Consider the following 113,791-nt stretch of genomic DNA (forward strand, 5'->3'; position numbering starts at 1 on the left):
CCGGCTCGAGCCTGCCCGGAACCAGAATCTCGGGACCGGCGTGGGGCTTGGCCTGTCGATCGCAATGGATATCGCGCGGGCGCATGGCGGCACGGTCAGGCTTGGAGAAAGCCAGCGCTTGGGCGGGCTGCGCGCGGATATCGTGATCGGCCGCTGAGGGGTGGCTTTGCGTTGAGCGTCAGGACATCCGGCGCTGGCGCCATGCGGCCCAGTCCTCGGGTGTGTCGAGATCGGTCGTGGCGCGATATCCGGGCAAGGGCAGGGTGCTCACCTCCTCGTGGCGCAGAATGTCGCGCGCGCCGGTATCGCCTTGAATTTCGGTCAAGGCGGAGAACAACCGGGCTGGAAAGATCACCGGATGGCCCGCACGCCCCGTGACATCGGTTGCGCGAAGAACCTTGTCGGAAGCATCCTTGAAGGTGCGGATCATGAGGGTCAGATCATGGCTCTGAAGATCGGGCATATCGGCCAGGACGACCATAAGCCCTTCGGCATGCTGCGTTTTTGCCCATTCGGCGCCTGCGCGGATCGAAGCCGCGAGGCCTTCGCTCGGATCGTCCAGAAGGGCTATGTCGAGGCCGGGTAGAGGCTTGAGTGTGGCCTGTCTTCGGGAGCCGTCGGTGGGGACGGTCACCAGAACCGCGCAATCGGTCTGCAGGGCCATGGCGGCTTGCCGTGCCAACAGCGGCAGACCGTCGACCGGTTCCAGGAGCTTGTCCAGCCCGCGCATCCGCGACGAGGCGCCGGCGGCTGGGATCAGGATCACGACCTTGCACATGCGGCCTCCGTTGCGGGTCAGGGGCTCTGCCCCTCTTGGCCTGTGGCCAATTCACCCCGGGATACTTGATGCCAGAAGAAACGCAAGGCGTCGTCCTGTTTTCGCGGGTTGCCTGTCGTGACCGGGCCTGCCTTGGTCAGGCCGGCAGGTGGATGGCAAACCGTTTGCGGATCTCGGCATCGCGTATCGGATCGAAGCGGGCGGCGGCCCTGTCTGCGAGGATCGCATTCTTGCGCGCCGTGGCCTTTTCCAGAAGGTCCGGCTGGCCCATCTCGACCCATTCCTTGGGAGAGCTGCGATCGGCGAGGTCCGGGTAGACATAGTCGCGCTGCATCCGCATCAGCGTTTGATCGCTGCCGAGGTAATGGCCCGGGCCGCCGATGCAGGTGGCGCGGATCACCTCGAGGCTGAGGCTGTCCTCGTCCACCTCGATGCCGCGCACGCAGCGCAAGGCCTGTCCGATCATGTCATTGCCGAGGATCAGCGACTCGTGGCAGAAGCCCAGAAGCGATGCATGCATGCCTGCCGCCTCGTAGACCATGTTGAGGCCGGACAACCCGGCCATCACGTTTGAGCACATCTGCTCCCACCCGGCCTGCATGTCGGGCAGTTTGGCATCGGCGATGCCTGCTGCAGCCCCCCCCGGTAGCCCGTAATAGCCATGCATCTGCGCGCAGCCGGCGCTGAGCAGCGCCTGTTCGCCCGATCCGCCGGACATCGCACCGGTGCGCAGGTCAGACACGAAAGGCCATGTGCCAAAGATCGCGGGATGCCCCGGTTTCACGGCGTTCACATAGACCAGACCGGCCAGGCATTCCGCCACGGCCTGCACGATGGCGCCGGCGATGGAGGCGGGCGCCGTGGCGCCGGCTTGCCCCGCCGAGAGCAGCAGGATCGGCATGCCGCCCGCGATGCAGGCTTCCATCACCTGACAGGATTCGGTGGCGAATTTCATGGGCGGGACAACGAAGCAATTGGAATTGCTCACGAATGGTCGCTCGCGCCACGCCTTTTCGCCGCCTGCGATGAGATGCAGCATCTCGAAGGCATCGGCCACGAAGGCCGGGTCTGTGAAGGAGGTTCCCACGTGTTTCGTGGTGCCCGCGCAGCAGGCATAGATCGTGTTGAGGTCCATTTCGCGATTGTCGATAACATCGCGGGCCACCATCGGGCGCTGGACGAAGTGGATATTGTCCATCTGGTCGGCGATCCGGGCGGCGTCGTGCAGATCCTGCACGGTGCTGTCGCGGTAATGGCGCGCTTCGGGGTCGACGAGATGCACGGCGGCGCCTGCGGTGCCGTAATGCACCCGGTTGCCAGAAAGCTGCATGTCATGGCGGGGCTCACGGGCGTAAAGGGTGATGTCGCGATTGGCGCGGGCCAGCGTATCCTCGACCAAGGCACGGGGAAAGCGCAGCCTGCCATCCTCGCCGAGCACGGCGCCGGCGCCGGTCATCCAGGCGATGCCACTGGGGGGCGCGTCGGCAAGCCCGATCTGTTCGAGCGCATCAAGTGCTGCGTGATGGATGCGGTCCATCGCCTCGGGGCTGAGGGGCTTGTAGAGCCCACCTTCGAGACCGGGGCGGATCGGGCGGAGATGGTCGCCAAGTGGGGCGGAGCGGCTGGCGCGGCGGGCGGCGCGGCCACTGGAGCGGCGGGAGGTCATATCGTTCATGGCTGGATGGTCCTGTTAGGGGCGGAATAGGGCGGTGTCAGGCGGCGGGATCTTTCAGATCGCGCCTGGCCTGCCACGTGCAGCCCGACCACGGGCCGCGCCGATCGTGCGGATCACCAGTTCTATCTTGCAGCTCGGCGACATGGCCGGGCCCTCCTCCCTGAACGAGGAAAGAGAAGCCGATTCTATCGCAAGAATCTGTCCCGTTCGCGACCCGTGTCGCAAACGGGACAAGGTCCGGATCAGCCCTTGGGCGAGCGGGCCGGATCACGTGCCAGATCGCTGGCCAGATCAAGCAGATGTGCCAGTGCCCTCGCCAGTCTTTCATCCGCCACGGTCAGCGCCACGCGGACATGTCCGCCAGCCGCCGTGCCAAAGCTTTCGCCGGGCATCACCGCGACATGGTGGGTGTCGAGCAGACGGTCGGCGAAGGCCTCGCCCGAAAGGCCGGTGGCGCGGATATCCAGCATGACGAACATCGCTCCATCGGCAGGGATGGCGCGCACCACGTCCTGGGCCGCGATCATGCCGAGCACCAGATCGCGGCGCCTGCGGAAAGGTGCAGCGATGGCGGCCTCGAAAGCAGCACCCTGGTCGAGCGCGAAACAGGCGGCTTCCTGCACAAATCCCGCCACGCCATAGGTGGTATGGGTGGCAAGGTTGCCCATATGGGCAATCGCCTCGGGCGGGCCGATGACCCAGCCGATGCGGCTGCCGGTCATGGCGTGGGATTTCGACAGCGATCCGATCACCAGCGTGCGTTCGGCCATGCCGGGCAGGGTGCGGGGGCTGAGATGCGTCCCTTTCCAGACCAGTGTGTCATAGACCTCGTCTGAAATGAGCCACATGTCGTGATCCCGGCAGACCTGTGTGATCGTGCCCAAGGTCTCGGGCGTGTAGATCACCCCGGTGGGGTTGTTGGGGCTGTTGATCAGAAGGCTGGAGGCACCGTCGGCCTGGGCCGCGATATCGGCGGGATCGGGTTGGAACATGCGGTCGGGTCGGGCGGGGATGGCCACGGGAACCGCACCCACGCCACGGATCGTGCCGGGATAGGTAGCGTAGTAAGGATCGATGAACAGGGCGCGGTCGCCTTCGTCGCAGGCGGCGTGATGCGCGGCGAAAAGCCCCGCCTGACCGCCTGGCACGATCAGAACGTTGTCAGGCGTCGTCGCAAGGCCGGTGCGCGCGGTGACGCGGGCCGCCACACGCTCGCGCAGATTGAGATTGCCGTTGAACATCGAATAGCCGGTATGGCCTGCCAGCGTGGCGTCGTGCATCGCATCGAGGATCGCGCGGTCGGTGCCGATATCATGCTCACCGATGGTCAGTTGGGTGATGTCATGACCTGCCGCCAGCATGTCCTGGGCGCGGTAATAGACATCCCATCCGTCCGATCCGCCGCCGGTCAAACCGGTGATCCTGCGCGCGAGTTTCATGCGGCGCCCTCCCGAGATTTTGAAGCTGAGGTGATTGCCTGCGCAGTTGGCCCATGGGCGACCGGGCTGTCAAGCAGATCACCCCCGCCGACGCCCTCTTGCCAATCCGCGCGAGGGCGCGTAGCGTTCCGTCTCATGACGATCCGTTGCACCACCATCTGCTGCATTACCACCTGAGATATCTCGGGCGGGCCGTCATCTATTCCCTACAGGACGTTAAGTTGATAAGCCCGCCGCGGGAGCGCGCGCGAGGAATTCACGATGACGATCAGACTCTACAATACCAAGGCCCGCGCCAAGCAGGTGCTGGAGCCGTTGAACCCGGATAATGTGCGGATGTATGTCTGCGGTCCCACCGTCTATGACCGCGCCCATCTGGGCAATGCGCGGCCCGTGATCGTGTTTGACGTGCTCTACCGGTTGCTGCGCCATGTGTATGGCCCGGATCACGTGACCTATGTGCGCAATTTCACCGATGTGGATGACAAGATCAACGCGCGCGCCATCGAGAACGTGGGCAAGGGCGGCGATGTGAATGCCGAAATCGCCCGGATCACCGCGCAGACCACACATTGGTTTCTGGACGACATGGGCGCGCTTGGCGCGCTCGAGCCCGATGCGATGCCGCGCGCCACGCAATATATCCCGCAGATGATCGCGATGATCGAGGATCTGATCGGCAGGGGCCATGCCTATGAGGCCGAAGGGCATGTGCTTTTCGCCGTCGACAGCTATGCAGACTATGGCCGCTTGTCGGGCCGGTCTGTGGACGACATGATCGCAGGATCCCGCGTGGAGGTGGCGCCCTACAAGCGCAACCCGATGGATTTCGTGTTGTGGAAGCCGTCAAGCGCGGATCTGCCCGGCTGGGACAGTCCATGGGGGCGAGGGCGTCCGGGCTGGCATATCGAATGCTCGGCGATGAGCCACGAGTTGCTTGGCGAAAGCTTTGACATCCATGGCGGCGGCAACGATCTGATGTTTCCGCATCACGAGAATGAAATCGCGCAAAGCTGCTGCGCCCATCCCGGCAGCGGCTTTGCACGGATCTGGATGCATAACGAGATGCTGCAGGTCGAGGGCAAGAAGATGTCCAAGAGCTTGGGCAATTTCTTTACCGTGCATGATCTGCTGGAGGAGGGCGTGCCGGGCGAGGTGATCCGCTTCGTCTTTCTGAGCACGCATTACCGCAAGCCGATGGACTGGACCGCCGAAAAGGCCCGCGAGGCGCAAGCCACGTTGCGCAAATGGTACCGGCAGGCCGAGCAGGGGGAGGGCAATGCCGAGCCATATGTGGCGGTTGTCGAGGCGGTCAGCGATGATCTGAACACGCCCAAGGCCATCACCGAACTGCATCGGTTGTCACAGGCTGATGATCGGTCCACCTTGCGCGCAACGCTGCGGTTTCTGGGCTTGATGGCTGACGGTGTCCCGGACTGGGCGGCGCGGCCGGTAGCGGATCTGTCGGCGCTGGAAACCCGACTGGCGCAAGCCCGGGCGGCGGCCATGCAGAGCAAGGATTTTTCAGAGGTGGACCGGCTCAAGGCGGCGCTTGTCGCGGTGGGGGTCGAGGTGCGGATGAGCAAGGACGGTGTGGAGCTGGTGCCCGGTGCCGGGTTCGATGTGGCCCGGCTTGAGGGGTTGGACTGATGTGGGCCAGCGGGCGCACCCGGGGCGAAAGGCGGAGTGAGGGGCCAGCCCCTCACACTCCCCGGGATATTTTCGGCCAGAAGAAAACGGGAGCCGTGGCATGAGGCGGGAGCGTCTTTATATTTACGACACCACGTTGCGCGACGGGCAGCAGACGCAGGGCGTGTCCTTCTCGATGCATGAAAAGGTGCAGATCGCACGGCGGCTGGATGCGCTTGGCGTGGATTACATCGAGGGCGGCTGGCCGGGGGCCAATCCCACCGACAGCGCCTTTTTCGACGAGGCGCCGCAGACCCGCGCCATGATGACGGCGTTCGGGATGACAAAGCGGGCGGGGCGCTCGGCTCAGAATGACGAGGTGCTGGCGGCGGTGCTCAATGCGGGGACCGGTGCAGTCTGTCTTGTGGGCAAGACACATGATTTTCACGTGACGACCGCGCTTGGCATTTCGCTGAACGAAAATACCGAGAATATCCGGGCCTCGATCGCGCATGTGGTGGCCGAGGGGCGCAAGGCGCTGTTCGATGCGGAGCATTTCTTCGACGGCTGGACAGCCAACCGGGATTATGCGCTTGAGGCGCTTAAGGCGGCGCATGAGGCGGGGGCGCGATGGATCGTGCTGTGCGACACGAATGGTGGCACGCTCCCTGCCGAGATCGGCCGCATCACCGCCGAGGTGATCGCGGCGGGTATTCCCGGCGACCGGCTTGGTATTCATACCCATAACGATACGGAAAACGCCGTGGCGGGCAGCCTTGCAGCGATCGAGGCGGGCGCGCGGCAGGTGCAGGGGACGTTGAATGGTTTGGGCGAGCGCTGCGGCAATGCCAATCTGACGGCGCTGATCCCGACGCTTTTGCTGAAGGAGCCCTATGCCAGCCGCTATGAGACAGGGATCAGCCGCGAGGCGTTGACCGGCATCACGCAGGCCAGCCGGATGCTGGACGAGATCCTCAACCGGGTGCCGATGAAGCAGGCGGCCTATGTGGGCGCCTCGGCCTTTGCGCACAAGGCTGGATTGCATGCGAGCGCCATTCTCAAGGATCCGACCACCTATGAGCATGTCGATCCCGGTGATGTGGGCAATGCCCGCGTCATTCCGATGTCGAACCAGGCGGGGCAATCGAACCTGCGGCGGCGGCTGTCGGAGGCGGGGCTTGTCGTCGACAAGGGCGATCCGGCGCTGGTGCGTATCCTCGAGCAGATCAAGCTGCAGGAGGAGCGCGGCTATACCTATGACAGTGCGCAGGCCAGTTTCGAATTGCTGGCGCGACGCCAACTGGACCAGTTGCCGCGTTTTTTCGAGGTCAAGCGCTACAAGGTGACGGTGGAGCGGCGCAAGAACAAGTATGACCAGATGGTGTCGCTGTCCGAGGCCGTGGTCGTGGTCAAGGTGGATGGCGAAAAGAAGCTGTCGGTCAGCGAGTCGATGGATGAGCAGGGCAATGATCGCGGTCCGGTCAATGCTCTGGCCAAGGCGCTTGCCAAGGACCTTGGGCGCTATCAGGAGGCCATCGACGACATGCGGCTGGTGGATTTCAAGGTGCGCATCACCCAAGGCGGGACCGAGGCCGTGACCCGTGTCATCATCGACAGTCAGGACGGGCAGGGGCGTCGCTGGTCCACGGTGGGGGTCAGTGCGAATATCGTGGATGCCAGTTTCGAGGCGCTGCTGGATGCGATCACCTGGAAGCTGCTGCGCGATGGGTTCGCACAGTGAGCATGAGCCGCGCGCGACCAATCCCGGCCACCAACTGCGCCTGTCCGATCGGGATGCCATGACGTTCGACGATGATCTTATTGCCTGTGCACAGGCCGTGGAACGGGGCGATCCCGAGCGATTTGCCGCGACGATGGCGGCCCCGGTGCTGGCGCGGCCGACGCTCTTTGCGATCTACGCCTTCAATATCGAAGTCAGCCGCGCATCATGGGTGACACAGGAAAGCATAATCGCGGAAATGCGTCTGCAATGGTGGCGCGACGCGCTGGCCGAGATCCGGGATCGCGGCGTGGTGCGCCGGCATGAGGTCGTCACCCCGCTGGCGCATGTGCTGGACGCCGAGGGGGCGACCCTGCTTGATCGGTTGGTCGAGATGCGGCGGTGGGATATCTACCGCGAACCGTTCGAGGACATGAGCCATTTCCGGGATTATATCGATGCGACGTCGGGCCATCTGATGCTGGCGGCGGCGCGCGCGCTTGGGCCGGTTCCCCGGGAACCTGTCCTGCAGGCCGGGCGCGCGCTTGGGATCGCGAACTGGTTGCGGGCGGTCCCGGCACTCGAGAAGGCGGGGCGTATTCCGCTGGTCGAGGGCACCCCCGAGGCCGTGCGCGCGCTGGCTAATGAGGGCTTGCAGGCGCTGGCGAAGGCCCGCGCGCAGCGCCACGACGTGCCGCGGGCGGCGCGTCCGGCGCTGCTGCCGCTCTGGCTTGCGGGACCGGTTCTGTCAAGGGCGGCGCGGGATCCGGGGCGTGTGGCCGAAGGGCGGCTTGACGTGGCGCCGATGCAGGCGCGGCTTGCGCTGATGGGGCGGGCGCTCAGCGGGCTGTGGTAGGGGTCAGGCGTCCTTGGGGCGCAGGGCAAGCCAGATCAGCGCGCCCCCGGCCAGGGCAAGGAACGGCACCATCGCAAGGTTGACCGACATCCAGCCGGTCTGCGCATCGCCGCCAGAGCAGTTCATCAGCCCGCCCGAGGCCAGAGAGGCCATGGTAACCCCGCCAAAGACCAACAGATCGTTCAGGCCCTGCATACGGCCGCGCTCATGTGCTTCATGGGCACCGGCCAGCATGGTGGTCGCGCCGATGAAGCCGAAATTCCAGCCAAGCCCCAGCAGGATCAGCGCGATGAAGAAATTCTCGATCTCGACGCCCTGCAGGGCCACCGCGCCGGCGGCGGCGAGGATCACCAGCCCGGTCGCCACGATCTTTTCCACGCCGAAGCGCACGATCAGATGGCCGGTGAAGAAGGACGGTGCGAACATCGCCAGCACATGACCTGTGACGATGTCGGCCGCATTGCCTTCGGTGAAGCCGCACCCCACCACTGCCAGCGGCGTGGACGTCATCACGAGATTCATCAGCGCATAGGACACCATCGCGCAGATCACCGCCACGGCGATGCGCGGCGTGGTGATCAACTGCCACCGGGTGCGTCCATGCGGTGCATCCTCGGAGGGCACGGGCGGCTTCGGAATGTCGAGCATCAGGAACAAAAGCGCGCCCACAAGGTTCAGCACGACCACCGCGAAATAGGTTCCCATGAAGGGAATGACCATGGCCTGACTGGTGACCTTGACCAGTTGCGGGCCGATGATCGCACTCGCCAGACCACCGGCCATGACATAGGAAATGGCCTTGGGGCGAAATGTCTCGCTTGCGGTGTCGGCGGCGGCGAAGCGGTAGAAGCCCTGTGCTGACATGTAGACGCCGGTGATGAGGCTTCCCAAAAGGAAAATTGGGAAAGACGCCAGATACAGACCGTAAGCCCCGATCGCCGCGCCAAGCGCGCCTGCGCCGGCCCCGACCAGAAACCCCGCCTTTCGGCCTGCGCGCTGCATGAACCACGACAACGGATTTGCCGCCAGCATCGAGCCGAGCACGATCAGCGATATGGGCAGCGTGGCAAAACAGACATTGCTGGCTAGAGATTGCCCGGCCAATCCGCCGACCACGAAGATCATGGCCATCTGCGCGCCCAGAAAGGCCTGAGCGGCGGTCAGAACGGCGACATTGCGCTTGGCGCGGCTGTCGTCATGAGGAAGAGCTGCGTCGGTCATAATCGCTCTGCTAGACCTATTCGTTCAGCCGCGCAAGCATCGCGGTGCGGCTCTCAGCCCCGGTCGATCACATGGGCGAATGATCCGGTCACCCGGCCCTCGACAAGCCCGGTCTCTCCAAGCACCTGACCTTCCGCATCCGTGCTGGTGAACAGCGGTGCGCCCTTGGCACTGAGCGTGGTGGCATAGTGAAACTCATGCGCCATGAGCGGGCCCTCGAAGGGGCCTGCATGCGGTATCAGGCGGCGATATCCCAGATGCAGGCGGCGCTGTTGGAAACTGGTCTCCAGCCGCAAGAGCCCGGCCATGGCATGCCGTGTACCTTCGGCATCGATCAGCCCGTCCCCCAGAACCATGTAGCCACCACATTCTCCATATATATCAGATGTTTGGGATGCGTTTTTCAGGCTTTGAATGAATCTTTGCGCGCCTGCGATCCGGCCTGCATGCAGCTCGGGATAGCCGCCGGGCAGAAAGACGAAACCGGCCTCTGGCACCGCGTCGTCGGCCAGCGGCGAAAAGACCTTCACCTCGGCGCCCCGGCTGTGCCAATCCTGCAGCATGTGCGGATAGCAAAAGGCAAAGGCCTCGTCCCGGGCCACCGCGATGACCTGCGCGGGCGGAGCGATCCGCCCAGCCTCCGGCGCAGGCGCGATCGGCGTTGCGAGAGCGACGAGCGCGTCGGTGTCGATCTGGTCCGCCACGATATCTGCCGCGCGCTCCAGAAACGCCTCGAGATCGGCGCGCTCCTCGGCCTGCACCAGTCCCAGATGCCGCGACGGCAGGGCGAGATCCGGATCGCGCCGCACGGCGCCCAGAACCGGCCTGCTTCCGAGGGCCGCGCGCAGAATCCGCTCATGCCGCTCCGAGCCTACATTGTTCAGGATCACGCCCGCGACATGCACATCCGGATCATGCCCCGCAAACCCCGCCACCAGGGCTGTGACAGACTGCGCCATGCGGCCTGCATCGACCACCAGCACCACCGGCAGGGCCAAGTGCCGGGCAAGATCGGCCACGGCACCGCGCCCATCCGGGGGGGCGCCGTCGAAAAGGCCCATGGCGCCTTCGATGATCAGCAGCCCGTCGCCCGCGGCCAGCGCACGGATCCGCTCGGGCGTCATTGCCCAGGCATCGAGATTGACGCAAGGCGCAGCACAGGCCGCCTCGTGAAATCGCGGATCGATGTAATCCGGGCCTGATTTGGCCCCGCGCACTGCCATATGCCGCCGCGCCAGCAGCCGCAGCAGCGCCAGTGTCACCGTCGTCTTGCCGCTGCCCGAAGCGGGCGCCGCCAAGATCACTCCCCTTGCCATCGCGGGCCTGTTTTCTTCTGGCTGAAAATATCCCGGGGGACTCGCCGCTTGCGGCGATGGGGGCAGGGCCCCCGGTCTTGCGTCGCCTGTCTCAAGCGCTTTCGGCGGGGCGTCCCCGGCCGAGCGGATCAAGATCGCGTGGCGCGTGCCCTTCGGCCATGGCCTGCCAGTCCAGCACCTGGCGCATCAGCACAGATCGGCCCACACACAAGATCGCTGGCGGCTCGAGCTGGCTTGCCGCGATATCGGTGGCCATGCGCTCCAGCGTCGTCTCCAGCACATCCTGATCGCCGGTGGTGGCGGCACAGACGACCGCGCAGGGCTCATTGCCCGGGCGGCCTGCATCCATCAGTGCGCCGGCGATGCGCTCTACGTGTTTCATGCCCATGTAGATCACGATCACCTGGCTGCCGCGGGCGATCGCCTCCCAGTCCAGTGATGAGGGCGTTTGCCCGGATTGGTCGTGACCGGTGACGAAGGTGACCGACTGGTTCACATCGCGATGCGTGACCGGAATGCCGGCATAGGCCAGCCCGCCGATCCCGGCGCTGATGCCGGGAATGATGCGGATCGGTACGCCGTGTTGGACCAGCGTCTGCGCCTCTTCTCCGCCGCGCCCGAAGACAAAGGGATCGCCGCCCTTTAGGCGCAGCACCCGCTTGCCAGCGCGCGCCATATCCACCAGCCGCAGCGAGATGTCGCGCTGCTTGGCCGAGGGTTTGCCGCCGCGTTTACCGGCATAGATCCGCTCGGCCTGCGGTGCCCAATCCAAGATCGCCTCTTGCACCAGCGCATCATAGATCACGACGTCGGCCTGACGCAGCGCGTTGACGGCATGCAGGGTCAGCAAGCCGGGATCGCCGGGGCCGGCGCCGCACAGCCAGACCCAGCCGGGCTGCAGGACGGGCCAGTCGGCCTGGGGAAGGGAAAGTGAATCGCTCATGGATTTCTGTATGCCCTGACTTGGGCGCGCGCGAAAGGTTGCAAACGACATGGAGCCCTGTGCGCTGCGACATCCGGCATGTGCCGGGGCGGGAAATTTGCCAATTGGCCTTGCCCGGAGGCGGGCCTATAGTCCGCCTGACATGAGCCGCAAACCCGCCAAGGAGCTGCGCCGTGGCTGGACCACGGGCGCCTGTGCCACCGCCGCCCTGCGCGCGGCGCTCATGATGCTATGGGGCGAGGGGCGGCCCGCCAGGGTCCGCATCACCCTACCCAAGGGCGAGACGCCCGAGTTCGAGATCGTCGAGGCCCGGCAGGGCGATGGCTGGGCCGAAGCGGGGGTGATCAAGGATGCGGGCGACGACCCGGATGTGACCCATGGCGCGCTCATCAAGGCCCGAGTGACGGCATCGAACGGCGGTGTGGTATTCCGTGCGGGCGATGGTGTGGGCACCGTGACCATGCCCGGCCTGCCCATCGCGCCGGGCGAGCCTGCGATCAATCCGGTGCCTCGACAGATGATGACCCAAACGGTCGAGGACATGGCCGAACGGCTGTCTGAATCCCCCGATATCGAGATCACGATTTCGGTGCCCGGCGGGCAGGCGCTGGCGCAGAAGACATGGAACCCGCGGCTTGGCATCAAGGGGGGTATTTCGATCCTCGGGACCACGGGCATCGTGCGGCCGTTTTCTTGTGCCGCGTGGATTGCCTCGATTCATCGCGGCATCGACGTGGCCTGTGCTGCGGGCCACAGCCATGTGGCGGGATGCACCGGGGCGACCAGCGAAAAGACCGTGCAGGCGCTCTATGGTCTGCCCGAGACCGCGATGCTGGATATGGGGGATTTTGTGGGTGGGTTGCTCAAATATCTGGCCAAACATCCCGTTCCGCGTATCACGATCGGGGGTGGCATCGGCAAGATGACGAAGCTTGCGCAAGGCGCGCGCGATCTGCATTCGGGCCGCAGTCAGGTGGATTTCGATCAATTGGCCAAGGTGCTTGGGATGCCCGATCTGGCCTTCATGAACACCGCCTTGCAAGCCTATGACAGCATCGGCGCGCCGATGGCTGATTGGGTTGCACGCGCGGCCTTGGACAATGTGCGCGCAATGCTTCCCGCAGAGGTGATCGCGGATACCGTTGTGATCGACCGCGAGGGCCGGATCATCGCGAGGGCTGGCGCATGACGCTGCTCTTGCTGGCCGGCACCGGCGAGGCGCAGATGATCGCGCGCGAACTGGCCGCCGAGGGCAGGGCCGCCATCGCATCTCTGGCCGGGGCGACACGGGCACCCAAACCCACCGGATTGCCCACGCGGATCGGCGGATTTGGTGGCGCCGAGGGTTTTCGGGCCTATCTGACCGAGGCGGGCATCAGCGCGGTGCTGGACGCCACGCATCCTTTCGCGCATCGGATCAGCGCGCGCAGTGCCCGGATATGTCATGAGCTGGGTCTGCCTTATTGTCAGGTGCTGCGCGCCCCATGGGAGCCTGAGACAGGCGATGACTGGACAATGCTGGATCACGAGGAACAGGCAGCCGATCATGTCGCGCCGGGCTCTACGGTGTTTCTTGCCACCGGACGGCAAACGCTTGCCCGCTTCGCCAATCTTTCGTCCTGTCGTTTGATCTGCCGCCAGATCGACCCGCCCGAGGCGCCGTTTCCCTTTCCCAATGGCGCATTCCTGATCGGGCGACCGCCCTTTTCGGTTGCGGATGAAATCAACACCTTTTCCCGGCTCGCGGTCGACTGGCTCATTGTCAAGAATGCCGGTGGCGAGGTGCCGCGCACGAAATTGCATGCCGCGCGACAGCTTGGTATTCCTGTGATCATGCTCAACCGACCGCGACAACCCGATGCGTTCAGAGTAGAAACCGCCCGTCAGGCGCTGGACTGGGTGGCACGGCTGTGATCGGGCGCATCATCGAAACGCTCGACGATGTCGAAGAAGGTGCGACCCATCTGCGCGCGGCCTGTCCGCGCATGGCCCATGCCCATGATCTGACTGCCCCGCTGCCGTTGCGACGGCGACAGGACGGCTTTGAACAGCTGCTCAATGCGATCGTCAGTCAGCAGGTCAGTGTCGCGGCAGCCGATGCGATCTGGTCGCGGATGAAGGGTGCAAAGCTGACCGGGCCGCGCAAGATCCTGTGGGCCAGCGATGATGACCTGCGCGCCGCCGGTCTGAGCCGGCAGAAAATCCGTTATGCCCGCGCACTGGCCGGGGCGCGCATCGATTACCGCGCCTTGCGCGATGCGCCGACAGAGCAGGTCATCGAGACCCTGACCGAAGTGCCGGGCATCGGGGTCTGGACCGCTGAAATCTATGCGATGTTCAGTCTCGGGCGGGCAGACGTGTTCGCGCCGGGTGATCTGGCTTTGCAGGAGGGCGCGAGGCTTCTTTACGACTTGCCGGAACGGCCCAATGAACGCGCGCTGCGCGCCATGTCCGAAGCGTGGCGCCCCTGGAGGTCGGTCGCGGCGCGGATCTTGTGGGCCTATTACGCGCAGCGCATCCGGCGCGAGGGGGTCCGCTAGATGCTCGGGCGCATGCCGAAATGAACCGCGCGATATTGCGCGATGACCTGCGCTGTGCGATGCGCTTGTGAAACAGAGGGGATATTGACCAGATGACACGCATATTGCAGGCGGGCCGCAAGGAGCCACATTCGGGAACAACCCGCTCGGTCGTGGTGTTCCTGCATGGGTATGGCGCGAACGGGGCGGATCTTTTGGGGATTGCCGATGTGCTGACCGAGCATCTGCCGGACACGCTCTTCGTGGCGCCGGACGCGCCCGAGACGATCCCGATGATGTCGACGGGATACCAGTGGTTTCCGATCCCCTGGATCGACGGCTCGTCCGAAGAGGAATCCGAGCGCGGGTTGCTTGCGGCGGCGGATGATCTGAACGCGTTTCTCGATGCGCTGATGGTGGATGAGGATGTGATGCCCGAGCAGGTTGTTCTGTTCGGGTTCAGTCAGGGCACGATGATGGCGCTGCATGTCGCGCCGCGCCGGGAGGATCCGGTGGCGGGCATCGTTGCCTTCTCGGGGCGGCTTTTGCGGCCTGAATTGTTGGAAGATGAGGCGGTATCGCGACCGCCGGTGATTCTGATTCATGGCGATGCAGATGATGTGGTGCCGCCGCAATCCTTGCCGCAGGCCGCCGAGGCGCTGCAGGCGGGGGGGTGGAAGGATGTCTATGCGCATGTCATGAAGGGCACCGCGCATGGCATTGCGCCCGACGGGCTGCAGGTGGCGCTGGCCTTCATACGCGACAAGCTGAATTTCTGAAGGCTTATTCTCGCTGACAAGAGTCTGAGCATTCCATAGAATTTTCAGTGGGATAGAGAGCGTAGTTCCAGTAGGAATCTGCGCTGCGGAAGATATTTCCCGTAATCGGATGACCATCGGTGATGGGCCGCGCGCGGCTTTGGGGGCTGATCTGGCGAGGCGGCCAGCCCCCGAAAGACCAGAGCCACAAACCGCTCCGACACCTGTGGATAAGTGTCATATTGGCGTTACGAGGGCGGATTACGCATCCCCTATATCTGCCGAATATGTGGGGCTTGTCAGGTGACGAACACGATATATAGTTATCCACAGAAAGGGGCGGCGAGTCCCGTCCCGAGGTCGGCTTAGGGCATGGATCGAGCGGGGGCTGTATGAAAGATGGACGGTGAATTCAGAACCGAGTTCGTCCGGGAACCGGCGGCACTGAGACAGAATCCCGCGCTGGTTCTGAATGCTGATTTTCGGCCCTTGTCCTATTACCCTTTGTCGCTCTGGTCCTGGCAGGATGCCGTCAAGGCGGTTTACCTTGATCGTGTTGATATCGTTGCAGAATATGAGCACACGGTGCGCAGTCCAAGCACCGAGATTCGCATCCCGAGCGTGATCGTTCTGAAGGATTTTGTGAAGCCGCAGAAACGAGTTGCGTTTACGAGGTTCAATCTTTTTCTACGCGATGAGTTCTGTTGTCAGTATTGCGGGGCGAAGGGGGATTTGACCTTTGATCATGTGGTGCCGCGCGCCAGCGGGGGAATCACCAGTTGGGAGAACGTGGTCGCAGCCTGTAGCAAATGCAATTTGCGCAAGGGATCCAAGAGCTTACGGCACGCGGGCATGAGCCTGCAAAAGCCGCCGCGCCAGCCGGGCGCGGAGCAGTTGCGCAATATGGGCCGCAAGTTTCCGCCCAATCACCTGCATGAAAGCTGGCTCGATTTCCTGTATTGGGATGCCGAGCTGGAGGCGTGACGCCCGGTTTCAATGTGTAGGGTTCGTACGAAACCTACACGGGTTTGGGACCAAACACGCCCGCTTGGGCGGGATTTGTGTCCCTTCCGTACACAAATGCCCGCCGCAGTGTCACCGAAGGGTGAGGTTTACAGATGGCACTGACCCGATCCGAAACCGCCGTCGCCGTCTTCACGGCAAGCTATGTCGTGGCGTTCACCCTGTGGTTCCTGTCGATCGGCAATAGCGAATTCATCGTCTATGTCGTCACGATGATCTGTCTTGTGGCGATGATAGGACTGTCGCTGCGCAAGGCGGCCTATCCGGCGGCGATGCTTTGGGCGCTGTCGGTCTGGGGGCTGGCGCATATGGCGGGGGGTGGGGTGCCGGTCGATGGGTCGGTGCTTTACAATCTGGTGCTGATCCGGCTGGTCGAGACGCAGAGCTATGTCATCCTGAAATACGATCAGCTGGTGCATGCCTATGGGTTCGCGGTGACGGCGTGGCTGTTGCGGCATCTGCTGTTGCGGCATTTCCCGAGGACGGCGGGCAGTGCCACGGCGCTTGTCTATCCGGTGATCGGTGCGATGGGGCTGGGATCGCTCAACGAGATGATCGAGTTCACGGCGGTGCTGATGGTGCCCGAGACGAATGTGGGCGGGTATTACAACACGGCGCTCGATCTGGTGTTCAACGCGGTGGGGGCAGTGGGCGCGATGGGGATCGCGGCGCTGGTCGAGCGGCGCGCGGTGTGAGCCGACGATTCGCGGCGCTGTGACCGTGCCGCAGACAAGAAAAAGGCGCCGCTGCGAAGCAGGGCGCCTTTTGCGTGTGTGTGTCCCGGTTGCGCGTGGCGCGTCAGGAGCCGGCCTTGGCGGCGGGTTGCTGTGCGCTTGCGGATGCAGATGCGGAAGAAGCAGGTGCCGAGGCGCCGGGCGTTTTGGGCGCGTTCGACTTGGCGTTCAGAGGATCGTCCTGCCGCTGCACCGAGCCTTCGAAATGGGCGCCGGATTCGATCGCGATGGTCTTGTGGATGATGTCGCCTTCGACACGGGCGGTCGAGGTCAGACGCACCTTGAGGCCACGCACGCGACCGACGATGCGACCGTTGATGACAACGTCATCAGCGACGATCTCACCCTTGATGGTGGCGCCTTCGCCGACCGTCAGAAGATGCGCACGGATGTCGCCTTCGACGGTGCCTTCGACCTGAATATCGCCGGTTGTCTTGAGGTTGCCGGTGATGTGCAGATCCGCCGAAAGGACCGACGCGGGCGGCTTGGCCTTGGGCGCCGATGCCTTGAACTCGGAGCCGGAGTAGGAAGTGTCGGCCGACCGGTCAGGCGTGGAGGTCTGTCTGGGATCTTCTGCCTTGGGGGCGGGATCGTTGATTTTGCTTTTAGAAAACATCGTTAGCAGCCTTGATATAGATCATGGGGTTGACGGCCTTGCCGCCGACACGGACTTCGTAGTGTAGATGTGTGCCCGTGGAACGTCCAGTATTGCCCATATCACCGATCCGCTCTCCGCGCGAGACCCTTTGGCCTTCGGTCACGCGGATTTTGGATAGATGGGCGTAGCGGGTCTCGATTCCGAACTCGTGCTTGATCTTGACCAGACGGCCATAGCCCGAAAGCCAGCCTGCGTGAATGACGACGCCATCGGCGGTGGAATAGATCGGCGTGCCATGCGGCGCGGCGAAATCCGTGCCCTCATGCATCCGGCCCCACCGCATCCCGAAACCGGAGGTGTAGCGGAAGGCGTTGCGCAGCGGCGTTGCGAAGGGGGCTTTCTGGGCGGCGATCCGGTAGATGTTGAGCCGATCCATCTGATTGAGGATCTCATTGGCGCGCGCCTCGTCGCCCGAAGGGGCTTCGCCGCGGGTCGACAGGCTGAGCGGAGTCAGGGGGCCGCCCTGACCGGAATAGCCGCGGCGCACGGTGTCGAGCAGCTTTTCGGTGTCCATGCCGGCGGCGCGGAACATCTTGTCGAGCGGTTCGACCGAGATGGTCATGGCGTCTTCAAGCTGGCTGAAGATCTGATCGTTCTGGTCGCGCATCAGGGCGATCTGCAGGGCCATTTCATCGGCCTGCAGCAGCGCGTCATGCGCGTCACGCTCGATCTGGTCACGCTGTTCGGCGGTTTCCTGAAGGGCGGCGGCGAGGAAATCGACCGTGCCGTTGCCATCTTCCACCGAAGCGCCGGGGGCTGTGCCGGAGTCCTGCATGGCCTCGGCGAGGGCGGTCAGTTCATCGCGGGCGTTTTCCCGCTCGCTCATCACGCGGCGCAGCGTGGTCTGAATGACCTCGATGCCGGTTTCCATTTCGCGGCGCCGGGTTTCGGAGGCCAGCAATTCGGATTGCATGAGGGAAATCTGTTCGAGCGCCGAGTTGAAGCGTTCCTGAGCGGCCAGAGCCTCTTCGGCGCGCATGTCGCGTTCCTCGGCGAGGTCGTTGAGGCGGTATTCGTAGGTGCGTTGATCGCGCTTGGCCTGTTCGCGGAAATTACCGGATCCGATGCTGTCCATCAGCAGGATGGCCGTGGCGATGATGGCCCAGGCGACGATGGAGGAGGCGCCGAGAAAGGCCAGAAGTTGAGAATGAGGTCGGAGCCGGATGAAGCGGGTATCGGTATCAGATTTGAGGAAGACCCGACGCTCGGGGAAATGCTGCTCGAGCAGGGTATGAAGCCTGATTGCAATTCTTGTCCGCAAGACGACCGTCCCTTGTAACCCTTCTCAATCGCGGCGTTTGTTGCAACTGGTCATCTTTTGTGACCGGACGCCTGCAAAAAGTGGCTTATCGAGTGGAATCGCTCAGGGCAAGGTTTTTGGGCAATGATGTCCGGAAAATGGGCGTATTGTTGCCGGAGCGGCGAAAAATCGCCGATCCCCAAGGGCTTGCCTATGCTTTCGAAGAGGGCTGATCGGCCAGAGGCCAGTAGAAATCAGGGGGAATTCCGGCCTCGGCGCGCTTTTCCTCGTTGAAGGGCGGCTTGAGGGCGCCGTGGAAATAGGTGCGGACAAGCTCGTGAAATGCCTGTGTGGGATCCGTGTTCTCGCGACCGCAGAGGAAGTGGAACCATTTCGAGCCGTAGGCGACATGGTGCACCTCTTCGGCATAGATCACCTGCATCGCCTCGATTGTGGCGGTGTCGCCGGCCTTGCGGAAGATCTCGATCATGCCGGGGGTGACATCGAGGCCACGGGCTTCGAGCACCATGGGTACGACCGCAAGGCGGCCCATCAGGTCCTGGGCGGTGTCTTCGGCGGCGCGCCACATGCCAGCATGGGCGGGAAGGGCGCCGTAATGGCTGCCATGTGCTTCAAGACAGTCGCATATCAGGTTGAAATGCTTGGATTCTTCGTCGGCGGATTTAACCCAGTCATCATAAAAGCCGATGGGCATGGGGACATGGCCGAAGCGCGCGATGATGTCCCAGTGCAGGTCCACGGCATTGAGCTCGATATGGGCGACGGCATGCAGGATCGCGAGCCGGCCCTGCGCGCTGCCGGGGCGGCGGCGCGGCACGTCGCGCGGATCCAGAAGCTCGGGGCGGTCGGGGCGCGCGGGGCGCAGGGGAGGCAGTGCTGTGCCGATGGGAAGGGGCGCGCCCGCGTCGCGAGCGGCGAACCACGCGGCGGCATGGCGACGCGAGAGGGCGGTCTTTTCGCGGCCATCGGCGGTGGAGAGCACCTCCACCGCCATCTGGGTCAGTGTCTGGCCGCTCAAAGCGCGCGCACCGCGTCGAGCACCTCTTCGGCATGGCCGGGCACCTTGACCTTGCGCCAGACGCGGGCGATCTGCCCGTCGCCGTCGATCAGGAAGGTGGAGCGTTCGATGCCGAGGAACTTCTTGCCATACATGCTTTTTTCCTTCCAGACGCCGTAGGTTTCGCAGACGTCGGAGTCGGCATCGGAGAGGAGCGGCACCTCGAGCGCGTGTTTGTCGCGGAACTTGTCATGGGCGGCGATGTCGTCCTTGGAGATGCCGAAGACCTGCGCGCCCGCCGCTTCGAAATCGGCCTTGAGCGTGGTGAAGGCGATGGCCTCCTTGGTGCAGCCCGACGTGTCGTCGCGCGGGTAGAAGAACAGCACGACCGGCGCGGGGCGCAGGGCGGAAAGGGTTATCTCGCCGCCGCCATCGCGGGGCAGAGTGAAATCGGGAGCGGATGCGCCGGTATCTGGCATGGTGTCTTCCTTGTTATGGCTGCGACTCGGGGTCATATTAGGGCAGGACACGCCGGATTAAAGGCATCAGGCATCTGGTCCGGGCGACCGGACCGATCGAGCGAGACGAATGAGCGAACCCCAGCAAGAGACGTCAGGCGGCAGCCGAGTCAGGACAGCGGCGTTATGGTCGATCCTGACGCTTGCGGTGCTGGCCGTGGCCTTAGCCGTGGCGCTGTCGATGGCGACGGGGCGCGATTATGCGGCCCCCGCATGGCTGCAGGACCGGATCACCACCGCGATCAATGCCGATATCGACGGGGTTTCGATCGGATTCGGGGGCATCGGGCTGCGCATCGAGGAGGACTGGACGCCGCAATTGCACCTGAGCGATGTGACGCTGCGCGGCGCGGATGGGGCGCTGTTGGCCAGTCTGTTGGATGTGCGCGGGACGGTGGCGCTGAGGCCGCTCATGCGCGGCGATCTGCAACCGGCGCAAATCGGCGTGTCGGGTGCGCGGGTGATCCTGCGGCGCTCTGCCGATGGGCGCATCGGGCTGAGTGTCGGGGAGGCCGCGCCGCAGCCCGACGAGACGATGAGTGTGGCCGAGCTTGCCTCGCGGCTTGATGCGTTGCTGGAGCGGCCGCAATTCGCGGCGCTGCGCCAGTTGAGCGCCGACAACCTCACGCTGCGCTACGAGGATGCGCGGGCCGAGCGCGCCTGGTCGGCCGATGGCGGGCGGCTGGAGATGACGCGCAGCGGTGACGATCTGACGATCCGGGGCGATGTGGCCCTTTTGGGCGCACGGGATTACGCCACGACGCTGGCGATGAATTACACCCGCCGGATCGGCCAGACGGCGGCGGATTTCGGCGTGACGTTCGAGGATATGCCGGCGCGCGACATTGCCGGGCAGTCGCCCGCGCTGACCTGGCTCGAGGCGCTGGATGCGCCGATCTCGGGGGCGCTGAGGGCTTCGGTCGACAACGAGGGGCGGTTGGGGCCGCTCAATGCCACGCTGCATATCACCGAAGGCGAGTTGCGGCCCAACGAGGCGACCAAGCCGATCCCGTTCTCGGAGGCGCGGGTCTATTTCACCTATGATCCCGCCGATCAGGCGATGCGCTTCAGCGATGTGACGCTGACCAGCAATTGGGTCACGGCGCGCGCCGAGGGGCAGGCGTATCTTGTGGGGATGGAGCAGGGCTGGCCAAGCGAGTTGCTGGGTCAGTTCCGCCTGACCGATATCCGCGCCAATCCCGAGGGGCTTTATCCCGAACCGGTCGAGATCGAGCAGGCGGTGATGGACATGCGGCTGCGGCTTGATCCGTTCCGGCTGACGCTTGGGCAATTGAGCCTGAGCGATCAGGGGGCGCGGATGGTTCTGAAGGGCGATCTGATCGCCGGGGCGCAGGGCTGGCGGCTGGCGCTCGATGGGCGGATGGATGCGCTTGACAGCGACCGGCTGCAGGCGTTGTGGCCGCGCAGCGTCACGCCGGTGACCCGCGAGTGGATCGCGCAGAATGTGCGCGCCGCCGATCTGAGCAACCTGCAGCTGGCGCTGCGCGCCGATCCGGGGCGCCCGGCGGATGTGTTCCTTGGTTTCGACTTCACCGGGCTGGAGACGCAGTTCGTCAAGGATGTGCCGGTGATCGAGGCGGCAACAGGCCATGCCTCGTTGAGTGACAATCGCTTTGTCATCACCGCCGATAGCGGTCATGTGACGGCGGCGCAGGGCGGGCGGATCGACATTTCAGGCACCAGTTTCATCATCCCCGATGTCCGGGTCAATCGCGGCCCGGCCCGCGCGCGGCTGAGCACGCAAAGCGCGGTCACGGCGGCGCTGTCGCTGCTGAACGAAAAGCCCTTCGGCTTCATGACCAAGGCCAATCTTCCGGTGACGCTGGCGGATGGTCAGGCGCGGCTTGCCGGGCGGCTGGATTTCCTGCTCAAGCCCGGTCTGCAGCCCGACGAAGTGGCGTTCGACGTGGTGGGCACCTTGAGTGATGTGCGCAGCGAGAGCCTTGTGCAGGGCAGGGTGATCGCAGCGCCGGTGCTGGATCTCAAGGCCGGCAATTCGGGTGTGAGCGTGAGCGGCGCGGGACGGATCGGGCAGGTGCCGGTCGAGGGCAGCTGGCAGAGCGCGCTTGGTCCGGAGGCCGATGGCACAAGCCGGGTGAGCGGCTGGATCGAGCTGTCGGAGCGATTCGTGGACGAATTCCGCGTCGGGCTGCCGCCCGGAAGCCTTGCAGGGCAGGGGCGCGCCGATGTGGAGATCGTCCTGCCGCGCGGGGCGCCGGGGCAGTTCACGCTGCGTTCGGATCTGGCGGGTGTGGCGCTGCGGCTGCCCGAGCTGGACTGGGCGCTGCCGGCGGAGGCAAGGGGCAGTCTGGAAGTGTCGGGCACGCTTGGCGCGCCGCCGCAGATCGATCTGGTGGCGCTGGATGCGGGAGGCTTGCAAGCGCAGGGCAGTGTGAGCCTGCAAGCGGATGGCACGTTGGAGCGGGCGCGGTTTTCGAGGGTGCGGCTTGGCGATTGGCTGAGCGCGCCGGTGGATCTGGTGGGGCGCGGGGTGGATCGCGCGCCGCAGATACTGGTGTCTGGCGGCATGGTCGATCTGCGCCGCACGTCGCTTGCCGGGGATGGGCGCGGCCCTGATGGCGGCGGGCCGCGGCGCGGCGGGCCGGTGTCGCTGGCGCTGGACCGGCTGGTGATATCCGAGGGGATCACGCTGACGGATTTCCGGGCCGATCTGGACATGGCGGGGGGTGCGACGGGGCGCTTTACCGCAAGGGTGAACGAGGGGGCTGCGATCACGGGCAGCATCGTGCCGAAAGACGGGCGCAGCGCGTTCCAGATCATGGCCGGGGATGCGGGCGGCGTGCTGGCCTCGGCGGGGCTTTTGCGGCAGGCGAGGCAAGGGGAGATGTCCCTGACGCTGGTGCCGGCGCAGGCGCCGGGCAGCTATTTCGGCTCCCTGTCGGTCGCAAATGTGCGACTGACCGATGCACCGGCGCTGGCGGATCTGCTCAATGCGATCAGCGTGGTGGGGCTTTTGGAGCAGCTCGATGGAGAAGGCATCCATTTCAGCGAAGTGAAGGCGCAGTTCGAGCTGACGCCCGAGCGCGTCGCGGTTCTGGCGGGCAGTGCGGTGGGCGCGTCGATGGGGATCTCGATGCAGGGCTATTACTATCCCGGCAGTCGGCAGCTGGACATGAATGGCGTGTTGTCGCCCTTTTATCTGGTCAATGCGGTGGGGGGCCTTTTCACACGGCGCGGCGAGGGGATCGTCGGCGTCAATTACGAGATGCGGGGATCTGTGGATGCGCCGAGCGTGAGGGTGAACCCGCTGTCGATCCTGACGCCGGGGGTGTTTCGCGATCTCTTTCGCCGCCCGCCGCCAGATGGTATCGGCGCACCGCAAGAGGCACAGGACGAGGGCGCGCCGGCGGATCGCGGGCAGGGCGTCAGGCGGGCGCCATGGGAGAACGACAGGTGAAGCTGAGCGATTTCGATTTCGATCTGCCGGAGGATTTGATCGCGACACGGCCCGCACGGCCCAGATCCTCGGCGCGGCTGCTGGTGGCGCAGGGCGATGCGATCCGGGATGCGATCGTCCGCGATCTGGGTGATTTTCTGCGGCCCGGGGACCGGCTGGTGCTGAACGACACGGCGGTGATCCCCGCACGGCTGAGCGGGATGCGGCGGCGCGAGGGACCCGAGGGGGTGACGCAAGCCAAGATCGAGGTGACCTTGCTGGAGCCGGGGCCGGAGGGCGATTGGAGCGCGCTGGTCAAGCCGCTCAAGAAGGTGCGGGACGGCGAGGTGATCGTGTTTGGCGCGGGGCTGGAGGCCGAGGTGCTGGCGCGGCGTGAGGGGCAGGGGCTGTTGCGGTTCAACCTTGAGGGCGAGGCGTTCGATACGGCGCTGAATGACGCGGGGGCCATGCCGCTGCCGCCCTATATCGCCGCGCGGCGGGCCGCCGACGCGCAGGACCGCACCGATTACCAGACCGTCTGGGCGCGCCATAAGGGCGCCGTGGCGGCGCCCACCGCGTCGCTGCATTTCGACGCCGAGCTCCTTGAGCGGCTGGAGGCGATGGGCGTCACGTTCAGCCATGTGACACTGCATGTGGGGGCGGGCACGTTCCTGCCGGTCAAGGTCGAGGATGTGACCACCCACAGGATGCATGCGGAATGGGGCCGGGTGAGCGAGGCTGCCGCCGCCGAGATCGCCGCGACCAAGGCGGCGGGCGGGCGGGTGATCCCGGTGGGCACCACCGCGCTGCGGCTGATCGAAAGTGCCGCACAGGCCAGTGGCGCGATCGCGCCCTGGGAGGGCGAGACCGATATCTTCATCTATCCCGGCTTCACGTTTCGGGTGGCCGATGCGCTGATGACGAATTTCCACCTTCCGAAATCCACCCTGATGATGCTGGTTTCGGCGCTGATGGGGCAGGACCGGATCAAGGATATCTACGATCACGCGGTCGAAAATCGCTACAGGTTCTTTTCCTATGGGGACGCTTCGTTGTTGATCCCGGACTGATTTGCTGGCACGCCGGAAGGGTGGCGGACGGGTCCGGCACCCCTTTTTGTGCGGAGTTTGACGGATGCTGCAGGTTCTGAACGGCGCATGGGCGCTTTTGCTGGGCATGATGTTGTTGCAGGTTGGCAATGGCATGCAAAGCACGTTGCTGGGCATTCGCGGCGAGTTGGAGGGGTTTTCGACCTTTTCGATGTCGCTGGTCATGGCGGGCTATTTCGTGGGCTTCCTCTTCGGGTCGCGCATGGCGCCCGAGATGATCCGGCGGGTGGGGCATGTGCGGGTCTTCGCGGCGCTGGCCTCGTTGATTTCAGCGGTGATGATCCTTTATCCGACGCTGACCGATCCGATTGCATGGGGTTTGGGGCGCGTGTTGATCGGCTTTTGTTTTTCGGGCGTCTATGTCACGGCGGAAAGCTGGCTGAACAACTCGGCCACCAACGAGACGCGGGGGCAGGCGCTGTCGGCCTACATGATCGTGCAGATGGTCGGCATCGTGAGCGCGCAGGCGCTGATGCTGGTGGCCGATCCGGGGGGATTCGTGCTGTTCATCATCCCGTCGGTGCTGGTGTCGCTGAGTTTTGCGCCGATCCTGTTGTCGATCAGTCCGACGCCCGCCTTCGGGACGACCAAGCCGATGACCTTGCGGCAGATCCTCGACACCTCGCCGCTTGGCTGTGTGGGCATGTTCCTGCTGGGGGGCGTCTTTGCGGCGCAATTCGGCATGGCGCCGGTCTTCGGGGCCGAGGCGGGACTGAGCGTGGCGCAGATCTCGACCTTCGTTGCGACGTTTTTCATCGGGGCGCTGGTGCTGCAATATCCCATCGGCTGGCTGTCGGACCGGATGGATCGCCGGGTGCTGATCTTCGTGGCGTCGCTGGTCTGTGCCAGCGGTGCGATCATCGGCTTCCTGCTGGGCGAAATCTTTGCGATGCTGCTGGTGGCGGGGCTGCTGATCGGGGGGATGTCGAACCCGCTCTATTCGCTGTTGATCGCCCATACCAACGACTTTCTCGAGCGCGACGACATGGCCGCGGCCTCGGGGGGTTTGTTGTTCATCAACGGTCTGGGTGCTGTGGCCGGACCGCCGATCACCGGCTGGGCGATGGGCAAGATGGGCCCGTCGGCGTTTTTCCTGATCGTCGCGGTGCTGACCCTGACGATGGCGGTTTATGCCGCCTACCGGATGACGCAGCGCGCGGCCCCGGCTGTCAGCGAGACGGAAAGCTTCGCCGCGCTGCCGGCCAGCGCATCGGTCGTGGCGGTGGAGGCGGCGCAGGAATATGCGCTGGAGCAGGCCGAGCAGGCCGAAGAGGCGGCGGCCAACACGCCGCAAGGATCGGCGTAAATGCGCCGACGGTTGCGCTAACGTCACGCATACCCCTTAGATTGTAGTAATTCGTGACTATCTTTCGCGGCGCAAGTCAAGTTAACGTTTTTGTAACATGAGGTTGAGGCCGTCAGCGGCCACAAGGAGGACCCTATGGTAGCGCCCGAGGATGTATTGGGTTTCTGGTTGGACGAGGTTGGGCCGGAAGGCTGGTACAACCCGACCGAAGCGCTGGATCAGACGATCCGGGACCGGTTCGAAGACACATGGCGCGGCGCCAGTGAGGGCACCCATGCTCTTTGGTTGACCTATCCGAGCGGCACGCTGGCTTATATCATCCTCACCGACCAGTTCCCGCGCAACATGTTCCGCGGCGAGGGGCGGGCCTTTGCCACCGACCGGATCGGGCTGGCCGTGGCCAAGGCGGCGATCCACCGCAAATGGGACATGCGCATCGACGAGCCGGCGCGGCAGTTCTATTACCTGCCGCTGATGCATTCGGAGAACCTGTGCGATCAGGACCGCTGCGTGCGGCTGATCTGCGAGCGGATGCCCGAGACCGGCGCCGACAATCTGCTGCATGCCCGCGCGCATCGCGAGGTGATCCGCAAGTTCGGCCGCTTCCCCTATCGCAACGAGGCGCTGGAGCGCGCGAGCACCGGGCATGAGCGCGACTATGTCGCCAAGGGCGGCTATGGCGCGACCTTGCGTGAATTCCAGGCGGCGGCCGCGGCCTGAGCCGGCCTGAGGGCTGGGGTGGGCGTCCCGGTGGAAACCGGGGAAAACCGGAAATATCATCATCAGCGTCAAGGGGTTAACCCCCTTGAATGCCGCCCGAAAGGGCGGCGGGTGCTGTCCTGCGTTGTGATCCTGCGTCAGATAGTTTAATGTCAAACTAAAATCTGAAGCGGAGTCGGTGATGGCGGCGAAATCCTTTGACATGATCGTAATCGGGGCAGGACCGGGGGGCTATGTGGCCGCGATCCGGGGCGCCCAGCTGGGCCTGAGCGTGGCGGTCGTCGAACGCGAACATATGGGCGGTATCTGTCTCAACTGGGGCTGCATCCCGACAAAGGCGATGCTGCGCTCGTCGGAAGTGTTCCACCTGATGCACCGGGCCAAGGAGTTTGGGCTGAAGGCCGATGGCATCGGCTATGATCTGGAGGCGGTGGTCAAACGCTCGCGCGCGATTGCCAAGCAGCTCAATTCCGGGGTGGGCCACCTTCTGAAGAAGAACAAGGTGACCGCGATCATGGGCGAGGCGACGGTGACCGCCAAGGGCCGGGTCAGCGTCAAGACCGACAGCGGCGCGCAAGAGCTTGAAGCGCCGCATATCGTGCTTGCTACGGGCGCGCGGGCGCGCGAATTGCCGGGGCTCGAGGCGGATGGCGATCTCGTGTGGACCTACAAGCACGCGCTGATGCCGCCGAGAATGCCCAAGAAGCTGCTGGTCATCGGATCGGGTGCGATCGGGATCGAGTTCGCCAGTTTCTACAACACGCTTGGCGCCGAGACGACCGTGGTCGAGGTGATGGATCGCATCCTGCCGGTGGAGGATGCCGAGATTTCCGGCATGGCCAAGAAGGCGTTTACCAAGCAGGGCATGACCATCCTTGAAAAGGCCATGGTCAAGAAGCTCGATCGTCAGAAGGGCAAGGTGACCGCCCACATCGAGATCGGCGGCAAGGTGGAAACGCGCGAGTTCGACAGCGTGATCTCGGCGGTGGGGATCGTGGGCAATACCGAAGGGCTTGGGCTCGAGGCGCTTGGCGTCAAGGTGGACCGGACCCATGTGGTGACCGACACCCATTGCCGCACGGGCGTCGAGGGGATCTATGCGATCGGCGATCTGGCGGGTGCGCCCTGGCTTGCGCACAAGGCGAGCCACGAGGGCGTCATGGTCGCCGAGATGATCGCCGGGCATAAGGTGCATCCGGTCAAGCCCGAGAGCATCGCGGGCTGCACCTATTGCACGCCGCAGATCGCCAGTGTCGGCATGACCGAGGCGCAGGCCAAGGAGGCCGGGCACACGATCCGGGTTGGCCGCTTCCCGTTCATCGGCAATGGCAAGGCCATCGCCCTTGGCGAGCCGGAGGGGGTGATCAAGACGATCTTCGACGACAAGACCGGCGAGCTTCTGGGGGCGCATATGATCGGCGCGGAAGTGACCGAGCTGATCCAGGGCTATGTGGTGGGACGCCAGTTGGAGACCACCGAGGAAGATCTGATGCACGCGGTCTTCCCGCATCCGACGCTGAGCGAGATGATGCATGAGGCGGTTCTGGATGCCTATGACCGGGTGATCCATATCTGAGCGGGCAAGGTGGGGGCGCGGCCCCCGCCGATCAAATCCCGTGGGGATTTGATCGACTCCCCCGGGATATTTGCGGCCAGAAGAAACGCGCGCGGCGGCGCGGGCTTGCGGCGTGGCGCGGGGCGTGCACAATTGGTCGAGGGTTTGTCGGGGAGAATGTGCGCGTGCCGAGTGTGAACAGGGTTGTGATGCAGCGTACGTCGCGGCGCTGGCTGGAGGCGCTGCCTCTGGAGGAGATGGACGCGGCGGAGGTCTCGGGCAAGTTCGGCCACAGGTTCCAGTTCCGCAGCTATCGGCGCTATCGCTATCCCGCCTATGATGTCTGTGCGGGGCCGTATCGCGACGAGGATGGCGCGGCGCTGAGCTTCGACATCATCCTGGCCAACCAGGTCTGGGAGCATCTGGACCGGCCCTATGCCGCCACGCGCAACGTGCTGGAGATGCTGAGGCCGGGGGGGTATTTCTGGGTTGCGGTGCCGTTTTACATCCCGTGGCATGGCGATCCGGTGGATTGCTCGCGCTGGACGGCGCGGGGTTTGAAGAACCTGCTGATCGAGGCGGGGTTCGACGAGGACAAGGTGCGCGCCGGGCAATGGGGCAACCGCGCGGCGGCGCTGCGCAATTTCGAGACGCCCTGGCCGCCGGCCTATGACCGGGGGCGGGACGATCTTACCAATGAGCCGGATTTTCCCATCTGTTCCTGGGCGCTGGCGCAGAAATAGAGCGGGTTTCGGCGCATTTGCACGCGGAATGCGGAGACGGGGCAGGCGCTTGGGTGCATGTTCATGAAATGTTCACTTTTTTGACTTGGACGACTCGACGCGCTCCACTATCTGTAGGGCAGCGTTCACGGGGGCAGGCATGGCCGAGCTGAAGAATATCGAGGTGCGCGGCGCGCGCGAGCATAACCTCAAGTCCATCGATGTGGATATTCCGCGCAACGAGCTGGTGGTGATCACCGGGCTGTCGGGCTCGGGCAAGTCCAGCCTGGCGTTCGACACGATCTATGCCGAGGGGCAGCGGCGTTATGTCGAAAGCCTGAGCGCCTATGCGCGGCAGTTTCTGGACATGATGCAGAAGCCCGATGTGGATCATATCAGCGGGTTGAGCCCGGCGATTTCCATCGAGCAGAAGACCACCAGCAAGAACCCGCGCTCGACCGTGGGCACGGTGACGGAAATCTACGACTATCTGCGGCTGCTTTTTGCCCGCGTCGGCACGCCCTATAGCCCGGCCACCGGCAAGCCCATCGAGGCCCAGCAGGTGCAGGACATGGTGGACCGGGTCATGGCGATGGAGGAGGGCACGCGGGCCTATCTTCTGGCGCCCATCGTGCGGGATCGCAAGGGCGAGTATCGCAAGGAGATGCTGGAGCTGCGCAAGCAGGGATTCCAGCGGGTCAAGGTGGATGGCGCGTTTCACGAGCTGGACGATCCGCCCACGCTGGACAAGAAGTTCCGCCACGATATCGACGTGGTGGTAGATCGGATCGTGGTCAAGGACGGCTTGCAGACGCGACTGGCCGACAGTTTCCGCACGGCGCTGGATCTGGCGGACGGGATCGCCATTCTTGAGACCGCGCCCAAGGAGGGCGAGGGCGAGCCGGAGCGCCATACGTTCAGTGAGAACTTCGCCTGTCCGGTGAGCGGCTTCACCATTCCCGAGATCGAACCGAGGCTCTTTTCGTTCAACGCGCCGTTCGGCGCCTGCCCGGATTGTGACGGTCTGGGGGCGGAGCTCTATTTCGACGAGCGGCTGGTGGTGCCGGATGGCACGCTCAAGATCAGCGACGGGGCGATCGCGCCCTGGCGCAAGGGCAAGAGCCCTTATTTTCTGCAGACCATCGAATCCATCGCCAAGCATTACGAGTTCGACCGCAACGCCCGCTGGAAGGACCTGCCCGCCCATGTGCAGCAGGTGTTCCTGCATGGCTCGGGCGAGGAGGAGATGCCGTTTCGCTATGACGAGGGCGGCCGCGTCTATCAGGTGACACGCAGTTTCGAGGGGGTGATCCCCAATATGGAGCGGCGCTATCGCGAAACCGACAGCAGCTGGATCCGCGAAGAGTTCGAGCGCTATCAGAACAACCGCTCCTGCGGGACCTGTGGCGGCTACCGGCTGCGCGAAGAGGCGCTGGCGGTGAAGATCGCGGGGCTGCATGTGGGGCAGGTCGTGGAGATGTCGATCCGCGAGGCGCATGAATGGTGCGCGGGCGTGCCGGAAAGCCTGAGCGCGCAGAAGAACGAGATCGCGCGCGCGATCCTCAAGGAAATCCGCGAGCGGCTTGGGTTTCTCAACAATGTGGGGCTGGAATATCTGACGCTGAGCCGCAATGCCGGCACGCTGTCGGGGGGCGAGAGCCAGCGCATCCGGCTGGCCAGCCAGATCGGCAGCGGGCTGACCGGGGTTCTTTACGTGCTGGACGAGCCGAGCATCGGGCTGCATCAGCGCGACAACGGGCGGCTGTTGCAGACGCTGCAGAACCTGCGCGATCAGGGCAATACGGTGATTGTGGTCGAGCATGACGAAGAGGCGATCCGCACCGCCGATTACGTCTTTGATATCGGCCCCGGCGCAGGCGTGCATGGCGGGCAGGTGGTGAGCCACGGCACGCCCGAAGAGATCACCGCCGATCCGGCCTCGATCACCGGGCAATACCTGTCGGGGGCGCGCGAGATCGCAGTGCCCACCGACCGGCGCAAGGGCAATGGCAAGGTGGTGGAGGTGGTCAAGGCCACTGGCAACAACCTGCGAGAGGTGAGCGCGCAATTCCCGCTTGGCAAGTTCGTCTGTGTCACCGGCGTGTCGGGCGGGGGCAAATCCACTCTGACCATCGAGACACTGTTCAAGACCGCGTCAATGCGGCTCAACGGGGCGCGGCAGACGCCGGCGCCCTGCGAGACGATCAAGGGGCTGGAGCATCTGGACAAGGTGATCGATATCGACCAGCGGCCCATCGGGCGCACGCCGAGATCGAACCCCGCGACCTATACCGGCGCCTTTACCCCGATCCGCGACTGGTTTGCCGGGCTGCCCGAGGCCAAGGCGCGCGGCTACAAGCCGGGGCGGTTTTCTTTCAACGTGAAGGGCGGGCGCTGTGAGGCGTGTCAGGGCGACGGGGTCATCAAGATCGAGATGCATTTCCTGCCCGATGTCTATGTGACCTGCGAGACCTGCAACGGCGCGCGGTATAACCGCGAGACCCTGGAAATCCGCTGGAAGGGCAAGTCCATCGCCGATGTGCTGGATATGACGGTGGAGGATGCCCGCGAGGTGTTCAAGGCGGTGCCGAGCATCCGCGAGAAGATGGATGCGCTGGCGCGGGTGGGCCTTGGTTATATCAAGGTGGGCCAGCAGGCGACGACGCTTTCGGGGGGCGAGGCGCAGCGGGTGAAGCTGTCGAAGGAGCTGTCGAAGCGGTCAACGGGGCGGACGCTCTATATTCTGGACGAGCCGACCACGGGGCTGCATTTCGAGGATGTGAAAAAGCTGCTGGAAGTGCTGCATGAGCTGGTCGAGAGCGGCAACACGGTGGTGGTGATCGAGCATAACCTCGATGTGGTGAAAACCGCCGACTGGATCATCGATATCGGTCCCGAAGGGGGCGATGGCGGCGGTGAGATCGTGGCTGTCGGCACGCCCGAGGATGTGGCCGAGGTGGAGCGCAGCCATACCGGGCGGTATCTCAAGGAGATGCTGGCGGCGCGCAAGGTGGCGGCGGAATAGGCGGGGGGCGGCTGGCTTGCGGCATGGGGCCGCGTGTGCCTTATGGGGCATTCGCGGCGGGGGGCGCAGCAAGCCAAGCCTGCTGCGCTTTCTTGTGCGTTACTTCTTGAGAGCGCAGGTGTTGAACCCGAAGATCGAATAGGCGGGGCAGGTGCCCAGAATGCCCGTCACCAGCGGGATGATCCCGATGAGATAGAGCCAGCTATAGGCGCCTTCCTGATTGAGGGCGAAGCCCGCGATGAGCGCTGCGCCCACGAGGATGCGAAGTGCGCGGTCAATGCCGCCGACGTTTTTCTTGAACATGGGACGTTCCTTTCACCAGTGATGCCCCGTGTGTGACACATCTTCGCAAAGCTGAATATGATATGGATCAATTAGGCGGGGTCATGGGTCAGCTGTAGCCGCGTTTTTCGAAGCGCGGCAGCATGGCCGAAAAATCGCGGCCCATCCCGTCTTCGCGTTCGACGAATTTGGCGTAGAGCTTCATCGCGGCTTCGCCAAGCGGGGTGTCGGCATCTGCGGCGGCGGCGGCCTCTTGGGCGAGGCGCAGGTCCTTGAGCATCAATTCGGCGGCGAAGCCGGGCTTGTAGTCATTGTCGGCGGGGCTTTGCGGGCCGACGCCGGGGGCGGGGCAATAGGTGGTCATCGACCAGCTGGAGCCCGAGGAGGTGGAGACCACATCGAACATCGCCTGTCGGTCGAGGCCCAGCTTGTCGGCCAGAGCGAAGGCCTCGCAGGTGACGATCATCGTGGCGCCAAGGATCATGTTGTTGCAGATCTTGGCGGCCTGACCATTGCCCGAGGGGCCGCAGTGAACGGCTTTTTGTCCCATGATATCAAAGAGTTCTTTGGTGATGTTAAACCCCGTTTCGTCGCCGCCGACCATGAAGGTGAGGGTGCCGGCCTGAGCGCCGCCGACGCCGCCCGACACGGGCGCATCGAGCGCGGACAGCCCGGCGTCCTGCGCCTGCCGGGCCACGGCGCGGGCGCTTTCGACATCGACGGTGGAGCAGTCCAGCAGAACGGCGCCCTTGTCCATGGCGGGGATCACCTCGGCTGCGACCTTGCGCAGGATCTGCCCGTTGGGCAGCATGGTGACGACCACCTGCGCGCCGGTTGCGGCCTCGGCCGCAGACGCGGCGTGCGCGACGCCGTCGATGGTGACATCGGCGGTGTCGAAGCCGGTCACGTCATGGCCTGCGCGTGCGAGATTGGCCGCCATCGGGCCGCCCATATTGCCCAATCCGATGAATCCGATTTTCATGGCCTATCCTTCCTTGTGGTCTGTGAGTTGTGCCGCGTCGAGCGGCATCAGCATCCGGCTGACATCGCTGGCGGGCAGCGTATCGAGATCGTGACGCCAATTGGGGGCGTTGTCCTTGTCGATGATCCGGGCGCGGATGCCTTCGAGGAAATCGCTATGCTCCATCGCGCGGTACGTGAAGCGATATTCCAGATCGAGCGCGCGCCGGATATCGGCGGCGGGATCGCGCAAGCGGTGGATCATCTCGACGGTGCAGGCCATGGAGAGGGGGGAATTGCGCGCGATCTTCTGGAGCGCGTCCCGGGCCAGAGGGCTGTCATCGTGCTGCAGGGCCTGCAGGATGTCATGGAGGCTGCCGCCCGCGAAGATGGCGTCGATCAGGGGGTGGGCCTTGCTCAGCGCCCCTTGCGGGGGCGTCTCGCTTGCGAGGGCTATGGCCGAGATGTCGCCGGTGTCGCAGAGCGTGGCGATCAGATCGGGCCAGCGGTGACTGGGGATATAGCTGTCGGCAAAGCCTGCAAGGATGGCGTCGGCCGGTCCCATGCGGGCGCCGGTGATCCCGAGATATTCGCCCAGATGGCCCGGCGCGCGGGCCAGAAGAAGCGAGCCGCCGACATCCGGCACCAGTCCGATGGAGCATTCGGGCATGGCGATCTGGCTGGTCTCATCCACGATCCGGTGGCTGCCGTGGCAGCCGATCCCGACGCCGCCGCCCATCGTGAAGCCGTTCAAGAACGTGATGTAAGGCTTTGGATATTCTGCAATTTTCGCATTCAGGCGGTATTCGTCGCGCCAAAAGCCGCGACCGTAGTCAAGATCGCCCGCGCGGCCCGTGTCGTAGAGTTTCTGGATGTCGCCGCCCGCGCAGAAGGCCTTGTCGCCCGCAGCATCGATGACCACGAGCGCCACGGCGGGATCGTCGCGCCATGCATCGAGCGCCTCTTCGATCTCGAGGCTCATCTGATGGGTCAGGGCGTTCAGGGCCTTGGGGCGGGTCAGGGTGATCCGCCCGGCATGGCCCTGGATGCGGATGTCGATATCGCTCATCGTTCGGCCAGCATCTGACGGGCCACGATCAGGCGCATGATCTCGTTCGTGCCTTCGAGGATTTCATGCACGCGCAGGTCACGGACCAGTTTTTCGATTCCGTAATCGGCAAGGTAGCCGTAGCCGCCATGCAGCTGGAGGCATTGGTTGACGATGTTGGAGCCGGCTTCGGTCACGAATTTCTTGGCCATGGCGCAGAATTTGGTGGCGTCGGGCGCGCCGGTGTCGAGTTTCCAGGCGGCCTGACGCAGGAAGGTGCGGGCGGCCTGAAGCTGAATTTCCAGATCTGCGAGGCGGAACTGCAGCGCCTGGAACTGGTCGATCGGTTTGCCGAAGGCCTTGCGCTCGCCCATGTAGGTCAGGGTCATGTCGAGCGCCTGTTGGGCGGCACCAAGCGAGCAGGCGGCGATGTTGAGCCGGCCCCCGTCAAGCCCGGCCATGGCATAGGAAAACCCCTTGTTTTCCTCGCCGACAAGGTTTTGGGCGGGGATGTTGCACTCGTCGAACTGGACTTGTGCGGTGGGCTGGGAGCGCCAGCCCATCTTGTCTTCGAGGCCACCGAAGCTGAGGCCGGGGGTGCCGTCTTCGACATAGATTGTGGAGATGCCGCGGGGGCCGTCTTCGCCGGTGCGGACCATCACGATATAGGCATCCGAATAGCCGCCGCCCGAGATGAAGGCCTTGGTTCCGTTGAGAATATAGCCCTCGTTGCTGCGCCCGGCGCGGGTTTTCAGGGCGGCGGCATCCGAGCCGGAGCCGGGTTCGGTGAGGCAGTAGGAGAGCACGGTTTCCATTGACAGAACACCGGGCATGACGCGGGCTTTCATCTCGTCGGAGGCGAAGCTGTCGAGCATCTTGGCGCACATGTTGTGGATCGACAAAAACGCAGCGACCGAGGGGCAAGCCATTGATAGAGCTTCGAAAACCAGTGTCGCGTCAAGCCGGGATAGGCCCGAGCCGCCGCCCTCTTCGGAGACGTAGAGCCCGCCAAAGCCCAGCTCGGCGATCTGGGGCCAGAGCTTTTTAGGGATGGTGCCCTCACGCTCCCATATGCGCGCATGGGGCGCGATGTTGTCCTGCCCGAAGGCGCGAGCCATGTCGAAAATGGCGGTCTGTTCTTCGGTCAGCGCGAAGTCCATGCCGGGTTTCCTCCTCCTCGGGGTGGTCGCAAGCGAATTGAACGCATGTTTAATTATCAATTCTTGCAAGAGTTTTGCAAGGCGTCGTCGGGATCGCGGTTTGTGCCTTGGAAAACAGGGAAAAAGGGCTGCGGTATCGTGTCGGTATAACGTCGGTATCGCGTCGGTGCGGTTTTTGGTGCGATGTGCGGTTTTTCGGGGTCAGAGATCGGCGTGGAATTCCTCGATCAGGTGGCGGACCACGGCGCGCAGGGCGTGGTCGGGATCGTCCTCGGCCTGCAGGGCGTCGGCGTAGACCTGCCGTTGACGGCCCGCGGAGGTGCCGCTGCGCAGCATGTCACGGGCGCCTTCGATTTCGGCCAGGGATTCGAAGAAGGCGGCGTCCTCGTCGAGCAGGTCGATCAGCTCTTCGATCAGGTCGCCCATCGGGACGATCTCGCCCAGACCGAAATCGATCAGCCCCTCGGTCACGCCGTAGCGCTGTGCGCGCCAGCGGTTTTCGGAGACCAGAAAGCGGTCATAGATGCGCCAGCGCTGATTGCGGATTGCCAGACGCCAGAGCATCCGGGCCAATGCTTGGGTGATCGCGGCAAGGGTGAGCGCGTGTTCCAGCCGGGGTTGCACGTCGCAGATGCGGGTTTCGAGCGTGGGGAACTGGTGCGAGGGTCGCAGATCCCACCAGATTTTCGAGCTGTCCTCGATCACGCCGAGATCGACGAGCGCCGAGACCGAGCGTTCGAACTCGCCATAGCTTTCCATGCGGGGGGGCAGGCCGGTGCGGGGCAGGTTGTCGAACACGGTCAGCCGGTAGCTGTTGAGGCCGGTGTCGTGGCCCTGCCAGAAGGGCGAGGAACAGCTGAGCGCCAGAAGATGCGGCAGGAAATAGCTGAGCTGGTTCATCAGGTCGATGCGGCGGTCGGGCGGGTCGATGCCGACATGGACATGCATCCCGCAGATCAGCATCCTGCGCACCACGCCGGCCAGATCTCCGGCCAGCGTGTTGTAGCGGTCCTTGTCGGTATGGGTCTGGTTGCGCCAGTCGGCGAAGGGGTGGCAGGCGGCGGCGATGGGGGCGAGGTTGTAGCGCGCGGCGCAGTCGGCCACGGTGGCGCGCAGGCGTTTGAGATCGTCGCGGGCGTCGGCCACGGTGCGACACACGCGGGTGCCGATTTCGATCTGGCAGTTGAGAAATTCGGGGCTGACCTGACCTTGGAGGCGGCTTTGGCAGTCTTCCATCAGACCCTTGGGGGCGTCGGCCAGCGCGCATGTGTCACGATCAACGAGGAGGTATTCCTCTTCGATACCGATGGTGAATTCGGGATGAGTGAGGGCCATGGCATCTCCGGGTGTGGTCGTTTTGCGTCCATTGCAGCACGGGACAGGCGGTTTGGGCAAGCGATGCGTGATGCGGTCCGAGGGCAGAGACGAATCAGCGCCGTGCGGCGGCGGTCGGGTGTTGTCGCTCAAATGAGAAACAATTCTTTGGGAATTGCGGGTTTTGTGTCGAAAGTGACGCCAAGTCCTGTGTGGGTGCAGGATTGTGTTAGGAAAGTTGCCGAAATATGATAAGTGCCGCGATGTATTGATTTTTTGAGTCTTCGTACGGCTGGTGCTTGGGCCCGTTTTTTGGGCGATGTTCTACCTCCGTGCCTTTTTATGACAATATTTACCTGGAGGTTTTTCATGACCAACCGACGCAATAGACTTTCGACCTTGGCGGGTGCCGCAGTGATTGGCGTGCTGGCAACGGGGGTCAACGCAGCCACTGTCCACGAAGTGTTCCATCTGGGTGGTCATGCGGGTGTTGCGGGATCGCATTCCTATACCAGTGGCGACCTGAAGCTGACCGTGACCGCGTTCAAGCACAACAAGGGCGATCTGAAGAAGCAGATCGATGTCGGGCAATGGAGCACCGGGCTTGGCGCGCAGTTCAAGGGCGACAAGGATCACAGGGTGGATGGCCGTGGCGGCGATGAGATGCTGCTGTTCAGCTTCAACCGCGAGGTGACACTGAAATTCGTCGGTGTCAGCTATTTCGACCATGATGATGACGTGGAAATCGCGAGCTATTTCATGGGCAAGAAGGGCCTGACGCTGGACGAGTACAATTCGGATGTCGATCTGGACCCGTGGTACAAGTCCACATGGTATTACAATGGCAGCAGCGACGATCACGGCAAGGTCTGGCTGGACAAGGACGAGCAGGTGACGGGCAAGTTCCTCGGGATCGGGTCGGATCACAAGCACGATGAATTCAAGGTCGCGGCGATCAAGGTGTCCTATGAACATATCGCGGCGATTCCGCTGCCCGCCGGTCTGCCACTGTTGCTGGGGGGCTTTGGCCTTCTGGCGCTGCTGCGCAAGCGCAAGAGCGCCTGAGCAGACCATATCGGACAAAGCAAAAGGCGCCGCATGAGCGGCGCCTTTTTTCGTGGCTCAAACCCTGAGGGCCGATCACTCCATCGGTTTGAAGTTGAATTCGCCGCCGTCCTTGATGCCCGAGGGCCAGCGCGAGGTGACCGTCTTGGTGCGGGTGTAGAACTTGAAGGCGTCGGGGCCATGCTGGTTGAGATCGCCGAACATGGATTTTTTCCAGCCGCCGAAGGTGTGATAGGCCAGCGGCACCGGGATCGGCACGTTGATGCCCACCATGCCGATATTGATCCGCGCGGCGAAATCGCGCGCGGCGTCGCCGTCACGGGTGAAGATCGCGGTGCCGTTGCCGTATTCATGGTCCATCGCCAGTTTGAGGGCTTCCTCGTAAGAGGCGGCGCGCACTGTGCTGAGGACCGGGCCGAAGATCTCTTGCGTGTAGATGTCCATGTCGGGGGTCACCTTGTCGAAGAGATGCGGGCCGACAAAGAAGCCGTCCTCGTAGCCCTGAAGCGAGAAGTCGCGCCCATCGACCACCAGCTCGGCGCCCTGATCGATGCCGGACTGCACCAGTCCGAGGATCTTCTTTTTCGCCTCGGCGGTGACGACGGGGCCGTAATCCACGTCGTCGCCTGCTGTGTAGGGGCCGACTTTGAGCTTTTCGATGCGCGGCACCAGCTTTTCGATCAGGCGGTCGGCGGTCTCGTCGCCGACGGGCACGGCCACGGAAATCGCCATGCAGCGTTCACCGGCAGCCCCGTATCCGGCGCCGACGAGGGCATCGGCGGCCTGATCCATATCGGCGTCGGGCATGATGATCATGTGGTTCTTGGCGCCGCCGAAGCACTGCACGCGCTTGCCGTTCGCGCAGCCACGGCCATAGATATATTCGGCGATCGGGGTGGAGCCGACGAAGCCGATGGACTGGATCACCGGGTGGTCGATGATCGCGTCGACGGCTTCCTTGTCGCCGTTGACCACCTGCAGGAGGCCCTTGGGCAGGCCCGCTTCTTCCATCAGCTCGGCGAGCATCAGGGGCACGGAGGGGTCACGCTCGGACGGCTTGAGGATGAAGGCATTGCCGCAGGCCAGGGCGGGCGCGAACATCCACATCGGGATCATCGCGGGGAAGTTGAAGGGGGTGATCCCGGCGGTGACGCCGAGGGGCTGTTTCATGGAATACATGTCGATGCCGGGGCCGGCGCCGTCGGTGAACTCGCCCTTGAGCATCTGCGGCGCGCCGATGCAGTATTCGACCACTTCGAGGCCACGCTGCACGTCGCCCTTGGCGTCGGGGAAGGTCTTGCCGTGTTCGGCGCTGAGCGCCATGGCGAGCTTGTCCATGTCGCGGTTGAGCAGGCGGACGAATTCCATCATCACGCGCGCACGGCGCTGCGGGTTGGTGGCGGCCCATGCGGGTTGGGCGGCGGCGGCGATCTCGACCGCGCGGCTCATTTCCTCGGACGAGGCCAGCGGGCAGCGCGACTGCACCTCGCCGGTGGCGGGGTTGAAGACATCCGAAAAGCGGCCCGATGTGCCTTTGACGTGCTCGCCGCCGATATAATGGGTGAGTTCCTTCATGGTGTCCTCCGATATGACGATTTGCGCGCAGGGTAGCCTTGCAAATATATTTGTAACAGAGGCAATATTCCAAAAGGGTCATGCAGAAATGCAAAGGGGGCGGGGATGGACGTGCAATGGGACGATCTGAAGATCTTTCTGGCGGTGGCGCGGGCGGAAAGCCTGTCGGGGGCGGGGCGTATCCTCAAGGTCGATCCGGCCACGGTGGGGCGGCGAATCGCGCGGCTGGAGACCGATCTGGGCGTGCCGCTTTTCGCCAAATCGCCCATGGGCTATGCGCTGAGTGATGCGGGTCAGCGGCTGATGGGCCATGCGGTGCGGGTGGAGCAGGCCGTGGAGGGCGTGGCCGAGGAGATGGCGGGCCGGTCAGGCGGGATGACCGGACAGATCCGCATCGGCGCGCCGGATGGGGCTGCGAATTTCGTTTTGCCGCAGGTTTGCGCGCGGATCGCCGAGGAGAACCCGGATCTTGAGGTGCAGATCGTGGCGCTGCCGAGGGTGTTCAACCTGACCCGGCGCGAGGCCGATATGGTGATCGCGGTCAGCCCGCCCACCGCCGGGCGGCTGAGCGTGCAGCGGATCACCGATTACAAGCTGCATCTGGCGGCGTCGCGGCGGTATCTGCGTGCCCATCCGAAAATCACCCGGCTGGAGGATCTGAGGGGGCATCGGGTGGTGGGCTATATTCAGGACATGATTTTCGACAAGGAGCTGGATTATCTGCGAGAGGCGGGGATCGAGCGGGTCAATCTGGCGTCGAACTCGGTCTCGGTGCAGATCAACTGGGTGCGGCAGGGGGGCGGGATCGGCGTGGTGCATGATTTCTCGATCCCCTTCGTGCGCGGTGTGGTCAAGCTCTTGCCCGAGGCGTTCAGCCTGACGCGGAGTTTCTATCTGGTGCGCCATGCCGATGACCGGCGGCTGGAGCGGCTCAACCGGTTCGCGGCGGCGCTGGTCGAGGGGATGCGCATGGAAGTGGCGCGGCTGGAGGCCGAGACTTGAGGGAAACTTGACAGGGGCGGGGTTATCGTCAACGCTGAAGTTCGGGGCATTCGGAGCGGAGGACTGTTCATGCTCGTTCAGCAAATCCTGAGATCAAAGGGCGATGATGGCGTCATCACGGTAACGCCGGGCACATTGGTGTCGGAGGCGGCGCAGATTCTGGCCGAGCGCCGGATCGGCGGCCTTGTGGTGAGCAAAAAGGGCGACACGGCGGATGGCATTCTGTCGGAGCGCGATATCGTGCGGGCGCTGGCTGTGAAGGGGGCTGTCTGCCTGAGCGAGACGGTGGACGGGATGATGACCCGGAACCCGGTCTGTTGCGTGTTGCAGGACAGTTCGGATTCGGTGTTGGCGCGCATGACCGAGGGGCGGTTCCGGCATATGCCGGTGGTCACCGATGGCAAGCTGGTGGGCATTGTCACGATCGGTGACGTGGTCAAGGCACGGCTGCAGGAATTGTCGATGGAGAAGGATGCCCTTGAGGGCATGATCATGGGCTATTGATGCCAGATGACCTGTACTGATGGCGGCGCGGGGCGTGCTCTGTTCTTTCGGAGCGGTCGAGGCGGGGAGATTGGCCGGAGCCTCTTGCATTCCCGGGCGCATTATTGTTGCGTGACGCGCAATGACTGACACAGGGAGCCGCCCGATGCGCATTGGCCTTTATCCCGGCACGTTCGATCCGATCACGCTTGGGCATCTCGATATCATCCGCCGCGCGGCGATGCTGGTGGATCGTCTGGTCATCGGCGTGGCGATCAACCGAGACAAGGGGCCGCTGTTCTCGCTCGAGGAGCGGGTCGAGATGATCGAGGAGGAATGCGCCAAGCTGACCGAGCAGACCGGCACCGAGATCGTGGCGCATCCGTTCGAGAACCTGCTGATCGACTGCGCCAATGATGTGGGGGCGCAATTGATCGTGCGCGGCCTGCGGGCGGTGGCGGATTTCGAATACGAGTTCCAGATGGTCGGCATGAACCGGGCGCTGGACAACAAGGTCGAGACGGTGTTCCTGATGGCCGATGCGAGCCACCAGGCGATCGCCAGCAAGCTGGTCAAGGAAATCGCCCGGCTGAACGGCGACGTGAGCAAATTCGTCACGCCGCCGGTCCGCGAGAGGTTGCGGGCGAAATTCGCCTGAGAGCGCAGCGCTCAGGCGTATTCGGGCGCCTGTGCCTTGCTGTTGCCCGAGGAGCCTGTGCCCGAGATCAGGGCGCCCATGCGCACGGCGGTGTCGGCCATGCGATTGGAAAAGCCCCATTCGTTGTCATACCAGCTGAGCACGCGGCACATGGTGCCGTCCATCACCCGCGTCTGATCGGTGGCGAAGATCGAGCTTGCGGGGTGGTGGTTGAAATCTGACGAGACAAGCTCGCGCGTGGAGACATCCAGAATGCCCTTGAGCGGACCGTCGGAGCCGGCGGCGGTGATGGCGGCGTTGATTTCTTCGGCGGAGGTGTCGCGCGCGGCCTCGAAGGTGAGGTCGACGACGCTGACATTGGGGGTGGGGACGCGGATCGCGGTGCCATCCAGACGGCCCGCAAGCTCGGGGAGCACCAACCCCACGGCGCGCGCGGCGCCGGTGGTGGTGGGGATCATGTTCAGCCCCGCCGCACGGGCGCGGTAGAGATCCTTGTGAGCGGTATCCAGCGTCGGCTGGTCGCCGGTATAGCTGTGGATGGTGGTCATGAAGCCACGGGTGATGCCGATGGCGTCATGCAGCGCCTTGGCCATGGGGGCGAGGCAATTGGTGGTGCAGGAGGCGTTCGACACGATCCGGTCCTCGGGGCGCAGGCTGTCGTGGTTGACGCCGTAAACCACCGTGCGATCCGCGCCCTTGGAGGGGGCCGAGACCAGCACCGAGCGCGCGCCGTTCTGCAGGTGCAGGGCGGCCTTGTCGCGGTCGGTGAACAGCCCGGTGCATTCCATCACCACATCGACGCCCGACCATGGCAGATCGGCGGGATCGCGCAGGGCTGTGACCGAGATCGGGCCACGGCCCACGTCGATCGTATCACCCGATACGGTGACCGTGCCGGGAAAGCGGCCATGGACCGAATCGAATTCGAGCAGGTGGGCGTTGGTGTGGACCGGGGCGAGATCGTTGATCGCGACCACCTCGATATCGGTGCGGCCGGATTCGACGATGGCGCGCAGGACGTTGCGACCGATGCGGCCAAATCCGTTGATGGCGACTTTGACTGACATGATGACCCCCTGAGGATTGTTAGCGCTAACATAGATGGGCGTCGTATACGTGAAAGTCTGCCTTGCGGTCAAGCCGTGCGGTAGTGGAGTCGTGAGGGTTCAGGTCAGCGCCAGAAGGCCAGCCACTCGATCAGCAGCAGCATCTTGCGAGCCAGAAACAAGGTATTGGCCCAGTCGAAATAAGCATAATCGGCGATCAGCAGGGCCGCGACGATGGCACCGAGAAAGAGGGCGATCCTGTCGGTCATGCTGTGGTTCGGTCCCTGTGGCAATCATACGCTGACCGAGTGATGACAGATTGCGCGGGGCAAGTCATCCCGGTTGAGACGGCGAGACAGATAGGGCCGGGCCGCTTGCGTGCGACCCGGCGCTTTTCGGCAACAGGTGGGCTCAGGCGAGGCGCCCCATGGCGACGGCGACATCGGCCATGCGGCACGAGAAGCCCCATTCATTGTCATACCATGCCAGCACCCGCACCAGCCGCTTGCCGGTGACGCGTGTCTGGTCGGGGGCGAAGATCGAGCTTTCCTCGGTGTGGTTGAAGTCGATGCTGACCTTGGGTTCGGGGTCATAGCCCAGAACGCCCTTCATCGGACCGGCGGCGGCCTCGGCCACGACGGCGTTCACATCGGCGGCGGTCACGTCCTTGCAGGCGACGAAGGTCAGGTCCACCGCCGAGACATTGGGAGTGGGGACGCGGATCGCGGAGCCGTCGAGTTTGCCCTTGAGGTCGGGCAGCACTTCGCCCAGGGCCTTGGCGGCACCGGTCGAGGTGGGGATCATCGACATGGCGGCGGCGCGCGCACGGTAAAGATCGTCATGGCGGCGGTCGAGCGTGGGCTGGTCGCCGGTATAGGCATGGATCGTGGTCATGATGCCTGACTCGATGCCGATGGTCTCGTGCAGCACCTTGGCGAGGGGGGCGAGGCAGTTCGTGGTGCACGACCCGTTCGAGATCATCCGCTCGCCGGGCTGCAGATCGGCGTGGTTCACGCCGTAGACCACGGTGCGGTCCACGTTCTTGCCGGGGGCCGAGAGCAGCACCTTGCCGGCGCCACGCTCAAGATGGGCGCGGGCCTTGGTGCCGTCGTTGAACTTGCCGGTGCATTCCATCACCACATCGACGCCGGACCAGTCGAGGCTGTTCATGTCGTAGGTCGAAAACATCTCGATCGGGCCACGGCCCAGATCCATCGTGCCGTCGCCCAAGGTGATCTCGCCGGGGAAGCGGCCATGCACGCTGTCATATTTCATCAGATGTGCTGCGGTTTCCAGCGGGCCGGTCGCGTTCACCTTGACCACCTTGATGTCATTGCGGGTGCTGGCCGCGATATGGGCCAGGGTGCAGCGGCCGATGCGGCCGAAACCGTTGATGCCGACTGTGATGGTCATGACGGGTGGCTCCTGATTGTACGATGATGCGCGCGGTATAGACGGCGCGGGCGGTGCCCGAAAGACGAAAAACGTCAAAACACAGAGAAAACAGACCTGAATTCAAAATGTTAGCGGTAACTGTTACCGCAAACTCTGGCGGGTCGGCAGTGGTTGCGCTAACGTCCGGCAAGAGGGTCTGCAGGGGCGAGGGGCAGGTATGAGCGGTTTGATGGCGTTGCTGGACGATGTGGCCGGGATTGCCAAGATGGCGGCGGCGTCGGTCGATGACGTAGCGGGACAGGCGGCCAAGGCCGGGTCAAAGGCGGCGGGCGCCGTGATCGACGACGCGGCGGTGACGCCGAAATACATGCAGGGCTTTGCGCCCGCCCGCGAGTTGCCGATCGTCTGGCGGATCGCGCGCGGCTCGCTCATCAACAAGCTGGTGTTCCTGTTGCCTGCCGGTCTGGCGCTTTCGGCGTTCGCGCCCTGGCTGATCCCGCCGCTTCTGATGCTGGGCGGGGCCTATCTGTGTTTCGAGGGGGCGGAAAAGGTGGCCCATGCGCTTGGCGCCGGAAAGGGGCATGGCGGGCCGGATGGCAGCCATACCGAGGGCGATGCCGCGCATCTGGAAGAGGCCAAGGTCGCAGGCGCGATCAAGACGGATTTCATCCTGTCAGCCGAGATCATGACCATCGCGCTGGCGGCCATTCCCGAAAGCAATTTCTGGATGGAGGCCGCGACGCTGGCGATGGTGGCCGTGGGGATCACGGCGCTGGTTTACGGCGCTGTCGCATTGATCGTGAAGGCGGATGATGTGGGGCTTTACATGGCCGAGCGGGGCCGTCTGGGGGCGACGCGCGCGTTTGGGCGGGGGATCGTGCGGGCGATGCCGGTCTTCATGAAGCTGTTGATGCTGGTGGGCACGGCGGCGATGCTGTGGGTCGGCGGCTCGATCATCCTGCATGCGCTGGATCAGATGGGGTTTCCGGCGCTCTATGACTGGGTGCATCACGTGGCGGTCGCGGCGGCGGCAGGTGCTGGCGAGTGGGCCGGGGCGGTGGAATGGGCGGTGACGGCGGGGATAGACGGGCTGTTCGGGCTGGCGCTTGGGCTGGCCTTGATCCCGGTGGGTGTGAAGATCATCAAACCGGTCTGGACGCGGCTGATGCCTGCGCGGTAGGGGCAGGGCCGGTCAGCCCGATGGGGCGCGCCGGGGGGCCATTTTCGCGGCTATTGCGTCCTGTCCGACGCTGCGCAGGCCCGAGATCGCCCCGTCGAGATCCACCGCGTCGCGGTTCTGGCTGAGTTTCGATTTGGCAAGCGTCCGGGTCACGTCGATGCGGAAGGCGACGATGCTGTCGAGCATCTGCGCCATGTAATCCACAGGCGCGTCGGCCATGCGCCATGCAGAGGCACCGTTCAGGCGTCGTTCATGCAGGCGGGTCAGAAGGGCGACCGCGGCGCGCTTGGCATGCGTGTCGTGCTGAAAGTGGATCGCGCCGTATATATGGACCACCTGATAGTTCCATGTGGGAACATGGCGGTGATGCTGGGCCTTGGTGGGATAGAAATTCGGTGAGATATAGGCGTCATCGCCGCGAAAGATGGTCATCACCTCGTGACCATCGGGGATCAGGCGATGCATGTCATTGGACAGCGCCACATGTCCGATCAACGTGCCATCCGCACCGGCCAGCAAAGGGATGTGATTGGCAATCAGCCCTTCGCTGGTCTGGGCGACGATCGAGGCGAGGGGGGCCGCGTCGATGATCGACGCGATTTCGGACGGGTCGATTTCCTGAAAATGAGGCGGGATATACATGGCAGTCATGGGTCCGGGCTGAGTCGTGCGGAGCTTAGCAGCGCGTGGGGGTCTTGTCGCGCCGCGTGCACCCTTCGCACTGGTGCGCGGTAAGGTGGATCAGAACGCGCCCATGGCCAGACCGGCGGCGAGGGCCTGACCCAGATCGCGGCAGGGGGCGAGATCGGCGTCAGAGAGGGTTTTCGGGGCGAGGATCGCCTCGGGGGTCTGGGCGTGGGTGCCGATGATGAGCGGCTCTTGCACGGCGCGCAGGCGCCAGCCGGTCGCGATGCGGGCCAGTTGGCGGGCGGCGTTGGTGCCGTCCGAGCCTGCGCAGATCATCTGCGCATAGGCACGCCCTTCGATCCGGCCCAGAAGCGGGTAATAGCAGCGGTCGAAAAACTCTTTCATCGCGCCGGAGAGCGCGGCGAGATTTTCGGGCGCGCAGAAAAGATAGCCGCTGGCGTTCAGCAGGTCGTCAGGGGTCGCCTCATCTGCGGTCAGAAGGCGGGTTTCCGTCTCGGCGCTGGCGGCGTGACAGGCGGCTTCGGCCATCTGGCGGCTGCCACCCGTGCGGGAATGATAGACGATCACAAGCTGGGTCATGCGGTGACGGTAGCGGGATCGGGAGGGTGGCGAAAGGGGTGTCAGAGACAGCAAAAAGGCCCGGACGAGGGATCGCCCGGGCCTTGATGCGTTGGTGTTTCCCCGATCAGAGCAGGGATTTGACCTTGTCGGCCACGGCCTGCGCTGTGATGCCGAATTTCTCGTAAAGCACCTCGGCGGGGGCGGAGGCGCCAAAATCATGCATCCCGATGAAGCCCGATTTCTCGCGCTTGCCACGCTCGCCGTAAAGCCAGCGATCCCAGCCGAAGCGGATCGCCGCCTCGACCGCGACGCGCACCGGGCCGCCGGGCAGGACGCGCTTGCGATAGGCCTCGTCCTGTTCCTCGAACAGCTCCCAGCAGGGCATGGAGACGACGCGGGTGCCGATGCCCTCGGCCTCGAGCAGATCGCGGGCCTGCATGGCGATGGCCACTTCCGAGCCGGTCGCCATCAGAAGCGCCTGACGCTTGCCCGTGGCGTCGGCCAGCACATAGGCGCCGCGCGCGGTGAGGTTGGCGGTCTTGTGCTCGGTGCGCAGGGTGGGCACGTTCTGACGGGTGAGCGACAGGACCGAGGGTGTCTGCGTCGAGCGCAAGGCCAGTTCCCACGCCTCGGCGGTTTCCACCGTGTCACAGGGGCGGAACACCCATGTGTTGGGGGTCGCGCGGCTGATCGCCAGGTGTTCGACCGGCTGGTGGGTGGGGCCGTCTTCGCCCAGACCGATGCTGTCATGGGTCATCACGAAGACCGACGGCACCTTCATCAGCGCGGCAAGGCGCATGGCGGGGCGGGCGTAGTCGGTGAAGCACATGAAGGTGCCGCCATAGGGGCGGATGCCGCCATGCAGCGCCATGCCGTTCATCGCGGCGGCCATGCCATGTTCGCGGATGCCCCAATGCACGTAGCGGCCCTTGCGGTTGTCCACGTCGAACACGCTCATGTCGCCGGAGCGGGTGTTGTTGGAACCCGACAGGTCCGCCGAGCCGCCCACGGTCTCGGGCATGATCGGGTTCACGACCTCGAGCACCATTTCCGAGGATTTGCGGGTGGCGACACTGGGTTTTTCTTCGGAGATCTGCTTTTTCAGCGCCTTGATGCGGGCCGAAAGGGCCTTGGGCGCCTCGCCTGCGAAGATGCGGGCGAACTCGTTCTGGCGGCTTTGCGACGCCTCGCCCAGACGGGCGGTCCAGGCGTCATGCTCGGCGGTGCCGCGCGCGCCGATGGCTTCCCACGCGGATTTCACGTCGGCGGGGATTTCGAAGGGGCCATAGGGCCAGCCATAGGCTTCCTTGGCGGCGGCCAGCTGGCCCGCGTCGGTCAGCGCGCCATGGCCCTTGGAGGTGTCCTGAGCGGCATGGCCCAAGGCGATATGGGTCTTGCAGGCGATCATCGTGGGCTTGCGCGAGGATTTCGCGGTGGTGATCGCGGCATCGATGGCCTCGGGGTCGTGGCCGTCGATTTCCAGCACCTGCCAGCCGCTGGCGCGGAAGCGCTTCACCTGATCGGTGCGGTCGGCCAGATCCACGGTGCCGTCGATGGTGATGTTGTTGTTGTCCCAGAACACGATCAGCTTGGAGAGCGCGTGGCGACCGGCAAGGCCGATCGCCTCGTGGCTCACGCCTTCCATCAGGCAGCCGTCACCTGCGATCACATAGGTGTAGTGATCCACCAGCTTGCGCCCGAACCGGGCGCGCAGCATTTCCTCGGCCATGGCGAAGCCGACGGCGTTCGAGATGCCCTGACCCAGAGGGCCGGTCGTGGTTTCGATGCCCTTGGCATGGCCGTATTCGGGATGACCGGCGGTGATCGCGCCCCATTGGCGGAAGTTGCGGATCTGGTCCAGCGTCATGTCCGCATAGCCCGTCAGGTGCAGCAGCGAATAGAGCAGCATCGAGCCGTGACCCGCCGACAGGATGAACCGGTCGCGATCCGGCCAGTCGGGCGACGCGGCATGAAACTTGAGGTGTTTTTCAAAGAGCACCGTCGCCACATCGGCCATGCCCATCGGCATGCCGGAATGGCCGGAATTGGCGGCATGGACCGCGTCGAGGGTCAGCGCGCGGATCGCGGCGGCTTTTTTCCAGTGATCGGGGTGAGCAGAACGCAGGGCAGCGATATCCAAGGGGAGCTTCCTTTGAGTTGGCTATCTTTGGGCGCTCAATAACAGGACCGGGTCAAAGATCAAGCGTGGCCCGCCGGATCGCCGCTAAGGGGGCGCATTTCATGGAACCTTTCGCTAGACTTGGCCGCAGTCCGACCGGCCCGCGATTCGGGGTGCCGGGCAAGCAACAGAGCAGGGGGCAAAGAAATGACCGAAATCGAGGAGCTTCAACGCCGGATCGTCGCGGCGCTGGATCGCATCGGGCAGGGACTCGAGGGGCGCGAGGCTGCGGGGGATGCAGGCGAGGTGGCGGCCCTCAGGCGGCAGCTGGAAGACGAGCGGCTGGCCAATGCCCAGCTGGAAGAGCGTGTGCGCAAGCTCAAGGCCCGGCAGGAGGCCGCCCAGACCGAGGCCGAGACGGCCCGGGAGGCCACTGCCGCCCGGCTGGAAAAGCTGGACAAGGAGCTGCAATCGCTGCGCAAGGCCAACCAGCAATTGCGCGACAACAATGCCGCGCTGCGCGAGGCCAATGCGCAAGGCGTGGGCGATGCGCATCTCATCAACAAGGCGATGCTGGCCGAGCTTGAAGGGCTACGCGCCAGCCGAGCCACCGATCGCGCCGAGGCCGATGTGATCCTGTCCGAACTGGGCAGGGTTCTGGAGGCAAGCGAGGGCGAAGACGAAACACGGACGGAGGAAGCCTGATGCCTGAAGTGGAGATCACGATCGGGGGCCGCAGCTTCGAGGTCGCCTGTCAGGATGGCGAAGAACATTACCTGCGCGCGGCCGCCAAGATGCTGGACGAGGAGGCGTCGGTGCTGACGGCGCAGATCGGGCGCATCCCGGAGCCGCGCATGCTGTTGATGGCGGGCCTGATGCTGGCGGACAAGACGGCGGGGCTGCAGGACAAGCTGCGCGTGATGGAAGACCGGATGGCCGAGAAGGAGGCCGAGCTGGACCAGCTGCGCAATGCGCCGCTGCCCGAGGCCGAGCGTGTCGAGGTGCCGGTGGTGCCTGCGGGGCTGAGCGACATGCTGGCCGAGATCGCGGCGCGGACAGAGTCGCTGGCCGATCAGCTTGAGGGCGAGAAGGCGACAGGCTGAGCGCCGCGACAGAGGTGAGGAAGCGATTGACCATCCGGTTGATCGCGTCTTTCATGCGGGCTGGATCAAGGGGAGGATTCCAGATGACATTCCGCATGATGACCGCCGCCGCGATGCTGGCTGCCGTCGCCGCATTGCCGGCGCAGGCCGAGACCCGCGTCACCTACAAGTCGGCGAAGTCCACATCGTCCTATTACCAGATGGCCGTGCAGATCGCCGAGGCCATGCAGACCGCCTCGAATGGCGAGATCAGTGTCACCATCGAGGAAAGCCAAGGCTCGGTTCAGAACGTCATGGAAGTGCGTGCGCGCGGCGCGGATTACGTCTTTACCACGCCGCCATCGCTGGTCAGTCTGGCCCAGGGCGGAAAGGCGATGTTCGAGGGCAAGGGCGATCCGGCCTTCGACGAGATCCGGGCGCTGTTTCCGATTCCGTCGCTGACCATGCATTTCGTGATGTCCGAAGAGAGCGGCGCCCAAGGTTTCGAAGATCTGGCGGGCAAGACGATCCTGCTGGGCAAGGGCAGTTTCGGGGCGACCGAGGGCGAGAAATATCTCGACCTCTTTGGGCTGAAGGATCCGGTCGAGATCGCGGATGTCGAGATCGGCAATGCGGTGCCTGCGCTGAAGAACGGTCAGATCGACGGCTTTGTCACGGCGGGATCATGGCCTGCGCCCAATGTGGTGGAGGCCGCGGCCTCGACCGGGGTGAGGGTGCTGTCGCTCAGCGATGAGCAGATCGCCCAGACCAAGCGCGCCAAGCTGGTGATCCCGGCGGGCACCTATGCGGGGCAGGAGGCCGATATCACCACGACATCGCTGCCGGTGGTGGCCTTCACCACCACCAAGATGGATGACGAGACCGCCTATCAGCTGACGCGGACCTTCTGGGAAAACAAGGACAAGATGGCGCAATCCGCGCCGTGGTGGACTGGTGTCGATACCGGGCTGATGGAGAACATCACCGGCAAGATCCATCCCGGCGCCCTGCGCTATTACGAGGAGGCGGGGATCGCCCTGAGCGACGCGCAGAAGTGAGCATCGCGCACACCGATCTGCCCGAGCGATCCGGTGTCGCGCGGGTGTTCTGGGCCAGCTTCGCGCTGGCCTCGGTCGTTTTTCACATAGGATTGGTGTTTTCGGGGCTGGTGCCCAACCTTGTGAGCCGGCCCGTGCACCTGATTTTCGTGCTGCCTTGGGTGCTGGTCTATGGTCAGGCGGGCCTGTCGCTGGTCACGGGCGCCGTGCTGGCGGTGCTGGGGATCGGGGTGGCGGGCTGGGTGGCGTTGAGCCATGACGCGCTGTCGGAGCAATACGGGTTTCTGGAAGGGCCGGGGCAGGTGGCGTTGGCGGCCGTTTTGATCGGTGTCGTGCTGGAGGCCGCGCGGCGCGCGATCGGCTGGCCGCTGCCTGTGGTGGCGGCGGCGGCGCTGGCTTACGGGCTGTGGGGGCAGCATATTCCGGGGCGTTTCGGACATTCGGGCACGCCGCTGGAAAGTTTTCTGGGAACACTGACGATTGCCGAGGGGGGGCTTTGGGGGTCGCTCACGGCGGTGTCGGTCAATGTGGTTGCGATCTTCGTGATCTTCGGTGCGGTGCTGAATGCGGGCGAGGCGGGGCAAGGCTTCATGAATGTGGCCGCTGCCGCCGCAGGGCGGTTGAGGGGCGGGGCGGCCAAGGTGTCGGTGCTCAGCTCGGCGCTCTTCGGGTCGATCTCGGGGTCGGCATCGGCCAATGTTGCCTCGACCGGGGCGATCACGCTGCCGGCGATGGACCGGCTGGGATACCCGAAGCGAATTGCGGGGGCGGTCGAGGCGGTGGCCTCGTCTGGGGGGCAGGTCATGCCGCCGCTGATGGGGGCGGGGGCCTTCGTGATGGTCGAGCTGACCGGGACGCCCTATACCGCGATCATGGCCGCGGCGGCACTTCCGGCGCTGCTTTATTTCTGGGCGGTCTGGGTCGGGATCGACGGCTATGCGCGACGGTTCGATCTGCGGGGTCTTGCGCCCGAGGATCGCCCGCTTGTGCGCGATGTGGCGATCACCTCGGCGTTTTTCCTCGTGCCGTTCACGGTGCTTTTATGGGGCATGTTCGGGCTGGATGTGACGCCGCAATATGCCGCCTGTCTTGCGATTTTCGCGGGCTGCGCGCTGCTTTTGACGGGGGCCGATCTGCGCATCGATCTGGGCCGCGCGGCTCAGAGGGCCGAGCTTGCGCTTCTGACGGCAGGGCGGCAGGTGGCGCTGATCGGGTCGATCATCTTCTGCGCGTCGCTGGTGATTGGGGTGCTGGGGGTGACGGGGCTTGGGGTCAAGATCACGTCGCTGATCCTGTCGGCCTCGGGGGGGATGCTATGGCCGTCGCTGCTGCTGACGGCGTTCGCCTGTCTTGTGCTGGGGATGGAGGTGCCCACGACGGCGGCCTATGTGATCTGCGTGTCGGTGGCCGGGCCTGCGCTGATCGAGCTGGGGATGGATCCGTTGCAGGCGCATCTGTTCGTCTTCTGGTATGCGCTTTTGTCCACGATCACGCCGCCGGTCTGCGGCGCGGTGTTCATCGCTTCGGGGATGATCGGCGAGAACTGGTTGCGGGTCGCGCTGACGGCGATGGCGCTTGGGGTTGGGCTTTACCTGATTCCGCTTGGCATGGTGGCGAACCCTGCGCTGATCGGGCTGGCCGAGACGCCGGTGGCGGCAGGGCTGGCGGCGCTGAAGATCGGGATCGGTCTGGGATTGGTCAGTTGGGCACTCGTGCGGCGCAAGGAGATCTGGATGCGCGGGGCCATGCTGGGGCTCGGGATGGGGGCTATCCTGTGGCCGATGTGAGCACCACCCCAGCCTGATCTGGAAAAGGCCCGGCCGCATCGCGTGCGACCGGGCCGAAGCGTCAGCCGTTCGCTTCGCGGATCTTGTCGGCGGCGTCCTTGTCATAGGATACGCCGTGCTGGTCGAACATCTGGTCCAGCTCGCCCGAGAGGGTCATCTCGGTGATGATGTCGCAGCCGCCCACGAACTCGCCCTTGATGTAGAGCTGAGGGATGGTGGGCCAGTCGGAATAATCCTTGATGCCCTGGCGGACCGTCTCGTCGGCGAGAACGTTCACGTCCTTGAAGTCGACGCCCATGTAATTGAGAACCCCCGCCACGCGGCTGGAGAAGCCACATTGCGGCATGTCCTTGGTGCCCTTCATATAGAGCACGACGTCATTCGCCTTTACGGTTTCTTCGATCTGGTTTTTTGCGTCGGTCATCTGTCGCCTTCTACTTTCGTCCTGGTCCGGCGGCGCCGGAGGGTTTGCTGTCTGATGTGGGATCTTCGTAGCTGGGTGCGGATTCGTCGATCGGAAAGTCTGCGCGTTTGTTGCGGGAGGGACCATAAAGCCACCAGCGGCGGATTTCCAGCCATGCGGCCCACAGAAAGATCAAGATGAAGGGCGTCAGGAGCAGCAGAGCGAGCGGATGTGCGGCAAGATCCTGCGCCTTGGCGAGATCGATGGGAAAGGTTTGGGGCGTTTCGGCGGCTTGCAAGGCGCCTCTCTTTCGGTGGGGTGGCCGGGGCCTTGATCAGGCCCCTGTCTTTGGTTTGCCGGGAGCGGGGGGCGGCACGGTGTCGGATTTCGCATCGCGGCGCCATGCGCTTTGGGGCACGAACCTGCGGGCATATTCCTGCGGATCGCGGGGCACCCGAAGCTCACCCTGATGCCCGCCGCCCGGACCGCCCGAATTATACGAAATGTCGATCACATGGTCTCCCGTGCCCGGTTCGGAGCCGCGCCGTGTCTCGTGCTCGCCTCGCATCCGGCTGCGGGCCAGTGCCACGGTCAGCACGATCAGGGCGACAAGGCCCAAGCTGATGACCCCGAGATCCATCCGGTCAGTCTGGTGCCTTGGTCGTCAGGGCCAGCGCGTGCAATTCACCATGCGAGCCGTCCATCTTGCCCTTGAGCGTGGCATAGACGGCGCGCTGCTGCTGCACGCGGTTCATCCCCTTGAACGCGGCGTCGATCACTTCGGCGGCGTAGTGGTTCCCGTCGCCTGCCAGATCGGTGATGGTGATCTGGGCGTCGGGAAATCCGGTGCGGATCAGGTCCTCGATTTCCTGGGGCTGCATTGGCATGGGGCGTCTCCTGTAAATCCTGTGATAAAGACTTAGAACGCGGTTGCGCCCTCTGCAATAGCAGTGGCGAGGGGAGGGCGCGCAAGTCCCGCTGTGGCGGTGATTTTCAGGACAATGGTGCGCGCCCCGCCGGTGCGATTGACCGGCGGGGCGGGAGGTTAGCCGAAGATGGCCCCAAAAGTCGACCGGTAGGTCTGCGACAGGTCCGACAGCGATGCCTCGGACGATCCGAAGCGCACCGTGTCGCCGGTGAAGCGGCCAACGCTTTGCAGGGTGACGCCTGCGCGGCCCGCTTCGATCATCAGCGCCTCGGCCTGATCGAAATTGCAGGCGATCAGATAGCGCGCCTGATCCTCGCCAAAGAGCGTGGGGGTGTCGTCACTGTCAAGCTGCACGCCGACGCCCGCCGCCTCGGCCAGCTCGAACGCGGCCATGGCAAGGCCGCCATCGGACAGATCGGTGCAGGCGCGGATCAGCGCGTGATTGGCGCGGATGAAATCGCCGTGGCGCTTTTCGGCGTCCAGATCGACGGGCGGCGCGTCGCCTTCGATGCGGTTGTAGACTTCGGCGAGCAGCGCGGATTGGCCCAGATGCCCGGTGGTTTCGCCAAGGACAAGCGCCACATGGCCTTCGCGCACCTCGCCGATGATGGCGGTTTCGGGGTCGCGGATCAGGCCCACGGCGCCGATGGTGGGCGTAGGCAGGATCGCCTTGCCGTCGGTTTCATTGTAAAGCGACACGTTGCCCGACACGATTGGCATGTCGAGCGCCGAGACGGCGGCGGCAATGCCTTTGATCGCGCCGACGAACTGGCCCATGATCTCGGGCTTTTCGGGATTGCCGAAATTCATGTTGTCGGTGGTGGCCAGCGGCACGGCGCCAAGCGCCGACAGGTTGCGATAGGCTTCGGCCACCGCCTGTTTGCCGCCTTCGACCGGGTTGGCCTTGACGTAGCGCGGGGTCACGTCCGAGGTGAAGGCCAAGAGCTTGTCGGTGCCATGCACCCGGATCAGGCCGGCGCCTTGACCGGGGGTGCGGGCGGTGTCGGCCATGACCATCGTGTCATATTGTTCATAGACCCACTGCCGCGAGCAGTAATTGGGCGAGGCCAGCAGCGCACGCAGACCGTCAATCGGATCGACGCCCGGCACGGTGGCGGGGTCCAGCGGTTCGGCCGCCGGGGTCTCCACCCACGGGCGGTCATATTCGGGTGCGTTGCCCGACAGCGCCTTGAGCGGCAGATCAGCCTTGACCACGTTGTTATGCATGATGAGAAAACGGTCTTCGGGGATGGTTTCGCCGACGATGGCGAAATCGAGATCCCATTTGTCGAAGACGGCCTTGGCCTCGGCCTCTTTCTCGGGGCGCAGAACCATCAACATCCGTTCCTGGGATTCCGACAACATCATCTCGTAGGCGGTCATGCCGGTTTCGCGGCAGGGCACCTGTTCGAGGTTGAGCCGCACGCCCAGATCGCCCTTGTCGCCCATTTCAACCGCCGAGCATGTCAGGCCCGCGGCCCCCATGTCCTGAATCGAGATCACGGCGCCCGTGGCCATCAGCTCGAGCGTGGCTTCCATCAGGCGCTTTTCCGTGAACGGATCGCCGACTTGCACGGTGGGGCGCTTTTCCTCGATCGACTCGTCGAATTCGGCGCTGGCCATCGTGGCGCCGCCGACACCGTCGCGGCCCGTCTTGGCGCCCAGATAGACCACCGGCATACCGACGCCGGAAGCGGCGGAATAGAAGATCTTGTCGGCATCGGCGAGACCGGCGGCAAAGGCATTCACGAGGCAGTTGCCGTTATAGGCCGGATCGAACCGCACCTCGCCGCCTGCGCAAGGAACGCCGAAGCAGTTGCCATAGCCGCCCACACCGGCCACCACACCATGCACAAGCTGCCGGGTCTTGGGGTGCGACGGCTCGCCGAAGCTGAGCGCGTTCATCGAGGCGATGGGGCGCGCGCCCATGGTGAAGACATCGCGCAGAATGCCGCCCACACCGGTCGCGGCCCCCTGATAGGGCTCGATATACGAGGGGTGGTTGTGGCTTTCCATCTTGAAGATGACCGCTTGTCCGTCGCCGATATCGACCACGCCCGCATTCTCGCCCGGCCCGCAGATCACCTGTGGCCCGGTGGTGGGCAGGGTGCGCAGCCATTTCTTGGAAGACTTGTAAGAGCAATGCTCGTTCCACATGGCGCTGAAGATGCCCAACTCGGTAAAGGTGGGTTCGCGGCCGATGATATCGAGGATGCGCTGATATTCGTCGGGCTTGAGGCCATGGGCCTCGATCAGTTCGGGCGTGATTGCCGGGTCCTGCATCTGAATGGAATCCCCCTGGGTGGTCCGGTTGCGGCCTCTTTAGTGCATGGCGTGGTCCGGGGGAAGGGGGCGCTGTCGGGGCTGCCGGCTTGACCCCGGGGCCGGTTTGGCGTTCGGATGGCGCAAACAGAGCGGAGAGATCATGCAGAGTTTGGAAAACCCGTGGCGGGGTGTGGGCCTGCCGAAGGATGTGCTGGGAGAGGCCCCTTGGCCCAGCACGCATGCTGCCGCGCCCGAGGCGTTGTTGCGGCAATGTCCGGCGGCGGCGGAAACGCCACTGGTCGAGGTCGAGGGCTTCGGCGCCCCTCTGTGGATCAAGGATGAACGTGGGCGCATGGGGCTTGGCAGCTTCAAGGCGCTAGGCGCGGCGTATGTCATCGCGCATGAGGCGGCTGCCACGGGCAAGGCGCCGATGGCGCAGGCGCTTGCGGGGCGCACCTATGTTACGGCGAGTGCGGGCAATCACGGGCTTTCGGTCGCGGCGGGGGCGCATGTTTTCGGCGCGCGCGCCGTGGTCTATCTGGCGCGGACCGTGCCTGAAGGTTTTGCCGATAGGCTGCGCGCCAAGGGGGCCGAGGTGGTGCGCGCGGGTGAGGATTACGAGGCCAGCATGGATGCCGCCGCGCAGGCGGCACAGGATCACGGCTGGACGCTTTTGTCCGACAGTTCGTGGCCAGGGTATTTCGATCTGCCGCACCGTTTGATGGAGGGGTATCTTGCGATGGCCGCCGAAACGGTCCGGCACATGCCGCAAGCGCCCACGCATATCTTCCTGCAAGCCGGTGTCGGCGGGCTGGCGGGGGCTTGTGCCGCGCTGTTCCGAGAGGCCTGGGGGCAGGGGCCGTGCATCGTTGTGGTGGAACCCGAGGCCGCGCCGGCCCTGACCGCGTCGATCGAGGCGGGTCGCCCGGTCACCACGCAAGGACCGGTGTCCTGCATGGGGCGGCTTGATTGCAAGGCGCCCTCGCTGATCGCGCTCAAGGGCTTGGCGCGGGATGCCGATCTGTTCGTGACGATTTCGGATGCCGAGGCCGAGGCGGTCTTGCCGGATCTGGCGGGGCGCGGACTTGCCACCACCAGTTCCGGCGCGGCAGGCGTGGCGGCGATGCGGCTGATGGGGCTGGAGGCGGACGCGCGGGCCTTGTGCATCCTCAGCGAAGAGGCCGAAACATGAGCCGAGGGTTTGACGCGGGCGAATACAAGGCCCGGCTCGCCCGTGCTCAGGCCGGGATGCAGGCCGAAGGTCTGGGCGCGATCCTGCTGACAACCGAGCCGGATGTGCGGTATTTCACTGGTTTTCTGACGCGGTTCTGGGAAAGCCCGAGCCGACCGTGGTTCGTGGTGCTGCCGGCGGCGGGCGATCCGGTGGCGGTGATCCCGTCGATTGGGGCTGCACTGATGGCGGGGACATGGATCAAGGATATCCGCACATGGTCAGCGCCGGACCCGTTGGATGACGGAGTGAGCCTTCTGGCGGACACGCTACGCGAGATCGGCGGGCCGGTGGGCGTGCCCTCGCATCTGGAGACGCATCTGCGGATGCCACTTGCGGATTTCGAGCGGGTCAAGGCGGCGTCGAGCCAGCCGTTCACCGATGATCGGCGGATTGTGGCGGGCTGCCGCGCGATCAAGTCCGAGGCCGAGATTGGCAAGATCGCGGAAATTTGCGCGATTGCCGGGCGGGCCTTTGACCGGGTGGGCGAGATCGCCGCCCCCGATGTGCAGCTGTCACAGGTGTTTCGCGATTTTCAGCGCGTGCTGCTGGAGGAAGGCGCGGATTGGGTGCCTTACCTTGCGGGAGGCGCCGGGCCGGAGGGCTATGGCGATGTCATCTCGCCCGCGACGGATGCGCCGCTGGCGGTCGGCGATGTGCTGATGCTGGATACTGGCGCCGTGCGCGACGGGTATTTCTGCGATTATGACCGGAATTTCGCGATCGGCAGGGCCAATGACGGACAACGCGCGGCCCATGCCCGGTTGATCGAGGCGACCCAAGCAGGGCTCGAGGCTGCGCGCCCCGGCGCAAGGGCCAGCGATGTCTGGCGCGCGATGGCGGATATCGTCGGCGGTGGCGAGGGGGCGGGGCGACTTGGGCATGGGTTGGGCCTGCAGCTGACCGAAGGGCTGTCGCTGACCGCCCGCGATCATACCGAGTTGTATGCGGGCATGGTGATCACGCTAGAGCCGGGGATCGAGACCGCGCCGGGCCGGATCATGGTGCATGAGGAAAATATCGTCATCACCGATGGCGCGCCACGCGCGCTGTCGTCGCTTTCCGGGCCAGATTTGCGCGTGATCTGAGCCGCCGTTGAAATAGGCGCGCTGCCCGCAAAAGAGGCGGCGCGCAAAGACCTGACGACATCAGGGCGCGTTTGCCCAAAAAAAAGGCCGAGCACTAAGCTCGGCCGAAGTCCAACAGGGAGGTATGATGGTGGGGCGCGAAGCCGCCACCGTCACGACCGGGAGATAGGGGCTGTTTTTAGACCATTCAAGAAAAATAATGCTGCAGGTGCAGCATGCCCGCCATGCACTGAATGCATAGCGCAAACACGATATGTCTGAATTTTCAGCTAACCGCCTGTTCTCTTATCTTTTTTCTGTAGGCGATGATTTCTTCCTGAACGAATTCACGGAACGCGGCGATGCGCTTGGAGTGGCGCAATTCCTCGGGATAGGCGAGGAACACCGGAACTTCGACGGAATGCACATCCGGCAGGACGCGCACGAGATCGGGGAAATCATGCGTCAGGTAATCCGGCAGCACACCGATGCCGAGATTGTGCAGAACGCCCTGCAGCACGCCGAAGTAGTTGTTTACGGTCAACAGCGACGGCACATCATGGGTCATCAACTCATTGACCAGCGTCGCACCGGCCCCGACCTGCGCCGAGCGCGGGTTCTGGCAGATCAGGCGATGATGCTTGAGATCGTCGGGGCTGGCCGGGGTGCCACGGCTTTCGAGATAGCTGGTCGAGGCAAAGAGGCACATATGCACGCTCATAAGCCGTTTGCGGATCAGATCGGCCTGGCTGGGTTCTTTCATGCGGATGGCGACATCGGCCTCGCGCATGGGCAGGTCGAGCACGCGTTCTTCCAGCATCAGGTCGATCTTGAGATCGGGATATTTCGCATAAAGCTGGGGCAGGCGCGGGGCGAGCCACAGGGTTCCGAAGCCGATCGTGGTGGTGACGCGCAATTCGCCGAACACCTCCTCCTCGCTGTCGCGGATCCGGGCGGTGGCTGCATCGAGACGTTTGAGCATCGCGCGGGTCGCGTCGAACAGCAATTCGCCCTGTTCGGTAAGAATCAGTCCCCGCGCATGGCGGTGAAACAGCGTGGTGTTGAGCGATTCCTCGAGTGCGCGCACCTGTCGGGACACCGCGGATTGGGACAGGTGCAGGTGATCGCCGGCATGGGTGAGGCTGCCTGCATCCGCGACGGCGTGAAATATTCTTAGCTTGTCCCAGTCCATGACAGCAACTTTCATTTTAAAAACCACCCGCGCCCCGAAATAGCAGAAAATCATCACATGACCACGGCGGTTCCGTGGAAAAACGATGAAATTCCGCTTTGTAGGTCACTATTTGTGACCTATTATCGATCTATGATATAAGCGAGGTGCATGGCACCGAAAGGGGAACGCGCGATGAGCACTCAAAAAGTATCCCTGAATGACCGATTTGACCTCACAAAGTCATCTGTGCTGCTGAATGGCACACAAGCACTCGTTCGGCTGATGTTGATGCAGGCCGCGCGCGACCGTGCGGCGGGGTTGAGTACGGCAGGCTATGTGACCGGCTATCGGGGCTCGCCGCTTGGGGCGGTGGATATGCAGATGATGCGCGCCGAGCGCCCCTTGAAAGAGGCGGGGATCCTGTTTCAGCCGGGTCTCAACGAGGATCTGGCGGCCACGGCGCTTTGGGGCACCCAGCAGGCCGAATTGCGCGGCGAGGGCAAGTATAACGGCGTTTTCGGGCTGTGGTACGGCAAGGGGCCGGGGGTGGACCGGTCGGGCGACGTGATGCGCCATGCCAATATGGCGGGCAGTTCGCGGCATGGCGGCGTCCTGATGGCGATGGGGGATGACCATACCGGAGAATCCTCGACCGTGTGTCACCAGTCGGACTGGGCGATGGTGGACGCCTATATGCCCGTCCTGTCGCCTGCAGGGGTGCAGGAAATTCTGGATTACGGGCTTTACGGCTTTGCGCTCAGCCGGTTTGCCGGGGTGTGGTGCGGCCTCAAGACGATGAAGGACACCGTTGAGGTGACCAGCGTGGTCGATGGTCGGCCTGACAGGATGCAGTTCGTGACGCCCGAATTCGACATGCCCGAAGGCGGGTTGAACATCCGGCTCAACGATCACTGGATTCCGCAGGAAGCGCGGGTGATAGATTACAAGAGGTTCGCCGCTGAAGCCTTTGCAAACGCAAATAAAATCGACAAGCGTGTCTGGGGTAAACCGGGGGCGAAGATCGGATTTGTCGCGGCGGGCAAGAATTGGCTTGATCTGGTGCACGCGCTGGACCTTCTGGGGATCGACGCCACCGAGGCCGACCGGCTGGGCCTGACCACCTACAAGGTGGGACAGACGTTTCCGATGGACATGAAGGGCTTTCACGACTGGGCCGAGGGGCTTGAGCTGATCGTGGTGGTCGAGGAGAAACGCAAGCTGATCGAGATCCAGATCAAGGAGGCGATTTTCGACAACCGGCGCGGCAGACGGGTCTATGGCTGGTACAAGGGCGGTGCGGGCAGCCTGCATAATGAAGAACTGTTTCCGACACGCATGGCGCTCGATCCGGTGATGATCGCCGAGAAGATCGGCGGCGTCCTGATCGAAGAGGGGCGCGGCACGGACCGTATCCGCGCGGGGCTGGCCGAGATCGCCGAGGCGCGCAAGGCCGACAATGCCGAGGATATTGCGGCGCGCCTGCCGTATTTCTGCGCCGGATGCCCGCATAACACATCGACCAAAATGCCAGAGGGCAGCCGCGCCTATGCCGGAATCGGCTGTCATATCATGGCCTTGTGGATGGATCGTGAGACGAGTGGCTACACCCATATGGGCGGCGAGGGCGCCAACTGGATTGGCGAGGCGCCGTTCTCGGAGCGCGGCCATGTGTTCCAGAATATCGGGGACGGCACCTATAACCATTCGGGGATCCTGGCGATCCGGGCCGCGGTGGCGGCGGGCGCCACCATGACCTACAAGATCCTTTACAACGATGCCGTTGCGATGACCGGCGGTCAGGGCAACGAGGGCGGGCTGACGCCGGACCGGATCGTACGCGAATTGCGGGCGATGGGGGTGCGCGAGATTGCGGTGGTCTATGATGCCAAGGAAGAGCCGGAGCGCGCCCTGTTTCCCAAGGATATCGGCTGGCACGAGCGGGCTGAACTACCGGAGGTTCAAGAAAAATTCCGTGAAATCAGCGGTGTGTCGGCGATTGTTTATGTACAGACCTGCGCTGCAGAAAAGCGGCGTCGCCGCAAGCGAGGCACGTTCCCGGACCCGGACAAGCGGGTGTTCATCAATACCGATGTCTGCGAGGGCTGCGGCGATTGCGGGGTGCAGTCGAATTGCGTGGCGATCGCACCGGTGGACACGCCTTTGGGGCGCAAGCGCGCCATCGACCAATCGGCCTGCAACAAGGATTTCAGCTGTCTCAAGGGGTTTTGTCCGTCCTTCGTGACGCTGGAGGGCGCCACGATCCGCAAGGAGGCGGCGAGCGATCTTGACTTGCCGGACCTGCCCGACCCGGTGCTGCCGGCGATCCGGGGCACGCACAACGTCGTCATCACCGGTGTGGGCGGGACGGGCGTTGTGACTATCGGCGCGGTGCTGGCGCAGGCGGCACATCTGGATGGCAAAGGGGCCAGCATGATGGAAATGGCGGGGCTTGCCCAGAAGGGCGGCGCCGTGCATATCCATTGCCGTATTGCGGAAAAGCCGAGCAATATCAATGCGATCCGCGTGGCTACGGGCGAGGCCGACGCGGTGATCGGCGGCGATCTTGTGGTGTCGGCGGGGGCGAAGACGCTTGGCTTGATGCGGCAGGGGCGCACGGGTGCTGTGGTCAACAGCCACGAGGTGATGACCGGAGATTTCACCCGCGATACCGAGTTTCGGCTGCCTTCGGAGCGGTTGACGCTTGCGCTGCAATCGCGGTTGCAGGATGGGGTGCAGCTTGTCGATGCGCATGAGTTGGCGCGGGTGACGATGGGCGACTCGATCTTTTCCAACATGATCGTTTTTGGGGCTGCGTGGCAACGCGGGCTGATCCCCGTGGGCGAGCAGGCCATTCTGGAGGCGATCGCGCTGAACGGTGCGGCGGTGGAGCAGAACCAGCGCGCTTTCCGGATCGGGAGGTGGGCTGCGGTGCATCCCGATGAGGCCGCGCGGCAGATCACGCCGAACGTGGTCAAGCTGCCCCGCAGTCTGGAGGACGAGATCGCCTATCGCGCGGATCATCTGAGGGCCTATCAGGGCAAGCGGCTGGCCAAGCGGTACCTGCGTCTGCTGGACGGGATCGAGGATGCGCGGCTGCGCGAGGCGGTGGCGAAGGGCTACCATAAGCTATTGGCCTATAAGGATGAATACGAGGTTGTCCGGCTGTTGCTGGACACGCGCGAAAAGGCGCGAGCCGAGTTTGACGGCGATTTCGAGATGACGTTCCACTTGGCGCCGCCGCTTCTGGCGCGCAAGGGTCCGGATGGGCGTCCGCAGAAACGCGAATTCGGTGCGTGGATGGAGCGGCCGATGCGGGTGCTGGCGGGGTTGAAATGGGTGCGCGGGACGCCGGTGGACCCGTTCGGCTATACGGCCGAGCGCAAGATGGAGCGTGCGCTGATCCGGCAATATGAGCGCGACCTTGGCGAGGTGCTGCCCAAGCTGACCGACAAAACCCGCGACGCGATCGTGGCGCTTGCAGAATTGCCGTTGAAGATCAGGGGCTTCGGTCCGGTCAAACAGGCCAACGAGGCGCGCGCGGCCAAAGAGCGGGAGGCGCTTCTGACGGCGATCCGCGCCGGAGGGACGCCGCTGGAACAGGCGGCGGAATAAATGTCATAAAAAATTCATCGTGGCTGGTCACAAGGGTCGTGACTTCCTAACAGGGCCGTCGGAGAGGCGGGGATCGTGACCATGCAGCAGCACAGGCATATCGCGCGGGATATCAGCTATGCGCATTCGGCGCAGACGCGCGGGGGGCGGGCGATGATTCGCGCGATGGAGAACATGACCGGGCGGATCGGCCTTATCAAACGCGCGCGCGGCTATGAGCACGAGGTGGCGGGCGGGCGCGATTTCTGGCAGGTGATGGTGGAGCGCTACGGCCTGACACTGGATGTTGTGGGTGGCAGCCTGCAAAGCATCCCGAAAACCGGCCCGCTGATCGTGATCGCGAACCATCCTTACGGAATTCTGGATGGGTTAATGATGGGCCACATCCTGAGCCAGACCCGGGGCGATTTTCGCATTCTGGCGCATCATGTTTTCCGCAAGGCGGAGGATCTGAACAAGGTGATTCTGCCGATCAATTTCGACGAGACGAAAGAGGCGGTGAAGCTGAACCTCGAGACGCGCCGGACCGCGCTGGAGTATCTGGGGCAGGGCGGGGCGATCGGGATCTTTCCGGGGGGCACGGTCAGCACGGCGGCCAAGCCCTTTGCGCAGCCGATGGATCCGGGCTGGCGCGGGTTTACGGCGCGGATGGTCGCCAAATCGGATGCGACGGTGGTGCCGATCTTCTTTGACGGGCATACCAGCCGGCTGTTCCAGCTGGCGAGCCATTTGCATTACACCTTGAGAATGGGCCTTCTTATCAAGGAGTTCCGCAAGCGGGTGGATACATCCGTGCGGGTTGTCGTGGGCGATCCGATCGACCGCGAAGCCTTGCTGGCGCGCAAGGGGGACACGAAATCCCTTATGGCTTTTTTACGCCACAAGACGTATGAGCTAAGCCCGGGGCCGGTCGATCCGACGATGACCGGGTTCGAATTCGAATGAATTCGCAAGGGCGCAACAGGCTATGGCGGTTGGAATTTTCGATAGCGGGCTGGGTGGCCTGACGGTTCTGGACGCGGTGGAAAAGCGCCTTCCGGATGTGCCTTTCGTCTATTTCGGGGACAACGCACACGCGCCTTACGGGGTGCGCGATGCCGATGATGTTTACGATTTGACGACCAGAGCGGTCTCTCGGTTATGGGATGCGGGCTGCGATCTGGTGATTTTGGCGTGCAACACCGCCAGTGCGGCGGCGCTGCGCCGGATGCAGGAAAACTGGGTGCCCCGCGACAAGCGGGTGTTGGGCGTTTTTGTTCCATTGATTGAAGCACTTACCGAGCGGCAATGGGGCGACAACTCGCCGCCGCGAGAGGTGGCGGTCAAGCATGTGGCGCTGTTTGCGACGCCGGCGACGGTGAGCAGTCGGGCGTTTCAGAGGGAGTTGGCGTTTCGCGCGATCGGGGTCGATGTGGAGGCGCAGGCCTGTGGCGGCGTGGTGGACGCCATCGAAGAGGGCGACATGATTCTGGCCGAGGCGCTGGTGCGCAGCCATGTCGATGCGCTCAAGCGCAAGATGCCCAACCCTGAGGCCGCCATATTGGGCTGTACCCATTACCCCTTGATGCAAAACGCTTTTCAGGAGGCGTTGGGGCCGGATGTGCAGGTCTATAGCCAGGCGAATCTGGTGGCGGAAAGCCTTGCCGATTACCTGACGCGCCATCCCGCGATGCTGGGATCGGGGCGTGAGGCGGCGTTTCTGACCACCGGTGATCCCAAGCGGGTCTCGAGCCGGGCCACGCAGTTTCTGCGCCGGGAAATCATCTTTAGCGCCGCCTGAGCGGGGTTTCGTACGATCCGTACCAAACCTACGCGGGTTTGGGACGAACCGAGGCGCCTCTTGGCATTATTGTGTCCAACCTGTACGCAACTGCCGACAAATTGCAGGAGTCCGACATGACCCGAAAGATCGCCATTCTGGGCGCCAGCGGCTATACCGGGGCTGAGCTTGTCCGGCTGATTGCCACCCATCCGCAAATGGAGATCGTGGCGCTGGCGGCCAACTCGAAGGCGGGGCAGAGCATGGCGCAGGTGTTCCCGCATCTGCGGCATCTGGACCTGCCGAAGCTGGTCACGATCGACGAGATCGACTTTGCCGGGATCGACCTGTGTTTTTGTGCGCTGCCGCACAAGACGAGCCAGGAGGTGATTGCCGCGCTGCCACGCGATCTGAAGATCGTCGATCTGAGCGCGGATTTCCGGCTGCGCGATCCTGCGGCCTATGAGCGGTGGTATGGCAACGCCCATGCCGGACCCGAGTTGCAGAAAGAGGCGGTCTATGGGCTGACCGAGTTCTACCGCGACGAGATCCGCGCCGCGCGGCTGGTGGCGGGCACGGGCTGCAACGCGGCGACGGGGCAATATATCCTGCGCCCGCTGATTGCGGCGGGGGTGATCGATCTTGAGGATATCATCCTCGATCTCAAATGCGGCGTGTCGGGGGCTGGCCGGTCGCTCAAGGAAAATCTGCTGCATGCCGAATTGAGCGAGGGCTATCACGCCTATGCGGTGGGCGGCACGCATCGGCACTTGGGCGAGTTCGATCAGGAGTTCAGCGCGATTGCCGGGCAAGATGTGCATATCCAGTTCACCCCGCATCTGATCCCGGCGAACCGGGGCATTTTGGCCACCGGCTATGTCAAGGGCGAGGCGGGGGCGATCCATGGCGCATTGGCCCAAGCCTATGAGGGGGAGCCGTTCATCGAGCTGTTGCCGATGGGCGAGGCGCCGAGCACGCGGCATGTGCGCGGCAGCAACTTTTGCCATATCGGGGTGGTGGCCGATCGCTTGCCCGGCAAGACGCTGGTGATCGCGGCGCTGGATAACCTGACAAAAGGTAGCAGCGGTCAGGCTTTGCAGAATGCCAACCTGATGCTAGATATTCAGGAAACCGAAGGTCTGATGCTGGCCCCGGTATTCCCTTGATCTGAACGGGTCGCGCCATGAAATCGCTGAAAAAGAAACGCCGTATCCAGATTGTCGCCATTGCGACGGTGGCTCTGGTGATCTCGACCGTGTTGATCGGTTACGCGATGCGCGACGGGATCAATTTCTTCCGCTCGCCCAGTCAGGTGATCGCCGAGCCGCCGAGCCCCACGGAAGTGTTCCGCATCGGCGGGCTGGTCGAAGAGGGCAGCATCGTGCGCGGCGAAGGCGAGACGGTGCGCTTCAACGTGACCGATGGCGGGGGCGTTGTGACGGTGACCTACAAGGGGGTGCTGCCCGATCTTTTCGAGGAGAATCAGGGCATGGTTGGCACCGGAAGCTTGCAGGATGGCGTCTTTGTGGCGTCGGAGATCCTCGCCAAGCATGACGAGACCTATATGCCCAAGGAAGTGGTGGACGCGCTGAAGGAACAGGGTGTCTACAAGGACCCCGAGGGCAATATACGCCCCATCGAGGAGGCCAGCGGAAGCTGATCCGCGTGTAAGGTCGTGCCGGCTGCGCACGGTGCTGCAGGGCGACGTTAACCAATCGTCGCGATCCTTGGCCTGTCGTTCATGACAGGCGCCAAGGAGGGCCAGCCGATATGCCGGATATCTCAAAGATCGCCCGAGAGATCGTCGCCCGAGAGGGCGGATTTGTCGATGATCCCGACGATCCGGGGGGCGCTACGAAACATGGCGTCACCATCCATACGATGCGCCGGCTTGGGCTTGATCTGGATCGGGACGGGGATGTGGATGTGGCCGATGTGCGCGCGATGACGCGCGACCGGGCCGAGGCGATTTTCATCGAGCAGTATTACCGGCGCACGCGGATCGAGGTCTTGCCCGATGTGCTGCAGGCCAGCGTGTTCGACATGTATGTGAATGCGGGCGTCAATGCGGTGCGCATTCTGCAGCGGCTGTTGCAAGAGATGGGGCATGAGGTGGCCGTTGACGGGGTGATCGGCCCGCAGACCGAAGCGGCGGCTCATGCCGCATGGCGCGCGGCGCCGGATTTTCTGGCCGATGCCTACGGGATCGCGCGGCGGAATTACTACCTTCGGTTGGCGGATCAGCGGCCTGCGAGCCGGAAATTCGCGCGCACCCGCAATGGCGGCAAGGGTGGTTGGATCCGGCGCGCGGAAGAGTTCATCACGCCGCGCTTTCATCTGAGCGAGGCGGATTTTCGGGACAGGGTTGCGTCATGGGGATGATCGAGACGATTTTGGGGCTGGTGTTCGGGTCGGGGCGCAATGTGCTGGCCGAGACCGCGCAGGTGTTTCGCGAAAACGCTGAGGCCGGGGCCGAACGGGAGGCGGAGCGGCGGTCGCAGGCTCTGGAGCAGTTCGGGGCCGAGTTCGCGCCGCCCGAGCGCGGGCTGTTCGACCGGATCATGGACGGGGTCAATCGCCTGCCGCGCCCGGCGATGGCGCTTGGCACGCTGGGGCTGTTTGTGGGGGCGATGGTTGACCCGGTCTGGTTTGCGGCACGGATGCAGGGGATCGCGCTGGTGCCGGAGCCGTTATGGTGGCTTCTGGGGGTGATCGTCAGCTTCTATTTCGGGGCGCGGCATCAGTTGAAGGGGCAGGAGTTTCAACGCTCGATCGCGGCGACGATGGCGCGCGTGCCGCAGGTGACCGACGGTCTGGCGCGGCTGAGAACGCTTGAGGCGCAAAGCCCCGGTGTGGCGGCAAGCGGGCCGGATGCAGATCTCGCGCGCGAGGCGGTGCGACCCTCGGACAACCCTGCGCTGGCGGAATGGCGGCGGCATTTTCGGGCGGTGGAGCGTTGAGGCGGCGGGGACCCGCGACAATGTGATCCTGCGCCGTTGTCGAATCCCGTTGGCCCGAGGGCGGGAAAAGGACTATTATAGATCCATGATTATAGAATTTGGCCACTTCGCCCTCATCCTCGCCTTCCTTGTCGCCTGTGTTCAGGCGATTGTTCCACTTGTCGGCGCGCATCGGCGATGGCCAGGCTGGATGGCCGTGGCAGCGCCTGCAGCGAATGTGCAGTTCCTGCTGACGGCGGCATCCTTTGCGGCGCTGACCTATGCATTCGTGATGTCGGATTTCTCGGTTCGGCTGGTGACGATCAACAGCCATACGGACAAGCCGCTGCTCTATAAGATCACCGGAGTCTGGGGCAATCACGAAGGCTCGATGCTGTTGTGGGTGCTGATCGTGACGCTGTTCGGCGCGTTCGCGGCATGGTTCGGGGGCAATCTGCCGCCGACGTTGAGGGCGCGGGTGCTGTCGGTGCAGGCGATGGTGGGGGTGGCGTTCTTCGCCTTTATCCTGTTCACCTCGAACCCGTTCCTGAGGATGCAGGTGCCGCCCTTTGATGGGCAGGATCTCAATCCGCTGTTGCAGGATCCGGGCCTCGCGTTCCATCCGCCGTTTTTGTACCTGGGCTATGTCGGGCTTTCGATGACGTTCTCGTTCGCGGTGGCGGCGCTGATCGAGGGGCGCGTGGATGCGGCCTGGGGTCGGTGGGTGCGGCCCTACACGCTGGCGGCGTGGATTTTCCTGACCATCGGGATCGGGCTGGGCAGCTGGTGGGCTTATTACGAATTGGGCTGGGGTGGCTTCTGGTTCTGGGACCCGGTCGAGAATGCGAGCTTCATGCCTTGGCTGATCGCGGCGGCGCTGCTGCATTCCGCCATCGTGGTGGAAAAGCGGGAATCGATGAAAAGCTGGACCATCCTGCTGGCGATCATCGCCTTCGGCTTTTCGATGATCGGGGCTTTCATCACCCGGTCGGGGGTTCTGACGTCGGTGCATGCCTTCGCCACGGATCCTGAGCGGGGGATGTTCCTGCTGATGATCACGGCGGTCTTCATGCTGGGTGGTCTGACGCTGTTTGCGGCGCGGGCCAATGTGCTGCAGGCCAAGGGCGTGTTTTCGGTGGTGAGCCGGGAATCGTTCCTGGTGGCCAATAACGTGCTGCTGGCGGTGTCGGCCTTTGTGGTATTCGTCGGCACGATCTGGCCGTTGGTCAGTGAAATGCTGTTCGACCGCAAGCTGAGCGTGGGTGCGCCGTTCTTCAACATGGCGTTCACGCCGTTCATGGTGGCGCTTGGCCTGCTCTTACCGGTGGGCGCGATGCTGCCGTGGAAGCGCGGCTCGTTGGGCAAGGCGATCCGGCCCTTGCGGTTGGTGTTCGTGCTGTCGGTGGCCATTGGCGTCCTGGCCTGGGCGATGCAGACCGGGCGCAGCGGGCTTGGTCCCGTGGGTCTGTTCCTTGCGGCGTGGTTGGTGTCGGGCGCGGCTGTCGATCTGTGGAGCCGGACCGGGCGCGGTGAGAACCGGCTTGGCCGTCTGGCCCGTCTGCCAAGAGCGGATTGGGGCAAGGCGGTGGCGCATGCCGGTTTCGGCATCACGATTGCCGGGGTCGCGGCGATGATGGCTTGGGAGACCGAGGATATCCGCGTCGTGCAGGAAGGCGAGGCGTTCGAGCTGTCGGGCTTCACGCTGGTCCTTGAGGATGTGCAGGAGGTGCAGGGGCCGAACTATGTCTCGACCATGGGGCAGGTGAGCCTGTCGCGCAACGGCACCGAGATTGCCACGCTCTATCCTGAAAAGCGGTTCTATCCGGTGGCGCGGATGCCCACGACCGAGGCGGCGCTGGATATCGGGTTCTGGCGGGATGTTTATGTTGTGATCGGCGATCCGCAGAGCAATGGCGGTTGGGCGGTGCGGACCTATTACAAGCCGCTGGCCAACTGGATCTGGGGCGGCTCGATCCTGATGGCGCTTGGCGGCGCGCTGAGCCTGACGGACCGGCGGTATCGGATCGCGGCGGGCGCCCGCAAGACACCGGCTGTGTCAGGCGGGGTGCCGGCGGAATGAAACGCCTGATCCTTGGCCTTGTGCTGTGCCTGTTCTGGGCGCCGGTGGGGGCTGTGCAGCCCGATGAAATGCTGGACGATCCCCGACTGGAAGAGCGGGCGCGCGAGATTTCGGGCGGGTTGCGCTGTCTTGTGTGCCGCAATGAGAGCATCGACGATTCCAATGCAGAACTGGCGCGAGACATGCGGCTTTTGGTGCGTGAGCGACTGGTGACTGGTGACAGCAACGAGGAGGTCGTGCAGTTCATCGTGGACCGCTATGGCGAATACGTGCTGTTGCAGCCCAAGGCGACGGGCGCAAACCTCGTGCTGTGGCTGGCGGGGCCGATGATGCTGCTGGTGGGGGCCGGGATCGGCTGGACCTATTTGCGGCGGCGCTCGCAGGTCGAGGAAGGCCCGAGGGACGTGTTGAGCCAGCACGAGGCGGAGCGTCTGCGCGAGATCATGAAGGACTGACGCGCGGTTCGGCTTTCCCTGAGCGGCGAAATCGGGTTTGACTGGGGCGACATAGCCCCGACACAGCCCCGACACAGCCCGGAGGACCAGACCCGTGACAGAGTATCAGACAATCACCCTCGATATCGTGGATGACGTGGCCATCTTGCGGCTGGACCGGCCAGAGAAGATGAACGCGCTCAACACGCAAATGCGGGCCGAGATCACCGATGCGGTGGGCCGGGCCGGGCGGCAGGCGCGGGTTCTGGTGCTGACCGGGAATGGCAAGTGCTTTTGCTCGGGTCAGGATCTGAGCGATAGCGGGACTGCGGCCAACATGGATCTGGAGCGGGTGCTGCGCGACGAATACGAGCCGATGCTGCGCGCCATTGGAGACTGCCCGGTGCCCACGATCAGCGCGGTGAACGGGGCTGCGGCGGGCGCGGGGGCCAATCTGGCGCTGGCCGCCGATGTGGTGATCGCGTCGGAGAGCGCCTATTTCCTGCAGGCGTTTACGCGGATCGGGCTCATTCCGGATGCGGGCGGCACCTATTGGTTGCCGCGTCAGATGGGAGCGGCGAAGGCGATGGGCGCGGCGTTGTTCGCCGAGCCGGTCAGTGCAAGACAGGCCAGCGAATGGGGCATGATCTGGGAGGCGGTGCCGGAGGAGGGGTTTGCCGATCACTGGCAGGCGCGGGCGGCGCATCTGGCGAAGGGGCCGACGGTGGCTTACCGGCAGTTGAAGGAAGCGATCTGCAGCAGTTGGGCCAACGATTACAACGCCCAGCTTGATCTGGAGGCGCGGTTGCAGGGGGTGTGCGGCACCACCCGCGATTTCAAGGAAGGCGTTGTGGCGTTTCTTGAAAAGCGCCCGGCGAAATACGAAGGACGCTGAGACGGGACTGAGGGACCGGCGGCGGGGTGGCCGCCGGTCCGCAGGTCTTTTGGGTCAGCTGCGCGGCTGCAGGATCACGTCCGCCGCGATGAAGCTGGTGCCGACGCCCTGCACCAGTGCCACCAATTCGCCATCGAGCAGGACGCTGGCATCGCCGGTGATCGCCGTGGCGCCGCTGGAATAGGCGATGGTCAGTGCCGACGTCGCGGCGGGATCGACCGAGATGAAGAGCACATCCTCGGTCACGTCGAAATCGGTGATGGTGATATTGGTGTCACCGGCCACGATATCGCTGGTCACGAAGCTGTCGCCGCCGTCGCCGCCGGTCAGCGTGTCATCGAGCCCGGCATAGATCGTGTCATTGCCCTCGCCGCCATTGAGTTGATCGCCTGCCGTGTCGGTATCGGCCGAGAAATCGAGGGTCGAGGGGGTGGCGAGAGAGCCAAAGGCGCTGCCAAGGATCACATCATTGCCAAGATCGCCGAAGATGATGTCGGCGCCCTCGGTATCGGTGATCTGGTCATCGCCGTCGCTGCCGCGCAGGAAGTCATCGCCGGCACCGCCAAGGATCGTGTCGTTGCCGTCATTGCCGAAGACGCGGTCATTGTCGGCGCCCGCGTCGATCAGGTCATCGCCGGTGCCGCCGCGCAGGATGTCGGCGCCTGCAAGCCCGGTGATCGTGTCATTGCCGCCATCCCCGACGATCAGATCGTCGGCGTCGCTGCCCTCGATGGCTTCGGGCGCGTTCGAGCCGGTCAGGGTTTCGCCGACAAGCGAGCCATCGGTGCCGAAGGCCACCAGCGCCACGTCCGAGGCCACAAGCGTGCTTGCCGCGCCGGTCACGGTGGCGATGGTCACGCCATCAAGCTGGACGAGCGCGTTGGAATTGCCGTCATCGCCGATATCGAGGGCAGGGACAGCCGATCCGCCCTGATAGGCGACGATGATCTGGTCGTCGGAGGCGTCATAATCTTCGATCAGGGCGCTGCGGCCTGTCTGGATCCAGTCGCCGAGCGTGAAGATATCCGAGCCGCCGCCGCCGGTGGCGGTGTCCTCGCTGCCAAGCAGCAGCAGATCGTCGCCGAAGCCGCCAGCGAGCACGTCGCCTGCATCGGTGTCCGCATTGGTGCCGGGCACGCCGAGCGCCGAAAGGCCCGCGTCGGTCTCGCCGTTGGTGCCGAAGGCGGTGGCGATTTCGGTTGCGGTGCCGGAGCCGAAGGTGGTCTGGGTGCCGATCAGAATATCGTCGCCGGTGGAGCCGATCAGGGTATCCACGCCGTCGCCGCCGACCAGAAGATCGTCGTCCGAGCCGCCCCAGATCAGGTCGTCGCCTGCGCCGCCGAAGCCGATATCGCTGCCATCGCTGCCAAAGAGGCTGTCATCGCCTGCGCCGCCTGCGAGCACGTCGTCGCCGGCCAGACCCGAAAGCCGGTCATTGCCTGCCTCGCCGCTGAGGGAATCGGCGCCGGCATTGCCGGTGACGATGTCGTCGCCCGCGCCGGCGTTGACCGTGGCGCTATCGCTGCCTTCGATGGTGTCATCGCCATCGGTGCCGGTCATCATGTCGTTCAGGCTGGTGCCGGGGTCGTCCGGTGTGGCGTCATCGCCGGGGCGGGGAGGTTGGAAGAAGGCGTTGTTGTCATCATCGTCGTCATCCGTGAATTCCGCGATGAGACCTGCCGTGGCCCCGATGCCCAACAGGCTGAGAAGAACAATACCAAGCATAACAACCTCCGCTTGTACTCATTAAACACAAGCCATCATAAGTCGCGAGATCGGTCGAGTCTTGGAGAATGTGGCCTAAAGGTGGCAAAAATAAGGATTATACTGCGCGTTTTTAGCGACAATAGAAGCGTTGCCGATCATTGTCGCAGAAGGGGCGACAATCTGCAGGCCGGGCCGGACCGGGCCGGGACGGGGCGCGCCGGCACGAGTCAGGTGACTCAGGCGGCGTAGCGCCCCACTGCCACGTTGCGCAGTGAAAATTCGGGGCTGGCGTTGCGGAGCACGGCGACAGCCTGACCATCGGCCTTGAGCGTTGTGAGCCCGGTGATCGTGTCGCGTTCGACCGTAAGCTCGGGCGTGGGCTGATCCGAGGCGGAGACGAAGGTGATGAGATCCTCGGCCAGATCGAAATCCTCGATCAGGACAGGGCGGCCGCCTTCGATCCAGTCGCCCATGGCGAATTCATCGTCCCCGTCGCCGCCTGTCACGGTGTCGTCGCTGCCGGCGACGACGGTGTCATCGCCTGCGCCCAGATCGATCTCATCGCCCTGATCGCAGAGGGCGGGCAGGGCGTAGCGGAAGGCGATGTCGGCAAAAGAGCCCAGCCCGTCCAGTGAGGCGACCAGCGCGCTTTCGTCGAGAATGTTGGCGGCTTCGATGAAATCGTCGCCCGCGCCGCCGATCATCGTGTCGCCACCTTCGCCGCCGATGAGCACGTCGCGCCCGGCGCCGCCCTGCAGTGTATCGTACCCGTCGAGCCCCAGAAGCCAGTCATTGCCCGCGCCGCCCGACAGAAGATCGTCGCCCGCCCGGCCCACCAGCAGGTCATCGCCTGCGCCCCCTTGGAGCGTGTCGGGGCCGGAGGTGCCATCGATCAGGGGCGTATCGTCGCCCGTGTCGCCGGGCAGGATGCCATCCTCATCCGACCCGGACAGCCCCACAAATGTCGCGAGCGATGCCCCGACGAGCAGAAGAAGTGCGAAAACGGCCATGACGAGAAACTCCGCGTTGCCAAGGGACCCATGGCAGTGATCGCAGAGGGGCAGTTAAGGCGCGGTGAATTCCCTAAGCGGGGTAAGGCACGATTTGCAGACAATTTTAGGAGTATGGTCGCAAAAATAAGGCCGGGATGCGCGCGCATCCCGGCCTGATGTCGTGCTGGTGAAGGGGTCAGCGGTTCTCGATATCGACGTAATCGCGCAGGGCCGCACCCTTGTAGAGCTGACGGGGGCGACCGATCTTGAGCTGTGGATCGCTGATCATTTCCTTCCACTGCGAAATCCAGCCGATGGTCCGCGACACCGCGAAGATCGGCGTGAACATCGACGTGGGGAAGCCCATCGCCTCGAGGATGATGCCGGAATAGAAATCGACATTCGGGAAGAGCTTCTTCTCGACGAAATAGGGATCGGCGAGGGCGGCTTTTTCCAGTTCCTTGGCGACTTGCAGGGTCGGGTTGTCCTCGACCCCGAGCAGATCGAGCACCTCGTCGGCGGATTGCTTGAGGACCGTGGCGCGCGGATCGAAGTTCTTGTAGACCCGGTGCCCGAAGCCCATCAGGCGGAAATCGTCGTCCTTGTCCTTGGCGCGCGCGATATATTCGGGGATGCGGTCGACCGTGCCGATTTCGCGCAGCATTTCGAGGCAAGCCTGATTGGCGCCGCCATGGGCCGGACCCCATAGGCAGGCGATGCCGGCGGCGATGCAGGCAAAGGGGTTGGCGCCCGAGGACGAGGCCAGACGCACCGTCGAGGTGGAGGCGTTCTGCTCGTGATCGGCATGCAGCGTGAAGATGCGGTCCATCGCGCGGCTGAGGATCGGGTTGACCACGTAATCGTCGGCAGGGACGGCAAAGCACATGCGCAGGAAGTTGGACGCGTAGTCCAGATCGTTGCGCGGATAGACGAAGGGCTGTCCGAGCGTGTATTTGAAGGCGTTGGCCGCGATGGTCGGCATCTTGGCGATCATCCGGATCGAGGCCACTTCGCGCTGCCAGGGATCGGAGATGTCGGTGGAATCGTGGTAGAAGGCCGACAGGGCGCCGACCACGCCGACCATGATGGCCATCGGATGCGCGTCGCGGCGGTAGCCGCGGAACAGGTACATCATCTGTTCGTGCAGCATGGTGTGCATGGTCACGCGGGTCTCGAAATCCTCGAGCTGCGCGGTGGTGGGCAATTCGCCGTAAAGCAGCAGGTAGCACACTTCGAGAAAATGCGATTTCTCGGCCAGCTGGTCGATCGGGTATCCGCGATGCAGCAATTCGCCCTTGTCACCGTCGATAAAGGTGATGGTGCTGTCGCAGCTGGCGGTGGATGTGAAGCCGGGATCATAGGTGAACACGCCGGCCTGCCCATAGAGCTTGCGGATGTCGATCACATCGGGGCCGGCGGTGCCGGCATAGACCGGCAGATCATATTCATTGCCATTGATCAGCAGCTTGGCGGGTGCCTTGGTCTCAGCCATGGGAGTCTCCCTCTTCTTGCCCGCGCCTCAGGCGCCCTTGGGCAGCATATTACAGTCGGCCTTTCGAGACGGTTAACCGGCCTCGGCGGCGGCATCGGACAGGCGGGCGATGGTTTCGTCCCGCCCGAGCACAAGCATCATGTCGAACACGCTCGGTGTGGCACTGCGCCCCGCCAGAGCGGCCCTGAGAGGGCCCGCAAGCTTGCCGAAGGTGGTATTGTGAGATTCGGCAAAGTGCTTTGCGAGCGTCTCGAGATCGTCGCGCGTCCACGTAGCAGTTTGCAGATGCGGCGTCAATTCTTTCAGTATACGACGGGATACATCATCGAGTTGCGCCGCGGCTTTCGGCTCGGGCGAGATCGGACGTTCGGCCAAGATAAATTCCGCTTTATCAAGAAGTTCCGGGAAGGTCTTTGCACGCTCTTTGAGGCAGTACATCCCCGCCTGCATCCGCGAAACTATCGCATCTGTCAGGGACGGCTGACCAGTGGCCGAAAGATAATCCTGCAGTTCATGCAGCAGCGCAGCATCGTCGGAAGTTGCGATATGTTGTCCGCAGAGACTTTCGAGTTTCTTGACGTCGAAGCGGGCCGGGGATTTGCCGATTCCCGACAGGTCGAACCACTCTTGCGCCTGCGCGTCGGTGAAGAATTCGTCATCGCCATGGCTCCAGCCGAGGCGGGCGAGGTAATTGCGCATCCCGGCCGCCGGGTAGCCCATGCGGCGGTACTCATCGACGCCAAGCGCGCCATGACGCTTGCTGAGTTTCTTGCCGTCAGGCCCGTGGATCAGCGGGATATGGGCATAGACCGGCACGGGCCAGCCCATCGCGGTATAGATCATCATCTGGCGGGCGGCGTTGTTGAGGTGGTCGTCGCCGCGGATCACATGGGTCACGCCCATGTCGTGATCGTCCACCGCGACGGCGAGCATGTAGACCGGATTGCCATCCGAGCGCAGCAGCACCATGTCGTCGAGCTGATCGTTGCGGATGGTCACATCGCTTTGCACCTCATCGCGGATCACGGTGGCGCCGTCGCGCGGGGCCTTGATGCGGATGACATAGGGCGCGTCGGGGTGGCTGGAGGGGTCGGCGTCGCGCCACGGGCTTTGAAAAAGCGTCGAGCGGTTCTCGGCGCGGGCGGCTTCGCGGAAGGCCTCGATTTCGTCCTGGGTGGCGAAGCATTTATAGGCCGCGCCCTTGTCGAGCAGTTCGAGCGCCACCTCGCGGTGGCGGTCGGCGCGCGCGTATTGGCTGATCGCGTCGCCGTCATGATCGAGGCCGAGCCACGCCATGCCGTCGAGGATCGCCTGTGTCGCCTCGGGGGTGGAGCGGGCGCGGTCTGTGTCTTCGATGCGCAACAGGAACTTGCCGCCGCGGCCGCGGGCGTAGAGCCAGTTGAACAAGGCGGTACGCGCGCCGCCGATATGCAGAAAGCCCGTGGGCGAGGGGGCGAAGCGGGTCACGATTGTCTGGGACATGGGCGGGATTAACCTTTCGGTAACCGAGTTGGGCCTAGCTTTGGCGCCTGTCTATCGGGGCGGCGAATGGGAGACAAGACTTGGCACCGTGGGCATCACTTCAGGCGGCGTGGCTGGCGCAGCGGGGGCATCTGTTTCCGTGGGTGCCGGTCTGTCTTGCGGCGGGGGCGGGCGGGTATTTCGCGCTGACGGTCGAGCCGGAGCCGTGGGTCTATGCGGTCCCTGGTGCGGTGGCGCTGTTGTTGGCGGTGGGCGCGCGCTGGTTCGGGGCGGTCTGGATGCCGCTTGGCTGGGCGGTGATGCTCATGGCGGTGGGCCTGTGCGTGGCGGGCGCGCGGGCGCATCAGGTGGAGGGGCCGGTGCTGGGCTGGCGCTATTATGGCCCGGTGGAGGGGCGGATCGTCAGCATCGACCGGTCGGCATCGGATGCGATCCGCCTGACGCTGGACCGGGTGACGTTGCGCGATGTGCCGCCCCGCCGCACGCCCGAGCGGGTGCGCATTTCGCTGCATGGGGAGCAGGCGGGCATTACGCCTGCGCCGGGGGCGTGGGTGATGATGACCGCGCATCTGTCGCCGCCCGGTGGCCCGGTGGAGCCGGGGGGCTTTGATTTTCAGCGTCATGCGTGGTTCTTGCGGCTTGGCGCCGTGGGATATACGCGCACGCCGGTCGTGGGGCTGGCGCCGCCCGAGGGCGGGCTGTGGATGTTCAAGGCGCGCATGGCGATGTCGGCGCGTATTCAGGCGGCCTTGCCGGGGGAGACGGGGGCCTTTGCCTCGGCGATCATGACGGGGGACCGGTCTGGCATCGGGCAGGAGGCGCTGACGGCGCTGAGGGTCACAAACCTCGCGCATCTGCTGGCGATTTCGGGGCTGCATATGGGCTTGTTGGCGGGGTTCGTTTTCGGCGCGTTCCGGCTGGGCTTTGCCGCTGTGCCGGTTCTGGGGCTGAGGGTGCCTGCCAAGAAACTGTCGGCGGTGATGGCGCTGGCAGCGGCGGCGGTCTATCTGGGCCTGTCGGGGGGCAATGTGGCCACGGAGCGGGCCTTTGTGATGGTCGCGGTGGCGTTGGTGGCGGTGATGCTGGACCGGCGGGCGCTGTCGCTGCGGTCGGTCGCGGTGGCGGCGGTGATCGTGCTGTTGCTGCGCCCAGAGGCGTTGCTGGGGCCGGGGTTTCAGATGTCCTTTGCGGCGACCACGGCACTGGTGGCGGGCTATGGCTGGTTGAAGGATCATGACGTGCCGCTTGGACCGCGCTGGATGCGGGGGGCGGTGTCGGTGCTGGTGTCGTCCTTTGTGGCGGGAATCGCCACGGCGCCGATCGCTGCGGCGCATTTCAACCAGTTCGCGCATTTCGGGCTGATCGCCAACCTGATGAGCGTGCCGCTGATGGGGGTGATGGTGATGCCGGCGGCGGTGGTGGCGGCATGCCTGATGCCCTTCGGGCTGGAATGGCTGGCGCTTTGGGTGATGGGGCTTGGGCTCGACTGGATCTTGTGGGTGGCGCATTGGGTGGCCGGTTGGCCGGGCGCACGCGGCACGGTGGTCAGCCCCGGCCCGCTGGTCCTGCCGCTGATGGCGGTGGGCGTTCTGTTCGTGATGCTGTGGCGCGGGTGGGGGCGGCTGGCGGGGCTGGCGCCGGTGCTGGTGAGCGGGGTCCTGTGGCTGGGGGCGGAGCGTCCGCAGGTGCTGATCGCCGATAGCGGTGCGCTGGTCGGGGTGATGACGCCGGAGGGGCGGGCCTTGAGCCGGGAGAAGGGCGCGGGGTTCATCGCGCAGAATTGGCTGGAGAATGATGGCGATGCCGCCGATCAGGCGGCGGCCCATGCGCGCTGGTCGCAGGTGATGCCGGGCGAGATCCGCCTGCTGGCGGTGCATGGGCGGCGGGCGGTGGACAGCCTGCGCGATTGCGAGGGCCATGACTGGCTGGTGCTGTCGGTCGAGCCGGACCGCGCCTTGCCCTGTCAGGTGGTGCATCCCGGCACGCTGCGCGAGACCGGGGCGATGGCGCTGCGGACGGGGCGCGATGGGGTCAGGGTGGTGACCGCGCGCGAGATCACCGGCGCGCGGCTCTGGAACAGCCCGGCCGCAAGGCGGGCGCGATCCGGGGGACCGGATCAGTAGCTGCGGATGAGGCCCACCAGCCGGCCCTGCACCTTGACCTGATCTTCGGGCAGGACACGGGTTTCATAGGCCGGGTTCGCCGCCTCGAGCGCGATGGCGTTGCCGCGACGGTAGAATTTCTTCAATGTCGCTTCCTGATCTTCGACGAGGGCCACGACGATATCGCCGTTATCGGCGGTGTTCGTTTCGCGGATGATGACCACGTCGCCATCGTTGATGCCCGCCTCGATCATCGAGTCGCCACGCACCTCGAGCGCGTAGTGCACGCCCTTGCCGGACAGCATCGAGCCGGGAACGGTGACATTATGGCTGGCATGGGCAATCGCCTCGATCGGGACACCGGCGGCGATGCGGCCCATCATCGGCACGTCGATCACGTCCGAGGCATCGACCCCGTAGCTGTTGGCGGGCTGGGGGGCAGAGGGCTTGTCGCCTTCGATCACCCGGGGGGTGAAACCATGGCTTGCCTCGCCGCCGAGGGATTCGGGCAGTTTGACGATTTCGAGCGCGCGCGCCCGATGCGCCAGACGACGGATGAATCCGCGTTCTTCGAGCGCGGTGATGAGCCGGTGGATGCCGGATTTCGAGCGCAGATCGAGCGCTTCCTTCATTTCATCGAAACTGGGCGGCACGCCGTCGCGCTGCACGCGCTTGTGGATGAAGGCCAGTAGATCGAGCTGTTTTTTGGTCAGCATGATGCAAAACTCCGATCGAAGCGTTTCGCTTTGTTCTACGCATGTTCTTGTTTTGTGTCAACCATATCCCGTGGATAACCCGTGCCGTGCCACCAAGGGGCGTTATTGCGGCAGGTAGCGTTCCATCACGATCATCGGGATATGTCCGCGCAGCATCATGTCCGGCAGCACATAGGACGGGGCAAGATCGATCTCGAGCGCCTGCGCCAGATCGCGATGCGTGTCGATGTCCAGAAGGGTGACGCGCAGATCGCGGGTTTCGGTAAGGCGGCGCAGATCGGCTTCGGCGGCGGCGCACTCGGGGCAATCGGGCGCGGTGAAGAGCGCCACGGTCAGAGCGGCATCGGCTGGGCCGAAGCCGGGCAGGTCCGGCGAGAAGAGGGCAGAGCGGCTGTCCGTGAGGCGGGAGAGATCCTGAGCGATGGCGTCGCCCATGATATCGAGCGCAGGCGCGGGGGCATTGGGCAGAATATGGCGCGGCAGGCCCAGAAGTGCTTCGCGGATCTGGGAGTGGAAGACGGCGCGTTCGGTGGGGGTCAGCTCGCGGAAATCGGTCTGGGCCGAGGCGGCGCTGACCCAGAGAAAAAGGCCTGCCGCGAACGGCAGGCCGAGCCATGCAAGGGGCCGGATCAGGGGCAGGGGCATCAGCCGCGGATGTCGGCGGCGATCTGCTGCATGGCGTCGAGCGGGACATAGCCGCGCAGCATCTGGTCCTGCATCACGAAGGTCGGGGTGCCGGTGATGTTCATGCGCTGCGCCAGCGCATGGTTGGCGGCGATCACATCGGTCACGGCGTCGCTGTCCATATGGCCCATGATCGTCTCGACATCGAGCCCGAAGCCGTCCCCAAGGCGCCGCAGAGAGGTTTCGGTGATATCGCCGCTGAAGGTCATCAGCGCGTCATGGACCTGTTTGTAGGCCTCGTCGCCGGCTTGCTGAAGCGTGGCGATGGCAAAGCGCGCGGCCAGCATGGATTGCTCTCCCAGGATCGGGTATTCCTTGACGATCACGCGGATATTGCCGTCAAGCTCCACAAGGTTTTCGACCTCGGGGAAGGCGCGGCGGCAATAGCCGCAGCGATAATCCATGAATTCCACCAGCGTGATGTCGCCTTCGGGATTGCCGCCGACCCACGAGTTTGCGTCATTGAACAGGGCGTCGGCGTTGTTTTCGACCAGCGTGACATCGGCCTGTGCCTGTTGCTGGGCCTGACGCTGTTCGAGAACGGCCACGGCCTCCATGATGACTTCGGGGTTTTCGAGAAGATAGGCGCGTATCTCGGCCTGAAACGCCTCGCGCTCGGCGGTGCTCATGTCCGACAGATCGAGCGCCTGCGCGGGCAGGGCGAAGGCGGCGGCTGTAGCCAGCGCGGCGAGGGGGGCGAATTTCATCTGGGTTATCTCCGTTTCTGTTCGGCGGCTTGCGCGGCTGATAGCACATCCTGCGCCCGCCGCCAGCCTGTCGATCCGCGTGGCAGCATGTCGCTGGCGCGCTGTGCATGCAAGCCCGCATCCTGAAGCCGGCCCGACATCGCGTAGCGCTCGGCGGTCACCAGCGCGGCCATGCCCTTGTTGCCCTGTCGGGCATGGGCCACGGCCAGATCGCGCATGACACGCGAATCGCGCCCGTCGCGGGACCGCGAGCGTTCGAGATAGTCCTGTGCCTGCGACACCTTGCCTTCGGCCAGCAGCGCCCGGCCATAGGAGCCGAGGATCAGCGCGTTTTCGGGCGCCAGACTGACTGCGCGCCCATAGGCGGCGGTGGCGGCGGCGAAGCGGCGGCTTTCCATCAGGATCTGGCCCTTGAGTTCGTAATAGAAGGGATCGTTGGGGCGCTGTGCGATCGCGGCGTCGATGGCGGCGATGGCCCTTGAGGTGTCGGAGCGGCGGTGATGGGCTATGGCCTGGCGCATCAGCTTGATATCGGCATAACCGGTTTCACCGGCGCGGGTGAGGGTCCATTTCGGGGCGCGCTGGAAGGCCGAGAGCTTGCTCTTGGCGCGCGCGAACCAGTAATCGGCGGCGGGATTGGCGCGGGTCTCGCTGGCATAGGCCTCGGCCAGCCGCTGGATCACGCGAAAGCGGTCGGCCGACATGGGATGCGTGCGCGCGTAGGGGTCCTGACGGCCAAAGCTGAGCACCTCTTGGCCACGGAAGATGTCCATCACCTCGACCGCGCCGCGCGTGTCGATGCCGGCGGCTGCCATGTAGCGCAGGCCGGACTGGTCGGCGGCGTTTTCCTCGGCGCGGGTATGGGCGAAAAAGAGACGCTGCGCCGAGGTCTGCGCGCCGATGGCGGCCGCGCCTGCCGCCTCGCCCGCGCCTGCGGCGATGGCCGCGGCTGCCGCCAGCGCCGCGCCGAGCCCTGCGGCGGTACGGGCGTTGCGCATGTTGATGGGGCGGCGCATCAGGTGACCGTTCGAGATATGCGCAGCTTCGTGGGCGATGACCGATTGCAGCATCGCAGGCGTGCGCATCTTGAGCAGAAGGCCGGAATGGATGAAGATGTGGTCGCGGTCCACCACGAAGGCATTGAGGCTGCTGTCGTCGATCAGCAGAATGTCGGTGCGCGACGGGCTGAGGCCGGCGGCCTTGAGCACCGGTTCGGCGAGCTGCTTGAGCGCGTATTCGATATCGGGATCGCGCAACAGCGTCAGCGCCCGCGCCGGGTGGGCGAGGGTGAGGGCCATCAGGGCGCTCAGGGCGCAGAAGGCGATCAGGCGGATAAGCTGCATTGACGGCGGGGCCTGTTCCAAGTGAAAGCTGGGCGTCTCGAGCACCACTCTAGGAAGAAAGACATGCGAAACTCAACCCGATCCGGCGTCGATCCCTTTATTGTGATGGATGTGATGGAAGCCGCGCGCCGCGCCGAAGAGGCGGGCCGGCATATCATCCACATGGAGGTGGGCCAGCCCGGCACGCCTGCGCCGCAGGGTGCCCGAGACGCGCTGGCGCGCGCCATGCAAGAGGATGCCATGGGGTATACGGTGGCGCTTGGCCTGCCGGCGCTGCGGCGGCGGATCGCGGCGCTTTACGGGGAGTGGTACGATCTCGACCTCGATCCGGGGCGCGTGGTCATCACGCCGGGATCGTCGGGCGCCTTCATCCTTGCTTTTAGCGCTCTGTTCGACGGGGGCGACCGGGTGGGCATCGGTGCGCCGGGCTATCCCAGCTATCGGCAGATCCTGCGGGCGCTCGATCTGCAGCCGGTGGATATCGAGACGGCGGCGGAGAACCGCCTGCAGCCGGTGGCGAGCGATCTGGAGGGGCGGGATCTTGCGGGGCTCTTGGTGGCGAGCCCGGCCAATCCGACGGGCACCATGCTGGACCGCGCGGCGCTGGCGGCGCTCATGGAGGCGGCCCGGGCGCAGGGCGCGAGCTTCATCAGCGACGAGATCTATCACGGCATCGAATACGAGGCGAAGGCGGTGAGCGCGCTGGAGATTTCCGACGAGGCCTATGTCATCAACTCCTTCTCGAAATATTTCAGCATGACCGGCTGGCGGGTCGGCTGGATGGTGGTGCCCGAGGATCACGTGAGGGTGATCGAGCGGCTGGCGCAGAACCTGTTCATCTGCCCGCCCCATGCCAGCCAGGTCGCGGCGCTGGCCGCGATGGAGTGCACAGGCGAGCTCGAGGCCAACATGGCCGTCTACCGGCGCAACCGCGCGCTGATGCTGGAGGGGTTGCCCAAGGCCGGCTTCGACCGGATCGCGCCCCCCGATGGTGCCTTTTACGTCTATGCCGATGTGAGCCATATCACCGATGACAGCCGCAGCCTTGCGGCGGAGATCCTTGACAAGGCCGGGGTCGCGGTCACGCCGGGGCTTGATTTCGACCCTGTGCGGGGCGGCGGCACGCTGCGGTTTTCCTATGCGCGCGCAACGGCGGATATCGAGGAGGGCTTGGAGCGGTTGCGGCGCTTCATGGCGGGCCGCGGCGCTGTCTGAGCGCGATCGACCGGGGGGCCAGCCCCCCGGACCCCCCGGGATATTTGGGGCCAGAAGAAGCCGCGAGGTGAAAGGGCCGGTGGCATGAAGGGGGCTGTGCAAGCGGGGCGCAGGTGCTATGCTCTAAGTTGACAAGAGCGACCGGAAAAGCGGCGGATGAGCAGAATGATAAGGATGATTCTGGCGGGGGTGCTGGGGCTGTGTGCGGTCCTTGCTTCGGATGCCGTGCCGGCGCAGGACCGGGCGTTCAGCGGATTGGCGCGGCTCGATCCGCAGGCCAGTGGGATTTCCGACAAGGGGCAGGGGGTCAGGCTGCGCCTGGCGCTGAGCCAGGGCGTGCCTTACCGGGTGTTCACGCTGGATGAGCCGGACCGGGTGGTGCTGGATTTTCGCGAGGTGGACTGGGGCGGGATCGACGCCGATACGCTCGATCGCAGCGAGGCGGTCGAGCGGGTCCGCGTGGGCGGCTTTCGGCCCGGCTGGTCGCGGATGGTGCTGGACCTGGCAGGGCCATTGGCGCTGGACCGGGTGGGGCTCGAGATCGACGCGGTCACCGGGGGGGCCGTGCTTGATATGTCGCTGACGCCTGTGAGCGCGCAGGCGTTTGCGGCAGGCGCCGGGGCGCCGGACCTGCCGGGATGGGAGATGCCGGAGCGGAGCCTGAAGGCCGAGATGCGCCCGCGCCAGCGCGGCGAGAACCCGCTGGTGGTGGTGCTCGATCCGGGGCATGGCGGGATCGATCCGGGGGCCGAACTGGATGGGCTGACGGAAAAGGACCTGATGCTGCTCTTTGCACAGGAACTGAGGGAGGTTCTGGTGCGGGCGGGGGGCTTTGAGGTGGTGCTGACGCGGCAGGATGACAGGTTCGTGTCGCTGGAGCAGCGCGTCGCCATTGCGCACCAGATGCGGGCGGATGTGTTCGTGTCGCTGCATGCGGATGCGCTGAGCGAGGGGCGCGCGCATGGTGCCACGGTCTATACCCTGTCCGACAGCGCCAGCGACGAGGCCAGCGCAGCGCTGGCCGAGCGGCATAACCGGACCGATCTGCTGGCGGGTATCGATCTGAGCGGCAAGGACGATATCGTGGCGGACGTGTTGATGGATCTTGCGCGAATCGAGACCCAGCCGCGCGCCGAGCGGCTGGCGGAAAACCTGCGCGCGGGCATCGAGGCGAAGGGGTTGCCGCTGCATTCGCGGCCGCTGCGCCATGCGGGGTTTTCGGTGCTGAAATCGCCCGATATCCCGTCGGCCCTGCTGGAGCTGGGGTTCATGTCAAGCCCGCGCGATCTTGCCAATCTTGTGGATCCGGGCTGGCGGATACAGATGGCCGAGGCGCTGAGGGATGCGCTGGAGGCCTGGCGCGCCGAGGATGCGGCCATTGCGGATCTGGTGCGGCAGTGACGCGCCATTCCGGAACGTCGCGCAAGATGTGTTTTGACGGGATGTCGAGGGATGCCTATATGAGGCGGTGACAATCTCCGGGGGTGCGTGTGCTCAGAGCGATAGGAACCTTTTTCGGCACGATCTTCAGCCTGATGACCCTGGGGCTGATGATGGTCGCGCTGAGCGTTGGCGCGGTGCTGCATATCTATGGGCAGGACCTGCCGAGTCACGAGTCGCTTGCCAATTACACCCCGCCCACGATCAGCCGGATCTATTCCGGCGAGGGGCGCGTGATCGACGAGTTCGCACGCGAGCGGCGCCTGTTCACCCCGGCGGAGGATATCCCCGTCATGGTCAAGCAGGCCTTCATCAGCGCCGAGGACAAGAATTTCTATCAGCATGGCGGCTATGACGCGCGGGGTATCGCGGCGGCGGTCGTGGAGGCGGTGCAGACCCGCGGCGAGACCGTGAGGGGCGCCTCGACCATCACGCAGCAGGTGATGAAGAACTTCCTGCTGTCCGGTGACCGGCGGATCGAGCGCAAGATCAAGGAGATCATCCTTGCCACGCGCATCGAGGAGACGCTGAGCAAGGAGAAGATCCTCGAGCTTTATCTGAACGAGATCTTTCTCGGGCAGAATTCCTATGGCGTGACGGCGGCGGCGCAGACCTATTTCAACAAGTCCCTGCGCGAGCTGGCGCCGCATGAGGCGGCGTTTCTCGCCTCGATGCCCAAGGCGCCGTCGGATTACCATCCGGTGCGCAATCGCGACCGGCTGCTGCAGCGGCGCAATTTCGTGCTGCGGGAGATGCACGAGAACGGCTATCTGGACGCGGCCACCTATGAGGCCGAAGTCGCACAGCCCCTGCGCTCGGTGCAGAACGGGGATTTCTCGCCCTATTCCGCCGAATTGCCGCCACGCGATTATTTCACCGACGAGATCCGCCGCCAGCTGAGCCAGGAATTCGGCGAAGGCGAGTTTTTCAGCGGGGGCTTGAGCGTGCGCGCGACGATCGATCCCGAGCTGCAGGTCGAGGCGGCCATCGCCCTGCGCCGCCAGCTCGAGGCCTATGACCGCGCGCGCGGCAGATGGATGGGCACAGGGATCACGCTGCCGCAAGAGGTGTTGGCGGACGAGCAGAGCTGGCGCGACGCGCTGGCCCAGGCCGAGGTCGCGCGGGATATCGTGCTGGACGGCACTTGGTATCCGGCGGTGGTGCTGGAGATCGCCGATCAGCAGATGCGGCTTGGCATCGAGGGTGTGGCCCCTGACGAGAACGCTCCGCATGTGGTGCCGCGCGCCGATATCGCCTGGTTGCCCGGTAATTTCTTCGGCACGTTCGAGCCGGGCGAGGTTGTGCATGTCCGCAAGATGACCAACGACGCGGGCGAGTTCACGCGCTGGACCCTGCGGCAGGTGCCCGAAGTGCAGGGCGGGTTCGTGGCGATGGATGTGGACACGGGCCGGGTCCTGGCGATGCAGGGCGGGTTCTCGTATCAGCATTCGGTGTTCAACCGGGCGACGCAGGCGCTGCGCCAGCCGGGTTCGAGCTTCAAGCCCTTCGTCTATGCGGCGGCACTCGACAGTGGCTACAGCCCCGCCACGATCGTGATCGACGCGCCGATCGAGATCGACACACCGCAAGGGCTGTGGCGGCCCCGGAACTCGTCCAACAAGTTTTACGGGCCAACGCCGCTGCGCACGGGGGTCGAGCAGTCGCGGAACCTGATGACGATCCGTCTGGCGCAGGAAGTGGGCATGGATGTGGTGGCCGATTACGCGGAACGCTTCGGGGTCTATGACAATATGGGGCAGTTCCTGGCCAATTCGCTGGGGTCCGAGGAAACCACGCTTTACAACATGGTGGCGGCCTATGCGATGTTCGCCAATGGTGGCGAACGGGTGCGGCCCACGCTGGTGGACCGGGTGCAGGACCGTTATGGCAAGACCGTGTTCAAGCATGATCCGCGCGTCTGCACCGATTGCGACACGCGCGCCATTCCCGAGGCGCGCGGGCCACGCATCGTGTCGGACCGCGAACGGGTGATGGATGCGGTCACGGCCTATCAGCTCACCTCGATGATGAAGGGCGTTGTGGATCGCGGCACCGCGTCGGGCGCGATCAACCTGCCGGTGCCGGTGGCGGGCAAGACCGGGACCACCAATGATGCGCGCGATGTGTGGTTCGTGGGCTTCACCAGCAATATCGCGGCGGGCTGCTATATCGGACATGACCAGCCGCGGGGCCTTGGGCGCGGGGCTTATGGGTCGTCTATGTGCGGGCCGGTGTTTCAGGAGTTCATGGCCGAGGCGATCAAGACATATGGCGGCGGCCCGTTCGAGGTGCCGCCGGGCGGTCACTTCCTGAAGATCGACCGGTTTACGGGCGCGCGGCTGTCGGATGATGCGGAGGGCGATTATGTCGTGGCCGAGTATTTCCGCGACGGGGAAGAGCCGATCTTCGGCTACAGCGTCTCGGGCGGCTTCGCCATGGGCAACGATCTGGAGCTTTTTGCACGCGGCGAGACCGAACAGGTGCGCGAGGTCACGACATCGACCGGGCGCAAGGCGCAAGTGGGCGGCAAGGCAAGCTTTGGTAGCATGAGTTCGGGCGGGCTTTACTAGCAAGACTTGCGCCGGTGGCCGCGGGCGATCTTGCCGGGGGCGCCGGGCTGAGGTATCACCGGCATCCGAGCAGATCAGGAACAGGGTATCATGCGCGCCGAAATCCAGACGACCGTTGCCGAAATCAAGACTTCGCTTGAGCTGTTGCGGCAGCGGATGGGGTGGGAGACCGCGCGCCATCGGCTGGAGGAGTTCAACGCGAGGGTCGAGGACCCGCAGCTCTGGGACGATCCGGCCAAGGCGCAGAAGCTGATGCGCGACAGACAGGGCCTTGTGGATGCGATCACGACCCATGACACGATCCAGCAGGAGATGCAGGACAATGTCGAGTTGATCGAACTGGGCGAGATGGAGGGCGATCCGGATGTGGTCGCCGAGGCTGAGGCCGCGATCAAGGCGCTGGCGCGCAAGGCGGCGCAAAAGGAGCTCGAGGCGTTGCTGAACGGCGAGGCCGATGCCAATGACGCCTTCCTGGAGATCCATGCCGGGGCGGGCGGCACCGAAAGTTGTGACTGGGCGTCGATGCTGGCGCGGATGTATGTGCGTTGGGCCGAGCAGCATGGCTATACGGTCGAGCTGCAATCGGAGACCGCGGGCGAAGAGGCGGGCATCAAGTCGGTCACCTACAAGGTCACGGGGCATAATGCCTATGGCTGGCTGAAATCGGAATCGGGTGTGCACCGGCTGGTGCGGATATCGCCGTTTGATTCGGCGGCCAAGCGGCACACGTCGTTTTCGTCGGTCTGGGTCTATCCGGTGGTCGATGACAATATCGAGATCGAGGTGAACCCCGCCGATATCCGCATCGACACCTTCCGCAGTTCGGGCGCTGGCGGTCAGCATGTGAACAAGACCGACTCGGCGGTGCGGATCACCCACCATCCGACCGGCATTGTCGTCACCAGCTCGGAAAAATCCCAGCACCAGAACCGCGACATCGCGATGAAGGCCCTGAAATCGCGGCTCTATCAGATGGAGCTCGATCGCCGCAACGAGGCGATCGCCGAGGCGCATGATGCCAAGGGCGATGCGGGCTGGGGCAACCAGATCCGGTCCTATGTGCTGCAGCCCTACCAGATGGTGAAGGATCTGCGGACCAGCGTCGAGACGTCCGACACCAAGGGGGTGCTGGATGGTGACCTCGATCAGTTCATGGCCGCGACCCTTGCCATGGATGTAAGCGGCAAGTCCCGCGCCGAGGCGCAGGGCGAGCAGTAATCCGTCAAGGGCGGGTGGGTCAGGGGGCCTTGCCCCCTCTTGGCCTGCGGCCAATTCACCCCCAGAGTATTTGTGGAACGATGAAAGCGGGGCGGATTGTGGCCTGAGCGCGGAGGAAGGTGCAGATGACCGACATTTTGGCCCTTGAGGCGCGCGAACAAGCGGCAAGGATCGCTGCGGGAGAGCTGAGCGCCGAGGCGCTGATGCACGCCACGCTGGAGCGGATCGCGCAGACCAACGGCGCTTTGAACGCGGTCGTGTCGCTGCGGGGGGCAGAGGATCTCATGGCCGAGGCGCGCGCGGCGGACGCGGCCCTGTCCAAGGGGGTCTTGCACGGCTTGCCCGTGGCGATCAAGGATCTGGCCGATGCGGAAGGGTTGCCCACCTCGAAGGGATCGCCGGCCTTTGCAGGGCGGATCGCGCAGGGCGATGCGCCGCATGTCGCAAGGTTGCGCGCGGCGGGGGCCATCGTGATCGGCAAGACCAATACGCCGGAATTCGGGCTGGGCAGCCATACGTTCAACCCGGTGCATGGCGCGACCTGCAATCCCTATGACCATGCGGTGTCCTGCGGTGGCTCATCCGGTGGGGCGGCGGTGGCGCTGGCCGCGGGGATGCTGTCGATCGCGGATGGATCGGATATGATGGGTAGCCTGCGCAACCCGGCGGGCTGGTGCAATGTCTACGGGATGCGACCCAGCTGGGGGCTGGTGCCGGGGGCGGGGGCCGCGGAGGGGGATGCGTTCCTGCATCAGATCTCGACCGAGGGGCCGATGGCGCGCAGCCCTGCGGACCTTGCGCTGATGCTTGGGGTCATGGCCGGTCCGGATGCACGCCAGCCGCTTGGCATTGTGGCGCCCGGTCTGAGCCTTGGCGGCGAGGTCCGGGGCCGGCGCATCGGATGGCTGGGCGATTGGGGCGGGGCATGGCCCATGGAGGCGGGGATTCTGGATCGCGGCGCGGAGGCCTGCGCCGTGCTTGAGGGGCTGGGATGCGTCGTCGAGCCTGTTGCGCCGCCCTTTGATCGCGATGCGCTGTGGGAGAGCTGGACGACGCTGCGCAGCTGGACCATGGCCTGCAAGCTGTCAGGCCTGCTGGAGGCGCTGGAGACGCGCGACCTGCTGAAGCCGGATGCGGTCTGGGAAATCGAGCGCGGGCGCGCCTTGAGCGGGCTGGATGTGCATGCGGCGAGTGTCATCCGGTCAGACTGGTTCCGGCGGGCGGCGGATCTCTTCGACACCTATGATGCGCTGGTGCTGCCCACGGCGCAGGTCTGGCCGTTTCCGATGAGCTGGGACTGGCCCAAGGAGGTGGCGGGCGTTGCCATGGACACCTATCACCGCTGGATGGAGGTGATGATTCCCGCCAGCCTTGCCGGGCTGCCCGCCGTGGCGGTCCCTGCCGGATTTGGCGCCAACGGCCTGCCGATGGGCGTGCAGCTGATCGGGCGCCGGGGGGCGGATGGCGGGCTTTTGCGCCTGGCACAGGCCTATCATGAGGCAACCCTCTGGCCGCAGAGGCGCCCACCGCAAAGCTGATCGGGATTTGCATCTTTGCGCGCGAGCGGTGCTTGGCTAGTCTTCCCTCGGCAGGTCGAGGAGGGAGAGCCATGCAGAAGAGCAAGCCGCTTGGCGTGCCGGATCTGGGGCCGGTGACATTCGCCACATTGGCCGAGGCGTTGCGCCGGGGCTGGTCGGACATGCGGCGCGCGCCGGGTTATGCGATGATCTTTGCCGGGGTTTATGTGGCCGTGGGCTGGATCATGGTATGGATCACCTGGGTGACCGGTAAAAGCTATTGGTTGACCTTCGCGGCGGTGGGCTTTCCGTTGATCGGGCCATTCGCGGCGGTGGGTCTTTACGAGGTGAGCCACCGGCTCGAGCGCGGCCAGCCGCTTCTGGCGGCGGAGATCTTCGGGGTGATCGCCCACCAGCGCACACGGCAATTGCCGTCGATCTGCGCGGTCATCATCATCATGTTCCTGTTCTGGTTCTTTCTTGCGCATATGATCTTTGCCCTGTTCCTGGGGTTTTCGACGATGACCAACATCTCGAGCTCGTTCGAGGTTTATCTGACACGAGAGGGGCTGAGCATGTTGGGCTTCGGCAGCCTTGTGGGGGCGGGGTTCGCGCTGTTGCTTTATATGATCACGGTGGTGTCGCTGCCTTTGCTGCTGGATCGGGAGGTCGATTTCGTGACCGCGATGATCACCAGTTTCCAGACGGTGCTGGCCAATCCGGTGCCGATGCTGGCTTGGGGGGTGTTCATCGCCGTGACGACTTTCGTGGCGCTGCTCCCGGGGTTTCTGGGGTTATTCTTTGTGCTGCCGCTTCTGGGGCACGCGACATGGCATCTTTATCGTCTGAGCGTGGAGGCGGGGGGCTGAGCATGGGGGATGGGGCATTCTGGGACCGGGTGGCGCGGCGCTATGCGGCGCGTCCTGTGCGCGATGCGGCCGCCTATGAGACCACGCTGGAGCGCACGGCGGCACATCTGACAGGTGCGCAGGACGTGCTGGAGCTGGGCTGTGGCACGGGCGCCACGGCGCTGCGGCTGGCGGCGCATGTGGGGCGGTTGACCGGCTGCGATACCTCGTCGGAAATGATCCAGATCGCGGGCGAGCGTCTGGCGGAGGATGGCGCGCAGAATGTGGTCTTTCGGCGCTGTGATGCGTTTGACCCGACCTTCGAGCCAGAGAGCTTCGATGCGGTGCTGGCGTTCAATCTGCTGCATCTGCTCGAGGATAGGCTGGCCACGCTTGAGAGGGTACGCGTCATGCTGCGGCCGGGCGGTGTTCTGATATCGAAAACGATCTGCATCGGGCGCGGGGCGCTGCATTTTCGCCTGTTGTTGGGCGCGCTGCGGCTGGCGGGGCTGGCGCCGGGCGGGTTCGGGTTCATGACGCCGCAGGACCTTGAGGCGCAGATCACCGCGGCGGGGTTCGAGATCGTGGAGACGGGAACCTATCCGGCAAGGCCGCCCGCACGGTTCATCGTGGCGCGAAAGCGCTGAGATCGGTCAGCCCGCGGCATCGCGGTAATGGCGCAGTACAAAGATGCGAATGGCCGAGGCAAGCCCGGTTTCGGTGCCGCGCGCCTCGTCAATTTCGGCGGCCAGCGCGTTGATCGGTGTGCCGCGCCGTTCGGCGATCTCGCGGAACGCCTGCCAGAACTCATCTTCAAGCGATACGCTGGTGCGATGTCCGCGCAGGGTGAGCGAGCGTTTGACGGGGCGTCCGCTCATGCGTCGTCGCGCTTGTGGGCGTCGTGGTCCTTGGTGGTCTTGTCGCTTCTGGCCTTGTCGAGCGCCTTGTCGGATTTGCGGCGGCCATGCAGCACGGCATTTTCATCCGCCCGCGACTTGTCTGCGGAGCGGGCCTTTTGCTTGCGAAACTTGTTCAGGTTGACTACGTTGCTCATGAGGCAAACATATCGCGTTTGCTCTTCGCGTCCAGTGGTTGAGGCCCGGGCTGCCGCGAAGGGCCGCCCGGTGCCGTTTTCCTGTGCAGGATCAGCCCTTGGGGCCGATCATTTGATCGGGCCGGACAACGCGGTCGAAGGTTTCCGCGTCGACGAAGCCTAGATTGATCGCCTCTTCCTTCAGGGTGGTGCCGTTGCGATGCGCGGTCTTGGCGACCTTGGTGGCGTTGTCATAGCCGATTTCCGGGGCCAGTGCGGTGACCAGCATCAGCGACTCGCGCATCAGCTTCTCGATCCGGTCCTCGTTGGCCTGAATGCCATTGAGCATGCGTTCGGTGAAGCTGTCGGTGGCGTCGCCAAGAAGCTGGATCGATTGCAGCAGGTTGTAGGACATCATCGGGTTGTAGACGTTCAGTTCGAAATGGCCCTGGGAGCCTGCGAACTTGATGGCGGCGTCATTGCCCATGACATGGGCTGCGACCTGGGTCAGCGCCTCGGCCTGGGTGGGGTTGACCTTGCCGGGCATGATCGAGGAGCCGGGTTCGTTTTCCGGCAGGATCAATTCGCCCAGGCCCGAGCGCGGGCCGGAGCCGAGGAAACGGATATCGTTGGCGATCTTGTAGCACGAGCCCGCAACGGTGGCCAAAGCGCCGGACATGAAGACCATCGCATCATGTGCGGCCAGCGATTCGAACTTGTTGGGAGCGGTGACGAAGGGCAGGCCGGTGATCCGAGCCATGTTGGCCGCGACCATCGTGTCCCAACCGACCTGGGTGTTGAGACCGGTGCCCACGGCCGTGCCGCCCTGGGCCAATTCATAGATGCCGGGTAGCGCGGCCTTGATCCGGGCGATGCCCTGACGGATCTGATGCGCATAGCCCGAGAATTCCTGACCAAGGGTCAGCGGCGTGGCGTCCTGCGTGTGGGTGCGGCCGATCTTGATGATATCCTTGAATTCCTCGGATTTTGCCTCGAGTCCGGCAAGCAGCTTTTCGAGGCCCGGCAGCAGCACATCACGCACGCTCATGGCGGTGGCGATATGCATGGCGGTGGGGAAGGTGTCGTTCGAGGATTGGCCCATGTTGCAGTGATCGTTGGGATGCACCGGGTCCTTGGAGCCGATTGTGCCGCCGAGGATTTCGATGGCGCGGTTGGCGATCACCTCGTTGGAATTCATGTTGGATTGGGTGCCGGAGCCGGTCTGCCAGACGACGAGCGGGAAGTTGTCATCGAAGCGGCCTTCGATCACTTCGCCCGCGGCCTGAATGATGGCGTCGGCCAAGCGCGGTTCGAGAGTGCCGAGCTCCTTGTTGGCCTCGGCGCAGGCCTGTTTGATGACCCCGAGGGCGCGGACGATGGCAATGGGCTGTTTTTCCCAGCCGATCGGGAAATTCAGGATCGAGCGCTGCGTCTGAGCGCCCCAGTATTTATCGGTGGGAACCTCGAGCGGACCGAAGCTGTCGGTCTCGGTGCGGGTGGCGGTCATGGGCTGGCTCTCCTCGTAAGACGATGGCCACTCTCATACCGGACGAGGCGGAAAGATCAATGATGTATGCAGTGGAATACCAAGGCCGCGATTCCGCGGCCTTGCCGCCGGGATCACTTGCGGAAACTGTCGAGGCTGACCACCTCGGCGTCGGTGCGTTCGCCCTCGGGGACGTCGATGCCGTCGGTGATGTCGTCATCCTCATCGGGATCATCCCCGGAGGGTTCGTCATCGTCGGGGGTTTCGAAGCGAAGGCCGAATTCGACGGAAGGATCGACGAAGGTCTTTATGGCATCATACGGAATATAAAGGTTTTCCGGGGCGTCGCCGAAATTCAGCGTGACCGAGAACCCGTCATTCGTCACCTCGAGATTGTCGAACCAGTGCTGCATCACCACGGTCATTTCCGAGGGGTAGCGCTCTTTCAGCCAATCGGCGAGGCGCGCGTCAGGATGTTTGGTGTCGAAGGTGATGAAGAAATGATGCATGCCGGGCAGGCCATTGTCCTGCACGCCCACCAGCACCCGCTGGATAAGCCCGCGCATCGCCTGATGCATCAGTTTTCCGTAATCGATTGAACGAGACATGTTCCCGAACCTCCTGAGTGGCAGCATAGGGGATTCGATCCAAAACAAAAGGGCTTGATGCGTGCTGTCAAAGCAGGAAATGCAAGGCGCCTGAAATCGCTGCCATGAGGGCAAGACCGGGAATCATCCCGACGCGCAGTCCAAGTAGAAGAACGCCCGCCACAACGGTCAATCCGGCGTTAATCGGCGCAAAGCTTGCAGGATCGGGCAGGGGGCCAAAAGGGCCGCGCGCGACACTGCCGAAGAGCACATGCAGCGCGAACCAGACCGACAGGTTGAGGATCACGCCGACCACGGCTGCTGAAATACCGGCCAGGGCACCTTTGAGGCGCGGGCGCGCTAGAATTGCATCAACATAGGGCGCACCGGCGAATATCCACAGGAAGCAGGGTGTGAACGTGACCCACAGCGTCAGCCCTCCGGCCAGAAGCGCCAAGGCGGGACCACCTTCGGCATGGCCCGCAAGAAGGCCCACGAATTGCGTCACGAGGATCAGCGGACCGGGTGTGGTTTCAGCCAGCCCGAGCGCGTCGATCATCTGCGCCGTGCTGAGCCAGCCATGGGTTTCGACGACCGCTTGCGTCATATAGGCCAGCACCGCATAGGCGCCGCCGAAGGTGACCACTGCCAGCTTGGAGAAGAAAAGCGCCAGATCAACGAGGAATTGGGCGTCCATGGCCCATGCCATGGCGATCGGCAGCGCCCACAGGCTGGACCATGTCGCGATGGTCACGAGCGTTTGACCGAGCGGCACGGGTGCAGCGGCGCGAGACGTGGGTTCGGGGTCTTCGGAAGAAGCGTTTGCTGCACGTATCAGGCCCCAAAGGGCTGCGACGGCGATGATGACGGGGAAGGGCACCGACAGAAAGAACATCGCCACAAATCCGGTGAGTGCCAGAAGCCAGTCATCCCAGCCCGACAGGGCGCGACGCGAGAGCGACAAGAGCGCCTGCAGCACGATCACGATCACGGCGGCCTTGATCCCGGTAAAGGCGGCTTGAACCATCGGCATCTGCCCATAGCTGGCATAGCCAAGCGCGAGGGCTGTGATGACCAGCGCACCCGGCAGCACAAAGAGAAGACCGGCGATCAACCCGCCGGCCACACCGCGCAAGCGCCAGCCGGCATAGGTTGCAAGCTGCATCGCTTCGGGGCCGGGCAGCAACATGCAGAACGACAACGCGCCCAAAAATTGCTTTTCATCCAGCCATGACCGCCGCTGGACCAGTTCGGTATGCATCAGCGAGATTTGCGCCGCCGGTCCCCCGAAGGACAGAACGCCGATCCGGGCGAAGACACGAAAAAGCTGGGCGAGGCTTGGGCGCATGGCTGCGTTGATAAGGCGCTTTGGCCGTCATGCAACATCTAACCCGCCATCTAACTGGCCCGTCATGAAATCTTCATGCCAGCGCACGACGCGATGATGGGGGTAAAGTGCAGGCTTTTCCCTCAATTGAGGTTTTCGAAGGGGTTTCAATACGATACGCTTTTCAGTCGGTCCCGGAACATTCGTGAACAGGCCAAGAACAACTTGGCATCTTGTAAAACGCTTTTCGGCCCTGTTGCTGGCGTGTGGTGCGCAACATGAGCGGGCGTATTGGGGAAATCGCGGCAGGCTGTAAATCTGGCAGAGCGCGCGGCTACATCCGCGACTATCGGCCCTATGCCAAGACTCGCGCGCTACTCGACCAAGTGCAGGCGGTGCTGGATGAATATCGCGATTACGTACCCCTGACTAACCGTCAAATTTTCTACCGTATGGTGGGGGCGCACGGATACGACAAGAGTGAATCCGCCTATGGCCGGTTGTGCAACCATCTGGCCAATGCGCGGCGCGGCGGGCTGATCCCGTTCGATGCCATACGCGACGACGGCGTTACCACCTATCACCGCGATCATTTCGACGACCGCGACGACTTCCTGCGTCATGTACGCCGCATGGGCCGGAGATACACGCGCAACAAGCTGGCAGGCCAAGAGCTTCATATCGAGGTTTGGTGTGAGGCAGCGGGCATGTTGCCTCAGATCGACGATGTATCCGCTCCGTTCTCTGTGCGCGCCTATTCGTCGGGCGGGTTTGATAGCCTGACTGCCAAGAAGGCATTGGCCGACCGAATCGTGAGGATCGAGAAGCCCGCGATCATCTTGCACCTTGGCGATTATGATCCGAGCGGCGTTTCGATCTTCGATAGCGTGGCGCAGGACGTAACCGCCTTTGTCGAGGCCGACCGCCCGCACGGGCACGTCACAGTGGAGTTTCACCGTATCGCGCTGACCAAAGAGCAAGTGGCCGAATACGATCTGCCCACCGCGCCAGCAAAGGCGAGCACCCATTCCAAGAATTGGAACGGCGGCACATGCCAGCTTGAAGCACTGCCCCCGAACATTATCGCGGACATTCTCAAAGAGGCACTTTGGCAGCACATCGACTCTAGCCGATACCTTGAGGATTGCGAGGCCGAGAAAGCTGACCGCGAACAGATAAGTCAGCTGCTTTTGCCAGCGAGGTAACAAAACTGCGCCCCTGCACCATGAGCGCGGTGTCGGAGCGGCAAGAGCACTCAGCGGCGCTCTCTGCGCGTCTGAAAGGGGGGCACAAGCATCACTATTCGGAAGGTCGCGAGTGCGCATGTTGGGTGATCGGGGAAGGTAAATTTCGAAACTTATCGGAGGATATACAAAAATGAACATGCAAGGTCACAACGGGCATTCTTTCCGTCTTCTAGGCGGACGTGGCCACGCCGATGGAGCTTGAGATGTTCGGGGCGGCCGCGTTGAAGCGGATCCAGCGCGCGAACTTCGAACACCGCGCCAGAAAGCGCGTGTTCATGGCCATTTGGGAGACATTCCCCGAGGCCGAGCGCAAGGCGTTCCCTGATTGGGTTCAAAAGGGAGGATGACGACATTGACTTGGACTGTAGTAGAGGTGCGCAGCGTCGTTTGCCCTACGTGCCACGCCCAGAAGGGTGTGGCTTGCAGCTACACTGGCAAAGGGGCGGCGAAATCCATGCGTCTTGGCAGATCACATCAAGAGCGTGTGGATGCGATGGTGGCGGTTAGACGCTCGAAGCCTGTAAGGGGCCCTGGTGTTAAGAAAGCAGCCGCCAGCAGTGCATCGCGCGATAATTTTGACGTAGTGATTTACACCGACGGAGCCTGTGCTGGCAATCCTGGCCCTGGGGGTTGGGGGGCGATCCTTATCGATCAGCGACACGGCGGTGCGTCGAAGCACAGCGAGATCGCTGGATATGACATCGATACCACCGGTAACCGTATGGAAATGATGGCTGCGATCCAGGCGCTAGAGGTGCTTGGGCGAGGCGTGAATGTGCTGATCTGGTCGGACAATCAATACGTCATTCGGAGCATCACCCGATGGATTAAAAAGTGGAAGGCAAATGGCTGGAAGGTCAAAGGCGGCGCAATGGTCAAAAACATTGATCTATGGCAGCGGCTCGATGAAGCGCAGGCCCAGCACAATGTTAGGTGGAGGTGGGTCAAAAGCCACTCCGGGAACGTTGGTAACGAAATGGCTGATAAACTGGCGTGCAAGATGCGCGACGAAGCCATTCGCAAGATGAAATCCGCCAGAGCGAAGGCGGTATAGCGGCTTAGATCGGCCGTGTCGGGCGCGATGGTCCTGACACGGCGGCTGATGGAAACTTGGGAGCGAACCGTGTTGGAGCGGGTATATCGCCAAGCCACCGTCCACCACCATCGTCGCTTCTTGACCGGTGTGCGTAATCACCGGGTTGGCTCCGGGGAGATGACCCGACCCGCGCTGATACCGGCACCGTCTAGGGCAGCGCAGAAACGAGGCGAAAAAAACCCACCGGCGGGTGAGGCGTGATTAGGCGCCATGACTGATCGGGGACCGCGCAAGAGTCCGGAGGGGCAGTGCGGGCCGAGTGAAAAGCTCGGGGGGAAGGCGATTGGCCCACGAAACGGGCACCTCGTGGATACGGAGCTTTGACGGTCTTCTCTCTCTATCTCTGTCCTGTCTGGGCATGAGTAGTAGCGGGGGGAAGGAGCGGGTCCAGGTGACAGAAGGTAGTTCAATGGTTAAACTAAACAACCAAATGGTGAAAATATAAGTTCATATCTGCCATATATTGAAACGCATACTCAAAGCAATGAAGGGCTCACCAGGTCAAGAGTTGGCCTGGTGCTGGTAGAAAAGCTTTGCAGTCCCAACGTCGGTCAACCAATCAGCACTTGGCATAACAACTCACGCTGCCAAGTGCGCATAGGGAGAGATGGCGCCCCATCCAAAGCGAATGCTGTGTAAAAGTGTTGACCGTTCCACACGGTACGGCAAAGGAAGTTGGCTGGCTTGGCGTGAAGATTCAGCCAGTGAGCGAGGATGTCGCTGTTGCTTTCGGGCTAGAGGTCACCAAAGGCGCGATGATCGCTGATATCGTTGAGGATACGCCTGCTCAGGTGGCCGGTATCGAGAAGGGCGATATCGTACTGTCGGTTGATGGCAGGGAAGTGAAAAGCCCGCGGGACCTGACACGGATGATTGCGGGTCAAAGTCCTGGTAAGACCGTTACGCTGAACCTTTTACACAAGGGGCAAGCACGCGAACTGAGCGTGAGGCTGGGTGATCGTAGGGAGCGGCCAGCATGATTTTCGTCTCAAATTAAGCTGCAGCGGGGGGCCGTCGGGCCCCTCGGTACTTTTCTGAAAGGATAATCGTTGAAATTTGCCGGCCTGAAAGTCTTTTTTGTTACTTGCTACGTGTCCGGATATTGCCGGTTGTTCTTTTGCTCTTCTTTTTTCGCCTGCCGAGCTTGAAGCCAAAAATCCAGGCTCCGAAAAGTACTCCCTGTTAACATTGGTCTATATGTTGTGTATAGTTGTCGATGAAGTCATAAATAACGCAATATGTGGATTTTAAGCAATGAGCGCGCAGGGTAATGCCAACAATCAGGCCAAGACCAAGCTGACGGCGAAGCAGGAGCGCTTTGTTGCGGAATACCTGATCGATCTCAACGCAACGCAGGCCGCTATTCGGGCTGGGTACAGCAAGAAGACTGCCCGACAGGCCGGTGCCGAAAACTTGTCAAAACCTGACATTGCAGATGCTGTCGCAACCGCCAAAGCAGAGCGCGCAGAAAGAACCGAAATCAATGCCGATTGGGTGCTGCGCCGCCTTGCGGATGAGGTCACCGCAGACCTGGCGGATCTGTACGATGAGGCCGGTGCAATCAAGCCCATCCATGAATGGCCTTTGATCTGGCGCCAAGGACTGATTGCCGGGCATGACGTCTACGAAAACACCATAGAGGGTGAAAAGGTTGGGGAGGCGGTCAAGCTGAGGCTGTCCGATCGGGTCAAGCGGCTGGAACTGATTGCCAAGCATGTCGATGTTCAGGCTTTCGTCGAGCGCAAAGAGCACACTGGTAAGGGCGGTGGACCGATCCAGACCGAAGGCAATGTGAATGTGCTCATCGTTCCTCAGCGTAAGGCAAAAGAAGTCTTCACCCGCGATATGACGCCGGAAGAAATCATCACTTATCTGGGCGATGAATCTGATGCTTGATGGCTCGACCCATCCTATCAACCCAGTCTGGGCCCCATCCGAAAAGCAGTCGGAATTTTTGTCGTGTTCAGACTTCGAGGTCTTGTATGGTGGCGCGGCAGGAGGCGGCAAGTCGGACGCTCTTTTGATCGACGCTCTGTGCGCGCAAGAGGGCGGCTATGAGAACAGCAACCATCGCGCAATACTGTTTCGCCGTAGCTTCCCCGAGCTGCGCGACCTGATCGGCCGGTCGCAGGAAATCTACAATCAGGTGGACCCCTTCGCGTCATACAACGCGACCGAGAAAATCTGGACATTCCCATCCGGCGCCAAGATCGAGTTTGGCTACCTGCAAAACGATGCGGATCGCCTCAAATATCGCGGCCGCGCCTGGAACTATATCGGCTTTGACGAGCTGACGCTTTGGCCCACGGATGTGTGTTACCTCTACCTGTTCTCACGCTGCCGATCCACCGATCCGACGCTTCCCCGTCTGATCCGCGCCACCACCAACCCTGATGGACCGGGCCAAGGCTGGGTGATGGAGCGTTGGGGGATCAAGGAAGACGGTCAAGCCACCCGCGTGCCCATTGATACTGTTGACGCTGAGATGCGCCGTATCACGACCTCCTATCGCACATTCATCCCGGCCCGCCTGTCCGAGAACCCGCATCTGAGCGAAACCGGCTATCGCGAGGCCCTCTTGCAGCTGGCCCCAGACGAGCGTGACGCGCTTCTCATGGGTCTGTGGCGCCAAGGCAGGGTGCATGGGGCCTATTACGCCAACGAAATGGCTGAGATGCGGAACCGCGGCGGCATCCGCTCGGTGCCTTACGATCCGTCAGAGCCTGTCAACAGTTTCTGGGATCTCGGCTGGAACGACACCACGGCGATCTGGTTCCATCAACAGATCGCCGGCGAGCATCGCTTCATTCGTGCCTACGAGAACAGTGGCGAAAGCCTCGATCACTACGCCACGTATCTCCAGAACTCAGGTTTCAACGTAATGGGCGGCCGCCACTTCCTGCCGCATGATGCGCAGAACAAGAGCTTGCAGACCGGCAAGAGCGCGCTGGAGCTTTTGCAGGAGATGCTGCCGAACCTGCACTTCGAGGTGGTGCCCCGCATCCAGAACATCCTGATCGGCATCAACCAAACGCGCTTGGCTATGCGCGGCAAGGTGTTCATTGACGCCACCGAGTGCGCCGATGGCATCGCGGCCCTCGACAACTACCGCAAAGCCTACAACGAGCGCCACGACGTGTTCACCGAGCGCCCGCTGCATGACCGTTATTCCAACTTCGCCGACGCTTTCCGCCAATGGGGCCAAGCCCTCGAAGAAGGCCTGACGGGCCCACGAAAGCGGTTCCGTCGCAAGCCCAAGCCCCCTGGGGCTATGTGGATATGAGCAACATGACCGAAACACCTAGCGGGCTGATCCTGCTCGGATGTACCAAGCATAAAAAGCCTGGCGCTGAGCAACTGATCTCTCACAAGGTGTAAGCAACCGTTGAGATCGACGGCCAATCATATGATCTAAACGCAATTGGGCGCGAGAGCGCCGACGGCAAATATCATTACGACGTGCCAATGGATAATGGTGCCGAGGCTTTGTTGTCGGTGGCGGCTGATCGAGTAAGCGAAGCCCGGAGCGGCCCAGCCGACAGCCTCGGCCCGATCACCCTAGATTTTGCGGAAAACACTGTCAATCAAGGTGATGGGGCCAAGCAACCGCGTTGTTCAGGACCAGAGGCTTCTGCTTCGTTGAGAGCCGGGGGAGAAACCCGGTTCAGTTCGGCATTGGAAGGCGACCCCGCGACTGCAAAAGTAGAAAACAAAGGCGGTGAACTCAACCTGGATTTTGCAAGGGGCTTAGTCAATTGAAGTGTAGACTTCGAGGCCGCCTCAGCAGACGTGGTTCGGGCCTCCCCGGAGGATCCAGCGCGCTTGACCAAGCTGCGCAAGGACATGCGCAAAAGAACTCCGGTTTTTGACGGCTCAATTCCAGAACCTGCCACCAAAGATGCCCCGCCTTCTAAGCTGGAAAGCAAGGTGCGCGCCACGCGGGACGCGGGACCCGTCGAGCATGTGACCAAGAAGGGCAACACGCTGACCGGTGTTGTTCTCAAAGATGTGACGCGCGACGAAGCTAAGCCGGTCGATCAATACAGCTTTGGCAAAAACGGCGGGTATTTCATCCGTGAGAAGGATGTCATTGCGCTTTTGGACAGTTAGGGCGCGGGTGATGATCCAAGCCGCACCGGCAACTTGCGAGCTATGCGGAAAACTGGGTGACGGGTTTTGAGAGGGTGGCGTATCGTGGCGGGTGCTGAAGCCTGCCAGAACCTCCAAGAGGAACGATACGCCATGGAGAAGACTACAGACATCAGCGCCCTTCGTCAGCCGGAAACTGTCGATGATCCGCTGACTGAGATTGCCCGGGATGGGGCGCGCCGCATGCTGGCTGCCGCGCTGCGGGCAGAGGCCGACGCCTTCGTTGCAGAGTATGCAGAAGACCTCCTGCCGGACGGCCGCCAGCGCGTTGTGCGACATGGTTACGGGCCGGAGCGCAGCATCCAGACTGGGATCGGGGCGCTCGACGTCCAGCGCCCGAAGGTGCGCGACCGCGCCACTGACCTGCCAGCTGACCAGAAGATCCGGTTCACCTCGGCGATCCTGCCGAAATGGGCGCGCCGCTCTCGTAGCCTCGATGCGCTGCTGCCGGTCCTGTATCTGCGCGGCATCTCGACAGGCGACTTCCAGGAGGCTCTGGCCGCAATCCTGGGGAAGGATGCGCCGAACCTGTCGCCGAGCGTGATCTCGCAGCTGACCGGGGAGTGGCAGCAGGACTATGACCGCTGGCAGCGCCGCGACCTCTCGGCCCGTCAATACGTCTACATCTGGGCGGATGGCGTGTATCTGCAGGCCCGGATGGAGCCACAGGCCGAGTGCATGCTGGTCATTCTCGGGGCCACGCCCGAGGGGAAGAAGGAACTCGTCGGTTTCCAGGTCGGCGTGCGAGAAAGTGCCCAGAGCTGGCGGGAGCTCTTGGTAGATATCAAGGCGCGCGGCCTCGCAGTGCCGCCCGAGATCGCGGTCGGCGACGGGGCTATGGGGTTCTGGAAGGCGCTCGACGAGGTCTTCCCGGGCACGCGTCATCAAAGGTGTTGGGTCCACAAGATCGCCAACGTGCTCAACAAGTTCCCGAAATCCATGCAGCCGGCGGTGAAGGCCGATCTGAAGGAAATATGGCGGGCCGACACACGTGCCACAGCGGAAACCGCCATGGACACTTTCGCCGAGAAATACGGTGCCAAATACGACAAGGCGGTCACGTGCCTGACTAAGGACCGCGAGGCGCTTCTCGCCTTCTACGACTTCCCGGGCGAACACTGGGATCACCTGCGCACGGGCAACCCGATCGAGAGCGTCTTCGCCACCGTCCGACATCGGACCGTGCGCACCAAGGGAGCGTTGTCGCAGAAGACGGCGAAGCTGATGGTCTTCAAGCTCGTTCAGGCCGCAGCCAAGACGTGGCGGCGCCTGAAGGGCGCGAACCAGTTGCCTCTGGTCATCGAAGGCGTCACATTCACCGACGGTGTTGCCACAAACGACACTGAAAACCGCGCCGCCTGATCAGGCCGTGTCACCCAAAATCCCGCATAGCTCTTGAGAACGTGCGACGGGTGGAGCAGGCGGTCGAGGATGGCCCCGCGCACGGCTCCCGCGTCCCCATGACCGAAATGCTTGACCAAACTGGTCAAAGGCGACATCACAAAACCACGCTCAGCTGCAACGTCGCGCGGTGACCGGATGATCGTAGCGCGTGACCGGATTTTGTCGGAATAGCTGACCGGATGCGTCGGATTGCGCAGGCTGGTCTAGTGAAGTTGTGCCGTAGCGCTCGGCAATGAACCAAATGGCAAGTGAGGTCCGATTATGTAGGATTTGAGATACGATGGGGCCTTCGATTGCAACCAATGGGCAGGGCTACATCAACGCCACATCAACAGTTGAATGAGGTTTTTTGGAGGTGGCTGAATGCCAATTCGCTCGAATGTTGTTGGATGTGGGATTGAAAATAGCCGCAGTTCAAAGACTTGCGCCTTAAGTGTCTGATTTAAAGTTGTTTTCCATTTGGCGGCCATTAGGGCTCATAACCTGAAGGTCGTAGGTTCAAATCCTACTCCCGCAACCAAATCTTCCTTATAATTCAAACGCTTGTCTGATGGTATTTTTATACCACGGGCGCTTTTGCGTTTTGAGTCAACACCACGTCAACAAATCACGAGTCCCCCTACGGCGCGCGGATTCTAGCCTCTAAAACCGCGCTTGGCGCCGATCCACGGCGACCGGAATTCATTATTTTCAATTCCGGCCACAGCATAGCTTGTACTTGCGGCCTGATCCGCAAGGTCAGGGATCGTTCCGCCTGGGGCGGGGAGCGGCCCTGTGAGGCATACCAGGAAGATTGGCGGGAGCCGCTCCAGCCAGTTCGGGGCGCGATTGGTGCAGGATCGTCGCGACACAGTTCGGGATCAGGTCGGGTGCTTCTCGATCGATGTCGTCGATCTCGTCATCCGTAAACTTGCTGTTGCCTGTGTAGATGTCCTGTAGCGCCATCATGAAGATCATCGTGGCTCGCGTTTCGTCATCGGCCCGGTCGAGGAGGTTTTCCCAGGCCTTCGGGCGCAACCGCATCGCGCGAGTGAAGCCGTCCACCCAAGGCTCCCAGAGGGTCTCGTCACTGTTCGGATCCACCTCGTAGATCGGCTCGATCCAGAGCGACCGTGTCATGGTTTCCCCCACGGAATTGTAATGCGCCATCACTGCACCGATCGTTTCTTCCGCCGACTTTTGATCCGCGAATTGCGCCTCGCCAGTTTCGCCCCACACCTCCGGGAGCCATTCCGAAGGTGAAATCATATCGGGGCAAGCCAGCACGCCGGTCACATAACCATCGAGTTCGCTAAGCGTCATTGGCATATTATCGACTGGCAGCGCGAACAGGAGTTCGTTCAGGCGATCCAGCCGCTTTTCATCTTTGGTCATGATCTGCCCCTTCTGTGTGCTGCCCTGATAATCAACGCGCGCATGAGGGTGAAGCCTTGGGCAGCGGCATCGACGGTCATGCCAGCCACTCATCGAGTTTCGACCAGCGCCGCCGCCCTGAGATATTCTTCACCGCGATCGCCACGGCCTTCTTTTGGCCAACGAGCACAACCAGCTTCTTGCCACGCGTGACGCCGGTGTAGATCAGGTTGCGCTGCAACATGGCGTAGTGCTGGGTCATCACGGGGATCACGACGGCGGGGTATTCCGACCCCTGGCTCTTGTGAATCGTGGCCGCATAGGCGGGGACCAGCGTGTCGAGTTCGCCAAAGAGGAATGTCACAGTGCGGCCATCGAAGTTCGCGGCCACCTCGCCATCGTCGAGGTCGACGTCCTCGATCATGCCGATGTCCCCGTTGTAGACGTCCTTGTCGTAATCGTTCTCGATCTGCATGACCTTGTCGCCCGGCGCGAAGGTCCAGCCAAAACGCTCGACCTTCTTGTCCCCGGCGGGGTTCAGCGCTGCCTGCAGCTCAATGTTGAGCGAGCGCGCACCGACGCCACCACGGTTCATCGGGCAGAGGACTTGGATGTCCTTGATCGGATCGAAGCCAAAGCGCCGTGGGATGCGCTTGGCGACCAGCTCGACGATGCGTGGCACGGCTTGCTCCGGATCTGCGGCCGGCACGAAATAGAAATCCGCCTCGCCATCGGGCTTGCCGAGATCGGGCAAGCGGCCCGCATTGATGGCATGCGCGGTCGTGATGATCTTGCTCTGGGCCGCCTGCCGAAACACCTCAGTTAGCCGCACCACGGGCACCGCGCCAGAGCCTATGATGTCGGCCAGAACCTGGCCAGGCCCGACAGAGGGAAGCTGGTCGATATCGCCGACAATCAGTAACGCCGCGGTGCTGGGCACGGCCTTCAGGAGCGACTGCATCAGCAGCACGTCGACCATCGAGCTTTCGTCCACGACCAGCAAGTCGCAGTCGAGCGGGTTTTCTTCGTTGCGCTTGAAGCCGAAGGCCTTCGGGTCGAATTCAAGCAGCCGGTGGATGGTCTTCGCCTCCATCCCGGTGGCCTCGGTCATGCGCTTGGCCGCGCGCCCCGTCGGCGCGCAGAGGAGCAGCTTCACGGCCTTGGCTGCCAGGATGCGCAAGATCGAGTTCACGATTGTGGTCTTGCCAACGCCGGGGCCGCCGGTGATCACCATCAGCTTGGAACGCAGCGCCAGTCGGATCGCCTCTGCCTGGCTTTCTGCAAGGGTAAGACCCGTCTTCTGCTCGATCCATGGCAGCGCCTTGTCTGCGTCGATCTCCGGCCAGGGCAGCACGCCCGCACGGATGCGCTTCACATGCTCGGAGATACCGCGTTCGGCGAGATAGAGCCCGGTCAGGAAGATGCAGTCCGCGTCGCCGACGCGATCGGCCGTCACGGTCTCCTCGGCCAGTTCTTCTGCCAATGCGCTGTCGATCAAAGGGGCAGGGACCTCGAGCAGCTTGCCGGCCAGCCCGATCAACTCAGTCCGCGGCAAGCCACAATGGCCATTGCCCATCGCCTCGGTCAGGGCGAAGGAAATCCCCGCGCGTACGCGGATCATCGCGGTCTTCTCGATGCCGAGTTTCTCGGCAATCATGTCCGCCGTCCGAAACCCGATGCCGCGGATGTCCTTGGCCAGCCTGTAGGGGTTCTCGCTCATGACCTGTACGGCATCCGTGCCATAGGTCTTGAAGATCCGCACCGCGCGCGCCGTGCCCACCCCGTGCTGGTGCAGGAAGACCATGATCTCGCGGATCACCTTCTGATCCGCCCACCCGGCCGTGATCTTGGCTGCTCGCATGAGGCCGATGCCGGTAACTTCGCGCAGACGTTCAGGCGCGGCCTCGATGATGTCGAAGACGTCCTTGCCAAAGGCCTTGACCAGCCGCTTGGCATAGACCGGCCCGATCCCACGGATCATGCCGGAGCCGAGGTATTTCTCGATCCCTTCAGTCGTCGACGGCGCATGGGTTTTCAGGAAGTGAGCCTTGAACTGCAGGCCATGATTGCGGTCGTTCAGCCAGACCCCGGACGCCGTGATCCATTCGCCCGCCGAGATCATCGCGGCATGGCCCACCGTGGTTACCAGGTCCCGGTGGCCTCGCGCTTTCACCCGCAGCACGCAGAAGCCGTTCTCGGAATTGTGGAAGGTCACCCGTTCCACAAGACCCGCGAGGACTTCCGTTGTGCTCTCGGCGGGCGGCTTCATGGCAGGCGCTGCCCCCTCCGCCACTCCCATGGCATCACGAATTGCCCGGCCCAGATATTGTACCCAGCGCGGCGGGCTTGATCTTCCGCTCCGATGTAATCCCGCGAGTACCGCCTGTAGGCGACGGCCCACCCTTCGCTGACGAGCCAGCGGTTCAGGTCCTGATTGTCTTGGGTGCAGACAGCGATCGCACGATCGTACCGGTCAACATCGCGCACCGCGCAGTTCACCGTCCGGCGACCAATCCGGTCGGACAGCGCAAATGCAGCCTGTTGGCCACAGCCCCACTGCTGTCCGGAGGGATTGGTGCAGAGCTGTTGGCTCTCTGGCGCATCTATTCCGTGCGAACGGATCCGGACGCCGCGGATTTCAAGGGTGTCAGCGTCAATCACGCTAGCGACACCGACAAGCTCATTCGCCGTGATGGGCGCCGCAGAAAGCATCAGTGCAAGGACGGCAACAATTTGCAGCATCGGCATTAGACCCTCAACAGATCCAACAAGGGATCGAAGGCATAGAGCGCAGCCCTGCGCCCGGCTGCAGGCTGCAACGTTCTGAGGAGCCCTGCCTCGACAAGCCGTCGGGATAGCGACCGCGCAGAAGTAGCCGGAATGCCCGATCTTTCCACGAACCGATCATTGCGAAACACCGGGCTCGCGAACACGAAATCCAGTGCCTGATCGTGAAACTGCGAGTTCAGCACCTCACGGAAACGCTCGCGCATTTCGCTGTGCAGACTGAAGATCGCATCAGCTGTCTGGATGTTCACCGTAGCCTGCTCATGCATGGCCTGCAGGAAGAAGATCACCCATCCGGTCCAGTCTTTCTCTGCGGACACCGCCCGCATCCGCTCGATGTATTCGTCCTTATGGGTCTCGAAATAGCCCGAGACAAAGAAGTTGGGCTGGCTGAGCACACCTAGTCGCCAGAGCATCAGCGTGATTAGCATGCGCCCGATCCGGCCATTTCCATCCTCGAACGGATGCAGCGCTTCAAATTCAACATGTGCGAGCGCCGTGCGGATGAGCGGACGCGCCTCGCTGGTATTGATGAACTGCACCAAAGCCGCCATGGCAGGTTCAAGCTGTTCTGGCGCAATGGGGACGTAGTAAATCTTTCCGCGGCGCTCATCCCCGATATAGTTCTGATCGATCTTATAGCTGCCAGGGCGCTTTGTAGCGCCACGCCCGGCGGAGAGCAGTTGTTGATGCGCAGATCGGATCAGGTGTTCCCCAAGCGGCATGCCCTCGGCAAGGGCATCTTGCGCACTTCGGAGGGCGCGCGAATAAAGGTAAGTCTCAATGTCGTCGTGGTGGGCGTCGCGGTATAGATCCGTGCTTCCGGAATCTTCCTCTGCTTCCAGGCGATAGAGGTCCTCAATCGTCGAAATCGTGCCCTCCATCCGCGACGAGGTCACTGCGTCCTGGCGGCGCAATGGAGCGAGGAACAGTTCGCAATTCACCATTCCTGATATCTTGGCGTCATAGCGTGCCAGCGAAGCTGCAGCCTCTTCCAGTGGGCCAAGTAGCCGTTCATAATCCAGCGACTTGGGCGGAAAAGCACCCTCATGGTAGCGCACTGCATCTGCAAGATCGTAAGTTTTGGTGACCATTTTCCAGCTCAAACTGTCGTCAACGCGGTTTGATGGCACCCTAGTCACATCAATCCCTTTTGGCAACGGAATGTGGGCAGGTATTGCCATCAACGGCTTTTGGTGCTTGTCGACTGCCATCAAAGCGTCTTGGCGACAAGAAAACAGGGCAATTGGTTGCCAACCAGCCTTCTGATCGGCACTGGAAGGTATGGAACTACTGCGCGTATGGTCGTGTTGGCCCCACGGTACCGGAAGATGGATTTGCCTGACATTTCGGTGTAGGGGCGCATCATGGATTTTGTCTTCTACGATCTGGAAACCACCGGCATCTCGCCGGAGTTCGACCAGCCGCTGCAGTTTGCGGCGATCTGGACGGATGAGAATTTCGTGGAAAAGGATCGGGTCAACATCCGCTGCCGGTTGGCGCCTCATATCCTGCCGTCACCGCAGGCGTTGGTTGTGACCCGCGTCAGCCCTGATCAGTTGACTGACCCAAACCTGCCGTCGCTGTTCGAGTTCTCGCAGCAGGTGGCCGAGTTCACCGAGCGATGGGCGCCAGCGATCTGGGTGGGCTACAACACGATGAAGTTTGACGAGGAAGTGCTGCGGCAGACCTTCTATCAGAACCTGTCCCCGAACATTTACGCCACGCAGTTCAATGGCAACACGCGCTTCGACATTCTGCCTGCCGTCTATGCTGCTTATGCTCGGCAGCCTGATCTGTTCGTCTGGCCCACCGATGACACTGGCCGGCGGAGCTTCAAGCTTGATCGGTTGGCGCCTGCAAATGGCATCAATGCCCACAATGCGCATGATGCCCTGGGGGACGTTGAGGCGACCATCCACATCGCACGCCTCATCGCAACGCGCAGCCCGGCGCTTTGGTCCGAGTTGATCGACAACGCCCACAAGGCACGTGTGCAGGCAAAGCTTGAAAGCTTTCGGCCCTATGAGCTGGTGACGCGATTTGGCGGCGGTGAGCCGCGATCCTATATGGGCTGTTTTTGCGGATATTCGCACGGCAACAGTGCGCGGGCCGCGTTTTTCGATCTGGATGCCGCAGACCCATCAGATTTCCTCGAGGCCTCGGATGAGGCGATCTTTGCCGCCGTGGATGCCACGCCGAAAATCATCAGGGGTGTGTCCACGAACAAAGCACCCGCGATCCTAGAACACACAGCGCCCAGCGCGGAGCATCTGCGCCGGGCAGCAGTCATCGCCAACGCGCCTGAGTTTCGTCAGCGTGTCGGCGCGGCATTGGCAGCTCGCTTCGTTGAAGATCCCGACGCTCCGCCGAAGCCAGTTGAGCGGCAGATTTATGGGGAATTCTACTCCAACGCCGACAAACAGCTCTTGCAGGAGTTTCAGCGTGCGGCTTGGCCGCGACGCCAGGAAATCGTCGCGAGCCTTTCAGATCCTCGGCTGCGTCAGCTTGGTCGGCGGTTAGTGGCGTTTTACAGCCCGGAGCTGTTGAATGCTAAAGAGGCGGAGCTGTTCAAATGTTATCTGCGTGAAAAGTGGTCTGCCCCAGATGTGCCGGAAACCGAGTGGATGACCTTCGAAAAAGGGGAGGCTGCACTGCGTGATTTGCGTGCTGCCGGTGCAGCAGAGACCACCGAGCTTGACGCGATAGCGTCATTTCTGTGGGCGCGGTGCGCAGGTGATGCGTAGGAACCCCAACCTACACTTGCCGTAATCTGGAGCGCTTTATCTCGACTCGGTTTACCGGCGGGAAACGAAAATTCCACCGTGCGAATGCCGCATCTGTGGAGAGGTGAAGGGGGCAACTCAATGTGGATACTTTACGGTAGCTTTGCACTGGCAGCATCTGGCAGGTTGGGCGGAGAGTGGACGCTCGCCGTGCCTGCAAACCGATTGGGTCGCGAAGCAAACAGCTGACATTCAAACGACGATTGAAGTGGTGTTTATGCTGCGTCACCGCATGACGGCTTCGAGCCCTGACTGTGAATTCTATATTTTCGCTGCATGCGCACGCAGTAATGGTGGTGCTGCAATTGCCGTCCACTTCTTCGCCTTCAAGGTATCAAGACCAGACATTCACGGTCACCGTTGCAGAACCATCTGGGTAGACCCATTGAACGATCATGAGTTCTCGGCAAATGGCCCGCAAGCGAACAAGCCCTTGATGCTTTGCTAGCGTGTTACCGTAGCGCGGTGCTGACCTACGGGTGCGGAGGGCAGAGGCCGGATCGGAGGGCAATTCATGCCAAGATTCCAACTTCCCGCCATCTCCTCGAAGCGCAGAGCCTGAAACATGTGCCGGATTACCGGACAAAAACATCCATTGTTACCTAGACAGGTCTGAGCGATCCGAGGGCGACTCGATCTCGCGAAAAACCTTGGTGATCTGGCGCTATTTAACGTAGCCATCAACAGCAAATTACGTGGATGTGATCTGGTCAGGCTCTCAGTCATCTGTTCCAGTACTGTTCGCGAAGCCGGCGTTTATAAAGCTTGCCTGTCGCGGAGCGTGGAAGCTGAGCTTTGAAATCAATGCTGCGCGGACACTTGATCGGGGACAAATGCTGACGGCAATGATCGATCAATGACTGAGCCAGTGTTTCGGAACTGGCCACGGAAGGCATCAATTGGACGATGGCCTTCACCTCTTCGCCGAAATCCGCGTTGGGAACACCGATCACTGCCGTATCCAGCACCGCCGGGTGCGAAAGCAGCACGTTTTCGGTTTCCTGCGGATAGATATTCACCCCGCCCGAAATGATGACAAAGGACTTGCGGTCGGTGAGATAAAGGTACCCCTCGTCGTCCAGGTGGCCGATATCGCCCAGCGTGGTCCAGCCTTGCGCATTGGTGCAGGCGGCGGTCTTGGCCGGGTCCTTGTGATAGGAAAACTGGTGGCCGTTCTCGAAATAGACCTCGCCGGTTTCGCCGATGGGTAGCTCAACCCCGGCTTCGTCGCAGATATGCAAATGGCCCAGCTTGGCCTTGCCCACCGATCCGGGATGGATCAGCCATTCGGCGCTGGTGATGGCGGTAAAGCCGTTGTTCTCGGTGCCGGCGTAGTACTCGTGAATGACCGGACCCCACCAGTCGATCATCTTCCGCTTGATATCATGCGGGCAAGGGGCGGCAGCGTGGACGGCCATTTCCATCGACCCGAGATCGAAGGCCAGACGATCCGCCTCGGGCAGTTTCAGCAGGCGGACGAACATTGTGGGCACCCATTGGCTGTGGGTTACCTTGTGCCGCTCGATCAGTTCCAACGCGCCCTTGGCATCGAAACGGTCCATGATATAGGCCGTGCCACCCATCTTGATGGTGACCATAGCATGGCGCAGCGGTGCCGCGTGGTAAAGCGGCGCGGGGCTGAGATAGCGCGTATCGGCAGCATAGCCGAACAGTTCGGTCAGGAGGTCGATCAGCATCGTGCGCCCGCCCGGCGCGTCCTGGGGAAGGGGCCATTTGATCCCTTTGGGCCGCCCCGTCGTGCCTGAGGAATAGAGCATGTCGAGCCCCTGTCGTTCATCCGCGATGGGCGTCCGTGGCATCCCCGCGGCCGCGGCGGCCCAATCGGGCACGTCCTGCGGGCCTTCGCCCACCCGGAAAAGCGTGCAGTTGCTGGCGCGCGCGGCGCCCTGCACCAGCGGCAGGTAGCGGTCCGAGGCGATCACCAGCCTGGCGTCGCAATCGCCCAGGATAAAGGCGATCTCCTCTTCGGTCAGGTGGGTGCCGATCGTGGTGTAGTAGACCCCGCAGCGATCGGCTGCAAAGCACAGTTCAAGAAACTCGCGTCGGTTCTCCATCACGATGGCGATGTGGTCCCCGATACCGACACCCTGCGCCCTGAGCAGCTGCGCGCTTTGGTTGGCGCGTGTCTCAATCTCGGCAAAGGTGACGGCCTCACCCGTTGCGCACATCACAAATGCTGGCTTGTCTTGTGGCTGATGGCGCGGCTGATAGGGATGGGTCGGTTCGGTCATGGCGGTCAGAACTCGATCAACGTCTTGCCGAAATGCCCGCCCTGGCGCAGGTGGTCCAGGGCCGGTTTCAGATCCTCGAAGGCAAAGGTTTTCCCCAGAACCGGGCGCATCTGGTGCTGTGCCATGGCGGCAAGCATCGCTTCAAACCCGTCGCGATGGCCGACGGTCACCCCTTGCAGACGCACCTGCCGCGCGACGATGGGGCCAAGCGAGGCCTTGATATTCAGACCCGACAAGACGCCGATCATCGACAGCGTCCCACCCGGGCGCACCGCGCGCAGCGACAGGGGCAGGGTTTCGGCGCCGCCCAGTTCGATGATGTTGTCATAGCCACCACGGTCAGAAGTGATGGCGCGGCTAGCGCGGGCCCAGTCCTCGGTTTCGCGGTAGTTGATGGTCTCATCCGCGCCCATGGTGCGCACGTGCTCCAGCTTGTCATCGCTGGAGGAAATCACCGTCACATGCGCGCCGTGCATCTTGGCGAAAGCCAGCGCAAACAGCGCCACGCCGCCAGTGCCCTGCACCAGAATTTGGTCGCCCGCGCGGGTCTGGCCATGGGTGACAATCGCGCTCCACGCGGTGAGCGCGGCGCAAGGCAGCGTGGCGGCCTCGGCATCGGTCAGGTAATCCGGAACCTTTACAACGCCTTCTTGAGACAGGCACACCAGGTCGGCCATCACCCCATCCAGCGGCCCGCCAAGCGCCGAGGCGAACCGCTCGGGCGTGGGCTCGCCCCCGATCCAGTTCTGGAAATAGGTCGTGCACACGCGGTCGCCCACGGCTACCCGAGTGACCCCCTCGCCGACCTCCACGACCTCGCCCACCCCGTCCGAGACCGGGATCAGGGGCAGATCACCCGTGGCCTGGCCATAGCCGCGTTCCGGCACGATCAGGTCACGTGAATTGAGCGAGGCCATGCGCATGGCGATCACTACCTGGCCGGGCCCGGATTTCGGCTCGAGCCTCTCGGATAGGTTCAGGTTGTCAAAGCCCCAATCGCCTTCGATCTGGAAAACACGCATGGATTACCTCTTGGGATTGTCGGCGCCCGCCCGGGTCAGCCGCGCAACGCGGTCGCGCAAGATGCTGGTGGCGCCATCGGTGAAACCTGCCATCTGGGACGCGGCCAGATGGCGGGTGA

General features: G+C 63.5%; 104 protein-coding genes and 1 pseudogene (2 of these 105 running past the window's edge). 56 read left to right on the forward strand and 49 right to left on the reverse strand.

Annotated elements, in window-relative coordinates; all coding sequences use genetic code 11:
- On the forward strand, positions 1–157 hold the 3' portion of the coding sequence (locus RAZWK3B_RS11010; protein WP_007815091.1) for an ATP-binding protein. The gene continues 1,154 nt to the left of window position 1, outside the view; only the last 157 of its 1,311 coding nucleotides appear in the window; its start codon lies beyond the left edge, outside the window; its stop codon occupies positions 155–157.
- Between the two features lie 21 nt (positions 158–178).
- Here RAZWK3B_RS11010 and RAZWK3B_RS11015 read toward each other — a convergent pair whose 3' ends face one another.
- The 3 genes from RAZWK3B_RS11015 to RAZWK3B_RS11025 form a co-directional block, all read right to left on the reverse strand.
- Positions 179–778 (reverse strand): nucleotidyltransferase family protein, encoded by a 600-nt coding sequence (locus RAZWK3B_RS11015; protein ID WP_007815093.1) that lies wholly within the window; start codon positions 776–778, stop codon positions 179–181.
- Between the two features lie 136 nt (positions 779–914).
- Positions 915–2,453: a trimethylamine methyltransferase family protein gene (locus tag RAZWK3B_RS11020; RefSeq protein WP_007815095.1), complete on the reverse strand. Its 1,539-nt coding sequence runs from the start codon at positions 2,451–2,453 to the stop codon at positions 915–917.
- A gap of 242 nt (positions 2,454–2,695) precedes the next feature.
- Entirely contained in the window at positions 2,696–3,892 is a 1,197-nt protein-coding gene (locus tag RAZWK3B_RS11025) for a pyridoxal phosphate-dependent aminotransferase (protein WP_007815097.1), read from the reverse strand.
- 261 nt (positions 3,893–4,153) lie between these two features.
- On the opposite strand from RAZWK3B_RS11025, the gene cysS reads away from it, so the two are divergent.
- The 3 genes from cysS to RAZWK3B_RS11040 all read left to right on the forward strand — a co-directional run bounded on the left by cysS (position 4,154) and on the right by RAZWK3B_RS11040 (position 8,097).
- Entirely contained in the window at positions 4,154–5,542 is a 1,389-nt protein-coding gene (gene cysS, locus RAZWK3B_RS11030) for a cysteine--tRNA ligase (RefSeq protein WP_007815098.1), read from the forward strand.
- Between the two features lie 100 nt (positions 5,543–5,642).
- Positions 5,643–7,262: a citramalate synthase gene (gene cimA, locus RAZWK3B_RS11035; RefSeq protein WP_007815100.1), complete on the forward strand. Its 1,620-nt coding sequence runs from the start codon at positions 5,643–5,645 to the stop codon at positions 7,260–7,262.
- Between the two features lie 58 nt (positions 7,263–7,320).
- A complete protein-coding gene (locus tag RAZWK3B_RS11040; protein ID WP_037295662.1) occupies positions 7,321–8,097 on the forward strand; it encodes a phytoene/squalene synthase family protein in 777 nt (258 codons plus the stop codon).
- A 3-nt stretch (positions 8,098–8,100) separates the two neighbouring features.
- Here the strand turns inward: RAZWK3B_RS11040 and RAZWK3B_RS11045 are convergent, their stop codons facing one another.
- The 3 genes from RAZWK3B_RS11045 to cobA all read right to left on the reverse strand — a co-directional run bounded on the left by RAZWK3B_RS11045 (position 8,101) and on the right by cobA (position 11,577).
- Complete coding sequence (locus tag RAZWK3B_RS11045; RefSeq protein WP_007815104.1) at positions 8,101–9,318, reverse strand: MFS transporter; 1,218 nt, start codon at positions 9,316–9,318, stop codon at positions 8,101–8,103.
- 53 nt (positions 9,319–9,371) lie between these two features.
- The gene (locus RAZWK3B_RS11050) at positions 9,372–10,634 is read right to left on the reverse strand and encodes a cobyrinic acid a,c-diamide synthase CobB (protein WP_007815106.1); all 1,263 of its coding nucleotides are present in this window, start codon (positions 10,632–10,634) and stop codon (positions 9,372–9,374) included.
- Between the two features lie 91 nt (positions 10,635–10,725).
- Complete coding sequence (gene cobA / locus RAZWK3B_RS11055; protein ID WP_007815108.1) at positions 10,726–11,577, reverse strand: uroporphyrinogen-III C-methyltransferase; 852 nt, start codon at positions 11,575–11,577, stop codon at positions 10,726–10,728.
- Positions 11,578–11,719: 142 nt separating this feature from the next.
- Between cobA and RAZWK3B_RS11060 the strand changes: the two genes are divergently transcribed.
- The 6 genes from RAZWK3B_RS11060 to RAZWK3B_RS11085 all read left to right on the forward strand — a co-directional run bounded on the left by RAZWK3B_RS11060 (position 11,720) and on the right by RAZWK3B_RS11085 (position 16,572).
- Positions 11,720–12,766 carry a cobalt-precorrin-5B (C(1))-methyltransferase gene (locus RAZWK3B_RS11060; protein ID WP_007815110.1) on the forward strand — a complete coding sequence of 349 codons (1,047 nt, stop codon included), beginning with the start codon at positions 11,720–11,722 and terminating at the stop codon, positions 12,764–12,766.
- A complete protein-coding gene (locus RAZWK3B_RS11065; RefSeq protein WP_007815112.1) occupies positions 12,763–13,491 on the forward strand; it encodes a cobalt-precorrin-6A reductase in 729 nt (242 codons plus the stop codon). The genes RAZWK3B_RS11060 and RAZWK3B_RS11065 overlap by 4 nt, the downstream gene beginning before the upstream one ends.
- Complete coding sequence (locus RAZWK3B_RS11070) at positions 13,488–14,117, forward strand: DNA-3-methyladenine glycosylase family protein (protein WP_007815114.1); 630 nt, start codon at positions 13,488–13,490, stop codon at positions 14,115–14,117. Before RAZWK3B_RS11065 ends, RAZWK3B_RS11070 begins: the two co-directional genes overlap by 4 nt.
- 92 nt (positions 14,118–14,209) lie before the next feature.
- On the forward strand, positions 14,210–14,875 hold the full coding sequence (locus tag RAZWK3B_RS11075; RefSeq protein WP_007815116.1) for an alpha/beta hydrolase: 666 nt from the start codon (positions 14,210–14,212) through the stop codon (positions 14,873–14,875).
- 378 nt (positions 14,876–15,253) lie between these two features.
- Positions 15,254–15,838 (forward strand): HNH endonuclease, encoded by a 585-nt coding sequence (locus tag RAZWK3B_RS11080; protein ID WP_007815118.1) that lies wholly within the window; start codon positions 15,254–15,256, stop codon positions 15,836–15,838.
- A gap of 134 nt (positions 15,839–15,972) precedes the next feature.
- A complete protein-coding gene (locus tag RAZWK3B_RS11085) occupies positions 15,973–16,572 on the forward strand; it encodes a DUF2238 domain-containing protein (RefSeq protein ID WP_007815119.1) in 600 nt (199 codons plus the stop codon).
- Between the two features lie 103 nt (positions 16,573–16,675).
- Here RAZWK3B_RS11085 and RAZWK3B_RS11090 read toward each other — a convergent pair whose 3' ends face one another.
- The 4 genes from RAZWK3B_RS11090 to RAZWK3B_RS11105 form a co-directional block, all read right to left on the reverse strand.
- Entirely contained in the window at positions 16,676–17,227 is a 552-nt protein-coding gene (locus tag RAZWK3B_RS11090) for a bactofilin family protein (protein ID WP_007815121.1), read from the reverse strand.
- On the reverse strand, positions 17,217–18,530 hold the full coding sequence (locus tag RAZWK3B_RS11095) for a M23 family metallopeptidase (protein WP_007815123.1): 1,314 nt from the start codon (positions 18,528–18,530) through the stop codon (positions 17,217–17,219). Before RAZWK3B_RS11095 ends, RAZWK3B_RS11090 begins: the two co-directional genes overlap by 11 nt.
- 190 nt (positions 18,531–18,720) lie before the next feature.
- Positions 18,721–19,524, reverse strand: coding sequence for a ferritin-like domain-containing protein (locus RAZWK3B_RS11100; RefSeq protein ID WP_007815124.1), 804 nt, complete (start codon positions 19,522–19,524; stop codon positions 18,721–18,723).
- Between the two features lie 20 nt (positions 19,525–19,544).
- Positions 19,545–20,006, reverse strand: coding sequence for a peroxiredoxin (locus RAZWK3B_RS11105; RefSeq protein WP_007815126.1), 462 nt, complete (start codon positions 20,004–20,006; stop codon positions 19,545–19,547).
- Positions 20,007–20,115: 109 nt separating this feature from the next.
- Between RAZWK3B_RS11105 and RAZWK3B_RS11110 the strand changes: the two genes are divergently transcribed.
- From RAZWK3B_RS11110 to uvrA, 7 genes are all read left to right on the forward strand, one after another.
- A complete protein-coding gene (locus RAZWK3B_RS11110) occupies positions 20,116–23,484 on the forward strand; it encodes a YhdP family protein (RefSeq protein ID WP_007815128.1) in 3,369 nt (1,122 codons plus the stop codon).
- Positions 23,481–24,533: a tRNA preQ1(34) S-adenosylmethionine ribosyltransferase-isomerase QueA gene (gene queA, locus RAZWK3B_RS11115; protein ID WP_007815130.1), complete on the forward strand. Its 1,053-nt coding sequence runs from the start codon at positions 23,481–23,483 to the stop codon at positions 24,531–24,533. Before RAZWK3B_RS11110 ends, queA begins: the two co-directional genes overlap by 4 nt.
- A gap of 64 nt (positions 24,534–24,597) precedes the next feature.
- Positions 24,598–25,878, forward strand: a complete 1,281-nt coding sequence (locus tag RAZWK3B_RS11120; protein WP_007815132.1) for an MFS transporter — start codon at positions 24,598–24,600, stop codon at positions 25,876–25,878.
- Between the two features lie 135 nt (positions 25,879–26,013).
- On the forward strand, positions 26,014–26,598 hold the full coding sequence (locus tag RAZWK3B_RS11125) for a DUF924 family protein (protein WP_007815134.1): 585 nt from the start codon (positions 26,014–26,016) through the stop codon (positions 26,596–26,598).
- Positions 26,599–26,779: 181 nt separating this feature from the next.
- Positions 26,780–28,174, forward strand: a complete 1,395-nt coding sequence (gene lpdA / locus RAZWK3B_RS11130; protein ID WP_007815136.1) for a dihydrolipoyl dehydrogenase — start codon at positions 26,780–26,782, stop codon at positions 28,172–28,174.
- 188 nt (positions 28,175–28,362) lie between these two features.
- Entirely contained in the window at positions 28,363–28,896 is a 534-nt protein-coding gene (locus RAZWK3B_RS11135; protein ID WP_007815138.1) for a class I SAM-dependent methyltransferase, read from the forward strand.
- 139 nt (positions 28,897–29,035) lie between these two features.
- On the forward strand, positions 29,036–31,900 hold the full coding sequence (gene uvrA, locus RAZWK3B_RS11140) for an excinuclease ABC subunit UvrA (protein ID WP_007815139.1): 2,865 nt from the start codon (positions 29,036–29,038) through the stop codon (positions 31,898–31,900).
- A gap of 99 nt (positions 31,901–31,999) precedes the next feature.
- On the opposite strand, the gene RAZWK3B_RS11145 is transcribed toward uvrA, so the two are convergent.
- From RAZWK3B_RS11145 to RAZWK3B_RS11165, 5 genes are all read right to left on the reverse strand, one after another.
- Positions 32,000–32,203 (reverse strand): YgaP family membrane protein, encoded by a 204-nt coding sequence (locus RAZWK3B_RS11145; RefSeq protein WP_007815142.1) that lies wholly within the window; start codon positions 32,201–32,203, stop codon positions 32,000–32,002.
- An 88-nt stretch (positions 32,204–32,291) separates the two neighbouring features.
- Positions 32,292–33,164: a 3-hydroxyisobutyrate dehydrogenase gene (gene mmsB / locus RAZWK3B_RS21635; RefSeq protein WP_007815143.1), complete on the reverse strand. Its 873-nt coding sequence runs from the start codon at positions 33,162–33,164 to the stop codon at positions 32,292–32,294.
- A gap of 3 nt (positions 33,165–33,167) precedes the next feature.
- Positions 33,168–34,211, reverse strand: coding sequence for an enoyl-CoA hydratase/isomerase family protein (locus tag RAZWK3B_RS21640; protein WP_007815145.1), 1,044 nt, complete (start codon positions 34,209–34,211; stop codon positions 33,168–33,170).
- On the reverse strand, positions 34,208–35,350 hold the full coding sequence (locus RAZWK3B_RS11160) for an acyl-CoA dehydrogenase family protein (protein WP_007815147.1): 1,143 nt from the start codon (positions 35,348–35,350) through the stop codon (positions 34,208–34,210). The genes RAZWK3B_RS21640 and RAZWK3B_RS11160 overlap by 4 nt, the downstream gene beginning before the upstream one ends.
- A gap of 201 nt (positions 35,351–35,551) precedes the next feature.
- Entirely contained in the window at positions 35,552–36,685 is a 1,134-nt protein-coding gene (locus RAZWK3B_RS11165) for a carboxylate-amine ligase (protein WP_007815148.1), read from the reverse strand.
- 348 nt (positions 36,686–37,033) lie between these two features.
- Between RAZWK3B_RS11165 and RAZWK3B_RS11170 the strand changes: the two genes are divergently transcribed.
- Positions 37,034–37,729, forward strand: coding sequence for a hypothetical protein (locus RAZWK3B_RS11170; protein ID WP_007815150.1), 696 nt, complete (start codon positions 37,034–37,036; stop codon positions 37,727–37,729).
- 75 nt (positions 37,730–37,804) lie between these two features.
- Here RAZWK3B_RS11170 and RAZWK3B_RS11175 read toward each other — a convergent pair whose 3' ends face one another.
- Positions 37,805–39,304: a CoA-acylating methylmalonate-semialdehyde dehydrogenase gene (locus tag RAZWK3B_RS11175; protein WP_007815152.1), complete on the reverse strand. Its 1,500-nt coding sequence runs from the start codon at positions 39,302–39,304 to the stop codon at positions 37,805–37,807.
- Between the two features lie 105 nt (positions 39,305–39,409).
- On the opposite strand from RAZWK3B_RS11175, the gene RAZWK3B_RS11180 reads away from it, so the two are divergent.
- The 3 genes from RAZWK3B_RS11180 (at position 39,410) to coaD (ending at position 41,447) form a co-directional block, all read left to right on the forward strand.
- The gene (locus tag RAZWK3B_RS11180; RefSeq protein ID WP_007815155.1) at positions 39,410–40,306 is read left to right on the forward strand and encodes a LysR family transcriptional regulator; all 897 of its coding nucleotides are present in this window, start codon (positions 39,410–39,412) and stop codon (positions 40,304–40,306) included.
- A 69-nt stretch (positions 40,307–40,375) separates the two neighbouring features.
- Positions 40,376–40,810, forward strand: a complete 435-nt coding sequence (locus RAZWK3B_RS11185) for a CBS domain-containing protein (protein ID WP_007815157.1) — start codon at positions 40,376–40,378, stop codon at positions 40,808–40,810.
- Positions 40,811–40,955: 145 nt separating this feature from the next.
- The gene (gene coaD / locus RAZWK3B_RS11190; RefSeq protein ID WP_007815159.1) at positions 40,956–41,447 is read left to right on the forward strand and encodes a pantetheine-phosphate adenylyltransferase; all 492 of its coding nucleotides are present in this window, start codon (positions 40,956–40,958) and stop codon (positions 41,445–41,447) included.
- An 11-nt stretch (positions 41,448–41,458) separates the two neighbouring features.
- On the opposite strand, the gene gap (RAZWK3B_RS11195) is transcribed toward coaD, so the two are convergent.
- The 3 genes from gap (RAZWK3B_RS11195) to gap (RAZWK3B_RS11205) all read right to left on the reverse strand — a co-directional run bounded on the left by gap (RAZWK3B_RS11195) (position 41,459) and on the right by gap (RAZWK3B_RS11205) (position 43,906).
- The gene (gene gap, locus RAZWK3B_RS11195) at positions 41,459–42,514 is read right to left on the reverse strand and encodes a type I glyceraldehyde-3-phosphate dehydrogenase (protein WP_007815161.1); all 1,056 of its coding nucleotides are present in this window, start codon (positions 42,512–42,514) and stop codon (positions 41,459–41,461) included.
- Positions 42,515–42,618: 104 nt separating this feature from the next.
- Entirely contained in the window at positions 42,619–42,762 is a 144-nt protein-coding gene (locus RAZWK3B_RS21455) for a hypothetical protein (protein WP_007815163.1), read from the reverse strand.
- A 142-nt stretch (positions 42,763–42,904) separates the two neighbouring features.
- Positions 42,905–43,906, reverse strand: a complete 1,002-nt coding sequence (gene gap / locus RAZWK3B_RS11205; protein WP_007815165.1) for a type I glyceraldehyde-3-phosphate dehydrogenase — start codon at positions 43,904–43,906, stop codon at positions 42,905–42,907.
- Positions 43,907–44,105: 199 nt separating this feature from the next.
- Between gap (RAZWK3B_RS11205) and RAZWK3B_RS11210 the strand changes: the two genes are divergently transcribed.
- Positions 44,106–45,068, forward strand: a complete 963-nt coding sequence (locus RAZWK3B_RS11210; protein WP_007815166.1) for a DUF808 domain-containing protein — start codon at positions 44,106–44,108, stop codon at positions 45,066–45,068.
- 12 nt (positions 45,069–45,080) lie between these two features.
- Here the strand turns inward: RAZWK3B_RS11210 and RAZWK3B_RS11215 are convergent, their stop codons facing one another.
- The 3 genes from RAZWK3B_RS11215 to tkt form a co-directional block, all read right to left on the reverse strand.
- The gene (locus RAZWK3B_RS11215; RefSeq protein WP_007815168.1) at positions 45,081–45,710 is read right to left on the reverse strand and encodes an FMN-binding negative transcriptional regulator; all 630 of its coding nucleotides are present in this window, start codon (positions 45,708–45,710) and stop codon (positions 45,081–45,083) included.
- A 99-nt stretch (positions 45,711–45,809) separates the two neighbouring features.
- Positions 45,810–46,295: a flavodoxin family protein gene (locus RAZWK3B_RS11220; protein WP_007815169.1), complete on the reverse strand. Its 486-nt coding sequence runs from the start codon at positions 46,293–46,295 to the stop codon at positions 45,810–45,812.
- Between the two features lie 106 nt (positions 46,296–46,401).
- Positions 46,402–48,417 (reverse strand): transketolase, encoded by a 2,016-nt coding sequence (tkt, locus tag RAZWK3B_RS11225; RefSeq protein ID WP_007815171.1) that lies wholly within the window; start codon positions 48,415–48,417, stop codon positions 46,402–46,404.
- A gap of 186 nt (positions 48,418–48,603) precedes the next feature.
- On the opposite strand from tkt, the gene RAZWK3B_RS11230 reads away from it, so the two are divergent.
- The 4 genes from RAZWK3B_RS11230 (at position 48,604) to RAZWK3B_RS11245 (ending at position 52,323) form a co-directional block, all read left to right on the forward strand.
- Positions 48,604–49,101 (forward strand): hypothetical protein, encoded by a 498-nt coding sequence (locus RAZWK3B_RS11230; RefSeq protein ID WP_007815173.1) that lies wholly within the window; start codon positions 48,604–48,606, stop codon positions 49,099–49,101.
- The gene (locus tag RAZWK3B_RS11235; RefSeq protein ID WP_007815175.1) at positions 49,101–49,499 is read left to right on the forward strand and encodes a cell division protein ZapA; all 399 of its coding nucleotides are present in this window, start codon (positions 49,101–49,103) and stop codon (positions 49,497–49,499) included. Before RAZWK3B_RS11230 ends, RAZWK3B_RS11235 begins: the two co-directional genes overlap by 1 nt.
- Positions 49,500–49,582: 83 nt before the next feature.
- Positions 49,583–50,536 carry a TAXI family TRAP transporter solute-binding subunit gene (locus RAZWK3B_RS11240; protein WP_007815177.1) on the forward strand — a complete coding sequence of 318 codons (954 nt, stop codon included), beginning with the start codon at positions 49,583–49,585 and terminating at the stop codon, positions 50,534–50,536.
- Positions 50,533–52,323, forward strand: a complete 1,791-nt coding sequence (locus RAZWK3B_RS11245; RefSeq protein ID WP_007815179.1) for a TRAP transporter permease — start codon at positions 50,533–50,535, stop codon at positions 52,321–52,323. The genes RAZWK3B_RS11240 and RAZWK3B_RS11245 overlap by 4 nt, the downstream gene beginning before the upstream one ends.
- Before the next feature lie 61 nt (positions 52,324–52,384).
- Here RAZWK3B_RS11245 and grxD read toward each other — a convergent pair whose 3' ends face one another.
- From grxD to purL, 5 genes are all read right to left on the reverse strand, one after another.
- Positions 52,385–52,747, reverse strand: a complete 363-nt coding sequence (grxD, locus tag RAZWK3B_RS11250) for a Grx4 family monothiol glutaredoxin (RefSeq protein WP_007815181.1) — start codon at positions 52,745–52,747, stop codon at positions 52,385–52,387.
- 10 nt (positions 52,748–52,757) lie between these two features.
- Positions 52,758–53,024 (reverse strand): hypothetical protein, encoded by a 267-nt coding sequence (locus RAZWK3B_RS11255; RefSeq protein ID WP_007815182.1) that lies wholly within the window; start codon positions 53,022–53,024, stop codon positions 52,758–52,760.
- A 36-nt stretch (positions 53,025–53,060) separates the two neighbouring features.
- Entirely contained in the window at positions 53,061–53,366 is a 306-nt protein-coding gene (locus RAZWK3B_RS11260) for a hypothetical protein (protein WP_007815184.1), read from the reverse strand.
- Positions 53,367–53,370: 4 nt separating this feature from the next.
- A complete protein-coding gene (locus tag RAZWK3B_RS11265; protein WP_037295601.1) occupies positions 53,371–53,613 on the reverse strand; it encodes a BolA family protein in 243 nt (80 codons plus the stop codon).
- Positions 53,614–53,771: 158 nt separating this feature from the next.
- The gene (gene purL / locus RAZWK3B_RS11270; RefSeq protein ID WP_007815187.1) at positions 53,772–55,937 is read right to left on the reverse strand and encodes a phosphoribosylformylglycinamidine synthase subunit PurL; all 2,166 of its coding nucleotides are present in this window, start codon (positions 55,935–55,937) and stop codon (positions 53,772–53,774) included.
- 142 nt (positions 55,938–56,079) lie between these two features.
- Here purL and RAZWK3B_RS11275 point away from each other — a divergent pair, with 142 nt between their 5' ends.
- Positions 56,080–57,111 (forward strand): pyridoxal-phosphate dependent enzyme, encoded by a 1,032-nt coding sequence (locus RAZWK3B_RS11275; RefSeq protein WP_007815189.1) that lies wholly within the window; start codon positions 56,080–56,082, stop codon positions 57,109–57,111.
- Entirely contained in the window at positions 57,108–58,238 is a 1,131-nt protein-coding gene (locus RAZWK3B_RS11280) for a M24 family metallopeptidase (protein ID WP_007815191.1), read from the forward strand. The genes RAZWK3B_RS11275 and RAZWK3B_RS11280 overlap by 4 nt, the downstream gene beginning before the upstream one ends.
- A 265-nt stretch (positions 58,239–58,503) precedes the next feature.
- Here RAZWK3B_RS11280 and RAZWK3B_RS11285 read toward each other — a convergent pair whose 3' ends face one another.
- Positions 58,504–59,409 (reverse strand): LysR family transcriptional regulator, encoded by a 906-nt coding sequence (locus RAZWK3B_RS11285; RefSeq protein WP_007815194.1) that lies wholly within the window; start codon positions 59,407–59,409, stop codon positions 58,504–58,506.
- Positions 59,410–59,583: 174 nt separating this feature from the next.
- Here RAZWK3B_RS11285 and RAZWK3B_RS11290 point away from each other — a divergent pair, with 174 nt between their 5' ends.
- From RAZWK3B_RS11290 to RAZWK3B_RS11335, 10 genes are all read left to right on the forward strand, one after another.
- A complete protein-coding gene (locus RAZWK3B_RS11290) occupies positions 59,584–63,003 on the forward strand; it encodes an indolepyruvate ferredoxin oxidoreductase family protein (RefSeq protein ID WP_007815196.1) in 3,420 nt (1,139 codons plus the stop codon).
- A gap of 81 nt (positions 63,004–63,084) precedes the next feature.
- On the forward strand, positions 63,085–63,948 hold the full coding sequence (locus RAZWK3B_RS11295) for a lysophospholipid acyltransferase family protein (RefSeq protein WP_007815197.1): 864 nt from the start codon (positions 63,085–63,087) through the stop codon (positions 63,946–63,948).
- A 22-nt stretch (positions 63,949–63,970) separates the two neighbouring features.
- Complete coding sequence (murI, locus tag RAZWK3B_RS11300) at positions 63,971–64,783, forward strand: glutamate racemase (RefSeq protein WP_007815198.1); 813 nt, start codon at positions 63,971–63,973, stop codon at positions 64,781–64,783.
- Between the two features lie 116 nt (positions 64,784–64,899).
- On the forward strand, positions 64,900–65,928 hold the full coding sequence (argC, locus tag RAZWK3B_RS11305; RefSeq protein WP_007815199.1) for an N-acetyl-gamma-glutamyl-phosphate reductase: 1,029 nt from the start codon (positions 64,900–64,902) through the stop codon (positions 65,926–65,928).
- 17 nt (positions 65,929–65,945) lie between these two features.
- Positions 65,946–66,422, forward strand: a complete 477-nt coding sequence (gene ccmE, locus RAZWK3B_RS11310) for a cytochrome c maturation protein CcmE (RefSeq protein WP_007815200.1) — start codon at positions 65,946–65,948, stop codon at positions 66,420–66,422.
- A 110-nt stretch (positions 66,423–66,532) separates the two neighbouring features.
- A complete protein-coding gene (locus RAZWK3B_RS11315) occupies positions 66,533–67,144 on the forward strand; it encodes a holin-associated N-acetylmuramidase (protein WP_007815201.1) in 612 nt (203 codons plus the stop codon).
- Positions 67,135–67,722, forward strand: a complete 588-nt coding sequence (locus tag RAZWK3B_RS11320; protein WP_007815202.1) for a holin family protein — start codon at positions 67,135–67,137, stop codon at positions 67,720–67,722. Before RAZWK3B_RS11315 ends, RAZWK3B_RS11320 begins: the two co-directional genes overlap by 10 nt.
- Positions 67,723–67,807: 85 nt before the next feature.
- Positions 67,808–69,781 carry a heme lyase CcmF/NrfE family subunit gene (locus RAZWK3B_RS11325; RefSeq protein WP_007815203.1) on the forward strand — a complete coding sequence of 658 codons (1,974 nt, stop codon included), beginning with the start codon at positions 67,808–67,810 and terminating at the stop codon, positions 69,779–69,781.
- Positions 69,778–70,236 (forward strand): cytochrome c-type biogenesis protein, encoded by a 459-nt coding sequence (locus RAZWK3B_RS11330; protein ID WP_007815204.1) that lies wholly within the window; start codon positions 69,778–69,780, stop codon positions 70,234–70,236. Before RAZWK3B_RS11325 ends, RAZWK3B_RS11330 begins: the two co-directional genes overlap by 4 nt.
- A 94-nt stretch (positions 70,237–70,330) precedes the next feature.
- Entirely contained in the window at positions 70,331–71,110 is a 780-nt protein-coding gene (locus RAZWK3B_RS11335) for an enoyl-CoA hydratase-related protein (RefSeq protein WP_007815205.1), read from the forward strand.
- 54 nt (positions 71,111–71,164) lie between these two features.
- On the opposite strand, the gene RAZWK3B_RS11340 is transcribed toward RAZWK3B_RS11335, so the two are convergent.
- From RAZWK3B_RS11340 to gltX, 4 genes are all read right to left on the reverse strand, one after another.
- Complete coding sequence (locus RAZWK3B_RS11340) at positions 71,165–72,835, reverse strand: calcium-binding protein (RefSeq protein ID WP_007815206.1); 1,671 nt, start codon at positions 72,833–72,835, stop codon at positions 71,165–71,167.
- A gap of 218 nt (positions 72,836–73,053) precedes the next feature.
- Positions 73,054–73,827 carry a calcium-binding protein gene (locus tag RAZWK3B_RS11345; protein ID WP_007815208.1) on the reverse strand — a complete coding sequence of 258 codons (774 nt, stop codon included), beginning with the start codon at positions 73,825–73,827 and terminating at the stop codon, positions 73,054–73,056.
- Between the two features lie 178 nt (positions 73,828–74,005).
- Positions 74,006–75,301 (reverse strand): citrate synthase, encoded by a 1,296-nt coding sequence (gene gltA, locus RAZWK3B_RS11350; RefSeq protein ID WP_007815210.1) that lies wholly within the window; start codon positions 75,299–75,301, stop codon positions 74,006–74,008.
- A gap of 72 nt (positions 75,302–75,373) precedes the next feature.
- Positions 75,374–76,783: a glutamate--tRNA ligase gene (gene gltX, locus RAZWK3B_RS11355; RefSeq protein WP_007815212.1), complete on the reverse strand. Its 1,410-nt coding sequence runs from the start codon at positions 76,781–76,783 to the stop codon at positions 75,374–75,376.
- An 80-nt stretch (positions 76,784–76,863) separates the two neighbouring features.
- Here gltX and RAZWK3B_RS11360 point away from each other — a divergent pair, with 80 nt between their 5' ends.
- A complete protein-coding gene (locus RAZWK3B_RS11360) occupies positions 76,864–78,906 on the forward strand; it encodes a ComEC/Rec2 family competence protein (protein ID WP_007815214.1) in 2,043 nt (680 codons plus the stop codon).
- On the opposite strand, the gene lexA is transcribed toward RAZWK3B_RS11360, so the two are convergent.
- The 4 genes from lexA to RAZWK3B_RS11380 form a co-directional block, all read right to left on the reverse strand.
- On the reverse strand, positions 78,900–79,601 hold the full coding sequence (gene lexA / locus RAZWK3B_RS11365) for a transcriptional repressor LexA (protein ID WP_007815216.1): 702 nt from the start codon (positions 79,599–79,601) through the stop codon (positions 78,900–78,902). The two genes, RAZWK3B_RS11360 and lexA, sit on opposite strands and share 7 nt — an antisense overlap.
- Positions 79,602–79,703: 102 nt before the next feature.
- Positions 79,704–80,246 carry a thioredoxin domain-containing protein gene (locus tag RAZWK3B_RS11370; protein WP_007815218.1) on the reverse strand — a complete coding sequence of 181 codons (543 nt, stop codon included), beginning with the start codon at positions 80,244–80,246 and terminating at the stop codon, positions 79,704–79,706.
- A complete protein-coding gene (locus tag RAZWK3B_RS11375; protein WP_007815220.1) occupies positions 80,246–80,992 on the reverse strand; it encodes a DsbA family protein in 747 nt (248 codons plus the stop codon). The genes RAZWK3B_RS11370 and RAZWK3B_RS11375 overlap by 1 nt, the downstream gene beginning before the upstream one ends.
- A 5-nt stretch (positions 80,993–80,997) precedes the next feature.
- Complete coding sequence (locus RAZWK3B_RS11380) at positions 80,998–82,335, reverse strand: M48 family metalloprotease (RefSeq protein ID WP_007815222.1); 1,338 nt, start codon at positions 82,333–82,335, stop codon at positions 80,998–81,000.
- Positions 82,336–82,398: 63 nt separating this feature from the next.
- Between RAZWK3B_RS11380 and RAZWK3B_RS11385 the strand changes: the two genes are divergently transcribed.
- The 7 genes from RAZWK3B_RS11385 to RAZWK3B_RS11415 all read left to right on the forward strand — a co-directional run bounded on the left by RAZWK3B_RS11385 (position 82,399) and on the right by RAZWK3B_RS11415 (position 91,790).
- The gene (locus RAZWK3B_RS11385) at positions 82,399–83,550 is read left to right on the forward strand and encodes a pyridoxal phosphate-dependent aminotransferase (protein WP_007815223.1); all 1,152 of its coding nucleotides are present in this window, start codon (positions 82,399–82,401) and stop codon (positions 83,548–83,550) included.
- Between the two features lie 165 nt (positions 83,551–83,715).
- Positions 83,716–84,951 carry an N-acetylmuramoyl-L-alanine amidase gene (locus tag RAZWK3B_RS11390; protein ID WP_037295603.1) on the forward strand — a complete coding sequence of 412 codons (1,236 nt, stop codon included), beginning with the start codon at positions 83,716–83,718 and terminating at the stop codon, positions 84,949–84,951.
- A gap of 134 nt (positions 84,952–85,085) precedes the next feature.
- Positions 85,086–87,560 (forward strand): penicillin-binding protein 1A, encoded by a 2,475-nt coding sequence (locus tag RAZWK3B_RS11395; protein WP_502685150.1) that lies wholly within the window; start codon positions 85,086–85,088, stop codon positions 87,558–87,560.
- 90 nt (positions 87,561–87,650) lie between these two features.
- Complete coding sequence (prfB, locus tag RAZWK3B_RS11400) at positions 87,651–88,778, forward strand: peptide chain release factor 2 (RefSeq protein WP_007815230.1); 1,128 nt, start codon at positions 87,651–87,653, stop codon at positions 88,776–88,778.
- A 125-nt stretch (positions 88,779–88,903) separates the two neighbouring features.
- A complete protein-coding gene (locus RAZWK3B_RS11405; protein ID WP_007815232.1) occupies positions 88,904–90,316 on the forward strand; it encodes an amidase in 1,413 nt (470 codons plus the stop codon).
- Between the two features lie 71 nt (positions 90,317–90,387).
- Positions 90,388–91,164 (forward strand): DUF2189 domain-containing protein, encoded by a 777-nt coding sequence (locus RAZWK3B_RS11410; protein ID WP_007815234.1) that lies wholly within the window; start codon positions 90,388–90,390, stop codon positions 91,162–91,164.
- Between the two features lie 2 nt (positions 91,165–91,166).
- Positions 91,167–91,790 carry a class I SAM-dependent methyltransferase gene (locus RAZWK3B_RS11415; protein ID WP_007815236.1) on the forward strand — a complete coding sequence of 208 codons (624 nt, stop codon included), beginning with the start codon at positions 91,167–91,169 and terminating at the stop codon, positions 91,788–91,790.
- Between the two features lie 6 nt (positions 91,791–91,796).
- Here RAZWK3B_RS11415 and RAZWK3B_RS11420 read toward each other — a convergent pair whose 3' ends face one another.
- From RAZWK3B_RS11420 to chrA, 5 genes are all read right to left on the reverse strand, one after another.
- Positions 91,797–92,021, reverse strand: a complete 225-nt coding sequence (locus tag RAZWK3B_RS11420) for a ribbon-helix-helix domain-containing protein (RefSeq protein ID WP_007815238.1) — start codon at positions 92,019–92,021, stop codon at positions 91,797–91,799.
- Positions 92,018–92,197: a DUF4169 family protein gene (locus tag RAZWK3B_RS11425; protein WP_007815239.1), complete on the reverse strand. Its 180-nt coding sequence runs from the start codon at positions 92,195–92,197 to the stop codon at positions 92,018–92,020. The genes RAZWK3B_RS11420 and RAZWK3B_RS11425 overlap by 4 nt, the downstream gene beginning before the upstream one ends.
- Before the next feature lie 91 nt (positions 92,198–92,288).
- Positions 92,289–93,683, reverse strand: coding sequence for a class II fumarate hydratase (gene fumC, locus RAZWK3B_RS11430; protein WP_007815241.1), 1,395 nt, complete (start codon positions 93,681–93,683; stop codon positions 92,289–92,291).
- Between the two features lie 113 nt (positions 93,684–93,796).
- Positions 93,797–94,270: an SspB family protein gene (locus RAZWK3B_RS11435; RefSeq protein ID WP_007815243.1), complete on the reverse strand. Its 474-nt coding sequence runs from the start codon at positions 94,268–94,270 to the stop codon at positions 93,797–93,799.
- A 67-nt stretch (positions 94,271–94,337) separates the two neighbouring features.
- Positions 94,338–95,597, reverse strand: coding sequence for a chromate efflux transporter (gene chrA, locus RAZWK3B_RS11440; protein ID WP_007815245.1), 1,260 nt, complete (start codon positions 95,595–95,597; stop codon positions 94,338–94,340).
- Between the two features lie 257 nt (positions 95,598–95,854).
- Between chrA and RAZWK3B_RS11445 the strand changes: the two genes are divergently transcribed.
- The 9 genes from RAZWK3B_RS11445 (at position 95,855) to RAZWK3B_RS11475 (ending at position 103,430) form a co-directional block, all read left to right on the forward strand.
- On the forward strand, positions 95,855–96,781 hold the full coding sequence (locus tag RAZWK3B_RS11445; protein WP_232279510.1) for a hypothetical protein: 927 nt from the start codon (positions 95,855–95,857) through the stop codon (positions 96,779–96,781).
- A gap of 233 nt (positions 96,782–97,014) precedes the next feature.
- On the forward strand, positions 97,015–97,170 hold the full coding sequence (locus tag RAZWK3B_RS20600) for a hypothetical protein (protein ID WP_007815249.1): 156 nt from the start codon (positions 97,015–97,017) through the stop codon (positions 97,168–97,170).
- Entirely contained in the window at positions 97,167–97,877 is a 711-nt protein-coding gene (gene rnhA, locus RAZWK3B_RS11450; RefSeq protein WP_502685148.1) for a ribonuclease HI, read from the forward strand. Before RAZWK3B_RS20600 ends, rnhA begins: the two co-directional genes overlap by 4 nt.
- 683 nt (positions 97,878–98,560) lie before the next feature.
- On the forward strand, positions 98,561–98,899 hold the full coding sequence (locus RAZWK3B_RS11455) for a S1C family serine protease (protein WP_286131805.1): 339 nt from the start codon (positions 98,561–98,563) through the stop codon (positions 98,897–98,899).
- A 274-nt stretch (positions 98,900–99,173) separates the two neighbouring features.
- Entirely contained in the window at positions 99,174–99,815 is a 642-nt protein-coding gene (locus RAZWK3B_RS11460) for a terminase small subunit (protein WP_007815255.1), read from the forward strand.
- Positions 99,808–101,202, forward strand: a complete 1,395-nt coding sequence (locus RAZWK3B_RS11465; RefSeq protein ID WP_037295679.1) for a terminase large subunit domain-containing protein — start codon at positions 99,808–99,810, stop codon at positions 101,200–101,202. Before RAZWK3B_RS11460 ends, RAZWK3B_RS11465 begins: the two co-directional genes overlap by 8 nt.
- A gap of 182 nt (positions 101,203–101,384) precedes the next feature.
- Positions 101,385–101,678 carry a hypothetical protein gene (locus RAZWK3B_RS21185; RefSeq protein WP_157132230.1) on the forward strand — a complete coding sequence of 98 codons (294 nt, stop codon included), beginning with the start codon at positions 101,385–101,387 and terminating at the stop codon, positions 101,676–101,678.
- Between the two features lie 63 nt (positions 101,679–101,741).
- Positions 101,742–102,029 (forward strand): hypothetical protein, encoded by a 288-nt coding sequence (locus RAZWK3B_RS11470; RefSeq protein WP_007815258.1) that lies wholly within the window; start codon positions 101,742–101,744, stop codon positions 102,027–102,029.
- 132 nt (positions 102,030–102,161) lie between these two features.
- The gene (locus RAZWK3B_RS11475; protein ID WP_007815259.1) at positions 102,162–103,430 is read left to right on the forward strand and encodes an IS256 family transposase; all 1,269 of its coding nucleotides are present in this window, start codon (positions 102,162–102,164) and stop codon (positions 103,428–103,430) included.
- Between the two features lie 732 nt (positions 103,431–104,162).
- On the opposite strand, the pseudogene RAZWK3B_RS21935 reads toward RAZWK3B_RS11475, so the two are convergent.
- From RAZWK3B_RS21935 to RAZWK3B_RS11495, 5 genes and pseudogenes are all read right to left on the reverse strand, one after another.
- Positions 104,163–104,210, reverse strand: a pseudogene (locus tag RAZWK3B_RS21935) (SEC-C metal-binding domain-containing protein); the annotation flags it as partial.
- Positions 104,211–104,846 (reverse strand): UPF0149 family protein, encoded by a 636-nt coding sequence (locus RAZWK3B_RS11480; RefSeq protein ID WP_007815261.1) that lies wholly within the window; start codon positions 104,844–104,846, stop codon positions 104,211–104,213.
- Positions 104,847–104,922: 76 nt separating this feature from the next.
- Positions 104,923–107,094, reverse strand: a complete 2,172-nt coding sequence (gene recD2, locus RAZWK3B_RS11485) for an SF1B family DNA helicase RecD2 (protein WP_007815263.1) — start codon at positions 107,092–107,094, stop codon at positions 104,923–104,925.
- A complete protein-coding gene (locus RAZWK3B_RS11490) occupies positions 107,091–107,573 on the reverse strand; it encodes a thermonuclease family protein (RefSeq protein ID WP_007815264.1) in 483 nt (160 codons plus the stop codon). The genes recD2 and RAZWK3B_RS11490 overlap by 4 nt, the downstream gene beginning before the upstream one ends.
- Entirely contained in the window at positions 107,573–108,826 is a 1,254-nt protein-coding gene (locus RAZWK3B_RS11495) for a Fic family protein (RefSeq protein ID WP_232279512.1), read from the reverse strand. The genes RAZWK3B_RS11490 and RAZWK3B_RS11495 overlap by 1 nt, the downstream gene beginning before the upstream one ends.
- Before the next feature lie 153 nt (positions 108,827–108,979).
- Between RAZWK3B_RS11495 and RAZWK3B_RS11500 the strand changes: the two genes are divergently transcribed.
- The gene (locus RAZWK3B_RS11500; protein WP_007815268.1) at positions 108,980–110,359 is read left to right on the forward strand and encodes an exodeoxyribonuclease I; all 1,380 of its coding nucleotides are present in this window, start codon (positions 108,980–108,982) and stop codon (positions 110,357–110,359) included.
- A 761-nt stretch (positions 110,360–111,120) separates the two neighbouring features.
- Here RAZWK3B_RS11500 and RAZWK3B_RS11505 read toward each other — a convergent pair.
- The 3 genes in view from RAZWK3B_RS11505 to RAZWK3B_RS11515 are tightly spaced (at most 5 nt apart) and all read right to left on the reverse strand, a layout consistent with a single transcriptional unit that may run on beyond the window.
- Positions 111,121–112,650: an acyl-CoA synthetase gene (locus RAZWK3B_RS11505; RefSeq protein ID WP_007815269.1), complete on the reverse strand. Its 1,530-nt coding sequence runs from the start codon at positions 112,648–112,650 to the stop codon at positions 111,121–111,123.
- Positions 112,651–112,655: 5 nt separating this feature from the next.
- Positions 112,656–113,672 carry a zinc-dependent alcohol dehydrogenase family protein gene (locus RAZWK3B_RS11510; protein ID WP_007815271.1) on the reverse strand — a complete coding sequence of 339 codons (1,017 nt, stop codon included), beginning with the start codon at positions 113,670–113,672 and terminating at the stop codon, positions 112,656–112,658.
- A gap of 3 nt (positions 113,673–113,675) precedes the next feature.
- Positions 113,676–113,791 carry the final stretch of an acyl-CoA dehydrogenase family protein gene (locus RAZWK3B_RS11515; RefSeq protein ID WP_007815273.1) on the reverse strand. It continues 1,015 nt past the right edge of the window, so 116 of the gene's 1,131 nt are visible here — the last part of the coding sequence; its start codon lies beyond the right edge, outside the window; it ends in the stop codon at positions 113,676–113,678.

This window comes from Roseobacter sp. AzwK-3b, assembly GCF_000170875.1.
Classification (GTDB): Bacteria; Pseudomonadota; Alphaproteobacteria; order Rhodobacterales; family Rhodobacteraceae; genus Roseovarius; species Roseovarius litoreus.

Coding starts and splice junctions, on each gene's coding strand:
- RAZWK3B_RS11230 (WP_007815173.1), top strand. CDS start 48,604: ATGACCGAAATCGAGGAGCTTCAACGCCGGATCGTCGCGGCGCTGGAT.
- RAZWK3B_RS11185 (WP_007815157.1), top strand. CDS start 40,376: ATGCTCGTTCAGCAAATCCTGAGATCAAAGGGCGATGATGGCGTCATC.
- RAZWK3B_RS11425 (WP_007815239.1), bottom strand. CDS start 92,197: ATGAGCAACGTAGTCAACCTGAACAAGTTTCGCAAGCAAAAGGCCCGC.
- RAZWK3B_RS11100 (WP_007815124.1), bottom strand. CDS start 19,524: ATGGCGGTGGAGGTGCTCTCCACCGCCGATGGCCGCGAAAAGACCGCC.
- RAZWK3B_RS11460 (WP_007815255.1), top strand. CDS start 99,174: ATGAGCGCGCAGGGTAATGCCAACAATCAGGCCAAGACCAAGCTGACG.
- RAZWK3B_RS11405 (WP_007815232.1), top strand. CDS start 88,904: ATGACCGACATTTTGGCCCTTGAGGCGCGCGAACAAGCGGCAAGGATC.
- lpdA (WP_007815136.1), top strand. CDS start 26,780: ATGGCGGCGAAATCCTTTGACATGATCGTAATCGGGGCAGGACCGGGG.
- RAZWK3B_RS11315 (WP_007815201.1), top strand. CDS start 66,533: ATGCCGGATATCTCAAAGATCGCCCGAGAGATCGTCGCCCGAGAGGGC.
- RAZWK3B_RS11165 (WP_007815148.1), bottom strand. CDS start 36,685: ATGGCCCTCACTCATCCCGAATTCACCATCGGTATCGAAGAGGAATAC.
- RAZWK3B_RS11330 (WP_007815204.1), top strand. CDS start 69,778: ATGAAACGCCTGATCCTTGGCCTTGTGCTGTGCCTGTTCTGGGCGCCG.
- RAZWK3B_RS11145 (WP_007815142.1), bottom strand. CDS start 32,203: ATGTTCAAGAAAAACGTCGGCGGCATTGACCGCGCACTTCGCATCCTC.
- uvrA (WP_007815139.1), top strand. CDS start 29,036: ATGGCCGAGCTGAAGAATATCGAGGTGCGCGGCGCGCGCGAGCATAAC.
- RAZWK3B_RS11045 (WP_007815104.1), bottom strand. CDS start 9,318: ATGACCGACGCAGCTCTTCCTCATGACGACAGCCGCGCCAAGCGCAAT.
- purL (WP_007815187.1), bottom strand. CDS start 55,937: ATGCAGGACCCGGCAATCACGCCCGAACTGATCGAGGCCCATGGCCTC.
- RAZWK3B_RS11325 (WP_007815203.1), top strand. CDS start 67,808: ATGATTATAGAATTTGGCCACTTCGCCCTCATCCTCGCCTTCCTTGTC.
- RAZWK3B_RS11390 (WP_037295603.1), top strand. CDS start 83,716: ATGATAAGGATGATTCTGGCGGGGGTGCTGGGGCTGTGTGCGGTCCTT.
- fumC (WP_007815241.1), bottom strand. CDS start 93,683: ATGACCGCCACCCGCACCGAGACCGACAGCTTCGGTCCGCTCGAGGTT.
- gltA (WP_007815210.1), bottom strand. CDS start 75,301: ATGGCTGAGACCAAGGCACCCGCCAAGCTGCTGATCAATGGCAATGAA.
- gap (WP_007815161.1), bottom strand. CDS start 42,514: ATGTCAGTCAAAGTCGCCATCAACGGATTTGGCCGCATCGGTCGCAAC.
- RAZWK3B_RS11395 (WP_502685150.1), top strand. CDS start 85,086: ATGACCCTGGGGCTGATGATGGTCGCGCTGAGCGTTGGCGCGGTGCTG.
- RAZWK3B_RS11065 (WP_007815112.1), top strand. CDS start 12,763: ATGACGCTGCTCTTGCTGGCCGGCACCGGCGAGGCGCAGATGATCGCG.
- RAZWK3B_RS11500 (WP_007815268.1), top strand. CDS start 108,980: ATGGATTTTGTCTTCTACGATCTGGAAACCACCGGCATCTCGCCGGAG.
- cimA (WP_007815100.1), top strand. CDS start 5,643: ATGAGGCGGGAGCGTCTTTATATTTACGACACCACGTTGCGCGACGGG.
- RAZWK3B_RS11050 (WP_007815106.1), bottom strand. CDS start 10,634: ATGGCAAGGGGAGTGATCTTGGCGGCGCCCGCTTCGGGCAGCGGCAAG.
- RAZWK3B_RS11510 (WP_007815271.1), bottom strand. CDS start 113,672: ATGCGTGTTTTCCAGATCGAAGGCGATTGGGGCTTTGACAACCTGAAC.
- RAZWK3B_RS21185 (WP_157132230.1), top strand. CDS start 101,385: ATGGATAATGGTGCCGAGGCTTTGTTGTCGGTGGCGGCTGATCGAGTA.
- RAZWK3B_RS11275 (WP_007815189.1), top strand. CDS start 56,080: ATGCAGAGTTTGGAAAACCCGTGGCGGGGTGTGGGCCTGCCGAAGGAT.
- RAZWK3B_RS11160 (WP_007815147.1), bottom strand. CDS start 35,350: ATGGACTTCGCGCTGACCGAAGAACAGACCGCCATTTTCGACATGGCT.
- RAZWK3B_RS11180 (WP_007815155.1), top strand. CDS start 39,410: ATGGACGTGCAATGGGACGATCTGAAGATCTTTCTGGCGGTGGCGCGG.
- prfB (WP_007815230.1), top strand. CDS start 87,651: ATGCGCGCCGAAATCCAGACGACCGTTGCCGAAATCAAGACTTCGCTT.
- argC (WP_007815199.1), top strand. CDS start 64,900: ATGACCCGAAAGATCGCCATTCTGGGCGCCAGCGGCTATACCGGGGCT.
- RAZWK3B_RS11240 (WP_007815177.1), top strand. CDS start 49,583: ATGACATTCCGCATGATGACCGCCGCCGCGATGCTGGCTGCCGTCGCC.
- RAZWK3B_RS11385 (WP_007815223.1), top strand. CDS start 82,399: ATGCGAAACTCAACCCGATCCGGCGTCGATCCCTTTATTGTGATGGAT.
- RAZWK3B_RS11105 (WP_007815126.1), bottom strand. CDS start 20,006: ATGCCAGATACCGGCGCATCCGCTCCCGATTTCACTCTGCCCCGCGAT.
- RAZWK3B_RS11220 (WP_007815169.1), bottom strand. CDS start 46,295: ATGACCCAGCTTGTGATCGTCTATCATTCCCGCACGGGTGGCAGCCGC.
- chrA (WP_007815245.1), bottom strand. CDS start 95,597: ATGCGCCCAAGCCTCGCCCAGCTTTTTCGTGTCTTCGCCCGGATCGGC.
- ccmE (WP_007815200.1), top strand. CDS start 65,946: ATGAAATCGCTGAAAAAGAAACGCCGTATCCAGATTGTCGCCATTGCG.
- RAZWK3B_RS11135 (WP_007815138.1), top strand. CDS start 28,363: ATGCAGCGTACGTCGCGGCGCTGGCTGGAGGCGCTGCCTCTGGAGGAG.
- RAZWK3B_RS11345 (WP_007815208.1), bottom strand. CDS start 73,827: ATGGCCGTTTTCGCACTTCTTCTGCTCGTCGGGGCATCGCTCGCGACA.
- RAZWK3B_RS11090 (WP_007815121.1), bottom strand. CDS start 17,227: ATGTTTTCTAAAAGCAAAATCAACGATCCCGCCCCCAAGGCAGAAGAT.
- RAZWK3B_RS11370 (WP_007815218.1), bottom strand. CDS start 80,246: ATGCCCCTGCCCCTGATCCGGCCCCTTGCATGGCTCGGCCTGCCGTTC.
- rnhA (WP_502685148.1), top strand. CDS start 97,167: ATGACGACATTGACTTGGACTGTAGTAGAGGTGCGCAGCGTCGTTTGC.
- RAZWK3B_RS11320 (WP_007815202.1), top strand. CDS start 67,135: ATGGGGATGATCGAGACGATTTTGGGGCTGGTGTTCGGGTCGGGGCGC.
- RAZWK3B_RS21455 (WP_007815163.1), bottom strand. CDS start 42,762: ATGACCGACAGGATCGCCCTCTTTCTCGGTGCCATCGTCGCGGCCCTG.
- RAZWK3B_RS11260 (WP_007815184.1), bottom strand. CDS start 53,366: ATGGATCTCGGGGTCATCAGCTTGGGCCTTGTCGCCCTGATCGTGCTG.
- RAZWK3B_RS11080 (WP_007815118.1), top strand. CDS start 15,254: ATGGACGGTGAATTCAGAACCGAGTTCGTCCGGGAACCGGCGGCACTG.
- RAZWK3B_RS11285 (WP_007815194.1), bottom strand. CDS start 59,409: ATGGACTGGGACAAGCTAAGAATATTTCACGCCGTCGCGGATGCAGGC.
- RAZWK3B_RS11290 (WP_007815196.1), top strand. CDS start 59,584: ATGAGCACTCAAAAAGTATCCCTGAATGACCGATTTGACCTCACAAAG.
- coaD (WP_007815159.1), top strand. CDS start 40,956: ATGCGCATTGGCCTTTATCCCGGCACGTTCGATCCGATCACGCTTGGG.
- RAZWK3B_RS11340 (WP_007815206.1), bottom strand. CDS start 72,835: ATGCTTGGTATTGTTCTTCTCAGCCTGTTGGGCATCGGGGCCACGGCA.
- RAZWK3B_RS11025 (WP_007815097.1), bottom strand. CDS start 3,892: ATGAAACTCGCGCGCAGGATCACCGGTTTGACCGGCGGCGGATCGGAC.
- RAZWK3B_RS11110 (WP_007815128.1), top strand. CDS start 20,116: ATGAGCGAACCCCAGCAAGAGACGTCAGGCGGCAGCCGAGTCAGGACA.
- RAZWK3B_RS20600 (WP_007815249.1), top strand. CDS start 97,015: ATGGAGCTTGAGATGTTCGGGGCGGCCGCGTTGAAGCGGATCCAGCGC.
- murI (WP_007815198.1), top strand. CDS start 63,971: ATGGCGGTTGGAATTTTCGATAGCGGGCTGGGTGGCCTGACGGTTCTG.
- RAZWK3B_RS11490 (WP_007815264.1), bottom strand. CDS start 107,573: ATGCCGATGCTGCAAATTGTTGCCGTCCTTGCACTGATGCTTTCTGCG.
- RAZWK3B_RS11375 (WP_007815220.1), bottom strand. CDS start 80,992: ATGAAATTCGCCCCCCTCGCCGCGCTGGCTACAGCCGCCGCCTTCGCC.
- RAZWK3B_RS11170 (WP_007815150.1), top strand. CDS start 37,034: ATGACCAACCGACGCAATAGACTTTCGACCTTGGCGGGTGCCGCAGTG.
- RAZWK3B_RS11295 (WP_007815197.1), top strand. CDS start 63,085: ATGCAGCAGCACAGGCATATCGCGCGGGATATCAGCTATGCGCATTCG.
- RAZWK3B_RS11210 (WP_007815166.1), top strand. CDS start 44,106: ATGAGCGGTTTGATGGCGTTGCTGGACGATGTGGCCGGGATTGCCAAG.
- RAZWK3B_RS11020 (WP_007815095.1), bottom strand. CDS start 2,453: ATGAACGATATGACCTCCCGCCGCTCCAGTGGCCGCGCCGCCCGCCGC.
- cobA (WP_007815108.1), bottom strand. CDS start 11,577: ATGAGCGATTCACTTTCCCTTCCCCAGGCCGACTGGCCCGTCCTGCAG.
- RAZWK3B_RS11175 (WP_007815152.1), bottom strand. CDS start 39,304: ATGAAGGAACTCACCCATTATATCGGCGGCGAGCACGTCAAAGGCACA.
- RAZWK3B_RS11120 (WP_007815132.1), top strand. CDS start 24,598: ATGCTGCAGGTTCTGAACGGCGCATGGGCGCTTTTGCTGGGCATGATG.
- RAZWK3B_RS11015 (WP_007815093.1), bottom strand. CDS start 778: ATGTGCAAGGTCGTGATCCTGATCCCAGCCGCCGGCGCCTCGTCGCGG.
- RAZWK3B_RS11435 (WP_007815243.1), bottom strand. CDS start 94,270: ATGTCTCGTTCAATCGATTACGGAAAACTGATGCATCAGGCGATGCGC.
- lexA (WP_007815216.1), bottom strand. CDS start 79,601: ATGCTGACCAAAAAACAGCTCGATCTACTGGCCTTCATCCACAAGCGC.
- cysS (WP_007815098.1), top strand. CDS start 4,154: ATGACGATCAGACTCTACAATACCAAGGCCCGCGCCAAGCAGGTGCTG.
- RAZWK3B_RS11085 (WP_007815119.1), top strand. CDS start 15,973: ATGGCACTGACCCGATCCGAAACCGCCGTCGCCGTCTTCACGGCAAGC.
- RAZWK3B_RS11410 (WP_007815234.1), top strand. CDS start 90,388: ATGCAGAAGAGCAAGCCGCTTGGCGTGCCGGATCTGGGGCCGGTGACA.
- RAZWK3B_RS11420 (WP_007815238.1), bottom strand. CDS start 92,021: ATGAGCGGACGCCCCGTCAAACGCTCGCTCACCCTGCGCGGACATCGC.
- RAZWK3B_RS11125 (WP_007815134.1), top strand. CDS start 26,014: ATGGTAGCGCCCGAGGATGTATTGGGTTTCTGGTTGGACGAGGTTGGG.
- RAZWK3B_RS11380 (WP_007815222.1), bottom strand. CDS start 82,335: ATGCAGCTTATCCGCCTGATCGCCTTCTGCGCCCTGAGCGCCCTGATG.
- RAZWK3B_RS11075 (WP_007815116.1), top strand. CDS start 14,210: ATGACACGCATATTGCAGGCGGGCCGCAAGGAGCCACATTCGGGAACA.
- RAZWK3B_RS11215 (WP_007815168.1), bottom strand. CDS start 45,710: ATGTATATCCCGCCTCATTTTCAGGAAATCGACCCGTCCGAAATCGCG.
- grxD (WP_007815181.1), bottom strand. CDS start 52,747: ATGACCGACGCAAAAAACCAGATCGAAGAAACCGTAAAGGCGAATGAC.
- RAZWK3B_RS11415 (WP_007815236.1), top strand. CDS start 91,167: ATGGGGGATGGGGCATTCTGGGACCGGGTGGCGCGGCGCTATGCGGCG.
- mmsB (WP_007815143.1), bottom strand. CDS start 33,164: ATGAAAATCGGATTCATCGGATTGGGCAATATGGGCGGCCCGATGGCG.
- RAZWK3B_RS11480 (WP_007815261.1), bottom strand. CDS start 104,846: ATGACCAAAGATGAAAAGCGGCTGGATCGCCTGAACGAACTCCTGTTC.
- RAZWK3B_RS21640 (WP_007815145.1), bottom strand. CDS start 34,211: ATGAGCGATATCGACATCCGCATCCAGGGCCATGCCGGGCGGATCACC.
- RAZWK3B_RS11475 (WP_007815259.1), top strand. CDS start 102,162: ATGGAGAAGACTACAGACATCAGCGCCCTTCGTCAGCCGGAAACTGTC.
- RAZWK3B_RS11280 (WP_007815191.1), top strand. CDS start 57,108: ATGAGCCGAGGGTTTGACGCGGGCGAATACAAGGCCCGGCTCGCCCGT.
- RAZWK3B_RS11060 (WP_007815110.1), top strand. CDS start 11,720: ATGAGCCGCAAACCCGCCAAGGAGCTGCGCCGTGGCTGGACCACGGGC.
- RAZWK3B_RS11040 (WP_037295662.1), top strand. CDS start 7,321: ATGACGTTCGACGATGATCTTATTGCCTGTGCACAGGCCGTGGAACGG.
- RAZWK3B_RS11445 (WP_232279510.1), top strand. CDS start 95,855: ATGAGCGGGCGTATTGGGGAAATCGCGGCAGGCTGTAAATCTGGCAGA.
- RAZWK3B_RS11465 (WP_037295679.1), top strand. CDS start 99,808: ATGCTTGATGGCTCGACCCATCCTATCAACCCAGTCTGGGCCCCATCC.
- RAZWK3B_RS11495 (WP_232279512.1), bottom strand. CDS start 108,826: ATGGCAGTCGACAAGCACCAAAAGCCGTTGATGGCAATACCTGCCCAC.
- gltX (WP_007815212.1), bottom strand. CDS start 76,783: ATGTCCCAGACAATCGTGACCCGCTTCGCCCCCTCGCCCACGGGCTTT.
- gap (WP_007815165.1), bottom strand. CDS start 43,906: ATGACCATCACAGTCGGCATCAACGGTTTCGGCCGCATCGGCCGCTGC.
- recD2 (WP_007815263.1), bottom strand. CDS start 107,094: ATGAAGCCGCCCGCCGAGAGCACAACGGAAGTCCTCGCGGGTCTTGTG.
- RAZWK3B_RS11235 (WP_007815175.1), top strand. CDS start 49,101: ATGCCTGAAGTGGAGATCACGATCGGGGGCCGCAGCTTCGAGGTCGCC.
- RAZWK3B_RS11265 (WP_037295601.1), bottom strand. CDS start 53,613: ATGCCAATGCAGCCCCAGGAAATCGAGGACCTGATCCGCACCGGATTT.
- RAZWK3B_RS11505 (WP_007815269.1), bottom strand. CDS start 112,650: ATGACCGAACCGACCCATCCCTATCAGCCGCGCCATCAGCCACAAGAC.